The sequence below is a fragment of the Lysobacter tyrosinilyticus genome (assembly GCF_054779815.1).
Map to the genome: position 1 here is coordinate 340,431 of NZ_BAAGXN010000001.1, position 115,343 is coordinate 455,773.

Genomic DNA, 115,343 nt, shown 5'->3' on the forward strand with positions numbered 1-115,343 from the left:
AGGCCGGCGCCGAGGATGGCGCGCGGCTGGCGCAGCGTGACCTGCACGGATTGGATGAGCCAGGCGAGGCCGCGATGGGGCGGCACCCTGTTGATTTGCATGGTAATGACGAGTCCGGGGGGAGAGAAACGAGATCAGCGCGGCAAGCCGCGCGCGTGCCGCACGAACCGGCGCAGCACCTGGCGTGCATGCGGCGTGGCGCTAACGCCGCGCGCCACCTGCTTGTGGCAGCGGCCTTCGCGTATCAGTGCTTCTTCGCGTGCCTGTACGTAGCCGCGCATGTGCGTGGCAGAAAACTCCGGGTGGAACTGCACGCCCCAGGCGTGATCGCCCCAGCGGAACGCGTGGCAGGCGTCGTGGTCCGACTTGGCCAGCACGGTGGCGCCATCGGGGGCGCGCAGCACGCTCTGCAGATGCGTGGCCTGCGCGGGGAACTGCGGCGGCAGGCCGCCGAACAGCGGATCGTGTTCGGCCTGCGGATGCAGTTCCAGCTGCACCGTGCCCATCTCACGCCCGGCCGGGTGGTAATCGACTTCGCCGCCGAGCGCATGCGCGAGCAGCTGGTGGCCGTAGCAGATGCCGAACAGCGGCATGCCCGCGTGCGCGGCTTCGCGCAGCCATTGCGCGGAGCGCTCGCTCCAGGCGTGACGGTCGGTGACCATCGCGCCCGATCCGGTGACGATCGTGCCGGCAAAGCCCTCGCGGGAGGGCAACGCCTCGCCGGCTTCGACATTCACGACCACGGCCTCGTCGCGCTCGAGTCCGGCGGCGACGCGGATCCAGTGCGGGAAGCCGCGGTGGCGGCGCATCGAAGCAACCGGCTGGCCGGTTTCGAGGATCAGGAAGGAAGAGTTCACGGCAACACGATCACAGGCTGCGAGGTTCATTGAACAAGGTGTACTCCTCCCCTTTGCGCGCAGCGCAAGGGGAGGCTGGGCGGGGTGCCTTTAGCTTTTGCTTCAAGACACGAGCAACAGCCAAAGCACCCCTCCCCGACCCTCCCGTTCGCTTCGCGAAAGGGAGGGGGAAAACGGCATAAAAGCTAGCAAAAGCAAGCCGATGGCTATACTACCGCGCTTTGCCCTGCGGCCTTTTCGTACCCATGTCACAAGCCCCGCTTTTGTCCAAGGACGCCTTGCCGAAGGACGCTCTGCCGAAGGATGTTCCGACCTTCCAGCAGCTGATCCAGCGCCTCAACGCCTACTGGGCCGAGCGCGGCTGCGTGCTGATCCAGTCGCTGGACCTTGAGGTCGGCGCCGGCACCTTCCACCCGGCGACCTTCCTGCGCGCGCTGGGCCCGGAGCCGTGGAACGCCGCCTACGTGCAGCCCTGCCGCCGTCCCACCGACGGCCGCTACGGCGAGAACCCCAACCGCCTGCAGCGCTACTACCAGTACCAGGTGGTGATGAAGCCCAGCCCCGACAACATCGTCGAGCTGTACTTCGATTCGCTCAAGGCGCTGGGTGTGGATCCTCTGGTGCACGACCTGCGCCTGGTCGAGGACAACTGGGAATCCCCGACCCTCGGCGCCTGGGGTCTGGGCTGGGAGGTCTGGCTCAACGGCATGGAAGTCACCCAGTTCACCTACTTCCAGCAGGCCGGCGGCCTCGAATGCCGCCCGGTGCTCGGCGAGATCACCTACGGTCTCGAGCGCCTGTGCATGTACCTGCAGAACGTCGACAACGTTTACGACCTGATCTGGACCTACGGCCCGGACGGCACGCCGGTCACTTATGGCGACGTCTACCACCAGAACGAAGTCGAGCAGTCGGCGTACAACTTCGAACACGCGAACGTGGAAGAACTGTTCCACCGCTTCGACGCCTGCGAAGCCGAAGCGCTCAAGCTGATCGAACTCGGCCTGCCGCTGCCGGCCTACGACCAGGTCTGCAAGGCTTCGCATTCCTTCAACCTCCTCGACGCGCGTCGAGCGATCTCGGTGACCGAGCGCCAGCGCTACATCCTGCGCGTGCGCAAGATCGCCCAGGGCGTGGCCGAGGCGTATTACGCGCAACGCGAGAAGTTGGGTTTTCCTGTGTTGAAGAAGAAGGGCGAAGTCGCCTGATTTGAGCCCCTCTCCCACTGGGAGAGGGGTTGGGGTGAGGGTTCGGCGAAGTGTGGCTGGTGAACGACGACAGCATTGCAGCGCTGTAGTTTTCATTGGCGGCCAACGCCCCTCACTCCGTCGCACCCTCATCCGGCGCTTCGCGCCACCTTCTCCCGGAGGGAGAAGGGAACAAGCCAAGGCAACACCATGACCCCGATGCAACCGCTCCTGATCGAACTCGGCACCGAAGAGCTGCCGGTCAAGGCCCTTTCCAGCCTGGCCCAGGCGTTCTTCGATGGCGTGCTCGACGGCCTGAGCAAGCGCGGCATCGCCTTCGATCGCGATGCCGCCAAGCCGCTGTACACTCCGCGCCGTCTCGCGGTGGCGCTGCCCGGCGTGGCGCTGCTGCAGCCGGAGCAGACCTCCGAAGTGCTCGGCCCGTATCTCAACATCGCGCTCGACGCGAACGGCGAGCCGACCAAGGCGCTGCAGGGTTTCGCGCAGAAGGCCGGCGTCGAATGGACCGCGCTGGGCAAGACCACCGACAACAAGGGCGAGCGCTTCGTGCATCGCTCGGTGAAGCCGGGCGTCGCTACCGCGACGCTGCTGCCGGAAATCATCAACGAAGCTCTCGCCGCAATGCCGATCCCCAAGCCGATGCGCTGGGGCGATCACGACTACGGCTTCGCCCGTCCGATGCACTGGCTGGTGCTGCTGCTGGGCAAGGACATCGTCGATGGCGAAGTGCTCGGCATCCGCGCCGACCGCATGAGCCGCGGCCATCGCTTCATGTTCGACAAGCCGGTGTGGATCAACAGCGCCGGTGAATACGTCGAAGCGCTGCGCGGCGCCAAGGTGCTGGCCGATCCGGACGAGCGCCGCGCGCGTATCGTGCGCGAAGTGGAGGCCGCCGCCGACAGCAGCGGCGGCGTCGCCCACATCGATGCCGGCGTGCTGGAAGAAGTGAACGGCCTCACTGAATGGCCGAAGGCGATCGCCTGCAGCTTCGAGCGCGACTTCCTCGCGGTGCCGCAGGAAGCGTTGATCGCGACGATGCAGGACAACCAGAAGTTCTTCCCGGTGCTCGACGACGCCGGCAAGCTGAGCGAACGCTTCATCGGCATCGCCAACATCGAATCGAAGGACGAAGCCGAAGTCCGCAAGGGCTACGAGCGCGTGATCCGTCCGCGCTTCGCCGATGCGCAGTTCTTCTTCGTCGAAGACATGAAGCAGGGTCTGGCCTCGATGGCGCAGGGCCTTTCGAACGTGACCTACCAGGCCAAGCTCGGCACGCTCGCCGACAAGGTCGCGCGCGTGGCGACGTTGGCCGAAGTCATCGCGGGCCAGGTCGGCATCGATCCCAAGCTCGCGCGCCGCGCCGCCGAACTGTGCAAGGCCGACCTGCAGTCGCGTCTGGTCAATGAATTCCCGGAACTGCAGGGCATCGCCGGCCGCTACTACGCTGCGGTCGAGCACGAACCGCTGGAAGTCGCCAACGCGATCGACGAGGCCTACATGCCGCGCTTCGCCGGTGACGCCATTGCCCCGTCGAAGCTGGGCCAGGTGCTGGCGATTGCCGAGCGCCTCGACACGCTCGCCGGTGGCTTCACCGCGGGCCTGCGCCCGACCGGCAACAAGGATCCGTTCGCGTTGCGTCGCAACGCGCTGGGCCTGGCGCGCACGCTGCTCGAAGGCGGCTTCGACCTGTCGGTCGCCGAACTGCTGCAGCGCGCGCTGACGCTGCAGCCGGTGAAGCCGGGTCCGAACGACGCCGACCTGTTCGAGGTGTGCGAGGAGTTCGTCTACGACCGCCTGCGCGGCTACTACGAAGACGTGCCGAGCGTGCAGTTCGAATCGGTCAACAACATCGCGCATCAGTCGCTGCCGGACTTCGACCGCCGCCTCAAGGCGATCGGCGAATTCGCCAAGCTGCCCGAGGCCGAAGCACTGGCCGCCGCCAACAAGCGCATCCGCAACATCCTGAAGAAGGTCGACGGCGAACTGCCGACCGCGATCGATCCTGCGCGCTATACCGAGGCAGCCGAACGCGAGCTGGGCGACGCGGTGGACGCGGCCATTGCCGAGACCGATCCGCAGCTGGCGCAGCGCGATTACGTCGCCGTGCTCGGCCGTCTCGCGCGCCTGCGTCCGCAGGTCGATGCGTTCTTCGACAAGGTGATGGTCAACGTCGACGACATGGCCGTGCGCAACAACCGCCTGGCGTTGCTCAAGCGCTTGAGCGACCGGCTGGGTAGTGTCGCGGCGATCGAGCATCTGTCCATCTAGCCCCGACGCATGACGACCGCCGCTGCCTCCTGGTTCCAGGCACAACAAGCGTTGGCAGCGGGCAACATGGCGGTGGCGCGCCAGTGGCTGGAAGCCACGCTCGCCGCCGACCCGCACCACGCGCAGGCGCATGTGATGCTCGCGGGGGTGGCGTTGTCACAGCAGCGCTTGCGCGACGCGAGTGCGCAGCTGCTGGAAGCCGCGCGACGGCCGCCGGCCGACGCCGCTCAGCTGCAACGGCTGGTGCAGGCACTGCTGCGGGTGGGCGAGGTGGTGGCCGCGAAGCAATGCCTGGCCAGTCCGGTGATCGCGCGCTGCAGCGAAGGGCGTGTGCTGGCGCAGATCGCCCATTTGCACCAGCAGATCGGCGACCACGCCACGGCGCTCGCGCTGATGGATCGCGCGCGCGACGCGGGTTTCGACAATCCCGACTTCCGCTATTTCCGCAGCATCCAGCTGCAATTCAACGGCCGCCTGGATGAGGCGCGCGAAGAACTGGAAACATGCCTGCGCATGGGCCCGACCTTTGGGCGCGCGTCGCTGACCCTGGCCCGATTGCGCAAGCAGACGCCCGACTCGAATCACCTCGCGTTCATTCGTGCGCAGCTGACACGGGTTGCGTCGGGTAGCGAAGACCACGCCGCGTTCGAGTTCGCCCAATACAAGGAACTCGAAGACCTGGGCGACTTCGATGGCGCCTGGAATGCGCTGCAGCGCGCCAACGCGATCATGTTCCGCCGCCAGCGTTACGACGCGCAGGCGCGAAAGCGGGATACCGATATGCTGATTGCGCGGTTCCAGGGCGAGTTCGCCAAGCCGGCGGACGTCGCGCATCCGGGACCCACGCCGATCTTCATCGTGGGGTTGCCACGTTCCGGCACTACCCTGCTGGATCGCATCCTCGGCAATCATTCGCAGGTCACGTCCGCGGGTGAGCTGGGCGATTTCGCACAGCAGCTGCAGTGGGCTGCGGATCATCCGGCACGCCAGCTGCTCGACGAGTCGCTGCTGCAGCGGCTGCCCGATGTCGATTTTGCGGAAATCGGGCGCCGCTATCTGGCCCAGACGCAGTGGCGCGCCGCAGGGCGTGCCTACTACATCGACAAGCTGCCGCCCAATCACCAGCTGGCTGGCCTGATCGCAAAGGCGTTGCCGCACGCGCCGATCCTGCACATGGTCCGCGACCCTATGGACGTGTGCTTCTCGAACTACCGCGCGCTGTTCGGCGACTCGTATCCCTACAGCTATGACCTGGGCGCGCTGGCCAATCACTACCGCGAGTACCAGCGGCTGTCGGCGCACTGGCACCGCACCATCCCGGGACGCATCGTCGACGTGTCCTACGCCGAGCTGGTTCGCGATACGGAGAAGGTGGCTCGCTCCGTGTTGGCCGCGTGCGGCCTGGCCTGGGAGGCGGATCTCACAGACCTGTCGCGCAACGATGCGCCGGTGGCCACGCTGAGCAGCGCGCAGGTGCGTGAGTCGGTGCACGCGCGTTCGATCGGCGAGTGGCGGCGCTATGAAAGGCAGTTGGCGCCATTGGCCGAGATGCTGCAGGTCTAGAATCTCTTCCTGCCGCGGAAACAAGAAGGGCCGGCGATTGCCGGCCCTTCTTGCGTTTGGAGCTTGTTACTTTTTCTTCTGACCGAAGCGCCAGTCGAACTCCAGCCAGAACGAACGGCCGTAGCCGTTGTAGTTGAAGCTGTTGTAGTACGGATACGACGTCCAGCTGTCGTCCTTCGGCGCGCCCTTGTCGGCGATGTTGTTGACGATCAGGCTCACCGACATGTCGTCGGTGAAGCGGTACTTCACGCTGCCGTTGAACAACTCGTACGAGGAGACCTTGCTTTTCGTCCCGTTGGTCGGGTCGTTCTGGGCGTCGAAGTCGTAGGTGGCCGGATACCACACGCCGTACAACGTGGTCGAGAAGCGGCCGATCTCCCAATCGACGTTGGCCGACAGCACCTGCTCGAATTCGGACGAGAGGTACGGGCTGTCGAGCAGATCGAAGTTCGGATCGCCGGGGAACTGCTGGTAGGTGTGATCCAGCGTGCGGTTGTAGTTCACGCCGAAGCCGAACGTACCCAGGCCGGCCGTCTCCAGACGGTAGTCGGCACCCGCCGTGACGCCCTTGACCCGTTCCTTGGAGATGTTGATCGGGTTGATGGCGATGGTGGAGATGCCGCCGCTCAAGGTGCTGCGGGTGATGCGGGCCAGGGCATCCACGCAGGTGGGCGAGGTGATCGAGAGCACGCCGAGGCGGCAGGCCGACTCATCCTGCAACAGCTGATCGACGTTCAGGTCGCTCACCTCGTTCTCGATCTTCACGTCGTAGTAGTCGGCATGAAGATTGAAGTTGGAGTTGGGCGACCAGACCGCACCGTAGCCCCACGATTCGGCCGTGATCGACTTCAGGTCGCGATTGCCCTGGCGTTCGCCGAAGTACTGCGAACCGGTGAAGGAGCAGTCCTCGATCGGCACGCCCGGTTCCTGGGTGGCGCAGCGGTAGTAGTCGGTGGCGGACGAGAAGAAGCCGCTGGGCCCGGCGAAGATGTACGCCATGTCGGGCGCGCGGAACGCGGTGGCCCAGTTGGCGCGCAGCAGCAGCGAGTCGAACGGTCGGAACTCGAAGCCGACCTTGGTGGTCGCCTTGGAATCGCCGCTCGCGCCCACGTTGCCGTACCGGTCGTAACGCGACGAGAAGTCGGCCGTCAGCATCTTGGTGAGCGGAACGCGGAACTCCACGCCCAGCGCCTTGTTCCAGCGTTTGCCGGCGCCCGAGGTGCCGGTCAGGCCCCAGAACTCGTTATTGATCACGCGCGGATCGGTCGGGTTCTCCCAGCTCTGGTACCCACCTTGCAAGAGCAGCGCGACGCCGACCGGGCCGGCCGGCAGCTCGAACAGGTTGCCGTTGGTGAACGTCGCGTTGACCGTATGCGTCCAGGTCTTGGACTTCGACTGGATCAGCCCCTGGAAGCTCATGTACTCATCGGGAGTGATCGCGCGATAGAAGTTCGCGTCGGTCGGGGCGTAGATCGGATAGCCGTAGTAATCGCCCAGCTTCGGGCCGAGGAACATGTCCTCGAAGAAGCCATCGACCTTGTCCTTCAGCGCCCACAGCTGGCGATCCTTCAAGTGGTACTCGGAGCGAGCGTAGTAGACGTCGTAGTCCCAGTTGCTGTCGCCGATGCCGCCGCGTGCACCGAAGGCCGCGTTGTACGAGTGCGAGATCACATGCTCGTCGTTGGTGTGCCGGCCGGTTTCTTCGGGCGCGAAGATCTTCTGGAACAGCTCGAAGTTGCCGAATGCGGTCTGCGAACCCGGACCCGCCGTATTGGCGTTGACGAAGAAACCGTCGGTGCCGATCGAGGTTTCCCAGAAGCGGTTGCCGCCGTTGAACGAGGTGTGGTCGTAGTTGTAGAGCAGACTGGCGTACAGCTCGTCGTCGTCGGTGACGGCGTACGTGGCATTCAAGTAGCCGGTGGCCGACTCATCCTTGTTGAGGATGGTGGTGTAGCCCGGTTCCTCGCGGCTGCCGCAGTAGAAGCCGCGTCCGGGGCGGTTGTCACGAATCATCGTGCCGCCGAACAGGTTGCTCATGCCGTCGCAGGCGGCCTGGCCCGGATCGATATAGGTCGACGGGAAGGTCAGGTGCAATACCGCACGCGAACCGTAGCGCGCGTTGGGATTCGGGTTGTCGTTGGTCGAATTGAAGTCGTCGCGATCGGCCGCGTAGATCGGATCCTGACGGCCAAGCTGCACGCCATAGACCAGGTTCAACTTGTCCCAGCTGGTGCCGCCGATGAACTGCAAGCGCTGGTTTTCGCCGCCGCCCTGGCTGTAGCCGCCGGCACGGATGCTCAGCTCGTTGCCGTCGAACTTCTTCTTGAGAATGATGTTGACGACGCCGGCGATCGCCGCCGAGCCATAGATCGACGACTGGTTGCCCGGCAGGATGTCGATACGTTCGACCATGCCGGTCGGGATCGTCGAGAGATCGACGAAATTCGATTGGCCGTTGTAGAGCAGCGGATAGTCCGCCAGTGGACGGCCGTCCATCAGGATCAGCGTGAAGCCTGGAGACAGGCCGAGCAGACTGATGGTGGTGGCGCCCGTAGTGAAGCCGCCCGAGAACTGGTTGTCCTGGACGGCACCGGTCGCAAGCGGTTGCGCGCGCAGCACTTCGTACACGTTCCTGAAGCCCTGGCGATCGATGTCTTCCGACGTGATCTGGATGACCGGGTTCGCGTTCTCAACCTGCACCTGTGGAATCAGCGAACCCGTCACCACGACGGCATCGATGTCCGTTGCTGATTTCTTCTCTTGTGGCGTATCGGCGTCCTGTGCCCAAGCAACCGGACTTACCAAAGCCGCGCAGACGGCGGCCGCTAACAGCTTGCGATTCATGTGTTCTTTCCCCTTTAACGGACAGCCCGACCAGACGGTCAAAATGAAGTGCGAGAGGTACGAAAGCCGGCGGCCCACGCCGGAGGACGAGTGAGAGATCCCGGGTCGAGGCTACGATAAGTTAACGAGCGTCACAATCTGCCGGGGCCATCGGGCCAGCGATCGACAGGCGTTTTCTCGAAGATCCGGTTGAAGCCGGTATCCTGCCGGGATGCGCTTTCCCCCCCGTTTCCTCGCCGCAGGACTGGCGGTCTTTGCCTGCAGCACCCAAGCCGCCACCGTCTCGAGCGTGGAAATCCGCGGCGTCGACGAGCTGATGAGCCAGAACGTGCGCGTGTCCCTGTCGCTGGTGGACGCCATCGGCAAGGACATTTCCGGCCGCCGCCTGACCTATCTGCTGCGCGAGGCGGAGAGCGAAACGCGCGAGGCCTTGGAGCCATTTGGCTACTATTCGCCCAATATCGTCGTCGAACGTACCCGTAACGGGGAGACTTCGACTGTCGAGTCGGCTTCCGGGTCGCCCGACGCCGATGCCGCCGATGCCGATGCCGACGAGGACGCCACCGTTGCCGGCGGCACCGAGCCAGCGTCGCCGCGCAGGGCCGGTACCGCGCCCGTCACCGTGACCATCACGGTGGAGCTGGGCGAACCCGTCACCGTGCGCCGTTCGAACGTCGCGATCGAAGGGGCCGGCGGCAAGGACAAGTACCTGCGCGCGGACCTGGGCGAGTTCCGGCCACAGGAAGGCGACGTCTTCGACCACACCCTGTACGAGGCGAGCAAGGCGCGCATCACCCGGCGCCTGGCCGAGCGCGGCTATTTCGATGCCGATTTCGTCACCCGCCAGGTGGCCGTGACCCGGGCTGAAAGCGCGGCCGACATCGACCTGGTCTGGGACAGCGGCGCGCGCTACGACATCGGCGCGACCACCGTGGAGCAGACACCGAAGCACATCATTCGCGACAGCCTGATCCAGCGCCTGATCTATTGGGAAGAAGGCAGCTACTACCACCAGGGCAAGCTCGATCGTCTGCGCGAATCGCTGGCGCGACTGGATTATTTCGCCGGCATCGACATCCAGCCGCATCCGGAAAACGCCGCGGACGGGCAGGTGCCCGTCACCGTCACGCTCACGCCGGCCAAGCGCAGCATCTACACCGCGGGTCTCAGCTACGGCACCGATAGCGGCGCGGGTGTACGGCTGGGACTGGAGCGGCGCTATCTCAACGATCGCGGCCACAAGCTGCTCAGCCAGATCGACTGGGCGGAAAAGCGCAAGACCGCCACGGTGCAGTACCGTATTCCCGCCTTCACCTGGCTGGATGGCTGGTACACGATCGGCACGCAGTTCTACGACGAACAGAGCGACTACCTCGACACGCGCAAGATCGAGCTGGTCGGCAGCCGCAGCGGCGAGGTCAACGAGCGGCTCAACGCCGTCGCATCGATCCATGCATTGCGCGAGCGTTGGGCATTCGCCGCCGAGGACAGCGGCAACGTCGACCCCAGCACGCCGGCGCCGGTGGTCTACAACTACGCGACCTTCCTGTATCCCTCGCTGCGCGGCGAATACATCGATGCAGACAACCGCATCTTCCCGCGCAAGGGCATCGGCCTGACCCTGGAACTGCGCGGTGGCCTCAATGGGTTGGGCTCGGACGCCAGTTTCCTGCAGGCCTGGGGCGTGGGCCGCTGGTACCAGGGCATGGGGAAGTACAACCGCCTGATCCTGCGCGGCGAGGCCGGCTACACCTTCACCAACGGACTGGTCGACATGCCGCCGAGCCTGCGCTTCTATGCCGGTGGCGATCGCAGCATTCGCGGCTACGCCTATCGCGAGGTCGGACCGACACTGGTCGCGGGCGGCAAGACCTACGCAAAGGGTGCGAAGAACGTGCTGACCGGGACGGTCGAGTTCGAGCATTACTTCAACGACAGCTGGGGCGCGGCCGCGTTCGTGGATGGCGGCGACGCCTTCAACGAGGACCGGCCCGACTTCCATACCGGCGTCGGCCTCGGCCTGCGCTGGCGTTCGCCGGTGGGACCGGTGCGCCTGGACATTGCGCACGGCTTGTACTCGCCAGATTCGCAATACGAGATCTACCTCAACATCGGTGCAGACTTGTGACGGCGTCGCGCACGCTTTGTAGAGCGGAGCTTGCTCCGCTGCTTCCCTGTCATGGCAGCTGTAGATCCGAGCCCGCTCGGATCGCTTTTCGCGCAGGCCTCCACGCAAGCAAGAGCAGCGGAGCAAGCTCCGCTCTACAAAACAACGGGTACCGGACGGATCGGTAAGGCGTAATTCGAGATGACGAACAAGCGGCCCCCGACGCAGACGATGACCCCGGATGAGCACGACGCGCGCATCGCCGAACTACGCGCGAAGCGCCGTGCGCGGATGCGGTACCTAGCCGTGCGCGGCAGCCTGGTGGCCGGAGTGCTGACACTCGGCTGCGCGGCGTTGCTGTACTGGCTGCTCGCGACCATCGGCGGTCGCAACGTGCTGCTTGCGCAGATCCAGCAACGCCTGCCGGCCGAAGCACACCTGAGCTGGGAACGCGCCGAAGGTCCGGCCTCGGGTCCGCTGGTGCTGCACGGCGTGCACTTCACCTATCTGATGACCGACCGGCACGGCCAGCGCGATCCGGCGCATCCGCGCCTGCTCGAATTCACCGCGAAGCGGGTGATGCTCGATCCGGCGCTGCGGCCGCTGCTCGGGCGGTTGCTGCGACTGGACGCATTGCAGCTGGAAGGCGCCACGCTGGAGATTCCCGAGAGCGACGAGCCGTTCGAGCTGCCGCGCTGGCCTGAATCGCTGCCGCGCATCAATCCGCCGCTGGCGTTGCAGGCCGACGATGTGCGCGTCGATGGCCTGCGCATCACCCAGGCGCGCAAGCCGGTGATCGATATCCGCCACCTGCGCGCCGGTGTCGATGCACGCAGCGGCAAACTGCATGTGGAGAAGCTCGACGCGGACACCGATCGCGGTCGCTTCACCCTGCACGGCGATTACGTGCCGCGCGATGACTACCGCATGGACCTGGTCGCCACGGCGGTGCTGCCCGCGGAGATGGGCACGACGTCGCCGCGGCTGGGACTGGTGGCCCGCGGCGATCTCGCCCGCATGGACATCGGCCTCGCCGGTCGCGCGCCCGCACCGGTGCGCGCGACGCTGACGGTGCGCGGCAAGGAGCAGCCGCGCTGGAATCTGCACGCGCAATCGGAAGCGCTGGATCTCGCGCTGCTGACGGAAGGCCGACCCTCCGGCTCACCGCTCGCATTGCGCTTCGATGCCGATGGCGTCGGCGGCGAGATGAACCTGCGTGGCGATTTTGCCTACGGCGATCCGAAGCGGGGCACGCTCAACGCGACCGTGTTGCCGTCGCGGTTGCGCATCGAGAACCAGATCCTCGAAGCCAAGCCGCTGGCGCTGCGCATCTTCGACGGTACCGCCACGCTGCGTGGCCGCGCCGACTTCAACGATCCGGAAAACGCCACACTGCGTTTCGCGATCAACGCGCGCGACCTGCGATGGGGCGGCGCGAAGCAGACTCCGAAGACGCCGCAGCAGGCGGCGCGCGATACCCCGATGATCGGCGCCGACGCCGACCTGGGCATCGCCGGCACATTGCAGCAGTGGGCCGCGATCGGTCGCGCCACGCTCACGCGCGAAGGCGAGCGTGCGCAACTGCGTTTCGACGCGCGCGGCAACGATAGCCGCATGAACCTGAAGACGCTGCATGCGCAGATGCCGACCGGTGCGCTGGATGCGACCGGCGACGTCGCATGGCAGCCCGAGCTGGGTTGGAACCTCAACGCCACGCTGGATGGCTTCGACCCAGGCTACTTCGCGCCGGACTGGAAGGGCGCGCTACGCGGTCGCCTTAGCACGCGCGGAACCACGCGCAGTGATGGCGGCCTGGATATCGCCGTCGATGCGCCGCAACTCACGGGGCGTCTGCGCGGCCGCCCATTGCAGGGCCGCGGCCGCTTCCTGATGCGCGGCGCACCGGCGCAAGGCGGGCAAGATGCGTACGAAGGCGATGTTGCGCTCACTCTCGGCGGCAGTCGCATCGATGCCAAGGGCAAGGTGACGAACACGCTAGCGATCGACGCGAAGTTCGAACCCCTGCAACTCAACGACCTGCTACCCGACGGCGCCGGCACCTTGCGCGGCACCTTGAAACTCACCGGTGCGCGCACCGCGCCGGACATCGACGGCGATCTGGTCGGCACGGGCCTCAGCTATGCCGGCTATCGCGCCGACAGTGTCAGCGTGCACGGCCGCCTGCCGTGGCGCGGTGGCAATGGTGCGCTGGCGATCCATGCGCAGGGCCTCGATGTCGGCACGCCGATCGATGTGCTGACCCTGGACGCGCGCGGTGCGGTGGAGAACCTGCAACTTCAGGGCGAAGCGCGCGGCGAACTCGGCACGCTGGCGCTCAGCGGTCACGCGAGCAAGCGTGGCAACACCTGGCAGGGCACGTTGGCATCGCTGCAGCTCGCACCGGTGAAGGGCGCGCAGTGGCAGTTGCAGCAGGCAGCCGCGTTCCGTTGGGATGGTCGCAGCGGTGCGTTGTCGAATGCCTGTCTCGCTTCGAGTGGTGGCGGTTCGTTGTGCGCGAATGCCGACTGGCCGCGGCACGGCCTCGACGTGCGCGGTGAAACGTTGCCGCTGGCGTTGGTGCTGCCGTACCTGCCCGAGCGTAGCGACAAACGTCCGTGGATACTGCGCGGCGACATCGATCTGACCGCGCAACTGCGTCCGGTCGGAACGGGCTCGTCAAAAGCAGCCTGGCGCGGCAATGCGCATGTCACGTCGACCAGCGGCGGCATGAAGTTCAGCGAGCGCTCGCGCACCGAGATCGTGCGGTACGACCATCTCGATCTGAGCGCCAGCTTCGATCCGCAGCACGTCACGGCCGAGCTGCACAGCACACTCAACGACGACGGCCACGTCGACGCGCGCATTGCCACCGGCTGGGATCGCTACGCGCCACTCGCCGGCGAGATCGGTATCGACACCGATGAGCTGACGTGGATGGAGCTGTTCTCGCCCGACATCGTCGAGCCCAAGGGGCGGCTGGAAGGCCGCGTCAGCCTGTCCGGCACGCGTGCACAGCCGCTGCTGGGCGGCAACGCGCATCTCACCCGCTTCACCACCGAACTGCCGGCGCTCGCGATCGTGCTGCAGGACGGCGACGTGCGCCTGGATGCCTTGCCCGATGGCACCGCGCGCATCGCCGGTCGCCTGCGTTCGGGCGAAGGCACGCTCAACATCGACGGTTCGCTCGGCTGGCAGGGCGATGACACACCACTGGTGTTGTCGCTCAAAGGCGACAACGTGCTGCTCTCGGATACCCGCGACCTGCGCGCGGTCGCCAACCCCGACGTGCAGGTGCGCTATGCGGCGAAGCAACCGCTGCAGGTGACCGGTACCGTGACCGTGCCCTCGGCGCGCATCGACCTGGAACGCCTGGATGAAGGCGTATCGACGTCGCCGGATGTGGTCGTGCTCGATCCCGTTAATCCGGAAGACACCGGCGATTCGCCGCTCGACATGGACCTGACCATCGCGTTGGGTCAGGACGTGAAGCTGGCCGGCTTCGGTCTGGATGGCTCGCTCGGCGGACGCCTGCACGTGCGTGCGCGGCCAGGCCGCGAAATGATCGCCAGCGGCCGTCTCGACGTCGCTGGCCGCTATCGCGCCTACGGACAGAAACTGCAGATCACCCGCGGCGAACTGGTGTGGTCGAACAGCCCGGTTGCCGATCCGATCCTCAACATCCGCGCCGAGCGCGAAGTCGGCCCGGTTACGGCCGGCATCGATGTCACCGGTCGCGCCGCATCGCCGCAGGCGAAGGTGTGGAGCAATCCAGCCACTTCGCAATCCGAGGCGCTGTCCTATCTCGCGCTGGGCCGGCCGTTGTCGAGCGCGAGCGGCGACGAAAGCCGCCAGCTCAATGCAGCGAGTGCGGCCTTGTCCGCGGGCGGCAGCCTGCTCGCCTCGCAGCTGGGCGCGAAGATCGGCCTCGACGATGCCGGCGTGATGGAAAGTCGCGCGCTGGGCGGCAGCGTATTCGGCGTCGGCAAGTACCTGTCGCCGAAGTTGTATGTCGGTTACGGCGTGTCGCTGCTCGGCACCGGTCAGGTGCTCACGTTGAAGTACCTGTTGCGCAAGGGCTTCGACGTCGAAATCGAATCGAGCACACTCGAGAACCGCGCCTCGATCAACTGGCGCAAGGAAAAATAAGCTCGGAGTGCCGTGCCTGCGCGGCAGTTTTTTCTGGAGCCCTGATGCAAAAAGCCCCGGCCGAAGCCGGGGCTTTCACCATGCGTCGGCCGGCTCGCAACGAGCCGGCCTGCTGTCATTTCAATTGCGATGCAGGCTGATCGGACCCATCGTCGTACGCGTCAGCGGCAGACTGGGGAAGCCGTTGGATTCGTACATCTCCTCGATGAAGTAGTACGCGCCGTCGGCGGCCGCCAGTGGCTTCCAGTGCTGGAACCTGACCGGGCACTGACCATCCTCGCTGTCGCAATAGCCGTGCGAGACCACCAGCTGATCGCCATCGTAGTACGGGTCAACGAGGTACTTGCGGAGCATCACCGCGTCGCTGTCGGTGGACCAGGCGAACCGATTGTCGTTGTGATTCCACGGCGAGGCGTCGTAAACCTTTTCCGACCCATTGCCGTCGATGTTGAAATCCAAGGTCCACGCGGTCATGGAGAACAGGTCCAGCGGCGCATGCTGCATGGAGCCGAGCACCCAGTGACCTGCCAGATCGCCAGCCGCGATCGTCGGTGCGCTGGCCGGCAGTCGAACCGACGCCTGGTAATGCGCCATCCGCCGGACTTCACCATTGACCTCGATCTGGCTCTCGGCGATCACGCCCGACGCCGCTGCGTTCTCATGGCTGATGCGCGTGTAGGTGGTCTCGATCGCACCACGGCGCGTCGAGATCGCGCCGGCGTTGGTCAACGCCCACAGGAACGTTTCGCCAACGGGCTGTGCCTGTGGCTGGCCGGCGCCGTCCAGGCTCGCACCCATGGCGTCGATCCCACCGTTGCCGGCAGCGTTGAAGGTGTGTACCTGGTAGTCGCAGAAGCCGAAGCCGGACACGAGATCGGCGCGCGGGCAGTAGACGTTCAACGTCAGTCGGCCGATCACTTCGTCGCGGGTGTAAGGCAGGTTCGGCAGCTGTTCGTAGGCGGCCCACATCGTGTACTGGACGGTCGTGCGATTCAGCTGCGGACGGTCGGGATAGACCAGGCGCACGGTGTCCTGCTGGAAGATCTGATCACCGCGATCGCCATCGAACAGCTTGACCCACTTGCGTTCGAGCAGATAACGCAATTGCTTGAGGGTGCCGAAGCGGGATACGCGCACTGGACCTTCGCGCAACAGGAAGTCCGCTTGGGGGGTGAACGTAGCCTGGCCTTCCTCGTCGTGGCCCGCCTGCAACGCCACTGTCGGGCGTGCGTATCCGTCGACGAAGTGATGGCCGCTGGCATCGACGTCATGGATCGAAACACTGCGGATGCCATCGACCGTCACGCGTTCCACGGCTTGATCCACCAGCACCAGCTTTCCGTCGTAGGCGTCCGCTTGCACCGGTACCGTCTGGCGAGCGTCCAGCGCGGCTTCCGGATAATCCACGCCGGCATCGGAAGACCACTCGCGGGTGATGCGACCCGGCTCGCTGACGTAGGCCAGCACGTCGGTGTCTGCCGGCAACGCGTATTCGCCGGTATCCACGACCTTCATGAAATCGGCCATCCAGAGCATCGAAGTCTGGTCGGATCCGAGGACCGCGGTCTCGAAGGCGAGATCGCTCGTCGGCAGCCCGCCGTCGGCGGCGCTTGCGTGTACGAGCTGAGCTGTCGACAGGAAGCTGACCGTGACCGCGTTGCTTTCGTTGCGCTCGAGTACGGCATCGCCGCCGGCCAATCGCCGGATGCGACCGACGCTGCCCAGGTAGCTCTGCAGGTGCAGGCCGGGACGATCGCCCGCCGCGCCGCGTGCTTCGAGCACGGCGATCGCAGCATCGTCGAAGGCGAAGAAATCGAGGGCATACCGGCCGTCTTCGGTTGCCACGGTGCTTTGGGTCTGGGCACCGACCCGCAATTCCACCGTCACTGCGCCGGTCTGGCCAGCCGCGCGAACGATCTGGCCGCGAATCGAAACCAGCGAGCCGATATCGACCGTGACCTGGCCGTAACGCGGCGGGCCTCCATGACGTGGCTTGGCGCGGTACTGGAACACCACACTGCCCTGCGCATTGGCCGGCGCCGTGTACACCGGCGCGCCATCGATGACCTGCACGCTGCCCTGGTTCGGTTGCGATACCGACATCAAAACCAGCGCATCGTCGATAGCCGAGTCGTTGGCCAGCACGTCGATCGCGACACTGCCGCCGGCGGCCACCTGTGCATGATCGGGTCGCAGTTCAAAGCTGTGCGGGTTGCCCGCGGCGACAGCCTGCTGCGTCTGCGCGTCACCGCCGAAGCCAGAGCCTGCGGCCCAGGCGGCTGCCGCGCACGCAAAAAAAACGCCGATCGCTCGGCGCTTCATCTTGAGTTCCATCCATTTCCCCAGGTTGCGCTGGATGAATCGTTCTTCCAGCCGGCTGGGATTATGCCGCGACTGCTTATGACGAGCTGAGCTTCGGTGATTGGAATCACATACCGGACGTGCGCCGCGCTGGCAGAGTTCGGCGCTTTGCGCCGCCGGCCGGCGGTTGCCCTGGGGAGCTTGTCGATGAAACGGATGTGTCTGGTCCGCAGCCTGATGCTCGGGTTGCTGGTGTCGCTGGGTATGGCCGCATGCGGCGGCGGTGGCAAGGGTGGCAAGACTCCTGGGTCCAGCGCGGCCCTGGCGGCACCCGCCAATCTTACGGCGACCGCAGGCGATGCACGCGTCAGCCTCAGCTGGAACGCGGTGAGTGGCGCGCGCGACTACAGCGTCTATCAGGCCAGCACGCGCGGCGGACAAGGCGCGACGCCGGTGCAATCGGGCATCAGCGGCACCAGCGTGACGCTGGCCGGCCTGAGCAACGGCGCGACCTACTACTTCATCGTGAAAGCAGCGAATGCCACGACCACGAGCGCTGCATCGAATGAAGTCGCCGCGACGCCGATGGCCGCCTTGCCCGTGGGAACGCTGGGTATCACCCGTCTCGAACTCGCGCAGACGCACGTCCTGCCCGTCGATGGATTGCGCTGGAGCCTGACCAATGCAAGCGAGAGCCTGCATCTGGTCGGACAACGCGAAGCGCTCGCATTGCTGACGCTGTCACGCACCGATGCGGCGAATGCGCAGCTGGAAGGTTGGCTCAGCGGTGCGCAATTGGGTGCAGTGCCGCTCGCCGCGCCAAGCCAGTTGCCGCGCAGCGAAGCGGGCGGGCCGCTCTATGCGAGCGATCGCTACAGCGCGAACGTTCCGGCGAGCTGGCTGCGGCCGGGCCTGCAACTGCGCGTAACCGCCGGCAACTATCAGCCCAGTGCGTTCCAGTCGCCGGAAGTCGGTGCCGACAGTCCGATGAGCTTGCGCGTGCTGCCGTTTTATCTGTTCGGCGCCACCGATGCGACCAAGCCCTTCGACCAGGTCGCCGTGCCTGATGCCGCGACCATCGCCGAGATGCGCGCCAAATGGCCGGTCGCGCGACTCGACGTCGCCAATCATCCCGCGCACCGCGCCAACTGGCCGATCCTGGTGAATCCGCCGCGCAACGGTGGTCCCGCCTATGTATTGCACAACGCCAGTGAGATGAAGGACGGCTTCGACGTGCTCCGCACCACGCATGGTGTCGTGCGCGGTCTGCTCGAAGCGAATGGCGAGGCGGAAGGTCCAATCCAGTACTACGCGCCGATCGTGATGGTGAACAACGTCGGTGCTCTCGCCAATGTCGGTGGCGGCATTGGCGGCAGCCGCGTCGGCACCGGCGATACCGCCTATCGCGGCATCTTCATCCATGAGCAGGGTCATGCGTTCGGTCTCCCACATCAGGGCGAGGCGTACGCGCAGGCGCGCTATCCGTACGTGGGCGGCAGCCTCAGTGGCTCGGCGTGGGGCTTCGACACCAATCGCCGAGAGCTGTTGCCGCCAATCGTGCCGACGACCGCCGATACTTACCGCAACTGCGCGACGGACACCTTCGCCGGTTATCCCCGGCAGAAGGACGCGCAGGGTCGCTGCATCAAGCAGGACCCGATGCAGAGCGGCTCGGGCGACCAGGCGCCCGAGTATCGCTTCGCGACGTTCTCCGATTTCAGTACCGCGATGATGCAGCGGTTCTTCGAAGGCCGGACCACGCTCGATGGCGGCAGCCATAGCTACGCCGGCGGTGTGATCGTGCGCGATGCTACGTATCCGGGTGGCTACCGGCGTTGGGACACGCTCGATCACAAGTGGGTCGATGTCGCACCCGCCACGACGGACAAGGGCTTGTACGGCTTCGACATGGGCTTGCCGGCGCAGCGCGACGTAGCGGTGCACGCGATCGTAGTCACCTACAGCCGCGCCGGCACGGCGGGCGCGTCGCAGATCTATCCGCCGCTCAGTTATGTCGGCAACCTGCGTCGCTACATCGATCCCACCGATACGACGCAACGCGCGAGCATCGTACCGAACACCGGCACCTATCCGTGGTACTGCCATGACGGCGGCTGCGACTTCACCGTGCGTGTGACCTACAGCAATGGCAGCGTGCGCCACGTGCTGCTGCAGAACGGCTTTCGCCCGTGGTTCCAGCCGACCGCGGAACCGCCGGCGAGCGCGGGCGACGCCAACGATGGCAACAGCTTCCGCACCTGGGTTGTCCAGGTGCCGGCGACCGCTGCGATAGCGAAGGTCGAGTTGCTCGACACGCCGATGGCATGGAACGGACTGCCGGCCAATCCAACGGTGCTCGCCAGTCGCTGAGTGCGCGCGGCCAAGCCGCGCCTGCGTTCAGGGCGTCGTGACCACGCCGCAATACGCGGCCAGCGCGTCCGTCGACGCGGTCAGGTCGGCGTCGGAGTCGGCGCGCGCGAGCAGTGCATCGACTTCCGCGCGCGTGGGTACGCTGGTCTGCGCGCCCAGGCGCGTGCAGGCAAGCGCGCCGGCGGCGCTCGCTCGGCGCAGGGCCTGGCCAGTGTCCTCGCCCGACGCCAGCGCGGCCACCAGCGTGCCGCAAAAGGTGTCGCCTGCGCCGGTGGTATCCACGGCGTCGACGCGATAGCCCGGCTGCAGCCATGCGCGGTCGGCGATGTGCGCGTAGCAACCGCGCGCACCCAGGGTGACCACTACGCCGGGCACCGCCAGGCGCGATACGCGCGCGGCGATCGAACCGTCCGCGCCGGTGAGCGCGGTCAGTTCGCCTTCGTTGACGATGAGCAGGTCGAGCGCGGACAACAACTCCGGCGACAACGGCGAGCGCGGCGCCGGTGCCGCGTTGAGCACCACCTGCGCACCGGCGGCACGCGCGGCGCGCGCCCAGGCCTCGACGCTGACGAGCGGGCTTTCCAGCTGCAACAACAGCGCCTGGATGCCGCTTACCTCGCGCAGATGTTCACCGCGCAGTTCCGCATTGGCGCCGGGCACGACGGTGATCGCGTTCTCCGCGTCATCGCCCAGGCAAATGAATGCCGTCCCGGTGGCCACCGGCGTGCGCACGATGTCGAGTTCGACACCGGCGTCGCGCAACGAGGCTTCGATCGGCATTGCCTGCGGATCGTCGCCCAGCGCGAGCAACATGCGCGTGGGCGCCCCACCGGCGCGCGCGCATGCGACCGCCTGGTTCGCGCCCTTGCCGCCGGGGAACGTGGCGAAGCCGTGACCGAGCACGGTTTCGCCCGGTGCCGGCACGTGCGGCGTGCGCACGACAAAATCGAGATTGGCCGAGCCGGCGACCAGTACGCATCCGCGTTGCTTCATAAAGTGACTCCTGCGACTCAGCGGGTGATCACGGCGGCATGCAGCTGCGGCTTGCCGGCGACGACATCGGTCCAGACCACGTGTGGCGTGCCTTCGCTCAGCACCAGTTGTGGCATGCCCGTGCCGCGCCCGCGACCCTGCAGCGTCGCCACTTCGATACGTTGCGGCGCGCCGGTGAGATCGGTGGAGTAGCGCGCCAGCTGCAGCGATTGCCCGGCAGCGGTTTCGCGCAACCACAACACCCACGCCGCGTCGCGGCCGAGCGCGACATCAATCCGTCCCAGCAGGGATTCGCCACGGTCGACCACGACCGGCGCGGCAAACGTATCGCCCGCATCGGACGAACGCGCGAGTTTGAGCGTCGGCATGTTGCCAGCGGCGGTGTACCAGCCCACCAGCGCTGCGTTGTCCTGCGCGGCGACGGCGGGACCGTTCACGGGACACGCGGGCATGATCCAGCGATCGGCATGCACGGCACGCGCCGGCGTCCATGCGCCCTGCTGCTGGCGTGTGATCGCGATGTCGCGCAGCTCTTCCGGCGTGCGGTCGCGATACACGAGCAGCGCGCCGCGCGCGCTCATCGCTGCGTCGGTCTGGCAGCAATCGCAGGTCATCGCATCCAGGCGCGTTTCGTCGTGGCGTTGCAGCCGCGCGTCGAACGTGGCGGCGCGCAGGGTCATCGCGCCGTTGCCCATCGCGTCGTGATGGGCGTGATCGGCGGCATCGTCGGCAGCCGCTTCACGACCATCGAGCCAGGCGATCCCCAGCGTGTCGCGCCCTGCCGGCCACAACGAGACGAAGCCATGTTCGGCGGCCTTGCCGTCGTCGTCGTTCACCGATACTGGTTGCGACCAGCTGCGCCCGCCATCGGCGGAACGCACCAGCATCACGTCATAGGCGTGACTGGCTCGCGCGGATGTCTGCAGCCAGTGCGCCCACAGCGCACCGTCCGGCGTGATCGCGAGGTGCGGGGTGTCGGCCCAGTTGATGAACCAGTCTCTGCCCGTGGCGATGGTTTGCGCTGCAGTCCAATGGCTATCGCTGAACGTCGCGAACTTCAGTGCGTGGCCATCGCCTTGTGATTCGATCCACGACAACAACAAATGTCCATTGCCGTCGCCCACCAGGTCCGGTTGGGAGCCGCTCGCTATCGGTGGCAGCGTCAGCGCTGCGATACGCAGAGGCGGCAGCGCGATTGCCGCAGATGTTGCCGGGGCCGGAGTCTTGTTGCAGGCGATCAGCGCGAAGGGAAGCAACAGCAGGGCACGAGCGAGAATCTTCATCCGCGCAGGGTAAGGCACCCGCGAACCAGCTGCACGACCGAGCGGGACGCCTGCGTAGTGCCGAGCCTGCTCGGCACGCTCTTGCCCTCAAAGCCGCACCACGCAGGCGCGGCGCTACGCACTACGCCACGCGTTCGCGCCGCTGGCGCGTGAGGTGCACCAGCAGCAGCGAAATCGCTGCGGGCGTCATTCCCGGAATGCGCTGCGCCTGCCCCACTGTCTCCGGCAGCACACGCTGCAGCTTCTGCGTCACTTCCGCCGAAAGACCACGCACCGCGGCGTAATCGAAATCAGAGGGAATCGCGGTGTTCTCATGGCGCTGCTGGCGCTCGATCTCCTCGCGTTGGCGATCGAGATAGCCGGAGTACTTCACGCCGATCTCGACCTGCTCGGCTACCGCGGCATCGAGTTCGCCCGGGCCGAGCGAGGCGATTTCCATCAGCCTGGCGTAGTCGAGCTCGGGGCGCTTGAGCAGGTCGCGCGCGCTGGTCTCGCGGCTGATCTCGATGCCGAGGGTGGCGTTGATCTCGCGACCGAGCGCGTTGTTCGGGGCGGCCCAGATCCCGGCCAGGCGCGTGTTCTCGCGCGCGATCGCTTCGCGCTTGGCATCGAAGACGCGCCAGTGCATCTCGCTCACCAGACCGAGGTCGCGACCCACCGGGGTCAAACGCAGGTCGGCATTGTCCTCGCGCAGCTGCAGACGGTATTCGGCGCGCGAAGTGAACATGCGATACGGCTCGGACGTGCCGTGGGTGATCAGGTCGTCGACCAGCACGCCGATGTAGGCCTCGTCGCGACGCGGCGACCAGCCTTCGCGATCCTGCACGTGGCGCGCGGCATTGATGCCGGCGAGCAGGCCCTGCGCGGCGGCCTCCTCATAGCCGGTGGTGCCGTTGATCTGGCCGGCGAAGAACAACCCACCAACCGCCTTGGTTTCCAGGGTGGACTTCAGCCCGCGCGGATCGAAGAAGTCGTATTCGATCGCGTAGCCGGCACGGGTGATGTGCGCGTTCTCGAAACCACGGATGCTGCGCACCAGCTCGAGTTGCACGTCGAACGGCAGCGAGGTTGAGATGCCGTTGGGATAGATCTCGGCGACGGTGAGGCCTTCTGGCTCGACGAAGATCTGGTGCGAGGCCTTCTCAGCGAAGCGCACCACCTTGTCTTCGATCGACGGGCAGTAGCGTGGACCGATGCCTTCGATCTGGCCGGTGTACAGCGGCGAGCGGTCGAGCGCGCCGCGGATGATGTCGTGGGTGCGCTCGGACGTATGGGTGATCCAGCACGAGACCTGCGCCGGGTGGTCGGCGTGCGCGCCGAGGAAGGACATCACCGGACGCGGATCGTCGCCGGGTTGTTCCTCCATCACCGAGTAGTCGAGCGTGCGGCCGTCGATGCGCGGCGGCGTGCCGGTCTTGAGCCGGTCGACCACGAACGGGCCTTCGCGCAGCTTGTGCGCCAGCGCGACCGCGGGCGGATCGCCGGCGCGGCCGGCGGCATAGGTGGTTGGTCCGATGTGGACCTTGCCGGCGAGGAAGGTGCCGGCGGTGAGCACCACGGCGGGGGCGGCGAACTTGAGTCCGGTCTGGGTGACCACGCCGGTCACCTTGCCGTGTTCGAAGACGATGTCATCGACCGCGGACTGAAACAGAGTGAGGTTGGGCTGGCTCTCGACCGCGCGGCGGATGAAGGCGCGGTACAGCGAACGATCGGCCTGGCAGCGCGTGGCGCGCACCGCCGGACCCTTGCTCGCGTTGAGGCGACGCCACTGGATGCCGGCGGCGTCGGCGGCACGCGCCATGATCCCGCCGAGCGCGTCGATTTCCTTGACCAGGTGGCCCTTGCCGATGCCGCCGATGGCCGGGTTGCAGCTCATCGCGCCCACGGTTTCGACCGAATGCGTCAGCAGCAGGGTGCGCGCGCCGGCGCGTGCCGCGGCCAGCGCGGCCTCGGTGCCGGCGTGGCCACCGCCGACCACGATCACGTCGTATTGGTAGAAAGACTGCGACAAGGACATGCACCACCCGCTGGGGAACGGGATTTTACTAGAGCAATCAGTGGCTTGTTGGAGCCAGGACTAACGTCCGGTCGGACGGGGCGCAAAAGTTGGCACGCTTCGTGCGACATCTTCCCTGCACCACGCGGGGCAGGCGCTAGACGCCGGCCGGATTTGGAACAGGGGCTGGCCAAGCGCTCGCGGGGGACGCACAGGGGTCGAATGTCGGGGGACGTTCGACCCCTTTTTTATTTCTCGGGGCCGGGAGTGTGAACCCGGTCACGGGCCGGGTTGGTCTGACCGCGAATTCGGCGGGTCAAGGCGGACCCGCGGGGCGATGCTTCGACTGCTCGCCGGCGGGAAGGAGCCGGCGTCCAACGAAGGCGGAACAGGGGGGATCCGTGATTCTCCGTCGGACGCCGACATCGGCACTTGCCACCTACCGCTGAGCCCGCAACGTCTAAATACGACGCAACCGGTCAGTGGTTGCAGCTTGCCGTCACCCGCGGGACCGCGCAAGCGGTTTTGTACCCGGTTCTGTGACGCAGTCCTCCGCTGTGCTACGTGTCATAGCTCCTGGTCGGTCGAATGACGGCGGCGCTCGTCCTGGCGCAGGGTCCGGTCCTCTTTGCGCTCGCTGCGGGCCTCGCGACGCGGGGCCGGTGGGAACATCCGCGGCGACGGGATCTGCGCACGCTGGCCACCCGACGTGTCATCGGTGCGACGCGGCGTGTAGTCACGCGGCGGATTGTTGTCGTGCCGGCCCGGGCTCGGGCGCGGTTGCATGTCCGGCGGCAGCGGGCCCGGCGTTCCGGTTACGGGCGGCCGCGGCCTGTTACGGTCGTTGCGGTAGTCGGGGTCGTTGCGGTAATCGCGGTCGTTGCGATGATCACGGTCGTTGCGATGATCGCGGTTGTAGTAGTACGGGTACCCGCCGTGGTACGGGTAATTGTTGTAGTAGTAGCTGTTGTAGTGTGGGCTGTACGGGTAGTAATTCGGGTAGTAGCCGTAGGGATAGGAGCCGTACGGATAGCCGTAGTCGTGGTAGCGGTATTCGACGCCCGGCTGGCCGTAGTAGTAGCCGTCGCGATAGCCGTAGTCGGTGACACAGCCACCGAGCAGCCCTACGAGCAAGGCGGGAAGAAGGAGTTTGCGGATCATGACGGACGCCCCCAAGGTGTGTGCGCCAGCTTCGGGCCGCCGCTTTGAACTCGCGCTTAATTCGGCCGGCCCCGAAAAGGTGGTGCGGGTCCGTTCAGCGCAGCGGCATGGTCTATCCGAAGGGCGCCCACTGGCCCTAGCATCTGCATGATGAGTATTGCCCCCGACCTCGCCTCGTCCGCGCCGTCCGCGCTCGACCTGCCAGGCTTCGACGACATCCTGGCTGCCGCGGCGCGTATCGCCCCGCACATCCACCACACCCCGGTACTGCGGTCGCGGTCGCTGGACGCACTGGCGGGCTGCGAGCTGCACTTCAAGGCCGAACACCTGCAACGCGTGGGTGCGTTCAAGTTCCGTGGTGCCTGCAATGCGGTGTGGTCGCTGCCCGATGCGGTCGCGCCGCGCGGCGTGGTCACGCACTCCTCGGGCAACCACGGTGCCGCACTGGCGCTTGCCGCGCGTACCCGTGGGATTCCCTGCCATGTGGTGGTGCCGGACAACGCGGTGGCCGCCAAGGTCGCGGCGATCCGCGATTACGGCGCGACCCTGCATTACTGCGCGCCGACCATTGCCGCACGCGAAGCGGCATGTGCGCAGGTCCAGGCCGATACCGGCGCGGAACTGGTACATCCCTATACCGATCCGCGCGTCATCGCGGGGCAGGGCACGGCGGCACTGGAGTTGCTCGGTACGGACCGGCGCTTCGATGCCCTGGTTACGCCGTTGGGCGGTGGCGGTCTGCTGGGCGGCACGGCGATCACCGCGGCGGCGGTATCGCCCGCGACCCGCGTGTTCGGTGCCGAGCCCTCCGGCGCTGCCGACGCGTACCAGTCCCTGCAACGTGGCGAGCGCGTCACCGCCTTGGTGCCGGACACGGTCTGCGACGGATTGCGCGGCCTGCTCGGCGCGCCCAACTTCGCCCTACTGCGCGAACATCGGGTCGAAGTGTTGCTCGCCGACGATGCCGCCACGCTGCGCGCGCTGCAGCTGTTCTGGCAGCGCACCAAGCAGTTGATCGAGCCCTCGTCGGCAGTGGCGCTCGCCGCGATCCTGGGGCATCGCGAACGTTTTGCCGGCCAGCGTGTCGGCGTGATTCTTTCGGGTGGCAATATCGATCTGGAAGCGCTGGCGGCCCTACTCGCCACACGCTGACATTGGGTGCGGCAAGACCCGCCACACCCTGTCCGGATTGCAGCATGTAACGAAGTCGTCGTCGGTACCGCACTAGAGTTCGCGCCTTTCCTCCGCCGTGAGGTCGCATGCTCCGCTTCCGTCCGTCGAACCGGTTTACTGCGTATTGGATCGCCGCCATGGCGATCGTGCTGGCATTCGGATTCCTCGGCACGCGCGGGATCTGGGATCCCGATGAAGGCCGTTACACCAACGTCGCATTGAACATGCTCGACAGCGGCGACTGGTTGAATCCGCGCCGCAACGACGAAGTCGGCCACTGGACCAAGCCGCCGCTGACCTACTGGGCGATCGCCGGCAGCGTGGCGACCTTCGGCCAGAATTCCTGGGCCGCGCGCCTGCCCTCCGCGCTCGCATACCTGCTGTGCGTATGGCTGGCCTGGCGCATCGCGAAGCGACTGGTACCAGGAAGCGAGGTCACCGCGGCGATCGTGTACGCGACGATGCTGTTCACCGTCGGTGCGTCGCAGCTGATCACCACCGACTATGTGCTGGCGGCCTGTGTCGGCGTGGCGATGTGGGCATTCGTCGAAGCGCGCTTCGACGGCGAGCGCCCGAAAAGGTGGACGCTCCTGATGTGGGTCGCCTTCGCCTTGGCCTTCCTCACCAAGGGGCCGCCGGCGCTGGTGTATCTGCTGTCGGCACTGGCCTTCGACCAATTGATGCCGACGCGCCGGCGCAGCCGGGTGTTCCAGTGGTCGGGACTCGTGCTGTTCGTGCTGCTTGCGCTGCCCTGGTACGTCGCGGTGATCGCCAATCACCACGGCCTGTTCCGTTACTTCGTCGGCGACGAAGTCATTAATCGCGTCACGACCAACGAATTCGGTCGCAATGGCCAGTGGTACGGCTGGCTGCTCGTATACGCGCCGACCCTGCTGCTGGGCACGCTGCCGTGGACGCCGGCGTTGTGGCGCTGGGCACGCGTATTACCCGCGCACGTGCGTGGCTGGCGTGATCCACGTGTCCGCGAGCGCGAGGCGCACGCGCTGCTGCTGGCGCTGTGGCTGCTGCTGCCGCTGCTGGTGTTCTGCATCGCGCGCTCGCGCTTGCCGCTGTACATCCTGCCGTTGTTCCTGCCGCTGGCCCTGGTCATCGCGATCCAGCGTGCCGCGCAGCCGCGCGAGCCGCGTTGGCTCCGGCTCGGCGCATGGGTGGCGCTGCTGTTGGCGTTGAAGCTCGCGATCGCGCACTGGCCCACGCACAAGGATGCGTCCGAATGGGCACGCGCAATTCGCGAACGTGCAGGCGGGCCCGTACGCGAAGTGCTGTTCGTTGAAGACATGGCCCGTTATGGCCTGCATCTGCATCTCGATGCGCAGATCGAGAAGATCTCGCTCAACCCGCGCCCGCAGGCGCGCTTCAATCCGGTCTACGACGAGTCGCTGGCGCAGGAATTGCGGGAGCACGAGCCGGAGGCAATCTGGATCTGCAAGCAGTCCTTGTGGCCGCAGGTGCAGCAGCGCTTCGCGGCCCAGGGCTATCGCGCGCAACCGCTGGGAACGCCGTATCAGGGACGCGTCGTGTTCCGTGCGATCAAGTGAGGTTGCGGCCCCGCTTCGCGGAATGAAGCGTGCAATCCACTACGCGCCGCGATCGCTGCGCAGTTCCTGAGTGGCGTGCTTGTCGCCTGCGGCCGCGCGCGCCGCCACCAGGCTGAAGGCGACGATGCCGGCAATTACGATCACCGCGCCCCACAACGCCCGCCCGTGCGGCCAGGCTTCGCCGAGCCAGAGCACACCGATCAGCGTGGCGAACAGGATTTCCGCCGCCTGCATGGCTTCGGCCGCGGCCAGGCCGGTCGGATCGTTGCGCACCATGCCGGTGGCCTGGAAGAACAGCACCGTGGCGATCACGCCCGCACCGAGCGCTACGCCGGCCGCGAGCGCGATCTGTCCTGCGGGCGGCGCGCCTGCCGTCGCGAAGGCATACGCCGCGACCGCCCACCACCACGGCTGACTCGCGAGGGTCATGCCGAACACGCGCTGCGTCGCGTTGAGTTCGATGCCGCTGCGTTCCAGATGCAGCAGCAGGCCGCGATTGCCGAGCGGATAAGCAAAGGCGCTTAGCGCGACCGCGCACAACGCCGCCCAGGCGCCCCGGTCGAGATGGCCGCCACCGTAGCCGACCTGCATCAGCAGCACGCCGCAGATCACCACCATGCCCGCGCCGAGCGCCGGCAACGGAATGCGTGCGCGTGCATCGTGCTTGTCGCGATACAGGAAGGGCGCGCACAGCATTCCCGCGATGACGGTGAGCTGGAAGGTGCCTGCGACCAGCCACGATGGCCCGCTGGCCGCGGCATAGCTCAACAGCACATAGAACAGACCGAAGCCGATGCCGCTCCAGAGCAACCAGGGGCCCGGATGCGCGCGGATCGCGCGCCACACCGGCGCCACGCCACCCTGCCATGGCATCACCACCAGCATGATCGGCAGCGTGATCAGGTAACGCAGCGTCGCCGTCCACGCCCAATGCCCGCCGCCGCTGACCGCCGCGCGATTGAGCACGTAGGTGCAGGTGAAGAACAACGCCGACAGCAGCGCGATGGCGACGGCGAGGAGGACGCGGCGGGAATGCGAGGTCATGTCAGCAATCCGCCCCAGCGAACTCAAAGCGCCGATACGACCGATGCCGCGCGCGCGGCTGGCAACGGCGAACAACCGCTTGAGGTCGTGTTACAGGGCGTGACATGACGTTCAACCTAGCGTCGCCGCACCGGGATCGCGCTGATCGGCACGCGCACTTCGTCGACGCCGCCCACGCGGATCGGCGCGCCTGGCGGCGGGCCCCAGGCATGGGCGCTGATTACTTCCCAGGTCGCGGGCAACCGGCCGTCGCGGCGCAGTGGTTCATACGCCTGGGCGGCCCGGGCGAAGCGCTCGCGCCCGGTCAGACTGCGGCGACGGGTGTTCAACGCGTTGGTCGCGCCGAGCGTGCGCAGCTCGCGCATCAGTTCGCCGAGCGTTTCGTGCTGCAGGCGGAATTCATCGCGATCCAGCACTGGATCCTTGAAGCCGGCCGCAATCAACGCATCGCCGAACTGCGCGATCGTCGCGAACGGGCTCACGTGCGGTGCGCTGTCGGCATGGCCGAAGGCGTCGCGCAGTTCCCACAAGGTATCGGGGCCGAAGGTCGACAACACCATCAAGCCGCCCGGCTTCAGCACGCGGCGGAAGCCGGCAAACACCGCCGGCAGATCCTCGATCCATTGCAGGCACAGATTGGAGAACAGCACGTCGACGCTGCCGTCGGCCAGCGGCAGTGCGCGCGCATCCGCGCACACGGCTTGCGGGCGTTGCTTGAACGGGCGCCAGCCGCCGGCGTTGTGTTTTGCTTCGCGCAGCATCGGCAGGGCGAGATCGAGCGCCAGCACCTGCGCCTTTGGCCAGCGCTGCTGCATCGCCACCGCGGCATGGCCGGGGCCGCAGCCGATATCGAGCACCAGCTGCGGCGCGCGCGGCTTGCCGCCGTTCGCCTCACGTTGCGCGCGTTCGTCGAAGTAATCGAGCGACTCGAGCAGGCGCGCGGCAACTTCGCGTTGCAGCGCGGCGGCGTCGTCGTAGTGGTGCGCCGCGCGCGAGAAGGCGCGGCGGACCTGGCGGTGATCGAACAATTCGCTCATGCCATCACCGATAGCGCCGAACGCGCTTTGTAGAGCCGAGCTTGCTCGGCTGCTGTTGTTGCTGTTGTTGCTTTGAATCGCCCCGTGCCGAAGAGCAAAGGCAGCCGAGCAAGCTCGGCTCTACAAAGCGCACGAGGTGTCGCATCACAGCGCCTCCATGAATGTCACGATCTGTGCGGCCACTGCATCCGTCGCGCCGAGAAACGGCGCATGCCCGGCATTGGCGATCACCACGCTGCGCGCGTTCGGCGTCAGCGCCGCGGCGGCCGGCATCGCGCCCGCAGGCACGAGACGATCGCGGCGACCCGACAGCCACAGGCTGGGCACGCGCAGCATCGGCAGCTCGTCGCGCGTGTCGAGGCGATCGAGCAATTGCAGGCCTTCCAGCAGCGTGCGCGCGGCCGGTTCGCCGCGTTCGAAGGCCTGGGTACGCAGACTGCGCAATTCCTCCTGCGCATGCGCAGAGCCCAGCGCTTCCAGCGCAAGGAAACCTTCCAGCGTGCCGCGGAAGTCCTTCGCCAGCGCGTCGCCGAAATCGCGGAACAGTTGCGCGCCGACGCCGTGGGACCAGTCTTCGCCGACCACGAAGCGCGGCGACGAGGCAATCATGATCAACCCGCGCACCGCATGTGGATGATCGAGCGCCGCGCGCAATGCGAACTGACCGCCCAGCGACCAGCCCAGCCACGCCGCGTCGGGAACGCGTGCGACCAGTTCGGCGGCAAGCGCTTCCGGTACCAGCGGCGTTTGATCCTCACGCGCGAAGCCGTGTCCCGGCAGGTCGATCAGGTGCAGGGTGTAACGATCGGCGAGACGATCGGCCAATGGCCCGAACAGCCCGCCGTGCATCGCCCAGCCGTGAATGAGTGCGAGCGCGGGACCCTGTCCGCGCGATTCGATGTACATCGTGGTTTCCTTGCGGGCGCTGCGTCCACGCGCTCGCTTGATCGCGGCCGCTTCATGCGGCCGCGGCAATCAGGCTGGCTTAGCGAAGCATCTCGGCGACACGCGCCTCGGCCTCGGCCTTGTCGCGCGCGCGACTCAGTGCATCGATCAGGCCGTCGACATCGGCGTGCGTATGCAGTGCCGACAGGGTGACTCGCAGGCGCGCGCGACCTTCCGGTACCGTCGGCGGACGAATCGCCGCGACCCAGTAGCCGCGTTGTTCCAGCGTCGCCGACATCGACAGCGCACGGGTGTCGCTGCCGCACATCACGGGCTGGATCGGCGTGTCCGAAGGCAGCAGCACGAGCCCGCCCTTTTCGGCGCGTTCCTTGAAATGCGCGATCAGGTCGTAGAGCTTGCCGCGACGCCAGTCCTCGGCGCGCGCCAGCTTCAGCGCCGCAAGCGTCGCCGCGGCCTGCGCCGGCGGCAGCGCGGTGGTGTAGATGTACGGACGCGCGGTCTGCGCGAGGTGTTCGATCAGGTCGGCATCGCCGACCACCGCGGCGCCGTAACCGCCCAGCGCCTTGCCGAGCGTGACCAGCTGCAGCGGCACCGCGTCCACGGTGAGCTGCGCCTCGGCGACGCTGCCGCGCCCGTCCGGGCCGACCACGCCGATGCCGTGCGCATCGTCGACATACATCAGCGCCTTCTGCACGCGCGCCGCCAGCGCGAGTTCGCGCAGCGGAGCAACATCGCCGTCCATGCTGAACACGCCGTCGGTGGCCAGCATTGCCACGCCGTCGGCGGATTCCCGCATCAGGCGCAATGCTCCACTGGAATCGGCGTGCGGATAACGACGCAGCTTGCAGCCGGACAAACGCGCGGCGTCGATCAGGCTTGCGTGATTGAGCCGGTCCTGCACGCAGATGTCACCATCGCCGAGCAGCGCTTGCATGACGGCGAGATTGGCCATGAAGCCGCTGCCGAACAGCAGCGCGCGCGGTGCGCCCAGCCAGTCGGCGAGTTCCTTCTCCAGCGCTTCGTGCAGCGCGTGATGGCCACACACCAAGTGCGACGCGGTGCCACCGGCACCCTCGCGCGAAGCCGCGTCCTGCAGCGCGTTGATCACGGCGAAGTGCTGCGACAGGCCGAGGTAGTCGTTGCTGCAGAAATTCAGCAACTTCTTGCCATCGACCTCGACGCTCGCGCCATCGCGATGTGTGACGGCACGCAGCACGCGCACGCGCGAAGCGGCGATGCGTTCGGCCTTCGCTGCGGCAATGCGATCACGCCAGGACGCACGTGCCATCTCAGGTCACCGCGCAAGGAATGGTTTTTTCGCGAACCGTCGGGTTCGCTTCGAGAATGTCTGCGTGCACGGTCTCCCCCTGTTCAATGACCGGCATGGGCACCAGGCCCAGCCGGCCGAACAATGCCATATCGCGCTCGGTGTCGGGGTTGCCGGTCGTCAGCAATTTCTCACCGTAGAAGATCGAATTCGCACCGGCCAGGAAGCACAGCGCCTGCAGCTCATCGCTCATGCTTTCGCGGCCGGCGGAGAGGCGGACCATCGATTTCGGCATCAGGATGCGCGCAACTGCGATCGTCCTCACAAATTCGAACGGATCGAGCGTCGCGGTACCGGCGAGCGGCGTGCCTTCGACCTGCACCAGGCGGTTGATCGGGACCGAATCCGGATGCGCCGGCAGGTTGGCCAGGGTCTGCAACAGGCCCGCGCGCTGTTCGCGCTGTTCGCCCATTCCGACGATGCCGCCGCAGCAGGTCTTCATGCCGACGTCGCGCACGTGGCTGAGCGTGTCGAGGCGGTCCTGGTACTCGCGGGTATGGATGATCTCGCCGTAGAACTCCGGCGCGGTGTCGAGATTGTGGTTGTAGTAGTCCAGGCCGGCGTCTCGGAGCGCGCGTGCCTGTTCACCCGAGAGCATGCCCAACGTCGCGCAGGTTTCCAGGCCCAGCGCCTTCACCTCCGAGATCATGGCCGCGACCTTCGGGATGTCGCGGTCCTTGGGCGAACGCCATGCCGCGCCCATGCAGAAGCGGCTCGCACCGGCGGCCTTGGCCTGCTTGGCCTTATCGAGCACCGCTTCGGTCGACATCAGCTTCGTGGCGTCCACGCCGGTGTGGTACCGCGCGGCCTGCGGGCAGTAGCCGCAGTCTTCCGGGCAGCCACCGGTCTTGATCGACAGCAGGGTGCTGACCTGGACCTGGGCGGGGTCGAAGTGGGCGCGATGCACAGTCCCGGCGCGGTGCAGCAGCTCGGGGAAGGGCAGGTCGAACAGGGCGCGGACTTCCTCGCGGCTCCAATCGTGGCGCAGGGGCATTTCGCTGACAGCGGACATGGGGGTTTTCCGACAGACGTGGGCGGACTGGGCGGGCAGTCTGGAAATCATGACCCGCCCTGTCAACCAAGTGTGCCCTGATCGAGTTGACAGCTCCCTGGCCGACCCGTCGGGGCTAGCATTGCAGGGCCTGCAACAGCGCCTCGGGCATTGGCTTCGGGTCGATGCGGCCCGTCTGCTCTGGCCGAACCAGTGCCTGGTCTGCGGGGCGCCGGGGCTGGAAGGACTGGACCTGTGCGCGGCCTGCGCGGACGACCTGCCCTGGAACTGCTGCGCCTGCCCGTGCTGTGCCGTGCCGCTTCCGGTCCCGGCGGTCTGCGGCGATTGCCTGCGCCGGGAAGCCACCCTGGGTCGACGCGGTCGCGCCCCGGCGCTGGACGGTGTGTACGCCAGCTTCGTCTATGCCGCACCGCTCGATCGTCTGCTGCCGCGCTTCAAGTTCCACCGCGACTTCGCCGCGGGCGCCCTGCTCGCGCAACTGATGGCGGAGTTCGCTGCGGGGAGGCCGCGGCCGGAGGCGGTGATTCCGGTGCCGTTGCACCGCGCACGGCTGCGGCGCCGCGGCTACGACCAAGCACTGGAATTGGCCCGCCCCCTGGCGCGCGCGCTGGATCTGCCGTTGCGCGACGACCTGCTGCAACGCGTCCGACGCACCGCGCCGCAGTCCGAACTCAGCGCCGCGGCCCGCCGCCGCAACCTGCGCGGCGCCTTCGCGGTGCAGGCAAGCGCGTCGTTGCCGGATCATGCGGTGCTGATCGATGACGTGATGACCACCGGCGCCACGTTGTGGGCCGCGGCCGCCGCACTCAAGCGTGCCGGCGTGCGGCGCGTGGATGCGTGGGTATGCGCCCGCGTGCCTTAAGGCTGTCCGGATTCCTGCGGCTTGGGAATCGCGACTTTCGCCGCCCGCCCCGAGCCGATGATGGCTTCGGCGCGGATTTCCATCGGCGCGCCTTCCGAATACAGCGCGCTCGTGCCTACCGCCGTCCAGGCCGGATAGCGGTCGTGGAAGAATTCGGCGTGCACCTTTTCCACGGTCGCGAAGCGCGCGCGGAACTCGTCGTGGTCGCGGGCCAGGTGGAAACTCTGCAGTTCGACCACGTCCTCCATCGTGGCGCCCGCGACTTCCAGATGCCGCTTGAGCTCGGTGAATGCCCAGCGGATCCGGGCTTCTTCGGTATCGCCTTCCAGCGCCGGGATGCCGGACACGATCACCCGGTCGCCGATCTTCATGACCGGCGTGTAGTGGATGCTGTAGTACGAACCTTCCCAGCCTTGCGGAGCGAGGTGTTCGCGCGGGGGCGTCTGCGCGCAGGCGTTGCTGCCCACTGCGGCCAGCAGCATCAGGACGATCGAGGGAAACGGCTGCATGGCCACTCCGGCGCGGCGACAAGGGAGCGTATTGCCGCACAGTCGCAGGCCGGGCGCTTTCGCCTTTGTTGGCGCGATCGGATCGCGCCAACAAAGAAGCATGCGAGGCATGCAGGGAAGATGGCGCGCCCGGAGGGATTCGAACCCCCGACCAATGGCTTCGGAAGCCACTACTCTATCCGGCTGAGCTACGGGCGCAGTGCAGAACCGCGCGATGCTGGCCATCGCGGGACCGGCATTCTAGCAGCGATGGCCCGGTCGCGGTCGCGCGACGTCAACCGGTGTTGCGCAATGGGTCCCAGGGGCCGTCCTGCGCGGCCCAGCGCTGGAATTCGTCCAGCTCCATCGCCTTCGCGAACAAATGGCCCTGCACCACGTCGCAACGGCGCTGGAGCAGGGCTGCGAGGGTTTCCTCGTCCTCGACGCCTTCGGCCACGACCGACATGCCGAAGCGATGGGCCAGGTCGATGATCAGCGAGGTGATGTCCGCGCATGAGGCATCGATCAGCAACCCGGCGACGAAGGATTTGTCGATCTTCAGCTCGTCGGCGGGAATGTCCTTGAAGTAGGCCAGGCACGAGTAGCCGGTGCCGAAATCGTCGATCGAGATCCGCACGCCCAGATCGCGGATGCGCGAGAGGATGCGGAAGCTGTGGCGCGGATCCATCACCAGCGAGCGCTCGGTGATCTCCAGCACCAGCTGCACCTCTTCCGACCCCCATAGGTTCAGCGCGTTCTCGACCAGGTCGGGCAGGTCGTCCTGGCCGACGAGCTCGGCTGGCACGTTGACCGCGATGCTGAAGCGGCCGTGCGGATGCTTCCATTCGCCGGCGTGGCGCAGTGCGGAGTTCAGCGCCCAGATGGTCATGCCCTTGATCTGGCCGGTCTGCTCGGCGATGGGAATGAACTGGTCCGGCGACACCAGGCCGCGCGAGCGATGACGCCACCGCATCAGCGCTTCGGCGCCGATCGGTTGCAGGTCGGGCAGGCTCAGCTTGGGCTGGTAGACCAGGAACATCTCGCCGCGTTGCACGGCGCCGTCGAGCTCAAGTTCGAGATCCCAGAATTCGGAGAAGCCGCGCTCGTCCTCGGTATCGGGCGGAAACAGCCAGCGCTGCCCGGTATTGCGTGCCAGTTCCAGGCTCTTCTCCGCCTGGCGCAACAGGAAATCAGCCTGGCTGGCATGCAACGGGCACACCGCCACGCCGACAGTCGCGGTCATGCGCACGGTGCCCTGATCGCTCTGGAAGGGCAGGTCGAGCAGGCGAAAAAGCTTCTGTACTGCGAGCTCGGCATGGCCCACGTTCATGATCCCCGGCAGGATCAGCGCGAAGCGGTTGTCGCCGATGCGCGCGGCGTAATCCTGTGAACGGATCACCTCGCGCAGCTGCCCCGCCACGTATTGCAGCGCGCGATCGCCAAAGTCGTAGCCGTACGTGGTGTTGAGTCGCGCGAAGCTGTCGATGTCGACGATCACCAGCGCGAGATTGGTCTTGCGTTCATTGGCGAAGCCCACGTGCCGGCGCAGCAGCGCGAGGAAGCTGCGGCGATTGTGCAGACCGGTCAGTTCGTCGTCGGTCGAGGGCATGGGGGTGCCGGCTCGACGCTCAGTGCAGGAACAGCTCGACCGGATCGATACCGTAGGCGCCGGTCGGCAAGCCGGTCTTGACGCTGAGCGGGTGGCCCGCGGCGTCGCGCTCCACTTCGCCCAGGTCAAGCACGCTGAACTGCTGCAGCGGCTTCTTGTCGGTGTCGAGCAGCAGCATCACCCGTGGTCGCAGGCGCTTGAGACTGTGCACGTCGGTGACCACCGCGACCTGGCCATTGGATAGTTCCACCAGCGAACCAGTCGGATAGATGCCGCAGTTCTGGATGAACTGTTCGACCAGCTCGGGCTGGAACAGCTTGTCGCGCTGCTGGTAGAGCTCATTGACCGCCTGATGCGGCGACCGGCTCTCGGCATACGGACGCAGGCAGGTCATCGCGTCGTAACTGTCGACGATGCCCATGATGCGGCCGAAGATCGGAATGTCGCCGCCCTGCAGGCCCCACGGATAACCGCTGCCGTCGTGACGCTCGTGGTGGGTCGCGACGATCTCGCGGATCTTCGGGGACAGTCCGGGCGTGCCGTCGACGATTTCCAGCCCGTGCTGCACGTGCTGGCGTACGAGCTCGACTTCCTCCACCGTGAGCGGCTCGCGCTTGTTCAGCAGTTCCAGCGGCAGTCGCGTCTTGCCGACGTCGCACAGCAGCCCGCCGAGCGCGAGCAACTGCAGCTCCGCGCGTTCCAGGCCCAGATGCCGACCAAAGCTGGCCGCCCAGATCGCACAGCCCATCGCGTGTTGGTAGGCGTAGTTGTCGCGCCGCTTCATCTCCTTGAGCCAGACGAAGGCGGTGGGATTGCGAAGGATCGAGTCGATCATCGTGTCGACGCCGTCCTTGAGCTTGTCCAGGTCGAGCCGCTTGCCGCTGTGCAGGTCGGTCATGACCTCGTCGATCGCCGCCTCCAGCGACGCATGCGCCGCTTCGGCCTGGGCGAGCTCTTCCTGCATTTCGACCTGCGGCTTCCATTGGGTCTGGCGCAGCGCGTCGATTTCCGCGGCGGCGCGGCTCTGGCGCACGGCCGCGGGTTCGACGAACGCGAGGAAGCGCGGATTGGGCGTGCTGCCCAGCATCACGTCGACCCAGACGTGGTTGCAGATGCGCTGCAGGGTCGCAATTTCGTCGGGCGACGTGAGCTTCAGCCCCTGCATGAGAAAGGCCGTCTCCAGCCATGGTCGGTCGAGCCGGCTGACATACATCCCCAACGTCAGACCTTGGACCGTGATCCGCACTTCCCTGGATTCGATGTCCATCGCGTTCCCCTCGTGCGCAAGCTAGCCTACGCCCGCCGGCGCGGCGAAACAAAGTGCAGGGTGTGGCCGCTGGTCCGGAATTCGGCGGTGATAGGCGACAATGCCCGCGAGTTCCCCGCCACCTTCCCGACGAGTTGTGAAGATGAGTTACGAACGCGACTACATCCCGATTCCGCCGCCGGTTCCGCACTGGCGCGAGCGCCTGGGCCAGTACTGGAAGCTGGTGCGGGGCGACCGTCCGATCGGTTGGCTGCTGCTGTTGTGGCCGACCTGGTGGGGGCTGTGGCTGGCGGCGAAGGGCGTGCCGCCGTGGTGGACGTTGATCGTGTTCACGCTGGGTGTATGGCTGACCCGCGCTGCCGGCTGCGTGATCAACGACTACGCCGATCGCTGGCTGGATCCGCACGTCGAGCGCACCCGTCAGCGCCCGCTCGCCACGGGCGCAGTCGGCGGACGCGAGGCGCTCGCGGTATTCGCGGTGCTGATGCTGGTCGCGTTCGCGCTGGTACTGACGATGAATCGCCTGACGATCTACATGAGCATCGTCGGCGTGTGCCTCGCGGCGAGCTATCCGTATCTCAAGCGCTACACCTACCTGCCGCAGGTCTACCTGGGCATGGCGTTCGGCTGGGGCATCCCGATGGCCTTCGCCGCGATCCAGGGTACTGTGCCGCCGGTGGCGTGGCTGCTCTACATCGCCAACATCCTGTGGTCGACCGCGTACGACACCTGGTACGCGATGGTCGATCGCGACGACGACCTGCGCATGGGCAGTAAGTCGACCGCGATCCTGTTCGGCGAGATGGACCTGATCGCGCAAGGCGTGCTGTACGGACTGTTCGTGTACGCGCTGTTCCTGGTGGGGCGACGCGCCGAACTGGGCACGTACTTCTGGTATGCGCTCGGTGTCGCCGTCGTGCTGGTCGCGTACGAATTCGTGCAGGCGCGCCGCCGCGATCGCGAAGGTTGTTTCCGTGCATTCCTGCACAACCATTGGGTCGGCCTGGTCGTGTTCGCCGGCTTCGCGCTCGACCTGGGCTTGCGTGCCGCGCATTGAAGTAGACTCGGCCCGTCCGATGGGGATCGGGCCTAGTCCATTTCATCTGCTGTAGGGGAGCGCTGCATGAAGTCCTGGGGTAAGTGGTTTGTCATCTTCGGTGCCGGTTCGTTCGTATTGAACATGCTGGGCATGGAGTTCGTCGTTCTGAGCTGGATCGACAGCTGGGGTCCCACCGTTGGCATCGCCATCCGCGTGGGCTTGATCGTGGCTGGCGCCGCGATGTGGCTGATCGGGCACAAGAAGGAAGCGGCGCAGCCCGCGGGCTGAGCGCCATCCGGACACGACGACGGCCCGCAGCAATGCGGGCCGTTTGCTTATGGCGCAAAGGCGCTCGATGCAGCGCGAGGTGAAGTCATGACGGAAACAGGCAATCCCAGTTGGCTCGCACGTGCGGCCCTGCGCTGCGCCGCATTCGCCGAGCGCTGGTTCCCGGATGCCTGGGTGTTCGCAGTACTGGGCCTGGTCATCGTGGCGATCGCGGCGATGGCCTGCGGGGCCTCGCCGCAAGCCACCGCGCAAGGTTTCGGCAAGGGCTACTGGAGCCTGATTCCTTTCACCATGCAGATGGTGTTCGTGGTGATCGGCGGCTATGTCGTGGCCACCGCGCCGATCGTGGCGCGCGGAATCGAACGGCTCGCACGCTTGCCGCGCAGCGGACGAGGTGCGGTCGCGTTCGTGGCCACGCTGAGCATGCTGACCTCGCTGCTGAGCTGGGGCTTTTCGCTGGTGTTCGCGGGGCTGCTGGTGCGCGCGCTGGCGCGGCGTACCGAACTGCGCATGGACTATCGTGCGGCCGGCGCCGCGGCCTACCTCGGCCTGGGTGCGGTGTGGGCGATGGGATTGAGTTCGTCGGCCGCGCAGCTGCAGGCGAATGCGGCGAGCATGCCGCCCGGGCTGCTGGAGATCACCGGGGTGCTGCCGTTCGCGCAGACGATCTTCCTGTGGCAGTCGTTCGCATTGACCGCGCTGCTGATCGCGGTGTCGGTACTGGTCGCGTACTGGACGGCGCCGGCTGCGACGCAGGCGCGCGTCGCGGACATCACTGTCCTCGTGTCGGACGCGCCTTCGATCCGCCAGGGAACGGCGCGACCGGGCGACTGGCTCGAACACAGCCCATTGCTCACCGTGTTGTTGTCGCTGTTGGCGTTCGGCTGGCTGGCGTCGGAATTCGCGAGCAAACCGCTCACCAGTGCGATCGCCGATCTCAACACCTACAACCTGTTGTTCCTGTCGCTGGGCCTGCTGCTGCATTGGCGGCCGCGCAGCTTCCTCGATGCGGTAGCGAAGGCGGTGCCGGGCACGGCCGGCGTGCTGCTGCAGTTTCCGCTGTACGGCGGCATCGCCGCGCTGCTGACCGGCGTGGCCGGGGCGAACGGCGAAACGCTGGCGCACCGGTTGTCGGAACTGTTCGTGCAGGTCGCTTCGCGGGACAGCTTCGCCCTGGTGATGGGGGCGTATTCGGCGGTACTGGGTTTCTTCGTACCGTCCGGCGGCGGCAAGTGGATCATCGAGGCGCCGTACGTGATGCAGGCCGCGAACGAGCTGCAGGTGCATCTGGGCTGGGCGGTGCAGATCTACAACGCCGCGGAGGCGCTGCCGAACCTGGTCAATCCATTCTGGATGTTGCCGCTGCTCGGCGTACTCGGCCTGAGGGCGCGCGACATCGTCGGTTTCACCTTCGTGCAGCTGCTCGTGCACGTGCCGCTGGTGCTGGGCTTGTTGTGGCTGCTGGGGATGACGCTGGAGTATCAGGCGCCGGTGATGCCGTAGGCCGGCTTCTTTGTAGAGCGGAGCTTGCTCCGCTGCCTTTGGCTTTCGATCTCTTACGACGAAAGCAGCGGAGCAAGCTCCGCTCTACAAGGCTTACGCGGTGGCGTCGCGCTTCGGCGCGACCCATGCGGCCGCAAGGATGCCCAGCTCGTACAGCACGCACATCGGAATCGCGAGCAGCAGCTGCGAGACGACATCGGGCGGTGTGATGATCGCGGCGATGATGAACACGCCGACCACCGCATAGCCGCGCGATTCGCGCAGCTGTTGCGGCGTCACCCAACCCAGCAGCGCGAGGATCACCAGTGCCACCGGTAGTTCGAAACTCGCGCCGAAGGCGAGGAAGATCACCAGCACGAAATCCAGGTAGGCCTGGATGTCGGTCATCATCGACACGCCTTCCGGCGTGACGCGGGTGAGGAAGCCGAACACGGTCGGCAGCACCAGAAAATAGGCGAACGCGCAGCCGGCGTAGAACAGCGACACCGCCGACACCAGCAATGGCAGCGCCAGCTTCTTCTCGCGCTTGTACAGGCCGGGAGCAACGAAGGCCCAGGCCTGGTACAGCAGCCACGGCACCGACACGAACAGCGCAGCGAAGAACGCCAGCTTCACCGGCGCGAAGAACGGCGACGCCACGCCGGTGGCGATCAGGTGACCGCCGGCCGGCAGCTTGGCCAGCAACGGCTTGGCCAGCCAGGCGTACAGCTTGTTGGCGAACGGCAGGAACGCGACGAAGACGATGACCAGCCCGGTCACGGCGCGCAGCAGGCGCGCGCGCAGCTCGATCAGATGATCGATCAGGCGGCTCTGGGTTTGTGAACTCTCGACGTCAGCGTCGTGCATCGGGCCCGGACTCGGCGGGGTGGGCGTGTTCCGTCGTGGCGGCGTGCTCGTCGGTGTGTTCCGCGATGGGCAGTTGCGGCTGCGTCGGTATGGCGTCGGTCGTGGCCGGTGCTTCGGCTCCAGCGCCGCTGTCGTGACCGGGGTTGTCGGTCAGGAAGGCATTGCGCATGTCGGTGCGCGCCTGCTGGATCTGCTGCTGCAGCGCGACGCCGCCCTGGGCGAGCGAATCGCGCGCTTCCTTCAGGTCGGCCTGGGTCTGGCGCAGGCTGCGGCGCAGTTCATCGTCGGCGAGCTCGTTCTCGAGTTCCGCCTTCACCGAATACCACTGCGCGCGCGCACGCCGCACCCACAGGCCGGCGAAGCGCGCGGCCTTGGGCAGGCGCTCGGGGCCCAGCACGAGCAGGGCCACGATCGCGATCATAAAGAGCTCGCCGAATCCGACGTCGAACATGGATCAGCCCGCCTCCGGGCGGGTCCACACGTCAGCGGGGAGTGTGTTCGTCGTCGCGCTGCTGCGACGTCGTGGTGGTGTCGGTGCGCGACTCGTCCCGCAACTGCGCGGTCGGCTTCTTTTCGTCGTCGTCCTGCATGCCCTTCTTGAAGCCCTTCACGGCTTCGCCCAGGTCCTTGCCCACGCTGCCCAGGCGCTTGGTGCCGAACACCAGCACGACGATCACCAGCACGATCAGCCAGTGCCAAATGCTAAAACCGCCCATTGGTAATGCCCTGTGTAATGAATGATGAGGATACCGCAGCTGCGATGACGGCTGCGGTATCCGTTCACATGACCAACGTCACTGCAGTTCAGCGGCGGGGCGTGGTGGTGGGGGCCGGATCCGGCGGCAACGACTCGGTCCGGACGCCGCCATTGACGTCCTGGAACGGTGTGGGCTGGGCTCCGGTGCCTGTCGACGGCGCCGGGACGGTCTGCGCAGCAGCGGCCGTCGGGGCCGATATGGCGGCGCTGCCGGTCGCGGGGGCGGGATTCGACGCCCTGCCACCGCGGCGGTCGCGCGCCAGCGCGCCGGCTTCTTCCAGCGCGTCGCGGAACGCCACGGCCGAGTCGGCCGGACGCTGGCGGGTGCGATTCTCGAAAATCATCCGCGGCGTAGTGCCTTCGCCGTAGACCAGTTGGTTGGCGGCGTCGTCGATCGACAGGATCGCGCCATCGAGGGCGATACCGGCGAACAGGCCGCGCGCACGCGACCAGGACCAGATTTCCGCCTTGAGCTGGCCATCGGTCGCGGTGCCCGCATTGCGGCCCACCGGTCCGGCGGCCACGCCGGCATCGGCGCCGAGGGTGACCTTGCCGTTGACGATGGAGTCGAGACCGCGCTCGCCGCGGAACACCAGCACGATGTCGGCCGACTGCACGCCGGCCTGGAAACCGATGCTGCCACCGGTCAGCTTGACGAAGCTGGGATACGACCAGCTGCCGTCGGGGTTCTTCACCGACACCACGCCGTGCCCGCGCCGGCCGCCGAGCACCAGGCCGACCTTGAGCGAATCGGGCACCACGACGATCGCCTTGGCTTCATCGAACAGCTTGTCCGGAATCGCGGATTCGGGAATGCGCTGCACTTCGCTGAGCACGCGCACCGCGTCGGCCACGCGCTTGTCCTCTTCGGGTCCGGCGGTGGCGGGGCCGGCGAAGGCGAGTGCCAGGGCGAGCGCGAGGGAAACGGCGGACAACTTGGGCAGGACAGGGCGCGACATGGCGACTCCGGCGGCGGGGGATGCGGGCAGGGTAACGGCGGCGTAATGAACAGCGCCACGATAGCGCCGCGATAAAACATGGCCATGGCGCAAGAGTGCCGCCGCAGCGGCTCGGGATGGCAAACCACGATGCCTTTCTCCGCCACACCGTGACGCCCCTTCACCCGACTGTCATCCTATGCCGATGATCGCGCCCACCCCCACGGCAGGCGACAACGCCCACACTTCCGCTACCCGCACAGCATTGGTGCTGGTGAACCTAGGCACGCCCGAAGCAGCGACCGCTGCGGCCGTGCGCCGTTATCTGCGCGAATTCCTTTCCGATCGCCGCGTGGTCGACCTACCGCGCTGGCTGTGGTGGCCGCTGCTGAATCTGGTGATCCTGCCGCTGCGTTCGCTGCGGGTGGCGCACAAGTACGCGAGTGTCTGGATGCCCGGTGGCTCGCCCCTGGCGGTGTACACGCGCCAGCTCGCCGAGGCGGTGCAGCGCGAATGTCCGCAATGGACCGTGCGGCACGCCATGCGCTACGGCACGCCGGCTTTCGCGCGCCAGTTGCGTCAGTTGCGCAGTGACGGCATGCGTCGTGTGCTGGTGCTGCCGCTGTATCCGCAGTACTCGACGACCACGACCGCGTCCGTGCGCGATGTGGTTGCTGCGCAAGGTTGGCCGATCCGCGATGTGGGTTTCGTCGAAGCCGGCACGGCACCGTCGCAAGCCGTGGGTGCCGATGTGCCGATCGTCGACTTCGTCGGCGACTACCACCTCGATGCGGGCTGGATCGCCGCTGTCGCCGATTCGATCCGCGCGCATCGCGCCCGGCACGGCAATGCCGCGCATCTGCTGTTTTCGTTCCATGGACTGCCGCAGCGCCTGGCCGACAACGGCGATCCGTATCCGCAGCAATGCGAAGCCGGGGCGCGCGCGATCGCCGCTGCACTGGGGTTGCGCGAGGAATCGTGGACGCTGAGTTACCAATCGCGGTTCGGTCGCGAGAAATGGCTCGAACCCGCCACCGTCGATACGCTCGCGACCCTGGCCGAACGCGGCATCCGCAGCGTCGACGTGGTCGCGCCGGGCTTCGCCGTGGATTGCCTGGAAACGCTGGAAGAAGTCGCGCAGCAGCTGAAGGATGACTTCCGCGCGCGCGGCGGCGAACTGCGTTACGTGCCGTGCCTCAACGACAGCGTCGCGCATGCGCGCGTGCTGGCGACGATTGCGCGTGACGTCGTGGTGGGATTGCCGAAGGGTGAGCCGATGGGTGATGCGACATGAACAGGTACGCATCGGGCCTGCAAGAAATCGTCCTCGACACCGCCTTCGGCCGTCTCACCGGTTTGCGTGGCGGTGAACCGGGAGGGCGTCCGGTGCTGGCGCTGCATGGCTGGCTCGACAACGCCGCCAGCTTCGTGCCGCTGGCGCCCTATCTGCGCGGAATCGACCTGGTCGCGCTCGACCTGCCGGGCCACGGCGCCAGCGCGCACTTGCCGCCGGGCGCGGACTATTCGCTCGCCGGCACCGTGCACGCGGTCCTCGACGTCGCCGATGCTCTGGGCTGGCAGCGCTTCGCACTGCTCGCGCATTCGATGGGCGCGGCCATAAGCAGCATCCTCAGCGCTGCTGCGCCGGAACGGGTCGAGCGTTTCCTCGCGATCGAGGCGTTGGGCGCCCTGTCGGACACTGCTGATCACACCACGGCACGTCTTCGCGAATCCGTAACTGCCCGGCGTGCCTTGATCGGCAAGCGCCTGCGCGTGTTCCGCGAGATCGACACCGCGGTAAATGCACGCATGGCGGCCAACGGTTTGAGCGAACCTGTTGCGCGGCTGCTAGTGGAGCGCGGCGTGGTCGCCGTCGATGGCGGCTACAGCTGGAGCAGCGATCCGCGCCTGACCATCACCACCGCGGTGCGCATGATCGAGGACCAGGTACGCGACCTGCTGACGCATATCGAATGCCCGACACGGGTGATCTATGCCGATCCACCGCCGCCGTACTTCCCTGATGCACTGCGGCGCGAGCGTGCCGGATTGCTGCGCCACGGCCAGCTGTTCGTGCTGCCCGGCACCCATCATCTCCACATGGAAGATCCGGCTGCGGTGGCTGCGGTGATCGGGGACTTCTTCGTTCGCGGCTGAGGGTCCTTCGGGCGGACTGCGCGCAACGCATCCGTGCGACCTGCGGCCGCACGGGGTCACGCGCTGGATGCTTGATGTGTTACTGCTGCTCAGTCGCGAGCTGATAGCCGACGCGAACACCCTTGCCCTTGTCCTGACCCTGGCCCTCGGAGATGGTCAGGGTCGCATGACGCTTGGCCTTTTCATACATGACGACCTTGGCCTGGGTGCCCCCCATCAGCGTCGTGGATTTCCAGCCCTGCGCCTGCATCTGCGTGTCGGCGGCAGTCGCCACCGCGGTCATGTCGCCGGGCGTCAGTAGATGGACGATTACCGCGTTGGGCATCTCCATCGATGCCTCCACCGTGTAGCTGCTCGGCAGATAGACGTCCTTGGGAAAGCTGGCAGGCAGCGCGGTGCCACCGGCGGTGTTGATCTTCATCTCGCCCTGTTCGGTGCGGATGCTGACTTCGCCCTTGTCGGCGTTGACGTCGGCCTTGTGTCCGGTGCGCGCCTCGATGGCGGCCTCGGCCATGCGCTCGCCGGGCGATTTGCCGCAACTGGCGAGACACAGGGTTGCGAGAGACAACAGGACGATTCGACGCATGATCGGCTCCAGGATGATGCCGCGCGGACGGCGGCTACCGCAGGAACAACGTTACCAGGTCCATCATGCGGCCAGCAGCGCGCGCATCGCGGCCTTGAGCTGGCGGCCCTCGGTGTGGAAGTAGTCCTTCTCGTCGCGCCAGCTGGGAAAGCGCTGTTCCACCTCGCGCCAGAACGCGCGCGAATGGTCCGCGCGGATCAGATGGCAGAGTTCGTGCACCACCACGTATTCGAATGCGCTCGAACGCGCCAGTACCAGCGCCAGGTCCAGTGCGACCGTGCCATTCGGCGCCAGCGAACCCCATTGCGAGCTCATCACCTTCAGGGTGAAGCGCGATGGCGGCCGTGGCAGCGTCGGCAACAGCGGCGGCAGCCAGCGACCGATGTCGGCGCGTGCCTCGGCTTCGTAGAAGTCGCGCAGCGCGCGCCGTAGTGAGGCGATGCGCAGGCTGGCCGGTACGGTGATGTGCAGCGCGTCCTCGTCGCGAGCCAGGCGCAGGGCGCGACCTTCGCTCCACAGCACCGGCAGTTCGGTCCCGCGCAACGGAATGGAGGCGGTCGCATGCGGCTGCAGTCCCGGCGTCGTGCTGCCGTTGCGGGCCAGTTGGGCCATCAGCCAGTCGCCATGTTCGAGCACGAAGCGTTCGCCGGCGATCTCGCTGGCGCGCAGCGGCAGGGTCAGGCGCGCGCCGCGTTCGCTCACGCTGAGCTTGATCCGGCGCGCGCGCGGGTCGCGTACGCGCAGTACGTCGACGGTTTCGCCGTTATCGAGCGTCAGACTGAGGTTCTCGCGCGTCGCCGTCTGCGATTGCACGCGCGGCTTGCCTGCCAGCAGGCGCAGTGGACTCATGCGTGCACGCTCGTCATGGGCGGAAGCATATCGCGGCGACGACACGGCGTAGCCGCGCATTCAGCGGTAATCGTTGGCATCGAGTTCCTGCAGGAATTGGCGACGCGGCGCTTCCTGCAGTCCGCGCGGCGAGTGATCGCCGTGCCCCGTGTCGGAGCGATGTCGGGGGAATGGACGGGGCTCCGCCCGTCGGTCGCAATACAGAGGACGGGCCGGAGCCCGCCTCGCATTCTTAGGCTTCGGCCTTCGACAGCTTCAGCGCCTTCTCCAGTACCGCGAACAGGCGCTTCACTTCGCCGCTCATCAGCGCGAAGCGCGCGTCGAGTTCGGCGTGCAGGTCTTCGCGTTCGGTCGATTCGAGCTGGTCGACGGCACCGTCGAGCAGCTTGAACTTGCGCACGACCAGGTCCTCGCCGAGTACGAACGAGACGTGGTCATCCAGGGTCAGCGCGAGGCGGGTGACCTGCTTGCCGGACTCCAGGTGCTTGGTGATCTCGTCGCTCTGCAGCTCCATGCGCTGCACCTTGACCACCGCGCCCTGGTCGATCGGGTCGCGCAACTCGCATTCGTCGCCCAGCGACAGGCCTTCCGGCAGCGGCTCACCCGCGACCCAGCCGGTCAGCACGCTGCGCGGCGCGACTTCCGCATTCAGCGGCAACGCGGGGAAACTGCCGAGCGCGCGGCGGATCTCGCTGACCACGTTCTCGCCGTTCTTGCGGCTGGACGTATCGACCACGACGATGCCGTGCTCGATATCCAGCAGCGCATCGGTGCGACTGGGTTTCACGAACGCGCGCGGCAGCAGGTCGGTGATCAGCTCGTCCTTGATCCGCTTGCGCGTGCGGCCCCCGGGCTTGCGGCCTTCCTTCGCTTCGATTTCTTCGAGCTTCTTCGCCAGCATGTCATTGACCACGGCGCCCGGCAGCAGGCGGTCTTCGCCGCCCATCGTCAACCAGATCGCGTCGCGCTGACGCGCAGCAAGCACTTCGCTGTCACGGCCGAACGGCGAGATGAAGCCGCGACTGGACAGTTCCAGCGGACCGACCGGCTTGAGCTGGCACTCGTTCAGGCCGGTGTCGAGGTCGTCGAGCTTGTGGGTGGTGGGGAAACGGAACAGCGTGAGGTTGCGGAAGAACATTCAGTAACCATTCGTTGAAGCGGAGCGCGCGCTGTCGCATCCGAGTGCTGGCTTCCCTGCCGTGGTTCGTGTCCGGTCGTGCCGGACCCGTGTTGGATTGCAGTCGCTCCGGTCAAGGAGCGGCTGGCGATTATCCGCGACTCAGGCGCTGTCGTCGCCGGTTGCGTGCGACTCGCCGGCCAGCCAGGCATGTGCGTCCGGCAGCGACGCCTCGCCGTGCCGTCCCAGCGCGAGGAAATCGAACAGCTTGGCGTCGTTCAGCTGCGAGGGGCGGACGTCGCCCAGCGCGCGCGCGATGGTCTCGATGCGGCCAGGCGTCTCCTTCTCCCAGGCTTCCATCATCCGCTTGACCTGCTTGCGCTGCAGGTTCTCCTGCGAGCCGCACAGGTTGCACGGGATGATCGGGAACTGCTTCGCCTCGGCATACGCGCTGATGTCGTCCTCGCGCACGTAGGCGAGCGGACGGATCACCACGTGCTTGCCGTCGTCGCTGAGCAGCTTGGGCGGCATGCCGCCGAGCTTGGCGTGGAAGAACAGGTTGAGGAAGAAGGTGGCGACCAGGTCGTCGCGATGGTGGCCCAGCGCGATCTTGGTGAAGCCGTGCTCCTCCGCGTACGAATACAGCGCGCCGCGGCGCATGCGCGAGCACAGCGAGCACATGGTCTTGCCTTCCGGGACCACGCGCTTGACCACCGAGTAGGTGTCCTGCTCGAGGATCTTGTACGGCACGCCGATCGATTCGAGATAGGCCGGCAGGATGTGCGCGGGGAAATCCGGCTGCTTCTGGTCCAGGTTTACCGCGACCAGTTCAAACTTGACCGGCGCCTTCTGCTGCAGTTGCAGGAGGATGTCGAGCATGGTGTAGCTGTCCTTGCCGCCTGACAGGCACACCACCACCTTGTCGCCGTCCTCGATCATGCCGAAGTCGGCGATCGCGCGACCGACCTGATGACGCAGGCGCTTGGCGAGTTTGTTCACCTCGTGCGCCTGCTTCCTGGCGCGCGGAACGGGCTCGAGTAGGGGCAGGGTCACGCTCACGAAAGCAGGCTCACGAAAACAGGGCTCGGGACAGGCAGTGCGGTGGTCATTCTACCGTCGTGGTCCGGGCCTACCCTCGGCGTCACTGTCGCGGTCTGTGCGACGCGGTTTCGGCATCATGCTGTGACGGCGGTCGCATTGGCTCTGGCATACTCGTTAAGCCGAGCGCATCGAGGCAATGGATCGCCGGACTGGTCAGTACGCGGCCTGACGCGTACAGGGGAACAAGGACTTGGGGGTTCGATGAGCAATCGGCTCGGCCGCGCGTTGCGCGGTCTGTTTTTCGCGTGCCTGGGATTGGCGACGCTGCCCGCAATGGCGCAGCTCCGCCAGGAAGGCGCGATTCCGGATGGACGTGGTGGGGTGGGCGTGCTGGCAACCGGCATCCACCACACCTGTGGCCTGCGCCAGGACGGCAAGGCCTCGTGCTGGGGCGACAACTACGACGGTGAAGCCAAGCCGTTGCCCGGCACTTTTATCGAGCTAAGTGCCGGCTTCCAGCACACCTGCGGCCTGCGTGGCGACGGCAGCGTGGAATGCTGGGGCCAGGGCTACTCGCTGCCACCGGGTGCGCCGCCGCCGCCGCCGGGCATGCCACCCAAGCCGTCGCCGATTCCAACCGGCACCTACACCGCGCTGGCATCCGGCATGTCCACCACCTGCGGTCTGCGTGTGCGCGAGCAACCGTGGCAGAACCCCGAAGGCAACGTCGTGTGCTGGTCGGCCAACGGCTGGAACCAGCTGCCATCGCCGCCGCCGGGGGATTTCGTCGCGCTGAGTCTGGGCGACAACTTCGCCTGCGGCCTGCGTGCCAATGGTCGCGCTGAATGCTGGGGGGCGATGAATCCACAGCAGGTGCCCACCGAGAACGGCTTCATCGCCATCACGGCGGGCGCGATGCACGCCTGCGGTCTGCATCCCGACGGCAGCGTGCGTTGCTGGGGCGAGAACTGGGCCGGTCAGGCCACGCCGCCGGCCGAACTGTTTACCGCGATCGGCGCCGGAGTGAGCCATACCTGCGGTCTGCGCCCCGATGGTCATGTGCAGTGCTGGGGCGAGAACTGGGCTAACCAGAGCACGCCACCGTCGCAGGACCGCTTCATCGCGCTCAGCGTCGGCGCGTTCCATAACTGCGGCGTGCGCATCGATGGGACCGTGGCCTGCTGGGGCGACGTGCGTTGGAACGTCAACTACGAACCGGGCCCGCCGCCGCCGGGTCCGCCGTACATGCCGTGGGAAGGCGTCTTCAGCATGGGCCAGCTGGCCGCGGGCGACCATCATCACTGCCAGATCACTCCGGACGGCCGCCTCAGCTGCTTCGGTGGCTTCAACCCCGATCCGGCGCCCGGCAAGCACTTCAGCGCTGCGAGCAGTGGCTTCGATGCGACCTGCGCGCGTAATGAGCTCGGATCGCTGCAGTGCTTCGGCAACAACGACATGGTGCGCGAAAACCTGCCGGCCGAGCCGCTGCGCCAGTTCGATCTGGGTTACGAACACGCCTGTGGTGTGCTCGCCCTGGATGGTCGCGCCCAATGCTGGGGTCGTGAGACCAACGGCAAGACCATCGCGCCGCAGGGGCTATTCCGCGGCCTCAGCGCCGGACTGATGCACAGCTGCGGCGTCCGCTTCGATGGCCATGGCGAATGCTGGGGCTACAACGGCGACGGTCAAACCAACGTGCCGATGCTGCCGCCGCTGCCGCCGCTGCCGCCGATGTCGGAGCGTGGCTTCCTCAGCATCCAGGCCGGTGAGCGCAACAGCTGCAGCCTGGACAGCGACCTGCACATCCGTTGCTGGGGCATGGGGCCGTCCCTGCCGTTCGATCCGACCCAACCCGGCGAGCTGCCCGAATTCGCCACCTTCCGCGCACTGTCGGTCGGCACGAATCACAGCTGTGCGATTCGCACGAACGGCCGCCTGCTGTGCTGGGGCGCCAATTGGAGCGGGCAACTGCAGAATGTTCCGGAAGGCACTTTCGTGGCGGTATCGGCAGGCAACTTCCACACCTGCGCGATTCGCACCGACGGCCGCCGCGAATGCTGGGGCGAGCCGTGGATGACGCCGCGACTGGTGCTCGATCCGGACAACCTGCGCGGCATCCGTCCGGGCGAATACCTCAACGTGCAGTTCCAGCTGCGCAGCGAGTCGCCGTACCCGGTGCAGAACCCGACCTATTCCATCGTGGCCGGCAGCCTGCCCTGGGGCTTCTTCCTCGATCCGAACGGCATCCTGCACGGCACCTGGCACGAAACCGGCCGCTACCCGATCACCGTGGAAGGCCGCGATCAGAACGGCTTTGCCGTGCGTCGCGACTACGTGCTGTCGATCGACGACACGCCGCCGCTGATCGAACCGCAGATCACCGGCACCGCGGGCGACAACGGCTGGTACGTCAGTCCGGTCGAAGTGAGCTGGGCGGTGACCGATCCCGAGTCGGAGATCCGCTTCAAGTACGGCTGCGATCCCGTGCAGGTTCAATGGGAAACGCCGGATGCGGGCTTCTTCTGCCACGCCGAGAGCGCTGGCGGCCTGACGCACAAGGAAGTGCACGTCAAGGTGGACCAGCTTCCGCCGCACGTGTCGGTGCGTTCGTTCACCGCCAATGGCGCGCTGGCCACGATCGAGTTCGATGGCTTCGACCCGCTTTCCGGACTCGCCGGCTTCGAGTGTTCCATCGATGGCGGCGCCTTCGCGGCGTGCGCCTCGCCGCTGCAGCGCACGTTCGCGCCGGGCGTACACGAGATGCTGATCCGTGCGGTCGACGCCGCCGGCAATCGCAGTGCGCCGACCTACAAGAACTGGTTCACCGACGCCACCCCGCCCCAGGTCTTCGCGACCGCGACCGGTCAGCAGGGCCTGAACGGCTGGTACACCGGCAACGTGCAGATCCAGTGGCAGGTGCGCGACGACGAAACACCGGTCATGTCGATGGTCGGTTGCGAACCGGCGACGCTGAGCAGCGACGCGCTGGGTGCGACGTTCACCTGCACTGCGACCAGCCAGGGCGGCAGCACGACGCAGCAGATCACGGTGCGTCGTGACGCGACCGCTCCGGACACGCGACTCATCGCGAAGCCGGCAGCGGTCATCAATGCCACCAGTGCGACCTTCGAGTTCGATGGCAGCGATGGCACTTCGGGTGTAGTTGCTTACGAATGCCGCTTCGACAGCAGCTATCAGTGGCAGCCGTGCACCTCGCCCAAGCGTTACGACAACCTCGCCCATGGTCGTCACTCGTTCTATGTGCGCGCCATCGACGCCGCGGGCAACCGCGACGAACTGGAAGCGGGCTATCCCTTCACGGTCGACACCACGCCACCGCAGATCATCGCCGGGCAGTCGGCCAACTGGGGCAGCAACGGCTGGGCGATCGGCGACGTGCAGGTCAGCTTCGCGATCTACGAACCGGAGTCGACCTACACGCAGACGCCGGAGTGCGATGCGCGCACTGTGAATGCCGACACCACCGGCACGCAGATCACCTGCAGCGCGACCAGCATCGCCGGAACGTCGACCAACACGATCACCGTGCGTCGCGACACCGTGGCGCCGGACACGCACTTCACCGCCACGCCGGACAATGGCAGCAGCGGTAGCGCGAGCTTCGTGTTCGCCGGCGACGATGCCACTTCGGGCATCGCCAGCTACGAATGCAGCCTGGACGGTGCGGCGTATGTCGCCTGTGCCTCGTCGTTCACCGCCGACGTGGCCTCCGGCACGCACACCTTCTCGGTGCGTGCCGTGGACCAGGCCGGTCTTCGCGATGCGAGCCCGGCTAGCCATGTCTGGACCGTCGATGCCACCGGGCCCACGGTCACGCCGAGCGTGACCGGTACGCTCGGCAACAACGGCTGGTACGTGGGTGATGTGCAGATCAGCTGGCAGGTGGCCGATCCGGATTCGAGCGTCAGCAGCACCGGTTGCAATACGGTGCAGCTGACCAGCGACACCTCCGGCGCCACCTTCACCTGCACCGCGACCAGCGTCGGCGGCACCACGGTCCGCAGCGTGACCGTGAAGCGCGATACCACCGCCCCCGTCATCACCGCAGCCGCGACCACCGCGCCGAATGCAGCCGGTTGGTACAAGAGCGATGTCGCCGTCGGTTACAGCTGCAGCGATGCCGCTTCCGGTGTCGTCGCTTGTCCGGCCGCACAGGTGCTCGGTGGCGAAGGCAACGCGATCGCTTCCGCGCCGCGCAGCGTGACCGACGCGGCCGGCAACAGCGCGACCAGCAATGTGGTCACGGTGAAGATCGATCGCACCGCGCCGACCCTGGCGCCGGTAGTCACGCCGGGCACGCTGCTGCTCAACGCCAATACCAGCGCCCTGCCGAATGCGAACGACGCGCTGTCGGGGTTGTCGACCAAGGATTGCGCGATGCTGGCGACCGCCAGCGTCGGCAACAAGACCGTCAGCTGTACTGCGACCGATCTGGCCGGCAACACGGCCACGGCCGCGGCAGCCTATCGCGTGGTCTACGGCTTCCAGGGCTTCAATACGCCCGTGCAGAACCCGTCGGTGCTCAACGTGCTGAAGGCCGGCCGCTCGGTATCGCTGCGTTGGCGCGTGGTGGATGCACAGGGCGCTCCAGTGTCCAACCTGACCATGGCCAATGTCGGTTCAACCGTGATCGGCTGTCCCGTCGCCACGGAGAATCGCATCTACACCTACGGCGGCAGCAACGCTCAGCTGCAGAACCTCGGCAATGGCTATTACCAGCTCGACTGGATGGCCGCCGCGTCACTGCGCAACCAATGCCGCCGCCTGGACCTTTACATTGGCGACGGTGAGCCCCGTCCGGCGCTGTTCAAGTTCAACTGAGGCACCCGGTGCGGCAGTTTCGACTGCCGCACCGTACCGCGCGGAATGTCATGCGCCGGCCGCGGCGGCAGCGTAAGCTGACGCCATGATCGAACTCGACGATCCCGCCGCCATCTCGCGCAAGCTGACCGAGCTCAAGCTCGAGCACCGCGATCTCGATCTCGCTATCGAACGGCTGACCGCCGATGCATCCGCCGACGAATTGAGCGTGAAGCGCCTGAAGAAGCGCAAGCTCTGGCTGAAGGACTGCATCGCGAAGCTGGAATCGGCGTTGATTCCCGACGAACCCGCCTAAGCCGTAGTGCCGAGCCTGCTCGGCACGCCGTTGATTCGTGGCAAGAGCGTGCCGAGCAGACTCGGCTCTACGCGCGGTCCAAGGTGGTCTCGATTGCGCATGCGCAATCACCGCGCAGACGCGCAAAAAGAAAGGCGGGCCGAAGCCCGCCTTTTTCCTGCGTGCGGATCACGCCGCCGGCGCGTCCGGCTTGCTCGTCTCCGGACTGATCTTCTCGATCGTGTGCCGCAACTCGCGGCCGAGAATGACCTTCGCGTCCTTCGCCCACGTCGCCAGGCGCTGATCGAAGGCGAGCTTGCTGTTCTCGTCGGGCCACACCAGCTTCAGTTCGCGCAGCTTCTGGATGAAGCCGCGGAACAGCGACTTGTCGAAGAACTCCGGCGCGGCCGGCGCATACAGCAGCGACAGGCGTTGCGCGGCGAGATGACACAGGCTTTCCAGCTCACCCGCGCCGAGCGTGCCGGCGCCGTTCTTGGCGAGCACCGAAATCGCGATGTAGTAGCGCTCGAACGCCTGCTGCAGCGAGTGTCCGATGGCGCGCAGGCGGAACACTTCGTCGGTCTGTCCTGCGTTGCGCGCGAGGATGCCACCGTCGTCATCGCCGACGCGCTCAAGCAGGCCTTCGCGTACGAACAAATCGACCGTGCTCGTCAGGCGCTCGCCGAATTCCGCTTCCGTCCATGGCAGGAACAATTCGGACTGCAGGAACGGATATACGCTGCGTCCGAGCTCCAGCACGCGATTCAGGCTCATCCGGCGGTTGTGCTGGAAGCAGCACGCGATCCATGCCGGCGCGGTGTACAGGTGCAGCACGTTGTTGCGGAAGTAGCTGAGCAGCACCGCCTTCTCATCGTCGACGCCGAGCACGTCGCCGAGCGGGTGCTTGGTGCGCTCCAGTACATTGATTTCCTCGCCGTGCGCGATGATCTGCTCGGGCGTGTGTGGCGTGACGGTCACGCGATCGGAGTACGGAAGATCGGCGAGCAGCTTCTGCGACAGTGCGATCTGCGCGCGCAGGTCGGCTTCGCCCATCGCATGCTTGGGCGTGGACAGCAGCGCCAGCGCGAGCAGGTTGATTGGGTTCACGTCCGCAGCGCGATTGATGTTGATGTTGATGCGCTGGGCGAGCGTGTCGACGGTGTCGGCCAGCCACTTGGGCTTTTCGTCTTCCGGCACCGGCTTGCCGTCCCATTCCGGCGCGTGCTCGCCGAGCACGTCGTTGAGCTTGATCGGCTCACCGAAGTTCACCACCACTTGGCCGTAGTTGCTGCGCAGCACCTTGGGGATGCCGCTGAGCAGCTGCCAGATCGATTCCTTCTCCTTGGGCTTGCCGGTGAGCTCGTCGAGGTAGCTGTTGCCTTCCATCAGCTTCTCGTAGCCGATGTAAACCGGCTGGAACAACACTGGACGCGTGGGTTGGCGCAGGAAGCCGCGCACGGTCATCGACACCATGCCGCCCTTGGGCTGCAGCAGGCGACCCGTGCGCGAGCGCCCGCCTTCGACGAAGTATTCGATCGAATAGCCGCCAGCGACGAGCTGGGCGACGTATTCACTCAGCACCGCCGAATACAGCGCGCTGCCGCGGATGCTGCGGCGAATGAAGAACGCGCCGCCCTTGCGCAGCAGCGTGCCCACTACCGGCAGGTTGAGGTTCACGCCGGCGACGATGTGCGGCGGCACGATCCCCTTGGTGTAGAGCAGGTAGCTCAGCAGCAGGTAGTCCATGTGGCTGCGATGGCAGGGCACATAGACCACTTCGAAACCGGGCGCGTCCTGCTTGAGCTTGTCGAGGTGGTGCACGAGCACGCCGCGATAGATGCGGTTCCACACCGACGTCAGCAGAAAACTAGCCGAACGCACTACCGGATGCGAATAGTCGGCGGCGATCTCGTAGGCGAAACCGTGCGCCTTCTTCCAGGCTTCGGTCAGCGAGGTCTTGTCGCGCGCGGCCTGGTCGGCGATGGCTTCCTTGACCGAATCGGCGGCGAGCACGCTGTCGATCAGCAGGCGTCGCGTCGACAGATCGGGACCGATGATCGCGGCGCGCAGTCGATGGAAATGCGTGCGCAGCACGCGTGAGAGCTTGCGAACGGTGCGCTCGGGCGGCAGGTCTTCCTCGATGATCTCGCGCAGCGAGACCGGCGGGGCGAACTGCACGAGGGTGTCGCGGCCGTTGAGCGCGATCGCGAGCAGGCGGCGGAAGCGGCCGACCAGGGTCCAGTTTTCAGAAAACAGCACCGAGAACCAGCCGCTGCTCTTGTCCGGCGCGCGACCGACGAAGATCGACACGGGTACCAGCTGCACGTCGAGCTCGGGATGCTTGCGATGCGCTTCGAGCAGGCGCGCGAGCGAACCCGAATGGGTCTTCGCCGAAGGCGGCGTGCTGGTCTTGGTGCCGGTGATCGTGTCGGTGATCGTGTCGGCCAGCGGCGCCAGCGTGCTGACGTTGCGACGCGACAGCGCGAGGTAGGCGCGCTTGCGGCCGAGCGGGTCGCCCGGCAGTTGCTGCAGCGGGGTGGGCAAGCCGGCCTGGCGGCAGGCACGCTCGAGGATCAGCGCGTTGGAGACGCCGTAGTCCTCGAGCACGTAGCAGACCGGACGCCCGCCCAGGGCGGCGACGTGATCGGCCGGGGAGGCGGGTTCGATGTTGAGTTCGACCCACGGTTCCAGCAGCCAGCCGAGCAGGCGTGCCCACAGCGGGCGTCGGCCGGGCGCCGGGGGGCGCGGGTCGGCGGCGAAGCCGGGCGGGGCGGTAGGGACGGGCGCTTCGGTTGGGTTCGAGGCGGATTCGCGGTCAGCCCGGGGCGCTTCGGTCGGTGCGTCCGGCTGGCCCGCCTCGTTCGGTGCCGCCGCGGTTTCGGCGCGGGGGGGTGTCTGGGATTCGTCCGGCCGACCCTGCTTGGGAGTGGGATCGTCCGGGAAAAGGGAAGTCTGATTCGGCATTCCGGGGATTATGCCGGTGCCCGCCCGCGATAGCGCCCGGCAACCGTAGAGCCGATGCCGCGCGCGCGGCTGGGAACGGCAAACAATCGCCTCGACGTCGTCCTGGTGCTGGCCCGCGGCCGCCCCCGGATCCGCCTATCGGACCTGACCCCCGGCGTGGCTTCGATCCGCCACGACCCCCGCCCCTGCTTCCGTCTCCGCCCGCCGCAGCAAATCGCTGAGGTACCACCGTCCCTCGCGGCGCTCCATCTGCACGAACGCGTCGATCGGATGCCCGGCCAGCGTGTACTGCACCCGTACCCGCGCTTGGTCGCCGACTTGTTCGGTCAGTGTGATCTTCATGCCGGACAAGGCCGCATCGAAGTCGAGGCCGTATTGGGATAACCCCCGTTCCACGCGGACGAAGAAGGGACCGAGTCGTTCCAGACTGCGCTCCATGCCCGCCCGACGCAGGCCGTCCGGCCCACCCAGGCCGGTGGCGCGGGCAGCCAGGGTGATCTGCGGAATCAGCCGACGGGCGCGGGCCGGATCGCCCAGCGGCGCGCGCTGGCCCCAACGGGCCAGTGCAGCGATCAGCTGGCGGTAGTGGTCGCGCTCGGTATCGCTGTAGGCGGCTTCCTTGGACACGTATTGCGTGGTGAACAAGCCAAGCGTGGTCGCCGCGGTGCGGATCTCGGTGTCGGCTCCGGCGAACTGGCGGCGATAGGCGGCCAGCAGCTTCTGCTCCGAGCCCGGCTCGGCCAGGGCGGTCATGAAACCCTGGAACTTCTGGTCCAACGGCAGTTCGGTGAGCGGCCACAGCGTCCGCCCTTGCGTCCAGGCCGTCTCGAGCCGTGAATGCAGCTCTGGCGGGACGGCATGACGGGCGTACGCGGCGAGGTCGTCGCGCTGCAGATCGTCCACGAGTTGCTGCACCGCCAGCGCGGGCAGCGTCGGCGTGTCCTGCGTCGGGCCGTTGCGGTTGCAGCCGGCGGCAAAAACGGCCAGCCCAGCAAGGCGCCGGCGATAGCGCGTCGGATCGGAGTGGACATGAATGGCGGTTCCCCAGTGCCCCGGGAGTGTGGTCGGGGGAGCGGGGGCGGGCAAGCCGAGCCGGTCGCGATTCGGCAAAAAGAAAGGGAGGCCGAGGCCTCCCGCAATCCGGCCGAGGCCGGTGGACTTGGTTGTGGCGCGATTCCGATCGAGACCGGATGGCGACAGGGTAAGTCGGGTCCCGGCTTTAAGCAACACTTTCTTTAGTCATTGTAACTATCTGATTTTTATAGATGCCTAGTTCTATGGGTGACACCCGATGCGTGGTCGCTCTGTCTGCCATGGGCGGGCGTATAAGAGAGCCCGCAGCGTGCCTGCGCTGCAGGCGGAACCGTCCGCACGTTTCGAGCGCGCCCCTCGAACCGCGTCGCCGGCCGCGCCGCTCCCCACCGGGCGCCAGCACGGCAACAGGAGATCGACCATGGCACTCAGGATTGGCGACACTGCCCCGAACTTCACCGCCGAAAGCACTGAAGGCCGCATCGCCTTCCATGAGTGGCTGGGCGAGTCGTGGGGCGTGTTGTTCTCGCATCCCAAGGATTTCACCCCGGTCTGCACCACCGAACTGGGCTGCATGGCCAAGCTCAAGCCCGAGTTCGAAAAGCGCAACGTCAAGGTCATTGGCCTGAGCGTGGACTCGGTCGACGACCACAAACGCTGGGCCAACGACATCCGGGAAACCCAGGGCTTCGCACCGAACTATCCGGTGATCGGCGATTCCGACCTGCAGGTGTCGATGCTGTACGACATGCTGCCCGCCGACACGCAGGGCGGCGCGGCCGGCCGCACCCCGGCCGACAACCAGACCGTGCGCACCGTCTTCGTCATCGGGCCGGACAAGAAGATCAAGCTGGAACTGGTCTATCCGATGACCACCGGGCGCAACTTCGACGAAGTGCTGCGCGTGATCGATTCGATGCAACTGACCTCGAAGTTCAAGGTGGCCACACCGGTCAATTGGAAGCCGGGCGAGGACGTGATCATCGCGGCATCGGTATCGGATGAAGACGCGAAGCAGCTGTTCCCGGAAGGATGGACGGCGAGCAAGCCGTACATCCGCATGGTGCATCAGCCGCACGCATGACATAACGAGCTTGCCGGCGCGCGCCTGGTGTCGCGCGACGACGGGTCAGACGAGCCGCAGCGCTGGCTGCGGCTCGCCTGCTGGGGTCAGGACAGACAACTCAGGACAGACAACGGCGCATCGTGCCGCGGCGCTCAGTGGCGCGCGTCGTCCAGCGCCGCTTCCTTCGCCGCGCGGCGTGCGCCCTCGGGCTGGTGCCAGTCGTTGTCGAACAGCGCCGGCTCCCAGCTGCCGTAGAGCGGATTGGGCAGCGGCCACCAGCGTTCGCCGATCCACGCCTGGTAGGGCGCGATCGCCGCGCGGCGGCCGTCGCCGGTGTTGGCAAGGATCTGCACAAAGTCGCCCACCTGGTCGCCGAACTGCATCAGCACGCGGTACTTGCGCGCGACCAGCTGGCGCCGGCAGCTCTTCTCCGAGCCGTTCTGTTCGCAGTCTTCGACGAAAGTGCCCAGGCCGAGGAACTGGCCGTCGTCCTTGATCGGAAAGCCGGCCTGGCGCAGGTTGGCGAGCGTGGCGTCGGCGAGGCTGGCGTCGCGATTGCTGATGTAGAAGACGGTGACGCCCTTTGCTGCCGCGGCATTGAGAAATTCCGCGGCGCCGGGCAGCGGCTTGGCGCGACGTTCGTTCACCCACTCGCCCCAGGCGGCTTCGTTGAAGCCGCGGTGTTCGCGGATCTGCCGCACCGTGCTGGGCGAGTTGTCGAGCACGGTTTCGTCGATGTCGACGATGATCGCGGGCGGCAACTTCGACGGATCGTTGTTGCGCTCGTCCTTCGTCAGCGCGTCCCAGCGCTTGTCGCGCAGGGCCGCATCGAGGCGCTGGCCGGCGGCGCGATAGATCGCGGTGTAGACCAGGTCGCGTTCGAGCGACGTCTGGAACCACGCCGTGGCATTGAGGCTGTCATCGGCGGGCGGGCCCTGCGGTGCCTCGAGCACCGGTGGCGCGGGTGGCTGCGGCGCGGCCACCTGCTGCATGGCGCAGCCGCCCAGCGTGGCGGCGAACAGGACAAGGGTCAGCGGAGCAGGAACGCGCATGGGCAGGCCGGATCGAAAGAACCGGCCGAGTTTAGCGAAGCCGCGCGGCAGTGTGACGTTGTCGGATCGCGAACCGCTCAGCCTTCCAGCAATGCCTTGATCGCGGCGAAACCGGCGATCGCGCGTTCCTGCTTGCGCGCGGCATCGGCGACCGGGTCCGCGCCGTCGCGCTGCAATTCCGCAGCGGGCAATTCGTCGAGGAAACGGCTTGGCTTGAGTCGCAGCTTGTCGCCCCAGCGCGATGCTTCGCGCGAGTGCGACAGCCACAGCTGCTCCTTCGCGCGGGTGATGCCGACGTAGAGCAGGCGTCGTTCTTCGTCGAGGCTGCCTTCTTCGAGCGCCATGTCGTGCGGCAGCGTGCCGTCCTCACAGCCGATGATGAAGACGTAGCGGAATTCCAGGCCCTTGGCGCCGTGCATCGACATCAGACGCACCTGGTTGCCGGCTTCGCCCTTGTCGGCGTGCGAGAGCAGCGCGAGCTGCGCCGCAAGTTCGCCCGGGCCCGAACCCTTGCCGCCATCGAACCAGCCGGCGAGTTCCTCGAGATTTTCCTTGCGCCGCTGGAAGCTGGCTTCGTCTTTGCACTGCGCGCGGATCGACGCAAGCATTCCGGACTTCTCACCGAGCAGGCGTACCAGTTCGGCCGGACTCAGGCGCTGCGCTTCGCCGCGCAGCGAGCGCACGATCTGCATGAAGCCATCGAGCGCGTTCGCCGCGCGCGGTGCCAGTTGCTTCAACGCGCCGACCGATTCGGCCGCACGCGACATCGGCATGTGCTGACCGTGCGCGAGTTCGGCCAGCTTCGCCAGCGTGGTCGCGCCGACTTCGCGCTTGGGTGCCTGCACCGCGCGCAGGAATGCCGCGTCGTCGTCGGGGTTGGCGATCAGGCGTAGCCAGGCGAGCGTGTCCTTCACTTCCTGGCGTTCCAGGAACGCGGTGCCGCCGCTGAGGTGATACGGGATGCGCAGCAGCTGCATCGCCTTTTCCAACGGGCGACTTTGGTGGTTGCCGCGGAACAGGATGCAGAAGTCGCTCCACAGCGCGGAATTCTTCTGCGCGATGAACTGGATCTCGCCCGCGACCTTCTCCGCCTCGTGCGAATTGTCGCGGCATTCCCACACGCGGATGCGTTCGCCGTCGGGCTGGTCGCTCCACAGCGTCTTGGGATGCTCGTGGAAGTTGTGCGCGATCAGCGCATTCGCCGCGCGCAGCACGCGGTTGGAACAGCGGTAGTTCTGCTCCAGCTTGACGATTTCCAGGGTCGGATAATCCTTGCCCAGCTGCAGCAGGTTGTCCGGGTTGGCACCGCGCCAGGCGTAGATCGACTGGTCGTCGTCGCCCACGCAGGTGAACAGCCCCTTCGTGCCCGCCAACGCCTTGAGCAGGCGGTACTGCGCGTCGTTGGTGTCCTGGCATTCGTCGACGAGCAGATAGCCGATGCGTTCGCGCCAGCCCAGGCGCAGATCCTCGTCGGCTTCGAGCAGCTGCACCGGCAGACGGATCAGGTCGTCGAAGTCCACCGCGTTGAAGGTGGTCAGCCGCTGCTGGTACTTCTGGTAGAGCAGCGCCGCGTCCATTTCGCGCGGACTTTGCGCGACTGCGAGTGCTTCTTCCGGGGACAGACCCGCGTTCTTGGCGCGCGAAATCAGGTTGCGCGCGTTGTCGAGCACGTCCGGCTTGCTGCCGGGCGGCAACAGATCCTTGAGCTGCGCACCGGTGTCGTCGCTGTCGAACACCGAGAAGCCGCGGCGCAGCCCGGCCTTGGCGTGTTCGATCTGCAGGAACTTCAATCCCAGCGCGTGGAAGGTGCAGATGGTCAGCCCATCCGCGGCGTCGCCCTTGATGCGCTTGGCGATACGCTCGCGCATTTCCTTCGCCGCCTTGTTGGTGAAGGTGATCGCGGCGATACGGCGCGCAGGCATGCGCCCGGAGGTGATCAGGTGCGCGATCTTTTCGACGATGACGCGGGTCTTGCCGCTGCCGGCGCCGGCGAGCACGAGCAGGGGGCCGTCGGTGTGCAGGACGGCGGCGCGCTGGGGAGGATTGAGGCCGAGCATGGTGGTACCGCAGGAACTGGCGCGTAGTGTACCTGGAGCCGGCGGGGGGCTCGGATAAACTGATCACATGGCCAAGCTCTATTTCTACTACTCGGCGATGAACGCCGGGAAGACCACGACCCTGCTGCAATCCGCGCATAACTACCGCGAACGCGGCATGCGCGTGTTGATCCTGACCCCGCGCCTCGACGACCGTGCCGGCAGCGGCACCGTGGCGTCGCGCATCGGACTGCAGGCGCAAGGCGTCGCCTTCGGGCGCGACGACGACCTCGAGCGGATCGTGCGCGACGACGTGGCCGCGCGGGGCAGAATCGATTGCGTACTTGTCGACGAGGCGCAGTTCCTGGCCAAGTCGCAGGTCTGGCAGCTGAGCGAAGTGGTCGATGCCCTGCGCGTGCCCGTGCTCTGCTACGGCCTGCGCACCGACTTCCGCGGTGAACTGTTCGAAGGCAGCCAATATCTGCTGGCCTGGGCCGACGAGATCAACGAGATCAAGACCATCTGCCACAGCGGCAAGAAGGCGACGATGACGCTGCGTGTCGACGATTCCGGGCGCGCGGTGCAGCAAGGCCCGCAGGTCGAGATCGGCGGCAACGAACGCTACGTGTCGGTGTCGCGCGCCGAGTTCAAGAAGGTGATGCGCGGCGAAGGCACGGTCGACGGATTGCCGGAGCCGCAGCAGCCGCCGTTGCTGTAGGACGGACCTTGGCCCGCAGCTGACGCACAAACGTCGCGATCAACCCCATCCCCGCGCGTTCCCGCGCGCGATGGCGGACAAGCCCTACTGACACGCCGTGCGAATGGCCTGTACTTCGCGCAACACCGCGCCGCCTTCGGGCATGTGCGCCTGCATGTCCTGCAGCAGGGAATCGAGATCGCTGCGCGTGAGCTCCGGGGTCGCGGCGCAATTCCGTTCCGCCAGATAAGCGCGCGCCAGCCAGCGGTCCTTGCGCAATTCGCTGTCGTTGCCCGTGATGGCACTAATCTCGCTCAGGCGCTGCAATGCACCGGAATCTCCGCTGGCCGCCGCCAGCCGCGCCTGCGCGAGTTCCGCGCGCAGCGTGTGCGAATGCGTGGGTCCGTAGCCCGCACGCGTCAGTCGCACCGCATTCTGCAGCGCGTTGCGCGCCCCGACCGCCTCGCCCTGCGCGGCCAACACGATGCCGATCAGACGATCGGTATCGCCGACCAGCGCATGCTCGGCGCCGAATTGAGCGACGCGCAAATGCCGCGACTCGCGCAGCAAAGGCAGCGCATCGGCGTCGAAGCCGGCTTCGTGCAACACCATCGCCTGATTGAACAAGCCGGCGGCGAGCAGGGTCTGGTTCGAGCCCTGGCGCCAGATCGCGATGGCGTGGGCGAGGGCACGCAGCGCCTCGTTCAGGTCGCCACGCTCCCAGGCGGTGATGCCCAAGCTGTTGTAGTTGCGCGCCACATCGGGGTGTTCGCGACCGAGGCGCGCGACGAGCCAGGCCTGGGTTTCGGTGAACTCGCGCTGCGCCTGCGCGAACTTGCCCTGGTCGACATGCAGCGCGGCGAGCTGGCGTCGCGCATCGACGCTGGCCCGGCTGTCGTTGCCGTGCAGTTGCAGGGCCATCGCCAGCGCATCCTGGCAATCGGCTTCGGCGCGCGCGGCATCCCCTTGCATGCGGCGTGCTGCGCAACGATTGCGCAGGATGTCGATCGCGAGCGGATGGCGCGCGCCCACGTGCCGGTGCAGATAGGTCATCGCTTCGTCGTAGCTGCGCAGCGCTGCGGCCGTGTCGCCGGAATCGCTGTGCAGACCGGCCAGGTCGATGAGGTTTTCGACGATGCCCACTTCGTCCGAAGGCGTTTCGCGCCGCACCGCGAGCGAACGTTCGAACATCTGCCGCGCGCCCTGGCGTTCGCCGGCGGCACGTCGGCAGCGGCCGAGCTGCGAATAGAACTGGCTGCTCTGCGGCGGCAGCTGTGCCTGTTCGCCGCGCGCGAGATCCAGGGCCGGTTGCATGAGCGCGATGCATTGCGCGGCTTGGCCCTGATAGGCGAGCAGCTGTCCGCGCAGGGTCAACGATTCCAGCTGCAGGCTTTCGGGAATGTCGCGGGTGTTGTCGACGATCGCGGCCTGGCGCTCCAGCAGCCGCGCGGCTTCGGGATAGTCGCCCAGACCCAGGCGAAGCCGCGCGAGCAGCCCCAGTAGTTCGGCGCGAGCACGCGGCTGGCGACTGGGCTCGGCGCGATCGCGCGCCTCGGCGGTGGTGAGCAGGCTGCGCAGATCCATCGCCTGTCCGGAGGCGTTGCCGGCCTGTTCGAACAGGCCAACCATGAAGTCCTGCATCGCCTGTGCACGCGCGGCTTCCGCCAGCGCCTGACGCGCCTGCCACGCGACCATGCCGATGGACAGTCCCAGCACCACCACCACGGTCGCCGCGCTCGCGAGTGTCCAGCGATGACGCGCGAAATACTTGCGCATCCGGTAGCCCACGCCCTGCGGGCGCGCCAATACCGGACGGCCTTCCTCGTAGCGACGCAGATCGAGCGCGAGCGCTTCCACCGATGGATAGCGCTGCTCGGGCTTCTTCGACAAGGTCTTCAATACGATGTTGTCGAGGTCGCCGGCGATCACGCGCGCGCGCCGGCGCAACCCGACGATCTGTCCCTGCTCGCGCGAGGTGTCGCCTTCGATCCGCCGCAGCAGCGTCTGCGAGGGCTTGAGCGGGTCGGTGAGCAGGATCGCTTCTTCCCACGCCGCATCGCTGTCGCGCTTGAGCCGATAGGGCTTTCGATCGGTGAGCAATTCGTAAAGCACCACGCCGAGCGAATACACGTCGGTCATGGTGGTGACCGGTTCGCCGCGGATCTGCTCGGGTGCGGCGTAGTGCAGGGTGAAGGCGCGCACGCCGGTGCGCGTCTGTTCGACCATCGACACTTCGGTGTCGAGCAGCTTCGCGATGCCGAAGTCGAGCAGGCGCACGTCGCCTGCCGGCGTCACCAGGATGTTCGACGGCTTGAGGTCGCGATGCACGATTAGGTTGGCGTGCGCATGGCTGACCGCATCGCAGACCTGGTGGAACATGTGCAGGCGTTGCGCGATCGGGGTGTCGAGTTCTCGGCAGTAGTCGGTGATCGGCTCGCCGTCGACGTATTCGAGTGCGAGATAGGGCACGCCTTCGGCGGTGACGCCGGCGTCGAGCAGACGCGCGATGTGCGGATGGGTGAGGCGCGCGAGGATCTGCCGCTCGCGAGTGAAGCGCAGGCGCAGATTGGTATCGGTGAGCCCTGGCCGTAGCAGTTTTAGTGCGACCCGGCGCTGATACAGGCCGTCGGCGCGCGAGGCCAGCCAGACCTGGCCCATGCCGCCTTCGCCGAGCAGCCGATCCAGGCGATACGGGCCGACGATCGAGCCGGACTGCACGCCCGGCCGCGGTGGTACCAGCGGTTCATTGAGGAAGTCGTCGTGCTCGTCTTCCAGCGCGATGAGTTCCTCGAGTTCGGCGGTCAGCGCGGCATCTTCGTCGCGCATTTCGCGCAGGCGTTCGGCGCGCGCCTCCGGCGGCAACTCGAATAGCGAATCGAGCAGAGGGGAGAGGCGTTGCCAGCGCTCGGGTTCCATCGCTCGTTCCCGTCTCCCCTGTCGTCATCCCGGCCGCGTGATCCGCTGTTCGCCCGGGGTGTGAGTTCACGCGCAGACTCCGCTGCGCACGGAGCGATCGTGTACCTAGGAATCCTTCAACGACGCCAGCAGGAACAAACGCGCCTTCTGCCAGTCGCGACGGATGCTGCGTTCGGACCGTTCCAGCAACGCGGCGATTTCCAGCTCCGACAAACCGGCGAAGTAGCGCAGCTCGACCACTTGCGCGAGCCTTTGGTCGACCGCGGCGAGCTTGGTCAGTGCGACGTCGAGACCGAGCGTTTCCTCGTCCAGACGCAGCCCGCCTTCGACGTCTTCGGGCAGGTCGGTGACGCGGTGCAGGTCGCCGCCGCGCTTTTGAGCCAGCCGTTGTCGCGCGTAGTCGACCACCACGCTGCGCATCGCCGATGCGGCATAGGCGAAGAAATGGGCACGATCGTCGAATTTCGCTTCGCGCCGGCCGACCAGTTTCAGGTAGGCCTCGTGGACCAGTGCGGTGGCGTCCAGGGTCTGGCCGTGCTGGCCGGCGAGCTGGCGCCGTGCCATCGAGTGCAGCTCGGTGTAGAGGCGTGCGAGCACGTTGTCCAACGCGCCGCGGTCCCCCTCACGGGCTGCATCCAGCAGCAATGTGATGTCCGCACTGTCCGTCATGACCTCGTCCGATGCCGCTGGTCGGCCGAATATAAACCCATTCCGTCATAGCGGCGTGGGGCTGTCCGGGGGCGGCTTGGTCCTGCGTTTGTATCGGCCCGACAAGCGGATGCACCGCGTCTACTTCTGGCAGTGCCCACACCACACCGTGGCGCGCTGCCCGATCACCCCCTGCTTCAAGGCGCGTCCGCAGCGCGGGCAGGGCTCGCCACCACGGCCGTAGGCGGACAGTTCCAATTCGAAATAGCCCGGTTCGCCGTCCGGACTGATGAAGTCGCGCAGCGTGGTGCCGCCGCGTTCGATCGCGTAGGTGAGGATGCGCTTCACCGCCTGGGCCAGCAGCGCGTAGCGCTCGCGCGAGACCTTGCCCGCGGCCCGCAGCGGCGAGATCCCGGCTTCGAACAGCGCTTCAGCGGCGTAGATGTTGCCCACGCCGACGACCACGCGCTGGTCCATCAGGAAGGTCTTCACCGGGGCCTTGCGGCGGCGGCTCAGCTCGAACAGGTAGTCGCCGTCGAACTCCTCCGACAGCGGTTCGGGCCCGAGGTCCTGGAGCAGCTCGTGGATTTCCCCCGGCGGTTGCCACAACAGGCTGCCGAAGCGCCTTGGGTCGGTGAAACGCAGCACGCGCCGCGAATCCAGGGCGAGGTCGACGTGGTCGTGGGCCTTCACCGGCGTGGTCGGCGGCAGCACGCGCAGGCTGCCGGACATGCCCAGATGCAGCAATGCGCTACCGGCCGCGGTATCGAGCAACAGGTACTTGGCCCGCCGACGGACGGCGGCGATGCGCTGGCCCGGGAGCAGGTCGCGGATTTCGTCCGGGATCGGCCAGCGCAGGTCCGGGCGGCGCAGGGTCACGCCGGTGACAGTGCGGCCTTCCAGGTGTGGGGCGAGGCCGCGGCGGGTGGTTTCGACTTCAGGCAATTCGGGCATCGACCTAGCTTAGGAACTACGCCCCGTTCTTTGTAGAGCGGAGCTTGCTCCGCTGCTTCCGACTGGCTGATCCGGCCGGACGATCCGGGGGCATGGAAAGCAAAGGCAGCGGAGCAAGCTCCGCTCTACAGGGCCAGGTCCGGCTTGCGCGATCGGGCCATTCGTCCACCCTGTTCAGCCTTTCCCCTTGTTTCGGGCCTTCACACCCCCCATCACACTCCGCGTTCCATACAGGGGCGAATATATCGGCGGGGTGGCAAACTCCCGCGCGGGAAACGTCCTTTCATCCACCCTCTTCGTCACGGCGAAGGCGGGCGCGCCCGCTCCGGAGTTGTCATGTCCGCATTGCTCGATTTCCTCGCCGGGGGCCTGTTGCAGGCCGGCTGGGTTTCCATCGCGATCTATTTCCTGATCGCCACTCAGCTCACCATCTTCTCGGTCACGCTGTACCTGCATCGTTCGCAGGCGCATCGCGCGGTCGACTTCCATCCGGTGCTGGCGCATGTCTTCCGTTTCTGGACGTGGTTGTCGACCTCGATGATCACCAAGGAATGGGCCGCGATCCATCGCAAGCATCATGCGAAGTGTGAGACCGAAGAGGATCCGCACAGCCCGCAGATCAAGGGCATCAAGACCGTGTTCTGGCGCGGCGTCGAGCTGTACAAGGAAGCGCGCAACGATCGCGAGTCGATCGAGAAGTACGGCAAGGGCTGCCCGGACGACTGGATCGAGCGTCACCTCTACACGCCGCACGCCACGATGGGCCCGACCCTGTATCTGTTCATCAGCTTCGCGCTGTTCGGTTTCGTCGGCGTCGCGCTGTGGGCGATCCAGATGGCGTGGATTCCGTTCTGGGCCGCGGGCGTGGTCAATGGCCTGGGCCACTGGTGGGGCTATCGCAATTTCGAAAGCGCCGACACCTCGACCAATCTGTCGCCGTGGGGCGTGTGGATCGGCGGCGAGGAGCTGCACAACAACCATCACGCCTTCCCGTCGTCGGCGAAGTTCGCGCTGCGCAAGTTCGAAGTCGACATCGGCTGGGTGGCGATCCGTGTGTTCGAGAAGATCGGCATGGCCAAGGTGCTGCGCGTCGCGCCGGCGCTCGACGTGCGCCCCAACATCGCGATGCCCGACGGCGAAACGATGAAGGCGCTGCTCGCGATCCGCTTCCAGGCGATGACCGACTACTACCGCAACGTCACCCTGCCGGCGCTGCGCGAAACCAAGTTCAAACTGCCGCGCAAGCTGCGCCAAGGTCTGGCCGATGGCGGCCGCTGGCTCGACGACGACAAGCGCGCGCGTTTGCAGGCATGGCTGGCCGAGCGTCCGCGCATGGCCCAGCTGGCTGAATTCCGCGCCAAGCTCGCCCAGGTGCTGGACGAGCGTTCGCACGATGCGCAGGCCACGCTGGCCAAGCTGCAGGCCTGGTGCGCTGAAGCCGAGGCGTCGGGCAATGCCGCGCTGCAAGCCTTCTCGATGCGCATGAAGGGTTACGCGCTCGCACCGGCGCGCTTCGGCGCGTGATGCGCGCACGTCGCGCACGAGTGATGCAGGAAGGGGCGGCGACGCCCCTTCCTTGTTTTACGGTTCAGCCCATGCACCGCAGAGTGCGCGGCATGTCTGCCTTTTTGAAACTGTCCGCGAGCCTCGGCCTGCTGTGGCCCGCACTGGCGAGCGCGCAGGTCACCGCGAGCAATGAATATCTCGCGCGCATGGATGCCGATGCCGACGGTCGCGTGGCCCTGGCCGAATACCAGGCGTGGATGGGCTATGCCTTCGAGCAGATGGACCTCAATCGCGACGGCCTGCTGACCGCGGACGAGCTCCCTGGTGGCAAGGGCAAGACGATTTCTATGGTCGAGCACCGCGAGTCACTGGCCGCGATGTTCCGCCGCCAGGATGCGGATGGCGACGGCTTCCTCAATGCGCAGGAACTGGCCGCGCCGCCGCGCTAGAGTTCCCCGGCGGGGGCATTCGTTTCCGTGTCCGCGCAAGTTCGCTTCTGCCGCTGTCTGTGATTGACAGACGAAAGGCCCTTCCGTAGGGTGCCGCGCAATTTGCCTGACTCGGCAAAGTATCACCGCTTCTTCTATTAGTCATTGGACGCAGGCGCTCGCCGTCGCATGAGGATTGTGTATGCCTAGGAAGTTTGTCCGCCTGAGGTCGCGTGCAGCCTCAGGGGCGCTCGTGATTTCCGCGCTTGCTTTGATGTATGCGGGGCCAGTATCGGCCGCCGCCTATGTTTGCGTGCCCCGGCACATCCAAGTCGATGGCGGCGGCGAGGTCGCGGTCGAGTCCTGCTGGTGGGAGTACACGCTCGACGACTTCAAGCTTGGTGGCGGTGGAAGCCCCGGCGGCGGGGCGCCAGGTGAAGTTGGCGGTTCGGGCGGGAGTGGCTCCACCGACAAATCGGTAGGCGACAAGACCAAGGAGAAGGCCAAGCCGACCAACTGCAACGAGACGACCCAGCACCCCGTCCAGGTCGCCAGCGGCAACAAGATCAAGGCAGAAGTCGACTTCGTCCTGCCTCCGAACGAAATGCCATTGGGTGTAGCCCGCTTCTACGACAAATCCCTGGGAAAGTCGGGCATTTTCGGCCCGAAGTGGTCCTCGAGCCTCGACTACACAGTGACGTATACCTACGGAACGACGTTGACCTGTTCCGGCATGCTGAACAGCGCGAACATATGCAACAGCGGTAGCGCAACGCTAACCGAGATCAAGGCGTTCCGTCCTGGCGGGTCCAAGTTGACGTTTACCAAGGGCACGGATGGCGTTTGGCGCGATCAGTTGGGCGACGTGTTCGCGCCGTCCGGCAGCAATTGGGTACTGACGCTGCTCGATGGTGGCCGTGAAACGTATGACGCGACTGGCAAGCCTCTCACCTTGCTCGGCCCGCGCGGCATCGGTTTGACCTACACCTACGTCAATGGGCGCCTGTCGACTGTCACTCACTCGTCGGGGCGCGCACTTCAAATCGCCTGGGCCACGAATCCCGTCTATGTAAGCGCCGTCACCGCGCCAAACGGAAAAACGTATAGCTATTCGTACACCGGCGGCTATCTGTCGGGCGTTACCTACCCCGATTCATTGGGCACCCGCACGTACCACTATGAAGACGCCAGCCAGGCTGGCGGCCTTACCGGCATCTCCGTCAATGGCGTACGGCACACCCGCTACGCGTATTACGCCGACGGCAAGGCCAAGGAATCCGGACTGGACGGTGGCATCGAGAAGAGCAGCTTTGCTTACGGTACCAACTACACCAACGTCACCAACGCGCTGGGGCAAACGTCGGTCTACCACGTCGCCGACGTCAACGGCGCGAGGCGAGTAACGGGCGTCGACCGCCCGGCCACGGGTACCTGCCCGGCAGGCGCCACCAGCACGGCATTCGATGCGCAAGGCAATACCGATTACGAAGTCGATGCGAGCGGAGTAAAGACCGACTACACCTACGATGCCGACCAGCGGATCACCCAGAAGGTCGTCGGAACCGGTCCCAATGGCGAGACGGATCAGCAGCAGATCACGATCTTCGAGTGGGATCCGGTCATCAAGACGCGACTGCTAGCCGTAAAGCTGTACGGCAGCAGCACCACTCAGCCGATCTCGGAAACGATCTATGACTACTACCCGGCCGGCGATCCGGCAGAGCGCCTGCTGCGGTCCGTAAAGACCATCAACCGCAGTGCCAACGGTGTTGCCAACCAGGAGCGCCTCATTAGCTACGGCTATACCATCGGCGCCAATCGACTCATCCAGAAGATGATCGTCGACGGACCACAGGCGGGCACGGCCGATCAAACGACGTACCAATACGACAGCGCCGGAAACCTGACTTCGATCGCCGATCCGTTTGCCAACACCACGACCTACAGCAACTACAACGCACTGGGCCAGGCTGGTCGCGTGGCCAATGCAAACGGCTCGGCCACTGACTATGCCTATGACGCGAGGGGACGGATACTCACGGAAACGCTTGGTACGCGCGTCATTACGTACGCCTACAATGGCCTGGATCAGGTGACCAGCGTCACCAACAATTTCGGTGGAAAGATCAGCTACGCCTACAACGGCGCAGGCCTGCTGCTGTCCGCCTCCCTGCCGCGACGGACGCTCCAGGACAGTTTCGGCGTAAAGGAATACGAGGACACTTACATCTCGCTCAACTACAACCTGATGGGGCAGTCCCTCTACCGCTACGTGACGGGGATGTACACCTATCAGGAGCGAGACCCCGAATTCGGCGGCTGGGTAACCGATAGCTATCCCACCACCAACCAGGTTTCGTCGTCCCAGTACGATGCGGGTGGATTCAAGTCGTCAGAACAAGGTGGCAATAGCCAGAAGACCACCTATACCTACAACAGCAACGGCGACGTCGAAACCGCTTCCGATGCTCTCGGCCGCAAGTACACCTACTACTACGACCGACGTCGCCGGGTCAGCCGTGTCGTGGATTCTGATCAGAAGAGCAGCTACTACTACTACGACGCGCATGGCAACCTGAGCCAGGCAGTCGATCCGCGCGGGCTTGCCACGGTCTACACGCGAGATGGCTTTGGCCAAATTACCAAGCTTGTCAGCCCGGATGCCGGCACCACGACGTACAAGTACGACGCTGCGGGCAACCGCACTGAGATGACGCGCGCCGACGGCAGCGTGACTGCCTACACCTACGACGCCGGAAATCGCCTGACGAACGCGACCTCCGGTGGGCAGTCGCTCGCCTACGCCTATGACTGGTGCTGGAATGGCAAGGGCAAGTTGTGCGGTTTCTCTGACCCGAGCGGGTCGTGGACGAACGTTGACTACACCCAGGACGGCCTGCTCAACGCGCGCCGCGACTACATTGTCGGAAGTGGTGTGGGTTCGGACTACTTCACCTATTACACGTACGACGCCATGCGTCGCCTGTCGACCATCAAGTATCCCGACGGCACGCAGGCTCGCTACACCTACAACGAGTACGACGGCAACGTCTCGCGTCTGGAAGTGAACATTGGCGGGGTCTGGAAATCGGTAGCTACCGACCTGCAGTACCAGGCTTTCGGTCGCTACAGGTATTTCACGTTTGGCAACGGTCTGGGGCGCAGTCGCTTCGAGGATGCGAGCGCACGTGCGACCAAGATCGAGACCACTGGGCTGCAGCAGCTGGATTACAGCTACAACACGGCCAATGAAGTCACCACGATCACCAATGGCATCGACGCCGGCCTGACCCAGCAGTACACCTACGACCTGCTTTCGCGCCTGCAGTCGAATACGATGGGCGGTGGCACAACGACGTTGGGGTACGACGCGACTGGCAACCGGACTTCGATTGTTTCGGGCGCGACCAATACTTACACCATCGATGCTTCCAGCAACCACCTTTCCAGTGTGAGCGGGATTGGTGGCGGCTCGTACGCCTACGATGTCCTGGGCAATCGCATCCAAGGGCCGCAGGGCAACAACGTCGCCCATTACGCCTATGACCCGTTCAATCGTTTGCGGCAGTCGGATAGCTATAACGGGGTCTCATGGCCGACCACCACCTACACCAGCAACGTCTGGAACGAACGCCAGTACAAGTCTGGGCCGATGGGCAACTACCGCTACGTCTACACGCCGGATCACCAGCTGTTGACCGAACACCAGGACAACGGTGACGTCTGGACCAACTACCTCTGGCTGAATGGAGAAGTGGTCGGTTTCGTACGGGCCGGGCAGTTGTATTTCGTGCACGCCGACCATCTCGGCCGCCCGGAGGTCGTGACCAACGCCACCAAGGCGGTGGTATGGCGGGCCGCAAATCAGGCTTTCGGACGCATCGTCACGCAAGACAGCGTGGGCGGATTCAATCTCGGATTCCCGGGCCAGTACTACGACGGCGAAACCGGCCTTTGGTACAACCTCAATCGTTACTACGATTCGGCGCGGGGCAGCTATATCCAGTCCGATCCGATCGGGTTGATGGCTGGCATCAACACGTATGCATATGTAGATGGAAACCCAGTCAGCAAGGTTGATCCATTTGGATTGGATGACGTCGCTTTAAACCTCTATGGAGGCGGCGTAATCGACAAGATGCCCGATCGTAGGGGACGTCTGCCTGATTACGTAAAAGTGTCAGTCAATGTATACGTAACGTCTTTTACGTTCACGCGAGCAAGGAATGGACACGTGTATATGTCCGTCGGGGCCAACAGACCCTATCCGCACCCGGTTTCTGCTGGAGTAAGCGCGTCCGTGGGCTGGTTAGAGCAGCCGTGCACGCCATCCTCCGAAAAATTGGACCGGTTCCATACTGGCGCCGGAGCGGCGACCTCCGGTGCATATGCCGATGTTGGTGGCGCTGTTACATATGTCCCGGGCGAGGGGTTCTCGGGCGAAGTTGGTGTTGGCACGGGATTTAGCCTAGAGGGCACTCGTGGGACAGGTGGGCTCGGTGGCGACTATGGAACGATCATCAGCACTGACGGCTGGGGTTGGAGCTGGTAGTGCCGCGCCTACTGTTCGCGACTGGGATTGGGGTGCTGTTCGTTCTGGGCGGCACCCTGTTTCTGCGGCAGCTGATGTCCGCCAATGAAAGCGGACGACCGAGTCGTCATCAGCTTGAAGCTGAGATGGCGGAATTTCGGGGTCGATTTGGACTGAGCAACGATCACTACTTTGATCGAGGCTCTTTGGTCGGCATAGCATCGGACGGCTCGGTAGCTATAGAGCCTGAGGCTTTTGCTAGCTTTGCCGGAACCTCGGGATGGACATACGTCGGTAAGTTCGACGGTCCGTATTTCGTGGAACACCGCTTCTGCAAAGGAAGGCTTTCGTTGAATTTGGAGCAGGGCAGCGGGGGCCAAGGCTATTCCATTGCGTCTCTACGCTGGACCTCGAGTCGTCGTTCTCCCGCTTATTGTGGTCCTTGATAGCCTCTGATTTCCGGCGCCAGAGGCCGGGTCATGAGATAGGCCCTAAAATGCGCCCATGACCATCCTCGTAACCGGCGCAGCCGGCTTCATCGGCGCCTACGTGTGCCGTGCCCTGCGTGACCGCGGCGATACCGTGGTCGGGCTCGATAACTACAACGACTACTACGATCCGCAGATCAAGCGCGATCGCGTCGCGGCGCTGTGTCCCGACATCGACATCCGCGCGCTGGACCTGACCGATCGCGATGGCTTGGCCGCGCTGTTCGACGAGGTGAAGCCGGATCGCGTCGTGCACCTCGCCGCGCAGGCCGGCGTGCGCTATTCGCTGACCAATCCGCACGCCTACGTCGACAGCAATCTGACCGGCTTCGTGAACATGCTTGAGCTGTGTCGCCATCGTGGCGTGCAGCATCTGACGTACGCGAGTTCGTCGTCGGTGTACGGCGATTCGGCAACGCCGCCGTTCTCCGAAGACCAGCGCGTCGACCAGCCGCGTTCGCTGTACGCCGCAACCAAGGCCGCGAACGAACTGATGGCGTACACCTACGCGCAGCTGTACGACCTGCGATCGACCGGCCTGCGCTTCTTCACTGTGTACGGCCCCTGGGGTCGGCCAGACATGGCGCCGCTGCTGTTCTCGCGCGCGGTGCTGGCCGGCCGCCCGATCGAGGTGTTCAACCATGGCCGGATGCGCCGCGACTTCACCTTCGTCGCCGACATCGTCGCCGGCGTGCTCGGCGCGCTCGATCACCCGCCGGGTGATGAGCCGCCGCACCGGGTCTTCAACCTGGGCAACCACACCCCGGTGGAACTGGAGCGCTTCATCGGCGTGATCGAACAGGCGGCCGGACGCCCCGCGCAGAAGGTCTACAAGGACATGCAGCCGGGCGACATGGTCGAAACCATGGCCGACACCGCGCGGGCCCACGCGGCCTTCGGATTCGAGCCCGCGACCTCCATCGAGACGGGCTTGCCGCAGGTCGTGGCCTGGTGCCGCGACTATTTCGGCGATCGGGCCTGACGTACGCGCTGACGCCGTCATCCCGGGCGGGTACGATGCACGCCGCCATTCTCAATTCCGCCGCGCCACCCGCGCGGCCCGCAGTGCCCTGATGACCGCCACGCAGCCCCAGATCTCCGTCGTCGTGCCCGTGTTCAACGAGCAGGACAACGTCGCCCCGCTCATCCACGAGATCGTGGCTGCGCTGCGCGGCGTGGTGCCGTTTGAGATCGTCTACATCGACGACCATTCGCGCGACAACACCCTGGCGACCCTGCGGGGGCTGAAGGCGCAGGTGCCCGAGCTGCGCGTGCTGCACCACGTCAGCCAGAGCGGGCAGAGCACCGCCATACGCACCGGCGTGAAGGCCGCGCGCGGCGAATGGATCGCCACGCTGGACGGCGATGGCCAGAACGATCCGGCCGACATTCCCAATCTGATCGCGGAGCGCGCCAAGGGCGCCGCGAACGTGAAGCTGTTCGCCGGCTGGCGGGTCAATCGCCAGGACACCGGCAGCAAGCGCTGGGCGTCGAAGTGGGCCAATGCGATCCGCGCACGCATGCTGCGTGATGCCACGCCCGACACCGGTTGCGGTATCAAGCTGTTCGAGCGCGCCGCGTTCCTCGATCTGCCTTATTTCGACCATATGCACCGCTACCTGCCGGCGTTGATGCAACGCGCAGGCTGGAAGACGGTAAGCGTGCCGGTCCACCACCGCGCGCGTACCGCCGGCGTGTCCAAGTACAACAACCTCAACCGCGCCCTGGTCGGCATCCGCGATCTGCGCGGTGTGGCGTGGCTGATCACGCGCAGCAAGCGCACTGCGGTCGAGGAAGTCTGAGATGCTGCTGATGGCTGCAGAGGCCGCCGTCGGCGGTGGCGCGGATGTCATGAATTCGCCGATCGCATGGCTGGCCTGGACCGGTCTGCACATGTCGCCGTGGAAGCTGATCGGCCTGACCGGCGCGCTGATGTTCGGCGGGCGCTGGCTGGTGCAGTTCCTGGCTTCCCGCAAGCACGGCAAGCCGGTGATCCCGCGGCTGTTCTGGTACATGAGCCTGGTCGGCAGCGTGATGACGCTGGCCTATTTCGTGTTCTCGGCCAAGCAGGACTCGGTCGGGGTGATCCAGAACCTGTTCCCGGCCTTCACCGCGGCCTACAGCCTGTACCTGGACATCCAGCACCGCGGCTGGCACCGGGACAAGGCCAGCCACTGAGCGCGGAAGGCGTCGACACAGCGGTTGTCACCCGCAGCGGGTGATGCCTGTCACTAGCGCGGGCAGATGGGCGTCAGGAGGATGCGGCTTCCTCCACGCGAACGGACGAAGCCATGAGTTACCTACCGCGCAAGGGCGCCTACGGAATCGACGCGCCTATGGTGCCGCTGCTGATGGCGATCGGCACCGCGCTTTCCTTCGTGCTTCTGCTCGCCACGCCGCTGCGCGGACTGTGGCTGACGGGCGCGGTGTTGCTGCTGTCGGTGGTGTGTTACCTGCATTCCACCTGGCGCGGCAAGTTCCTGGTCTGGAACTCGTTGCTCGACGGTGCCGAACTGCGCGGCGACGAGCGCGTCCTCGACCTGGGCTGCGGCCGCGGCGCCGTGTTGCTGCTGGCTGCGCAACGCGTGCCACGAGGTTCTGCCGTCGGCATCGACATCTGGAGCACGGCGGACCAGTCCGGCAATGCGATCGCAATGACCGAACGCAACGCGATCGCCGAGGGTGTCGCCGACCGCGTGGAACTGCAGACCGCCGACATGCGCGAACTGCCGTTCGCGGCAGACGGCTTCGACCTGATCGTCTCCAACGTCGCCATCCACAACGTCAACGATGCCGCCGGCCGCGAGCAAGCCATCGATGAGGCCTGGCGCGTCCTGCGCCCGGGTGGACGGCTGCTGATCGCCGACATCTCCCATGTCGGCACCTATCGCCAGCGTCTGCAGGCCTTGGGTGCAGCCGACCTGCACCAGCGCGGGCTGGGCTGGCGGATGTGGTGGGGCGGTCCGTGGATGCGGACCGGGCTGGTGTCGGCACGCAAACCCGGCGGCTGAGCGTTCCCGGGCGCCAGCGGTCATTCCGAAAAAGCAGCAGAACGGCAGGCCAAGGCCGCCTGCCGGAATGCGAAGATCGGCACCTCGCCTCGCTTTCGGTAGTCCCCGACGTGAAACCACTGCTCGCCGCCCTGCTGTGCGGCCCCTTCGCCCTCGTCGCCACTGCCACGTTGGCTGTGCCGAAGCCCACCGCTCCCATCACCGCACAGGGTGCCGACGCGCGCTTCGAGGCGATCTACCAGAAGGAATGGAAGTGGCGCCAGGCCGAATTCGGCATGGCCGACGAGGACAACGACAACTCCGGCAGTCGTCATGACCTGCCGTCGGTGGATCCGGCAAGCGAGGCCGCGCGCCTGCGGGTGTGGGACGACGTGCTGCGTCAGCTTGGCGCGATCGATCCGACGCAACTGAGCGCCGAAAACCGCATCAACCTGGCGATCTACCGCGACCAGATCGACAACCTCGCCGCCGATGTGCGTCTGCGCGGTTACGAGATGCCGCTCAATTCGGATTCCTCGTTCTGGTCGAACCTGGGCTTCATGACCCGACGCCAGCTGCACAACGTCGAGGATTACCAGGCCTACATCGATCGCCTGAGCGACGTGCCGCGCTACTTCGACCAGAACATCGCCAACATGCGTACCGGCCTCGCGCGCGGCTTCAGCGTGCCGCGCGCGGTGCTGGACGGGCGCGACGCGTCGATCGCGATGGTGGCGCAGGTGCGCGAGCCGGAGCTGTCCGGCTTCTACGAGCCGTTCAAGAAGATGCCGGCGACGATTTCCGCGGCCGAGCAGGCGCGACTGCGTGCCGCCGGCGCCAAGGCAATCCGCGAACGGCTGATTCCGGCGTACGCCAAGCTGCTGGTGTTCTTCCGCGACGAATACATGCCCAAGGCGCGGCGCACGCTCGGTGCGGAGCAGTTGCCCGACGGCGCCGCCTACTACCGCCAGCAGATCCGCGAATACACCACGCTCGATCTCGATCCCGAGAAGATCCACCAGATCGGTCTGCAGGAAGTCGCGCGCATCCAGGGCGAGATGGATTCGATCATCGATCAGGTTGGCTTCAAGGCGCCGGCTGGGGAAAACCGCTTTGCCGCGTTCCTGAAGTTCCTGCGCACCGACAAGCAGTTCTACGCGACCACGCCGCAGGAGCTGCTCGCGCGTGCGGCGTGGATCTCCAAGCGTGTCGACGGCGAGATCGGCAAGTTCATCGGCACGTTGCCGCGCGAGCGCTTCACGATCGTGCCAGTGCCGGCCGACATCGCGCCGTTCTGGACCAGTGGTCGCGGCGGCGCCGGTACCTATTGGGTCAATACCTACGACCTGCCGTCGCGCCCGCTCTACAACCTGCCGGCGCTGACCCTGCACGAGTCGTCGCCCGGTCATGCGCTGCAGGGCTCATTAGCCAAGGAGCAGGGCCAGCTGCCGGAGTTCCGCCGCAACAGCTACATCTCCGCCTACGGCGAGGGCTGGGGCCTGTACAGCGAGAAGCTCGGCAAGGAGATGGGCATCTACGAGACGCCGTACGAGGACTTCGGCCGCCTCAGCTACGAGATGTGGCGTGCGTGCCGGTTGGTCATCGACACCGGCGTGCACCACAAGGGCTGGACCCGCGAGCAGGCGCAGGCCTACCTGCGCGACCACACCGCCCTGAGCGAGCACGAGGTCGTAACCGAAGTCGATCGCTACATCTCCTGGCCGGGTCAGGCGCTGAGCTACAAGCTGGGCGAGATCACGATCGTGCGCTTGCGTGCCGAGGCCGAGAAGGCGTTGGGGCCGAAGTTCGATATCAAGGCCTTCCACGACACCCTGCTCAGCCAGGGCTCGGTGCCGCTGCCGGTGCTGGAGCAGCAGGTAAGGGCGTTTATTGCGAAGGCGGCGGCGGGCGCTGGCAAGCGGGCTGACACAGCCGCGCCCTGAACCCTGGGCCCTCGCCCTGGAAAAAATCTTGCCCTTCTCCCTGCCGCAGGCGGGGAGAAGGCGGGGAGAAGGTGCCCGAAGGGCGGATGAGGGGCGCTTTTTGCCGTTGCCCGGACGCCCCCTCACCCTGTGTCGCTGATGCGACGCGGTCCCTCGCTCCGCCCCCAGCTCTCGCGCATAGCGCGAGAGCGCTCAGTCGTGCACGCGCCAGTGGCGCGTAAGCGGCACGACTTCTCCCCGAAGCGGGGCGAGGGGGCAGGCAGGAAGCGGGCCTGTGGATAACCCTTGCCCAGACCACCCGACCCATGCATAATTCGCGGCTCGCTGCGTCCGGCTGCTCTCTTCGGGAGCTCAGCCGGGCGGGACCCGGAACCACGATTCCCTCCCGCCGCCGGCAGCGGAAATGTCCACCCGTATCGTGAGCCGCCGCAGATCATTGCGCGCGGAGGGGCCGCCGCCTCCCTGGCCAAGGGAAGCATCAATTACCTCTCGAGGTGCGTATGTCCCGAGTATGCCAAGTCACTGGCAAGCGAACGACGACTGGCAACAACGTCTCGCACGCCATGAACAAGACCCGCCGCCGTTTCCTCCCGAACCTGCATGAACGCCGGTTCTGGGTTGCCAGCGAAAACCGCTGGGTGAAGCTGCGCCTTTCCAACGCTGGCCTGCGCACCATCGACAAGAACGGCATCGATGCCGTTCTGGCCGACATGCGCAAGCGCGGCGAGAAGATCTGAAGGAGGATCTGAACCATGGCTTCCAAGCGCGACAAGATCCGTCTGATCTCCTCGGCCAACACCGGCCACTTCTACACCACGGACAAGAACAAGAAGAACACGCCGAACAAGATGGAGGTCAAGAAGTACGACCCCGTCGTTCGCAAGCATGTGATCTACAAGGAAGGCAAGATCAAGTGACGTTCTGACCCGTGCGCATAGCGCACGGCTTGTCAGAGCGTCATCCCCGCGAAAGCGGGGATCCAGCGACTTTGCTGAAGAAGCCCGCCGCAAGGCGGGCTTCTGCTTTTTGCGGTCTGCGAAATCCGAGGCAACGGCAAAAACGAAGTCGCTGGGTCCCCGCGTGCGCGGGGATGACGAACAGGAGCAAAAAGAGAGCAAGCGCAACGAATCAAACCAACGTCCTCCGAGGAGACGACATGAACATCCAAGCACCCCGCCGCGTCGGCCACAGCTACGTGCAGCATCTCGTCGCCGAGCCCGCACGCGTGTTCCCGCTGTTGTGCCCGGTGCGCGAAGTGGACTGGATCGAAGGCTGGAATCCATTGCGGGTCGCGAGCGATTCGGGCGTCGCTGAGATCGACTGTATTTTCGTGACCGCCGCCGAACCGCAGGATGCGATCTGGTACGTCACCCGCCACGACCCCGAGGCTGGCTTCGTCGAGATGCTGAAGATCACTCCGGGCATCACCGCCTGTCGCCTCAGCATCGCGTTGCAAGCGACCGACAGCGGCTGCGACGCGACCGTGACCTATCTCCACACCAGCCTCGGCACGCCCGCGGGTGATGCGTTCGTCGCAGGCTTCACCGCCGAGTACTACGTGCAGTTCATGCGCGACTGGGAAGCGCGCCTCAACCACTATCTCGTGCACGGCACTGCATTGCCGGGCGCGCGCAATTGATTGCCGGAGCCTTGTAGAGCGGAGCTTGCTCCGCTGCCTTTGCCTTGCCGCAACGAGGAGCAGCCGAGCAAGCTCGGCTCTACAAAGCGACGGTTGCCAATGAAAAGACCCCGGCATCGCCGGGGTCTTTCATTCACAGCACGGGCACAACCGCGATCAGAACGCGACGCTCCAGCTGTCGATCTTGCCGGTGTCGCCGTTGGCGTTGTCGTTGACGCGCAGCTTCCACGTTCCGTTCATCGCTTCGCTCGACAGGTTCAACGTTACTGTCTTGTTGATGTTGTCGGCGCTGCCACCGGTGTGGTTGTGGATGTTGTAGAGGGTGCCATCCGGCGCGACCAGGTCGACCTTCAAGTCGCCAATGTACGTGTGCACGATAGCGACCGTCACCGACGCATCCGCCGGTGCGTTGCCGCTACGACCGGACACGGTAACCGGCGAATCCACCGTGGCGTTGTCGTTGATCGCGTAGTCGGTGGTGTTGCTGTAGCTCGTGCGCGGTCCGGTGATGGTGTAGCTGCCGGTGAGGCTCATCCCGGAGAACGCCGAGTAGCCCTTCACGAGCACGTGCCAGGTGCCCGGCGTCGCCGACGGCAGCGTGCAGGTCTCAGCGGTGCTGCTGCCCTCGGACTTGCAGTCGTACGACGTAGTGGTCGGCGCGCTGCCGTACTTTACGTACAGGTCCGCATCGCCGGTGCCACCGCTCGTAACGAACTTCAGGCCGGTCGAATCGGTCGGTACTTGCATCGTCCAACGCTGCTCGCTGCCCGCCGCGCCGCTGATGCCGGTGACCGGGACGCCGGGTTGCAGCATCGAACCGCTGCTGCCGACGGTCACCGTCTGTGACTTGCTGTTGCTGGCGCCGCCGTTGTCGGTGACGGTCAGCGTGACGGTGTAGCTGCCGGCCGCGGCATAGGTGTGGCTGGGGTTGGTTGCGGTGGAGGACGTGCTGTCACCGAAGTTCCAGCTGCGCGAGGCAATCGTGCCGTCGCTGTCGCTCGAACTGTCGGTGAAGTTGACCGTCAGGCCGCTGACGCTGCTGCTGAAGTTCGCGACCGGCGCCGCGTTGCCGGTGCTGCCTGCGGTCTTGGCGAGCTCACCGAGGAAGGCCAGGCCGAACTTGGCGAAGTACGCCGACGGTGCGGCCGTGTCGCCCATGTTGGCGAGCGTGTCGCCGGTGCCGTGGATGTTCGGGTTGTAGCCGCCGCTGGCGGTGCCGCCTTCGAACATGATCGCCGCGGGATAACCGGCGCTGGTCCAAGAGGCATGGTCGGAGCAGCCATAGCCGCAGGTGTAGGTGCCGCGCTGGATGCCGAGCGGAGCGAGATAGGTGTCGAACAGGTCGGCGAAGAACTGCTTCATGTCTTCGCTCGAATAGTCCGTCACGATCCGCATCTCGGTGCCGGCGGTCTGGTAGTTGGTCATGTCCAGCTGCAGCACGCCGACTACGTTGGTGCCGGCGGCCTGGAACGACTGCGCGATCGCATTGGAGCCGCGCAGACCGACTTCCTCCGCCGCATAGCCCATGAACTTCACCGTGCGCTTGGGATGCCAGCCGTTGGCGAGCGCAACGCGCAAGACTTCGGTCAGCGTGGCGATGCCCGAGGCGTCGTCGTCCGCGCCGGGCGCGACCTGGGAGTTGCTGCCGCCCGCACTGCCGTTGATCGAATCCAGATGCGCACCGAGCACCACGACTTCGTTCGGCAGTTCCGCGCCCTGGATGGTGAGGATCACCGAGGGCTGCGTGGAGCAGTTGCTACAGGCGGTGAACAGTTCGCTGCTGACGTCGCTGCGGCCGCTGGCCAGGCCGTCCCAGGTCGACTTGATCCACTCAGCCGAGGTCTTGCCGGTGGTCGAGGTGTAGTAGCGGTTGGTGTAGCCCGCCAGCGTGGTGATCGTCGACTTGATCCGCGCGGCATCGACGTTGCCCAGCCACGGATTCACGGTGGTGCCATTGTCGATCGGTGCAGCCAGCAAGGTATTGGCGAGAGAAGCGCGCTTCATCGCCTGCGCACTGCGATCGTTGCGGACGAAGGTTTCGGCTTCGGCCTGACTATCGAACGCGAAGAAACCGCCGCAACGGTTTTCCTTCTCATGGACGTGGCGAGCGAGATCGCCCACCTGATGCGCGCGCAGCTTGGCGATGACCAGCTCATGGCCCTGGCTGTCGCGACGGGCAACGCCTTCGGTGGCCATGTTTTGCAGGCCGGCGAGGTACGTGGCACGCGAAGCGACGACGTACACCGGCGCCTGCGGGTCTTCCGCAGTCGGAGCGCGATTGCGCGTCTGCGCATGTGCGGCCGGCGCGAGAAAGGCGGCGCCGAGCAGCGTGGCCGACAGCAACGGAGCGGCAAGTGATGCCCTCCGGATGGAACGGAACTTCATCGGACTCTCCTTGAGAATTCTCACCGGCGCGTCCTGCAGGGTGCCGACGCGGCCCAGCCGATGAATGTGTGAAATGAATGAGTGGTGGATACGAAACCGGCGAGCATTGCAGCTCGCCGGTTTCGGTTTTCAGCGCGCTCGTCAGCCAAGCTCCGGACCGGCCCTGGTCCGGAAGGTTTGGCCTAGAAACGTCGCATTAGAACGTGACGCTCCAGCTGTCGATCTTGCCGGTGTCGGCGTTGGCGTTGTCGTTCACGCGCAGCTTCCACGTGCCGTTCAGCGCTTCGCTCGACAGGTCGAAGTTCACCGTCTTGTTGATGTTGTCGGTGCTCGAACCGGTGTGGTTGTGGATGTTGTACAGCGTGCCATCCGGAGCCACGAGGTCGACCTTCAGGTCACCGATGTAGGTGTGCACGATAGCGACCGTGACCGACGCGTTGGTCGGACCGTTGCCGGTACGGCCGGAGACCGTGATCGGCGAATCCACCGTGGCGTTGTCGTTGATCGCGTAATCGGTCGTGTTGCTGTAGGTCGTCGTGCCGCCGCCACCGCCGGTGCTGTAGCTGCCGGTCAGGCTCATGCCCGAGTAGGTGCTGTAGGCATGGATGGTGACGTAGTACGTGCCCACCTGCGCCGTGGCGATGTTGCAGGTCTCGGCGGTGGTGCTGCCTTCCGACTTGCAGTCGTACGACGTGGTGGTCGGCTGCGAACCGAACTTCACGTACAGGTCGGCGTCGCCGGTGCCGCCGGAGGTGACGAACTTCAGGCCGGTCGCGCCAGCCGGCACGTCCAGCTTGTAGTACTTGTCCGTACCCGACGAAGCGCCGATGCCGGTCACCGGCTGGTTGTTGGCCAGCACGGTCACCGTGCCGCCGCCGCCGCCGCCCGCGCAGCTGACGCCCACGGTGTTGAACGCCGCGGTCACGTCGGCCTTGTTGAGGCCCACGTCGGTCGCCGCGGTTTCAACGCCGCACGCGCCCTGGTTGAAGGTCGAGCCAGCGGTCCAGTACAGCGCGTTGGCGCGGGCCATGACCTTGAACGCCTTCGGCACGTCCCAGCCCGCCGTCTTGGCCAGGTTGCAGAACGCCTTGTTGTACACGCCCGAGGAGTGGTGCACGTCGAGGCCGCTGTTGTAGTTGGCAGCGTTGTCGATCGAGCTTCCGTCCTGGGTCGGGTTGCACATGTAGCGCAGCGCCTGGCCGGCGGCACCCTTGAAGATTTCCTGGCCGACCAGGAAGTCAGCCGAACCCTTCCAGTAGTGTTCCGTAGCTTCGCCGCCCATGTCGGAGAAGGCTTCGTTCATGCCGCCCGACATGCCCGAGTAGGTCAGGTTGGAGTGCTGCTCGGTGAAGCCGTGCGAGACTTCGTGGCCGGCCACGTCGGCGCTGACCAGCGGGTAGAACGTGCTGGCGCCGTCGCCGAAGCTCATCGTCGAGCCGTCCCAGAAGGCGTTCTCGTAGCTCGAGCCGTAGTGCACGCGCATCACCAGCTGGAACGACAGCGCGTTGTAGCCGGTGTAGGCCGGGTACATGTTGGTGATCACGCCACCGAAGTAGTGAGCGTCGTTGATCGGCGAGTAGCCGCCGTTGATGGTCTTGTAGGTGTTGCGCGGGCAGGTGTACGAATACGCCGTCGTGCCGCTGCTGCCACCGTTGAGGTTCACCGACTTAACGTTGGCGTTGTTCATGGTGCAGGTGCTGCCCGACTGGGTCACGTCGAGGAAGCCGTACTGGCCGCCCGAACCCCACTCGTACTGACCGGTCTTGGTGTTGCCGCCAGGGCCGGTGCCGACCAGGGCGTGGGTCAGGCCTTCCCACTGCTTGAGCACCTTGCCGTTGTTGGCGTCGACGATCACGAACGGACGCGTCGGGGCGCCGCCGACCGAGCTGTCGGCGAAATAGGACACGACATAGACCAGATGCGCGCGGTCGTTGGCGTCGACCCACACGCTCAGATCGCTCTTCTCGTTTTCGGTGCGCTTGGCGACCAGGCTGCTGCCCAGGCCGGCCTTCTTGCCGATCGCCAGGGCCTGGCCCTTGTCGAGCTTGGCGGCGACCGACGGCAGCTCACGCGACAGACCGTCGACGCGGCTACCGAACATCGTGCGCAGGTTGCCCTGGCGGTCTTCAGCGACGATCACCTGCTCGCCGAACACCGGAATGCCGCGGTAGGTCTGCTGATAGCGACGCACCGAGCCGTTGCTGGTGTCAGTGTTCAGCAGCTTGAGGCTGGAGTTGGCATCCAGACCGAGCATTTCGGCGTGACGATCGGCCACGGCGGCAGCGACGCCCGAACGGACGGTGGCGGCCTTGTACTGAGCTTGGATCTTGGCAGCGTCCTGCTTGTGCATGTCGACGCGCGAAGCAGCGAACGCCGGGGTGCACGCGAGCGCGAAAGCGAGCGGCGACAGTGCGAGAAGGTTCATCGAATTGCGTTCCACAACTCTCTCCTGGTTATCGATGGGGTGTCGATCGCCAGCGACGCTTCTTCTGAAGCGCGCGCCCCCGGCTGCGGATGCAGCAAGGTTGGCGATCGGGATGGCTAACTACCGGTTGAATCGGACTGCCAGCTCGGCCGAACAGGGGAGGGCCGCGATCAAAAGAACTGCAAGGGACTGCAAAGCGTGAACGCTGCCGGCCGCGTGCACGAACGATCCGCCCGCGCCTGGGCGCGGACAGAAGGAATTCGTCAGGACGCGGACCGTGCGCAGTCAGGCTGCGCGCAGGCGTGGCGTGAACAGGTCGAAGCGGGAAGGCGAGGGGCGGGCGCGGGACGGGCGGGCTGCATGCGTAACTCCGGGGGGAGTAGGAAACGACACGTGTCGTCGCCCGGACGGAACGCAGGCCCTGCCAGCGGCATCACGCCGATGGCTGCGGACATCCCTGTGCTCTTCCGACCGTTCTGCACTCAACGTGAGTGCGGAAGGTGACGACGAGTGGACGATCGGCCCAGATCTCCACTCCTGCCGCGGCCCAGCGGCGCGCGCATCCTGCCCACAGGCTTCGCCGCGTGCACGCCGCAGCGCAGCAAAACCCTGGCATCGGCGCCTTGGCCACCGTTGAAGCGACTTCTGGTGCGACATGCTGACGCGTATCGCTGCATTGCAACCCGCGGCCGCGCATGGCCTGGCCTTGTAGAGCGGAGCTTGCTCCGCTGCCTTCCGGTCAAGCACCACGAACAGCGGCGGAGCAAGCTCCGCTCTACAAAGCGTCGCCGCGCGCGTCATGTCGCACCGACTGGTCAAGAGCGCCAGCACACCGACCGGCATGCTGGCGCGATTGGCGCGCAATGTGTTGCGCGTGGCTTGGCCTACCTGCCCCGCTTCACCCGCACCGACTTCGACGTGGTGCCGCTGGCGCCGCCGTTGTCGGTCACCGTCAGCGTGACCGTGTAGGTGCCCGCTGCGGCATACGTGTGTGACGGACTCGTCGCGGTCGAGCTGGTGCCATCGCCAAAGTTCCAGTTGCGCGAAGCGATCGTGCCATCGCTGTCGCTGGAGGCATCGGTGAAGTTCGCGGTCAGCCGGTTGGTGCTGAAGCTGAAGTTCGCCACTGGCGCGACGTTGCCACCGCCACCGCCGTCGTTATCGCCCGGCGGCACCACGCCACCGAAGAAGGACGACACCTGCGGCCAGATCAGCGAGAACTTCGCGCCACTGTTGAGACAGCCGCCGAAGTGATGCAGTGCGATCGCGCGGTTGGAAGCACGCGCGATCACCGGGGAGCCGGAACTGCCGCCTTCGGTATCGCAGTAATAGCCCGCGTCGGTATTCGCGGCGTTGCCGGTCGCGTTGGGGTCGTTGATGCGGCAACGGCCGCCGCCGTCCTGGTCGCTGACCACGCTGAGTTCCTTCTGCCGCCCGCCCGGGTGCCCCGCGACGAAGATCTCTTCATTCAAGGTCGGTTGGCGCACATCGAGGCCGAGATAGCCGAAGCTGCTGATCGTGGCGAAGTTCTGCACCGTGAACAGCGTGTAGTCGAGCGTCCCTTCCGTCGTCAGCATCTGGTCGCCGGTGACCTTGGTGACCGTGGCCGAGCCGCCACTGCAGCTCGACTGCTGGTAGTTGAACCAGACCTCGGTCGAGGCCACGCCGCTCTGCGACGAGATGCAGTGGTTGTTGGTGAACATGCGGTTGTCCGGCCCCACGCGCCACGCCGTGCACAGGCTGGCGCCGCCGATCAGGATGCGCGCGACCGGCCTGGTGCGGTCGAATGCCGTGGGATCAGAGGACGCGTAGCAAACCGCCGGTTGCTTGTCGTCGGTGCCGCAGATCGATTCCGGACCGACGCCCGCTTCCAGCAGGCCTTCGCGCTGCAGCTCCGGCAGCATCGTCTCGGGGAAGCCCTCGTGATAGCGGCTCACCCGCACGCCGTGTTCGGGACGCCATGGCTCGCGCGCGCTGCCGACCAGGCGCAGCAATGCGACCGGACCATGGATCGACATCGCCGAGAAACTGGTGCGGCCGTTCTGACCGAGCGTCGCGTCCACCGTGTGCGGACCGAGATTGCCCTGGCTGTAGCGATACACCTCGCGTCCATCGGGACTGGCAACTTCCAGCGTCACGCCGGCCGGCAATGCGAAGTGATCGAAGTGGATCTTGATGAAGGCGGCATCCGGTGTTCGGATCGCCACGGTGTGGGCATTGCTGGCGACGGCCGCGACATCGCGTCCGTCCAGGCGCAGGTCGGTGGCGTGCAGATCGGCGATCTTGATCGGCGCCGGTCCGGCGGCGTGCACGGCGGGGGAAAACGCGAACGCGACGCCGACCAATGCGACAGTGGCGCAATACAAGGGCAGTGACTTCATGTCTCTCTCCGAGTTGAGGAACAGGACTTAGCACGGCACACGGCGGCTCCGGGCGAAGTTCGACGGGCCGCGCCGTCACGACGGCAACGGCCCACGCCGCACGTGCATGTGCGGCGGTCTGGCTTTACGGAACTCCCACTGCGAATGCGCGCGGCATGGCCCCATCGCGCGCTGGGCGAGGGTCGGGTAGGACGGGTTAACGGGCTGTCAAAGTTCGCCCTGTTCTCGCTGGCGGACGAAGGGTCAGGCGACGCACGCGAAGCGCTGCGCCGGATCTTTGGAGCTTGCCCTTCTCCCAGCGTGCGGGGAGAAGGTCGAAGCGGGCGACAGCCCGCTGAGGGAAGGGCGGATGAGGGGCGCTTTTGCCGTCGCCTCTTCGCCACATCCCTCACCCTGCGTTGCTCCGCAACGCTGTCCCTCTCCCCGCTTGCGGGGCGAGGGGCTCTCTTCTGCCCGCAACTCTTTGTCCTTCTCCCCGCGTGCGGGGAGAAGGTGCCCGCAGGGCGGATGAGGGGTAGGCGGAGCGGGGATGCTGAAGTTCGCGCTATGAATCGCTATGTCGATTGGCCAAACCTCTTTGTTGGAAGAGGAGGCCCAAAAACGACAACGGCGAAGCCCATGGGCTTCGCCGCTGCAATCCGGCGCTCGCGCCGCAGATCAAGGACTCAGGCGTGCGCCTGCGCCTGAGTCCTAACTAGAACAGGCCGATTGTCCTCGTGCGCACACACGCGATCGCGGCCTTCCGCCTTGGCGCGATACATCGCACGGTCGGCATGCATGAACAGATTCTCGAACACGTGCCCCGACAAACGCGTCGTCGCACAACCAAAGCTCGCAGTGATCGCGTGTTCGTGACCGATCGACGAAGTGTCGATCGCCGCCAACGCAGCGCGGCACTGCTGCGCGATGCGTTCGGCCGTATGCAGATCGCCACCGCAGGAGAGGATCGCGAACTCCTCGCCACCAAGCCGCCCGAACAGGTCGCCTTCACGACAGGCCGCACGACACGCCGTCGCCACCTGCTTGAGCACCCAGTCGCCACTGGCATGGCCGTAGCGATCATTGATGTGCTTGAAGTTGTCCAGATCGAGCAGCACCAGCGCCGCCTCCTTGTTGCTGGCCTTGCAGCGGCCCAGGTGCACCTCGGCCTCCGCACGGAAGAAGCCGCGATTGCTGATGCCGGTCAGGCTGTCCATCTGCGCTTGCTTGCGGAACATCATCTGCACGCGCTTGATCTTGTAGGCCCAGTAGGCGCCGACACCGAGGACGAGCAGGAGCATCGCCACCAGCAGCTGATTGTTCTGTGCGGACGTCTTCGAGACTTCCTGTTGCAGGCGCAGGACTTCGTTCTGGCGGCTCAGCAGCTCGATGGCCTGGTTCTTCTGCTGCAATTCGTGGCGGCTGAGTTGGAACGCGAACTCGCGGGCCTTCACTTCATCGAGGCGGGCTTTGTCGGCTTCGGCGTACTGGCGGTACTCGTCGAGCGCTGTCTTCAAGTTGCCGCGCTTCAACGCGGCTTCATAGAGCACCCTGTGCGCAGTCACCAGGGGCAATGAATAGGCGTCTTTTCCTCCGTTATTCAAGGCGCGGCGCGCGTGCCCTTCAGCGCCGTCGAGATCGCCGCTCATTAGGCGATACTCCGCCAGCAGACCATGAATCTCGCCCACCAGTCGCGGGTAGCCGGTAGCTTCAATTTCAGGCAGATGACTTTCCAGCAGATCTATGGCTTGGGCTGTCTTCCCGGAACTTACCCAGTGCCTTGCCAAGTAGCCGCGCAGTAGGTTGGAGGCGATTACTTCCCGCTGGTCTGCGCATTCGCTGATGGCGGAGTTGATTTCCCTATCGCTCAGCGGAACACCAAGGCCAAACGCAGATTCCGCGCGCAGTTGTTTGGCGAAACAAATGTTTCTTTCCGACGTTTCCTGGGCCAGTACGCGTTCCGCATACAGTTGGCCCAGAGAGAATTGGCCGTACTGGTTGTAAAGAACCGCGGCGACCAAAAAAGCCTGATGTCGCTGATCGCGGTCCGGGATTTGATCGGTTAGTTCAAGCGCGCGTTCGAGGTAGCGTAGGCCGAGAGAGAAGTCTCGCGTTATCGCAGCTCCATTGGCAACGAGAAGAGCGGCTCTAAACTTGATAGGCGCTTCAGTGGCCTCGTCGTGAACGGAGACTGCTTCCTTGACTGCAGCCTCGTACTGCCCGATGGCGATCTTGTGATAGGCATGAAGCAGACGAAGGTGACGTTGTTGTTCTGGACTTGCATTCGTCTGTAACGAGTCCAGCTTCGAAAGCATCGGCCCTAATGCTTTAGGGCTGGTGCTGCGAAGTGCGTCGGCATCCCGCAATAGGCCGTCGATGTCGCGTGGCGATGAAGCCGCGAAAGTCGGCGCTGAGAGCGCCAATGCGGCCACCAGTAGACATTTGGAAATAGCTTCCTGCTTCATGTTTGTCTCCGTGCAGACATTGGCGCAAGGCGCCAATGTCTGCTGGATGAGGGGTTAGGCTGCGCGAGACGAAGGTTCGCTATCCGGCGCTTGTTCGTCGCCGTCCTGATCGTTTTCCTGTGGCTCATCGTTCTCAGCGGGAACGATCAAGCACATTACATTCGAGCGCCCGCCGATTGCACGGCTCAAGCCGATTGCATCGCGCTGCAGCAAAGCAGTCTCCGCGGCCGCATCCAGTTCCGCGCTAATTACGTCGGAAGCGAATTCTTCCGGGGACATTGGCTTGGGGTTTCTCGCGAGTGCTTCCAGGAACTGCACGACGTTGGACATCTTTGACTCCTTACTGCTGGTGGGCGGCTAGTTGAAAGGCAGAAGCGGCCGTACGCCGCTTCCACCGGAATTGCTATTAGTCGGGAATCATGATGAAGCAGCGCATGGCAGCGCGGCCGCTGAGCAACTTGCTCAGCCCGGCTGCATCTCGCGCCAGCAGCGCGTCACGCGCCGCGTTATCCAAGCCCAGCGCTTCGACGGCGTCGGCGTATTTAGCGGACAGGTTGTTCGGCGAAGCGCCGAGTGTTTCAAGGAACTGCACCACGTGGGACATCTTCGGCTCCTTACTCCGCTCTAGCATGGATGTGTCAATCTGGGACAAAGACGACGCAACGCATAGCCGCACGGCCGTTAAGTAGCTTGTTCAGCCCATCCGCATCGCGGGCGAGCAGCGCCTTGCGTGCGGCGTCGTCCAAGTCCAATGCATTAACGGCATTGGCGTAATTGGTGGCGGACGGGTTGTTCGGCGAAGCACCAAGGGTTTCAAGGAACTGCACAATCGACATCACTAGCCTCCTGCTGGTTGGTGTGTATTGCGATCTAAACAGATTCGAAAGCTGCGGCTTCAGCTCGCTCCAGCGCCTCGATCCTCGCCAGCATCGCCTCATCGCGTTGCAGTGGTGCGCACGGCGGCACCACCAAAGTGGAGTGCATATGTAGCGGCGTATTCGGCAGGTCGCCCAGCGCCACGGTTTCCATGCGCGGCTGGGTGATCGGCAGCGTGGCGGCTTCGTACACCGTGACCGGGTGGTCAAGCGGGTAGTCCTCGCGCAGGCGTCCGACCAGCAGGCGACGGTATTCGGTGCCGGTGGCGAAGCGACGATAGGTGCGGTCGCCGGCAATGCCGACCTGCCACAGGATTAGATAAGCCGACGGATCGAGCCGGCGGCGGTAGAACATGAACTGACTGGCTTCGTAGTGGGCGCAACCAAGGCGCCCCGGGTCGATGCCAAGGTCGGCGTACAGACAGTCTTCCGCAGAAACACCAGGCTCCATATGCGCGTCGAAGCCTTCGCTCCGGGCTTGCGCAATGGCATCGTGCGGTGCCTTGGCGAACACGCCAGGGTGGCCGTAGAAGGCGCCGCAAACAGTACGGCCGGCGCGGACCTCGACGAGCATGGATTCGACCATGTCGCGGTAAGTCTGATGGCGCGGCTTGCCTTCAGCGTAATGCGGCTGGAGGCTGCGCACGTCCGGATGCATCTGCTGCAGCCACAGTTCGACAATCGGATCAGACACGGCAGCGAACACCACATCGGACTGTTCGATGTGGCTCCGCGCACGCGGACCGATATGGGCCCCCAACATCATCCCCAGGCCGACACAGACCAGTCGGCCCTTTTCCCCAGCAGGCGTCTCCACGCGCTGCCTCTCCCCTGGAAACAGGGTATCGACGATACCCGTCCCGCCTGATTTTGCAAACTCCGTCTCAGTCGGCGGTGCGTCGAGCGTGCCAGACCGCGTGGGGGAGCTCCCAACGGCATTGGGTGGGGGCCGAGGCTCGCTCGGGGGTGCGCACGAAGCCAAACCGGTCGAGCAGCTTGTCGATGATCAGGGCGTGGTCGTCATCCGGCCGCTCTGCATGGACCAGGGCTAGCCCCATGCCCAGAAAGGCGTGATCGATCAGCGGTACGAAGGCTTCGCTGGAGATCCCTTGGTTCCACCACTCGTTACGAAGCATTACGCCCAATTCGGCGCTGTCGTCGGCCCGCAGCAGGGCTGCCATGCCGATGGTTTCTTCCGAGGCTCTTTCGTCGATGGCCCAGAAGCGATGACCGGGCGTCTCCTTCGCGTTGTGGTTGCGCGCGCGCTGGAAGCTCTGTGCTGCAGCCTCGGTCGAAAGCGGCGCAAGAATGCGCCGCATCACGTCCGGGTCCGTGTACAGATGACAAAACATCGCTTCGTCACGCGCTTCCATCGGACGCAAGCGCAGCCGCGGCGTATCCAGCACCGCCATCAGCTACACCACTCCGCATCGGCGCCACGCGCCTTCGCCACGCGCACGCAGCCGTTGTCGCCGGCGCTGCGGTCGAACACGCAATACCGCTCGGCCAGCAACGGCAGGCCGAGAATCGACTGGTTCGGCCAGTTCTTGAGCTGATCGGCGATGAGGAAATACGCCTGTCCCGCGCGCATGGCGTTGCGAGGCCAGTAGTGCTCGTCGGTGCAGGTGAGTTTTGTCTCGCTGCCGTCGGTGGCGCGCAGGTAGAAGTGCAGTTCCGGCCATTCCAGCGCATCGACGTCCGCATTCGGAATGCCCTGCTGCGTTTGCGCGAAGGTCTGCTGGAAGCGCTGTGCCAGCGCGCTCAGGCGTTCGTCGTATTGCGCGAAGGCTGCGATGACTGCGTCATATAACGTGCCTTCGAGGATGACGAAGCTGCAGCCGGTATCGAGGATCGCGTTGCTGGCGGCGCGGTGTTCGTACTTGGGATCGAGTGCGGGCGCGGCGATGCGCGGGCCGTCGCCGACCTGTACCGCGATCAGGTGCGCGTTGTAGTACAGGTCGTGGACGATCTGGATGTCGCTGAACTCGCCCTCGTGGAGGGCGAACTGGTCGTCGGCCTCGTACTGCGCGGAACCGCCCAGCACCATCACGCCCTGGTTAAGCGGGTCGGCGGCAAGCAGGGCGGCGTCGGCACTGTCGTCCTCCACGTGCACCAGCGGGCGGCGCAGCATCAGGGCGAAGCGGTTGTCGATGCGGCCGGCATTGGCTAGCGCGGTGATCAACGGCGTGGGCGAGACGCGCGGTTGCTCTTTCAACAGGGCGTCGAAGTCCTTGAGGTTCTCGTCTTCCTTGTCGAACGGCCAGGGCCAGGTTACCGGCGGATCGACGCCACGCTCGCTGAGGTAATCGCGCACGTCGTGCGCGGCATTCAGGCCGGTGTAGGCCAGGCCGAAGATGCCATCGGCGTTCTGCAGGTCCTGCGCCTTGGCAGTGACCAGCGAGAACTGCGCGCCTTCCAGGCGCACGTTGTCGCGCAGGCCATTGAAGTGCACCTCGGCTTCCAGCACCGGCCCGGCCCACGTTCCCGCGCCATAGCGCACTTCCTGCGCCCAGGAGGTTGGGGCGTGGCTTGCGTCCTGATTGGGATCGTAGACGTGCGGCAGGACCACAAGGGTGCTGCTGCCGGAGTCGAGGACGAAGTTGGCTGGCTTCTGGTCGCGACCGATGCCGAGGCGGACGGTGTAGGCACCCTTGGCATAGGCGAGGGTGATGGGGAGGTGGAGTGCGCGGGTCATGTGGGGATTGGAGCATTTTCCCTTGTCTTCCGGGAGCAGGAGGCAGTGCTTCTCCAGCTTCCCGCGGAAGGGCTCTTGTAGTTCTCCTTCTCCCTCCGGGAGAAGGTGGCGCGGAGCGCCGGATGAGGGTGCGACGGAGCGGCGACTGTGTCCGCTTGTGCGGATGCTGCTGCGCTGAGGCCAGCACTGGGGCTAGTGCGGTGGGTTACGCGCAATCGGTGATTCTGCAGCTTCGTTGCCCCTCACCCCAACCCCTCTCCCAGAGGGAGAGGGGCTTTGACGCACGATTGGCTTACGGCACCCGTCGCTGTTGCACCAGCGACTCCACCACCGACGGATCCGCCAGCGTGCTTGTATCCCCCAACTGCTCCGGCGCGTTCTCCGCGATCTTGCGCAGGATGCGACGCATGATCTTGCCGCTGCGCGTCTTCGGCAGGCCCGGCGCCCATTGCAGGTGATCCGGCGCGGCGATCGGGCCGATCTCCTTGCGAACGTGCGCGACCAGCTCCTTGCGCAGGTCTTCGCTCTCCGCCTCGCCGACGATCAACGTGACATAGGCATAGATGCCCTGGCCCTTGATGTCATGCGGGAAGCCGACCACGGCGGCTTCGGCAACCTTCGGATGCGACACCAGCGCGCTTTCGACTTCCGCGGTGCCGATGCGATGGCCACTGACATTGATCACGTCGTCGACGCGGCCGGTGATCCAGTAGTAACCATCGGCATCGCGGCGGCAGCCGTCGCCGGTGAAGTACATGCCCGGATAGGTCTTGAAATAGGTTTCGATGAAGCGCGGGTGATCGCCGTACACAGTGCGCATCTGGCCCGGCCACGAATCCAGCAGTACCAGGTTGCCCTCGGCTTCGCCTTCGAGCAGCGCGCCGTTGGCATCGACCAGCGCGGGTTGTACGCCGAAGAACGGCTTGCTCGCCGAACCCGGCTTGAGATCGGTCGCGCCCGGCAGCGGCGTGATCAAAATGCCGCCGGTTTCGGTCTGCCACCACGTGTCGACCACCGGGCAGCGCGCATCGCCGACGACTTCGTAATACCAGCGCCACGCTTCCGGATTGATCGGTTCGCCCACGGTGCCGAGCAGGCGCAGCGACTTGCGCGAGGTCTTCCGCACCGGCGCCTCACCTTCGCGCATCAACGCACGGATCGCGGTGGGTGCGGTGTAGAAGATCGTGACCTGGTGCTTGTCGATCACTTCCCAGAAGCGCGACACCGTCGGGTAGTTCGGTACGCCTTCGAACACCAGCGCGGTCGCGCCATTGGCGAGCGGGCCGTAGACGATGTAGCTGTGGCCGGTGACCCAGCCGACGTCGGCGGTGCACCAGTAGATGTCGTCTTCGCGCAGGTCGAAGACCGCCTCGTGCGTGTAGCTGGCATAGGCCAGATAACCGCCGGTGGTGTGCAGCACGCCCTTGGGTTTGCCGGTGGAGCCAGAGGTGTAGAGGATGAACAGCGGGTCCTCCGCGTTCATGCGCTCGGGTTCGCAACTCTCGGGCTGACCTTCGACCACCGCGTCGAACCAGCGGTCGCGCGGCATCTGCATGTCGACCGCGGCATTGGTATGGCGCACGACCAGCACGGTTTCGACCGAATTGGTCCCCGGCAGCTTCAGCGCGGCATCGACGTTCGCCTTGAGCGGAATCTTCTTGCCGCCGCGCAGGCCTTCGTCGGCGGTGATGATCAGCTTGGATCGGCAGTCGTGCACGCGATCGGCGATCGACTGCGGGGCGAAGCCGCCGAACACCACCGAATGGATCGCACCGATGCGGGCGCATGCCAGCATCGCGACTGCGGCTTCCGGAATCATCGGCAGGTAGATGGTGATGCGATCGCCTTTGCGCACGCCGAGCGCGCGCAGCGCGTTGGCGAGGCGGCACACGCGCGCATGCAGTTCGCGATAGCTGACGTGCAGCGCCGGCTTGTTCGGGTCGTCCTGTTCGAAGATCAGCGCGGTCTTGTCGCCGCGTGTGGCCAGATGCCGGTCCAGGCAGTTCACGCTGGCATTGAGCTCGCCGTCGGCGTACCAACGAATGTGGAAGTCGTCGAGCTGGTAGCTGACGTCCCTGATCTGCGTCGGCGCCTTCATCCATTCGAGGCGTTGCGCGACCTGGCCCCAAAACGCGTCGGGTTCACGCACCGATTGCGCGTACAGGCGCTCGTAGTCGTCGCGCCGGATGCGGGCCTGGGCGGCGAAGCCATCGGGAACGGGATGAAGATCGGACGACGACATGCACGGACTCCGGCGACGTGGGAACGTAAGTGTGCCGCAACACGGTGCCGCGTGCGGTCGCCCGGAGGCTGCGCCGTAACGCCGCCGGGTAGGGCAAACTCGCGGGCGGCCGTGCCATTCCGCGCATCGGCCCGCCTATCAGGAGACGCCCGGAATGTCTGTCGCTGCCTCGGTTGTCGATCGTTCCGCCCCGCTGAGCCGGGGACACAGGAAGGTCATCTTCGCCTCCAGCCTGGGCACCGTGTTCGAGTGGTACGACTTCTATCTGTACGGCTCGCTCGCCGCGATCATCGCCAAGCAGTTCTTCAGCGGGCTCAACGAGACCAGCGCCTTCATCTTCGCCCTGCTCGCCTTCGCCGCCGGCTTCGCGGTGCGGCCGTTCGGTGCGCTGGTGTTCGGACGCCTGGGCGATCTGGTCGGACGCAAGTACACCTTCCTGATCACCATCGTGATCATGGGCGCGTCGACCTTCCTGGTGGGCGTGTTGCCCAATTACGCGAGCATCGGCGTAGCGGCGCCGATCGCGCTGATCGCATTGCGGCTGCTGCAGGGGCTGGCGCTCGGCGGCGAATACGGTGGTGCGGCCACCTATGTCGCCGAACACGCACCGCACGGCAAGCGCGGCCTGTACACCAGCTTCATCCAGACCACCGCGACGCTCGGGCTGTTCCTGTCGCTGCTGGTGATCCTGGGCGTACGCAACTACGTCGGCACCGAGGCCTTCGAGGCAAAGTACTGGCGCGTGCCGTTCCTGCTCTCGATCGTGTTGCTGGGCGTGTCGGTGTGGATCCGCCTGCAGCTGAGCGAGTCGCCGCTGTTCCAGCAGATGAAGGACGAAGGCAAGACCTCGAAAGCACCGATCAGCGAAAGTTTCTTTTCGAAGAACGGCAGGATCGTGCTGCTGGCGCTGCTCGGTGCCACGGCCGGGCAGGCGGTGGTGTGGTACTGCGGCCAGTTCTACGCGCTGTACTTCCTGACCCAGTCGCTGAAGGTCGACACGACCACGGCCAATCTCCTGATTGCCGGCGCGCTGGTGTTGGGCACGCCGTTCTTCATCCTGTTTGGCTGGTTGTCGGATCGGATCGGTCGCAAGAAGATCGTGATGGCCGGCTGTCTGATCGCCGCGCTGACTTACTTCCCGGTGTTCAAGGCGATTACCCATTACGGCAATCCCGCGATCGAGGAAGCGCACGCGACGCACCCTGCGGTGGTGCGTGCCGATCCGGAGACCTGTTCGTTCCAGTTCGATCCGGTCGGCAAGAAGGTGTTCAGCAGCTCCTGCGACATCGCGACCGCGGCACTGGCCAAGGCCGGTGTGCCGTACGCGATCGAAGCGGCGCCAACCGGCACCATCGCAAGCGTGGCGATCGGCGGCAACGTCGTGCCGGGTTACGAAGGCGCAGGATTGGCCAAGGACGAAGGCAAGGCCCGCGCCGACGCCTTCAATGGTGCGCTGAAGTCGGGACTGGCCACCGCAGGCTATCCGGACAAGGCCGACCCCGCGCGCATCAACAAGCCGATGTTGCTACTGCTGCTCACCCTGCTCGTGATCTACGTGACCATGGTGTACGGACCGATTGCGGCGTGGCTGGTGGAATTGTTCCCCACGCGCATCCGCTACACCTCGATGTCGCTGCCGTACCACATCGGCAATGGCTGGTTCGGCGGCTTTCTGCCGACGATTGCGTTTGCGCTGGTCGCGGCGAGCGGCAACATGTACCAGGGGCTGTGGTATCCGATCATCGTCGCAGCGATGACGTTCGTGATCGGCTCGCTGTTTCTGCGCGAGACCAAGGATGTGGATATCCGCAAGTGAGGGTGCATAGGGCGGGTTTTAACCCGCCATCGACGTATCGAACGGCGGGTTAAAACCCGCCCTACGGTCGCGCATCGATGAAGCGCAGGCCCACGCCGGGCTCGGTCGCGATCCAGCGCGGTGCAGCCGCGTCGTCGCCGAGCTTCTGGCGCAGTTTCGCGGCGAGGATCCGCAGGTAATGGGTGTCGTGCTGGTGCGTGGGGCCCCAGAGTTCGCGCAGCAATTGCGGCTGGGTGACGACACGGCCGGCATGACGCACCAGCAACGCGAGCAATGCATATTCCTTGCGCGACAGGGTTATGGTCTCGCCGGCAAGGCTGACTTCGCGGCGGGCCAGATCCACGCGCAGATGGCCGTCGTCATACAGCGGCGGTGCATCAGCCGGTTGGGCGTGGAAGCGCAGCAGGGCACGCACGCGCGCCATCAGTTCCTGCACGCCGAACGGTTTGGTGACGTAGTCGTTGGCGCCGGCGTCCAACGCCGCGACCTTCTCGGCTTCGCCCGCGCGCACCGTGAGTACGATCACCGGCACCTGCGACCACTGCCGCAATGACTGCAGCACGTCGTGGCCATCCATGTCGGGCAAGCCGAGGTCGAGGATGACCAGATCCGCGCCGTGTGTGGCGAGCGCCTCGAGGCCTTGCTGCCCCGTCTCGGCTTCCATCACCGCATAACCCTGTGCGCGCAGACTGATCTCGAGGAAGCGACGGATCTGCGGCTCGTCGTCGATCACCAGCAGCTGTGCCGATGAGGCGGGAGCGCGATCCTGATCGTGAGGCTGCATCATGGTTGCGCCGGCGCGGGTTCGAGCAGCGGCAGGATGATGCGCAGGATCGTGCCACCGCCGGGATTGGGCAGCGCGTCGACTTCGCCGCCGTGTGCACCGATCATGCCGCGGCAGATCGCCAGGCCCAGCCCGGTACCCTCGCGACCACGGTCGCCTCGGCTGACGCTGTAGAACATGTCGAAGATGCGGCGGCGTTCGTCTTCCGGAATGCCCGGGCCACGATCGCGAACCTCGATACTCAAGCGCGTGGGCTCGAGGCGGCGCGCATCGATCACGATGACTTCGGTCGGCGAAAAGCGCGCGGCGTTTTCCAGCACATTGAACAGCGCCTGTTCGATCAGCGCCGGATGCACCCAGATCAGGCCGGCGTCGGCGGCGACATGGACCTCGAAGCGCGTACCCGGCTGATAGCGCTGCAGCCGCGTGATCGCCGAGCCGATCAGTTCGTCGACGCCGATCCAATCGCGATTGATCGCGAGTTCGCCATGCCCCAGCCGGGTCATGTCGAGCAGGTTCTGGATGTAGCGGTCCAGGCGTTCGCCTTCTTCGTGGATAGTGGCGAGCAGCGCATGCCGATCGGCGGAATCCATAGCATCGCCATAGCTGTCGAGGCTGTCGGCCGCGCCAATGATCGAGGCCAGCGGCGTGCGCAGATCGTGCGAGACCGACGACAGCAACGCGGAACGCAGGCGCTCGGTTTCGCTGGTCATGCGTTCGGCCTGCAGCTGTGCCGCGAGACGCACGCGCTGCAGCGCCTGGGCGATGCCGTCGGCCATCGAGCGGGCCAGTTGTTGCTGGGCGTCGTCGAGACGCGGCGTGTGCGTCGCGCGCTTGAATCCGAGCATGCCGAGAGTGCCGTGCGGGGCACGCAGTGGCAGGAACCACCAGCCGTGCTCCTCCACCGTCTCGCGCGCGTTATCGTTGGCGCCGGCCGCGATGGCCGCGGGTTCATCGAGACGCAGCCACACATCGGCTTCCAGTCCGTGACGGAAGCTCGCGTGCGCCGCTTCGATCACGGCGGCTTCGTCCGCAGCGACCGCCAGGCGTTGTGCCAACTCCTGGCGCGCCTGCGCGTTCCGGTTGGCAACGCGCAACGCCTGCACCTGCATCGCCAACGTGGCCGCCATGCGTCCGGCGAGCAGGGCCGCGGCCAGGAACAACGCCACAGTGACCACGCCCTGCCAGGCGCTGATGTACAGCGTGTAGCGCGGGGCGATGAAGAAGAAGTTGTAGGCCAGAAAGCACAACACGGCGGTGAGCACCGCCGGGCCGGTGTGCGTGCGCGACGCGACGACGAGCACGGCGAGCATGAATACCAGCGACAGATCGCTCAGGCCGAGCCAGCGTTCGGTGAGCGCGGCGACGGCGACCGCCAGTGCGGCGCCGGCGATGGCGAGCGCATAGCCACCAGACGGGGGCGGGGTGCTGGATGCGGTCGCTGGAGAGACAGACGTCGGCATGACGCGCATTGTGCCTGCGATTGTCCTGGCGGCACTCGGGATGTGCGCTCGGCGCCGCGGAATTTACGCGGAATTTACGTCGGCGCGGCGCGTGGTGCCTTTCGCCTTTACGCCCCCCAATCGAACACTGCGCCCAGCAAACGCCACGCACCGGTGGCGTCGAGACGTCTCGTGAATACCGTCACCACCCACTCTTCCTTCCATGACGACAGCCATGGCCAGACCGGCTTGCGCACGATGATGCTCGGTGCGATCGGCGTGGTCTTCGGCGACATCGGCACCAGCCCGCTATACACGATCAAGGAGGCCTTCACCCCACACTACGGCCTCACGCCCGATGCGTCGACCGTGCTCGGCATCCTCTCGCTGGTGTTCTGGTCGCTGATGATCGTGATCACGGTGAAGTACGTCGCAGTGATCATGCGCGCCGACAACGAAGGCGAAGGCGGAATCATGGCGTTGACCGCGCTGGCGCAGCGCACGCTGCCGGCGGCGTCGAAGGCCGGGTACGTGATCGGCATCCTTGGCGTGTTTGGCGCAGCGCTGTTCTTCGGCGACGGCGTGCTGACCCCGGCGATCTCGGTGCTGTCGGCAGTGGAGGGTCTGCAGGTGGCGGCACCGGGACTGCAGAGCTGGGTGCTGCCGATCACCATCGCGGTGTTGGTGGTGCTGTTCGCTACACAGCGCTTCGGTACCGATCTGGTCGGCAAGGCGTTCGGGCCGGTGATCGTGGTGTGGTTCGTGGCGCTGGCGGCGATCGGCATTCACAACATCAGTGCCCATCCACACGTGTTGCAGGCGCTCAATCCCTGGTGGGGGCTGCGCTTCTTCCTTGACCATGGCTGGCACGGCATCTTCATCCTTGGTGCCGTGGTGCTAGCAGTCACTGGCGGCGAAGCGCTTTACGCGGACATGGGTCACTTTGGCCGTCGTCCGATCCAATACGCCTGGAACTTCATCGTGCTGCCGGCCTTGACGCTGAACTACCTTGGCCAGGGTGCGTTGCTGCTGACGAACCCGCACGCCGTGGAAAATCCGTTCTACCTCGGTGTGCCGGCGTGGGCGCTGTATCCGATGGTGGCGCTGTCGACCGTGGCGACCGTAATCGCCTCGCAGGCGGTGATCAGTGGTGCGTACTCGGCAACGCGTCAGGCCATCCAGCTCGGCTACCTGCCGCGCATGGCGATCCGCCACACCTCGCACACCACGATGGGACAGATCTACGTGCCGTCGATCAATTGGCTGCTGATGCTGGCGGTGATCGCCACCGTGCTCGGCTTCGGCAGTTCCACGGCATTGGCGACGGCGTACGGCGTGTCGGTGACCGGCACCATGCTGATCACCAGCATCATCCTGATCGTGGCGATGCGATCGCGCGCAACGCTGCCGCCGTGGCTGTTCTGGCCACTGGCCGCGTTGTTCGTGCTGGTCGACGTGGCGTTCCTGGCCGCGAACCTGGCCAAGTTCATGGACGGTGCCTGGTTCCCGATCGCGCTGGGCCTGGTCGTGTTCACGCTGCTGCGCACCTGGGGCCGCGGCCGCCAGTTGTTGCGCGCGGAGATCCTCAAGGACGGCATTCCGCTGGACAGCTTCCTGCCGGGCCTGATGCTGGCGCCACCGGCGCGCGTTCCGGGCACGGCGGTGTTCCTCACCGCGCAGAAGGGCATCGTGCCCAAGGCGCTGCTGCACAACCTCAAGCACAACAAGGTGCTGCACGAACGCAACGTGCTGCTGACCGTGGAGACCACCGGCAGGCCGTTCGTCGCGGCCGCTGAACGACTCAGTGTGGACACCATCGGCGACGAGTTTTACCGCGTGGTGGTGCGCTATGGCTTCATGGAAACGCCGGACGTTCCGCTGGCACTGATGCGCGCCAGCGACCTGGGCGCGGGCCTGTGCTTCGACCCGATGGAGACCACCTACTTCGCCAGCCGCGAGAGCATCGTGGCCAAGCCGCGCCGCGGCATGGCGACCTGGCGCGACCATCTGTTCGGCTTCATGCACCGCAATGCCGCGCCGGCGACGGACTTCTTCCGCATCCCGACCACCCGGCTGGTCGAGTTGGGGGCGCCGGTGGAAATCTGAATGCCCTCCGGTGGCTTCCAGCACATGCCGCTGGGCGATTTGCGTGCACCATGCGAACTCTCCACCGAACCTCCGGACGGCCATGCACCTCAACCGCAACCTCCTGTTCCTCGCGCTGGCCTGCAGCCTGGCCGCGTGCAAGCCCTCGACCACCGAAACCGCCACCGCACCGGCCCCGGCCGCCACCGCCGCCGCGCCGGTGTCGGGCATCGACCTGACCGGCGTCGACAAGAGCGTGAAGCCGGGCGACGACTTCGACGCCTATGCCAATGGCGCCTGGCGCAAGACTTTCCAGATCCCTGAAGACCGCTCCAACTACGGGGCCTTCACCGTGCTGGTGGAGACGGCGGAAAAGCGCAACGCCGAACTGATCAATGAACTGGCCGGCAGCAAGCCGGACGCCGGCACCGACGCGCGCCGCATCGCCGATTTCCACGCGGCGTACATGGACGAAGCCAGCATCGAGCAGCACGGCCTGCAATCGTTGCAGCCGCAGCTGGACGCGATCAGTGCGATCGCCTCGCGTGCGGACCTGTCGCGCGTGCTCGGCACCACCGTGCGCGCCGATACCGATCCGCTCAATGCCACCAACTTCTACACCGACAACCTGTTCGGCGTGTTCGTCGCGCAGGGCCTGCAGGATCCGGAGCACTACGTCGCCTCGCTGATGCAGGGCGGGCTGGGCATGCCGGATCGCGAGTACTACCTCTCCAACGACAAGGAAATGATCGAGGCGCGCAAGGCGTACGAGACGTACGTCGCCGCAGTGCTGAAGCAGGCCGGCGTCGCCGATGGCGAGGCCAAGGCAAAAACCATCCTCGCGCTGGAAACCAAGATCGCGCGTGCGCACGCGCCGGTCGTGGACTCGCAGGATGTGCACAAGGCCAACAATCCGTGGGACGTGGCCGCGTATCCCAAGCAGGCGCCCGGCATGGACTGGACCGCCTTCTTCAACGCTGCGGGCCTCGCCTCGCAGGCGAAGGTCGTGGCCTGGCAGCCGCGCGCGATTACCGGTCTGTCCGCGCTGGTGGGCAGCGAGCCGCTGCCGGTGTGGAAGGACTACCTCACCTTCCATGCCATCGATCATGTCGCCTGGAACAACGCCGTCCGCGGCCCGGGTGAACTGCCCAAGGCCTATGCCGACCTCGCGTTCGGCTTCCACGGCACCACGCTGTCGGGTACGCCCAAGGCGCGCGACCGCAGCAAACGCGCGCTCGACGCGACCAGCGCGGCGCTCGGCGATGCGGTGGGCAAGGTGTACGCGCAGAAGTACTTCCCGGCCTCGTCCAAGGCGATGGTCGAGGAGATGGTGCGCAACATCCTTGCCGCCTTCGACGAGCGCGTGGAATCGCTCGCCTGGATGACGCCGGAAACCAAGGCCAAGGCCCGCGACAAGGCCAAGGCGATGCGCGTGAGCGTCGGCTACCCGGATACCTGGCGCGACTACTCGGCGCTGGAAGTGCGCGCCGATGATGCACTGGGCAACCGCCTGCGCGCGGAACTGCAGGAATACCGCCACCAGATCGCCAAGCTCGGCCAGCCGGTCGACCGCGGCGAGTGGTGGATGACGCCGCAGACGATCAATGCGGTGCAGCTGCCGCTGCAGAACGCGATGAACTTCCCCGCGGCGATCCTGGAGAAGCCGTTCTTCGATCCCAAGGCCGACCCGGCGTCGAACTACGGTTCGATCGGCGCGATCATCGGACACGAGATCAGTCATGGCTTCGACGACACCGGCGCCGAATTCGACGCGCAGGGGCGTCTGGCGAACTGGTGGACGCCGGAAGACGCCAAGCACTTCAAGGAAGCGACCAAGAAGCTCGCCGACCAGTACAGCGCCTACGAGCCGTTGCCCGACCTGCACGTCAATGGCGAGCTGACCTCGGGCGAGAACATCGCCGACGTGTCGGGCATCACCATCGCGTACCTGGCGTATCGCAAGTCGCTTGGTGGCAAGGAAGCGCCGGTGATCGATGGACTGACCGGCGACCAGCGTTTCTTCCTCGCCTACGGGCAGACCTGGCGCAGCAAGATCCGCGACGCCGCGTTGCGCCAGCGCATCCTCACCGATGGCCACGCGCCGGCCGCGCAACGCGCGCAGACCGTGCGCAATGTCGACGCCTGGTATGAGGCGTATGGCGCGAAGCCGGGCGAGAAGCTGTATCTGGCGCCCGCGGATCGGGTGAAGATCTGGTAGCTCATGGAAGAACGGCCGCAGACGCGGCCGTTCTTCTTCGTTGAAGTCGTTTGCGGCAGATTCGGCCCGCTGAAACCGGCGTGGGCGTTGCAAGCCGTTGGCTGGCAACGCCCGCCCTTGTCGTCGCAGGTCAGAGCTGGAAGTCCTGTGGCGAGGTCTTCACGTTCTGCTTGAAATAGCTGACGGCCAAGAACACCCGCGAGCCGTCGTGCATCGCGTAGTCGAAGCCCGCGGGCCGGCCATCGGCGCCGAAGAACGCGAACGCGCGCGCAACGCCGGTTCCCCACACCATCGGCGTTACGCGCGTGCCCATGACCGGACCTTTCGGGTCGAGCGCGACATCCTTGGCCACGCCGAAGCGGCTCAGCTCGCCGACGCTGGCGAGCAGCGCGGAAGCCAGCGGATCGACGACCTCGTCGACCTTGGCCTTGCCATAGGCGCCGGTGGCGAGATCCAGCCACTGCACCGTGCCACCCGCGGCGACGGCCCGGTATTCGTTCTTGGCACCCGGATTGATCGTCAGGCGGAAGCGGTCGGGACGCTCGAACAGCACTGTCGCCGTATAGACCGTGGGCGCGGCGTAGCCGCCCTTGGTGTCCACGGGGCCGTACAGCGAGACGCGGACTTCGAGATAGCCGCTATAGGTCGTCTTGTCGTAGGCGCGAAGCTGGTCGGAGCCCGACTGGGCATGCGTGGGTGATGCCGCGGCGAACGCCAGCAGCATCACGAACGATGAGAAAAATTTCATGGCCTTACCTCGCAAGAGGCGCCGCTTGAGCGACGCAGGTGTTCGCATCGCGTGCCGTCAACGGCAACCCATGCGCGCCAGGGTGCGCAGTGGCGACGGCGGCGTGTTTGGTCCGGTTGCACTGCAGCGCGCACCGAGGTCGGGCACCAGCCGCGCCACCTGCACTGTGGTGGACGCATCGAGCCCTGACGGAATGTCAGGTGCCGTGGCAGTGGCATCGAAACATTCTCCGGGCATCAGCGTTTGCGAATAGGTGCCTCCGCCGCCCGACAACGTGATCAAGATTGCCACGCCGTTGGTGTTGCACAGGGATTGCAGGCGCAGGTTCGATGAGAATTGCGGCGGCCCGGGCAGCATCGCGGGCGCGTTCACCGGCGATGCGCCCGCGCACATACCGTCATGCACCAGCTCACGGCTGAAGGGATCGGTCCGCGTCACCGTGACGGTGTTGTCGATGATGGGCGTGCGCTGGATGAAGACGCGGTGGCCGTCTTCGAAACGAGCGGTAGGAATCAGCACGCTGTCGCGGTCGATGTCGAACGTCACTGCGACGCTGTCGGCGGCGGGAACGAAATCCAGCCCGCCGGCATAGGCGTGGAACGATGTGCTGGGGAACGACTCGGGAGCGCTGGAAATCGCCACGTTGGGGAAATGCACGCTGCAGTCGACGTCACTCGGGCAGGGCTCGCCCACTGTTAGGTCGTAGGAGGCGCGCAGGGTGTCGCCGGGACAGAACTGTGCGGGTTCCACCTTGCCCAGCGCGGTGATGGCGCGGCGGTCTAGCTTGCAACCATTGGCGAAAAGCAGGGTGGCGATCGTGACGATGAAAAGCGGAGAGTACTTCCATGGACGCATGCGCATTTGAAGCTCTTGATGAAACCGCGGCCGAGCGGCCGTTGCGCGGTACATTCCCTAATCACGCAGAGTCCGGCGGTAAGCGGACACCGGCTATCAGAGGACCAATCGACGAGGTCCATCCGATGAAGCTTTCATCCTCACGAAAGTGAATCTGGAACCGTTAGCGCCAACGCGAGCCACTGGAACGCGGACGGTGCGCTCTTCGACGCGTGGTAGGGCGTGTGGAGTGCAAACGGACGGCGACGTGAGTCAGCGATTCGACATCAGCGGGTTGTCTCAGAGAGTCCGTATTAACTGGAAACGACGTCCAGATAGCGCGCGAACGACGCATCCACCGCATTGCGTCCGCCGCCGATGATGTTGCGGTCCCAGGTGTAGCCGAACACGTCGTCGAAGTCGTAAGCCGACAACAGTTCCTGCATGTGGCGCACAGCTGCAGGCTTCATCGGCATGAAGTTGGGATAGCTGTACATGAAGGTGACATGGCGGCGGTCGGACACCACCTGCAGCGCATCGCCCGGCAGCAGCGTCGTGCCGCGCGGGCCGCTCTTCCAATGCAATGCGGTGCTGCCGTCGAAGTGGCCGCCGACGCGCAGCAAGGTCACATCGTGGGAGAGCTTGAGTACATCGCCGCTCCAGAAGCGGATGTGCTTCGACGGGCGCTGCACCCAGGCGCGGTCGGCTTCGTGTAGCAGGATCGGCACGCCGCCCAGTGCTTCGCTCCACTCCACCATTGAGGTGTAGAAGTGCGGATGCGAGATCACGATCAGGTCGACGCCGCCGCGTGCGCGCAGCGCAGCGACCGCTTCATCGGTGACCAGGCTCACGCATTCCCACAACACATTGCCCAGGTCGGTCGTCAACAGCAGCGCGCGCTGCGGAATGGCGAAGTCGACGGGCAGGCCAACGCCGAGCAGGCCAGCGTCGTCCTCGATGCGCAGGCGGTACTTCCCGGCAAGCTCAGCATGGGTGGTCCAGGTCTGGCCGTTCCAGCCGACGTACTGGCGCTCGTCCTCGCACACCACGCAGTGGTCGGGCGGGGTGGCGGAGTCCGCGTACTGGGTGCCGCAGGTCTCGCAGATGTAGCAGGTCATCCTGGTGTCCTCGAAGCCGGGTCTTGGTGAGCCGATGGCGCTACCGTAGGCTGGTGCTGGCTCCGGAAGCAGGCCAGTAGCAATGAGTTCGAAGGAACCAGTTTTCGAGTTCCCCATCCGTTTCGACACCGCCGATGGCAGTGGCCGCACGCATCGCCTGCACGAGCAACTGCGCGCGGCGATCCTGGACGGCCGACTGGCCGCGGGCGCGGCGCTGCCGTCGACGCGCCAGGTCGCGGTCGGGCTCGGGATCGCACGCAATACCGCGATTGCGGCGTACGACCTGCTGATCGCCGAAGGCTACGTGCTGCCGCGACCCGGCGCGAAGGCCGTGGTCGCCGACATCGCCACGCGGCTGCAGCAGCGCGCCGCGCCACGCGCGCCCGTGGCCGGCGATCCGCGGATCAATCCGTACTGGCACGAACCCGGTGCGCACGACCTGCCCAGGCGCACGCTGCCGCCGCGCAGCTTCCGGCTCGGCCTACCTGATCACCTGGGCTTTCCACACGACGTCTGGCGCCGCCTGATGGCGCAATCGCTGCGCACCTGGTCGAAGACCGCGTTCGCTTATCCGCCGTCGCAGGGCATCCCGATGCTGCGCGAAGCCATCGCCAAGCACGTGGCGTTCGCGCGGGCGGTTGCGTGCACCGCGGAGGACATCGTGGTCACGTCCGGCGCGCAACAGGCCTTCGACCTGTTGGCGCGACTGCTGGTGACGCCGGACAAGACCACGGTGGCGGTGGAGGATCCGGGCTATCCGCCGTTGCGCGCGGCCTTTGCCGCGGCCGGGGCGACTTTGTTGCCGGTGCCAGTCGACGACGAGGGCTTGTGCGTCGATGCGTTGCCGCCTGGTGTGCGTGTCATCAGCGTCACGCCTTCGCATCAGTCACCGACCGGCGTGGCGCTGTCGCTGCGCCGACGCACGGCACTGCTCGAGTACGCGCGGGCACATGATGCGGTGATCGTCGAGGACGATTACGACGGTGAGTTCCGCTATGGCGGCCGCCCGCTCGATGCGTTGCAGACGCTGGATCGGGAAGCGCGGGTCTTCTATGTCGGCACTTTCACCAAAAGCCTGTTCCCCTCGTTGCGTAAAGGCTTCGTGGTCGTGCCCGGCTGGGCGCGCGAAGCCTTCCTTGCGGTGAAGCACGTCGCCGATTCGCATTGCGACACGATCACGCAGTCGGTGCTGGCGGCCTTCATCCGCGACGGGCACCTGGCGCGGCATGTGCGGCGGATGCGGGGCGTGTATGCGTCGCGACGCGATGCCTTGCTCGATGGAATTTCGCGCGAGTTGTCGCCGTGGCTGGTGCCGATTCCGTCGGAAGCGGGGCTGCATCTGGCGGCGCGGATCCGCGATCCTGCGCAGGCCGAGTGGGTCATTGCGAAGGCGCGGCAGCATCTGCCCGGCGCGCTGGCGGCGAGCGATTATTCGATGACGTTGCCCGCGGTTCCGGCTGTGATCGTCGGCTTCGGCGTGATCGATGAGGAAGAGATCGCGCCGGCGTTGCGGCGGTTGCGTGAGGCGCTGGAAGCGGCCTAAAAAAGGCGAGATCGCACCGCTTGCTCGGTTATCCCTCGCCCCGCTTGCGGGGAGAGGGACAGCGTTGCGTCAGCAACGCAGGGTGAGGGGATGTGTGCGCAACGGCAACAGCGAAAGCGCCCCTCATCCGCCCTTCGGGCACCTTCTCCCCGCGTAGCGGGGAGAAGGAAAAATCATGCGTTCGGAGGGCAGGGGCGAACTACTCCGCCTTCACCCGCAACCGCTCCAACACCCCATCCAGCGAATCCAGATCGCTGTAATGGATCACCAGGCGGCCCTTGCCGCCGCGGCCGTGCAGAATGCTCACCTGCGTGCTCAGCGACTCGGACAGTTCGCGTTCCAGCGTGGCGATGTCGGCCTGCGGTTTGGCCTTGATCGGCTTCGCCTTCGCCGTGCTGGCAACCTTGCCGGCGGCCAGCAGCTGCGCGCGGTGCTCGACTTCGCGCACCGACCAGCCGTTGTCGGCGGCCTGGCGTGCGAGCGCGATCGCAGCCTGTGGCGCCAGCGTCAGCAGCGCGCGGGCATGGCCCATTTCCAGCGCCTTGGTTTCCACCAGTACGCGGATCTCGGCCGGCAGTTCCAGCAGGCGCAGCAGGTTCGAGACCGCGGCGCGCGAACGGCCGACCGCGTCGGCGGCCTGCGCGTGGGTCAAATCGAATTCGTCGATCAGGCGCTGCAGCGCGATCGCTTCTTCCAGCGGGTTGAGGTCTTCGCGCTGGATGTTCTCGATCAGCGCCATCGCGACCACGGTGCGGTCGTCGACTTCGCGTACCACCACCGGCACTTCGGCCAGGCCCGCGAGCTGCGAGGCACGCCAGCGGCGTTCGCCGGCGATGATTTCGTAGGCCTTGCCACCGATGTCGCGCACGACGATCGGCTGGATCACGCCCTGCGCGCGGATCGAATCGGCGAGCTCGGAGAGCTTGCCCTGATCCATCGTGCGGCGCGGCTGGTACTTGCCCGGCGTCAGCGCGTCGACCGGCAGGTTGCGCAGCATGTCGCCCGGCTGGGCTTCGGCGAGTGTCGGCGCGTCGGCGGCGGCCTTCGGGCCGAGCAGCGCTTCCAGGCCGCGACCCAGGCCGCGCTTCTTTGCTGCGCTCATGCCGCGGTCTCCTTCGCCACCGCGGCGCCGTTCTTGCCGGCCTGCTCGCGCTCGCGTGCGCGGCGCAGTACTTCACCGGCCAGGCCCATGTAGGCGATGCCGCCGCGGCTGGCGCGGTCGTAGCCAACGATGCTCTGGCCATGGCTGGGCGCCTCGGCCAGGCGCACGTTGCGCGGCACGATGGTGCGGAAGACGCGGTCGCCGAAGTGGTTGGTCAATTCCGCCGACACTGCGTTGGCGAGGTTGTTGCGCACGTCGAACATGGTGCGCAGCACGCCTTCGACTTCAAGCTGCGGGTTGAGGTTGGCCTTGAGCGCATTGATGGTGTCGAGCAGTGCGCTGATGCCTTCCAGCGCGTAGTACTCGCACTGCATCGGCACGATGATCGAATCCGCAGCGGTCAGCGCATTGAGCGTGAGCAGCGACAGCGCCGGCGGGCAGTCGATCAGGATGTAGTCGTAGTGCACGCGCAGCGGTGCCAGTGCCCGCTTCAGGCGCTGCTCGCGCCCGTCTTCGTTCATCAGGCTGATTTCTGCCGCGGTCAGCTCGATGTTGGCCGGCAGCAGGTCGAACTCTTCGGCGGTGCGCTTGAGGATCTTGCTCGCGTCGGCTTCGCCCAGCAGCACGTCGCAGATCGAATCCTCGATCTCGCGCTTGTCGATGCCGCTGCCCATGGTCGCGTTGCCCTGCGGGTCGAGGTCGACCAGCAGCACGCGCTTGGGTGTCTTGGCCAGGGCAGCGGCCAGGTTCACGGCGGTGGTGGTCTTGCCGACTCCGCCTTTCTGGTTGGCGACAGCGATGATGCGGGCCATGCGGCTCGTTGCCTCGGGTATTGCGGTGGATGGCCAGACGACAGGCCGGACCGGGGATTATGCCCGCGCTCGGCGGGGCGTGCCGGGTCCGGGTGCGATGAATCGGAAGTAGGGCGGATCTTGACCCGCCGCCGGCACTCCGGTGCGTTCAAACGGCGGGTCGAGACCCGCCCTACGCCGTGTGGCGGACCTCGATCAGGTGGCGTTCGCCGGTCACGCCGGGGACCTGGAGCGGGTGCGAGGCGGTCGCCGTCCAGCCGGCCGGCAGGCCGGCAATCTCGTCGGCGGGGTAGACCCCCTTCATTGCCAGCAGCACGCCATCGGGTTTGAGCAGGTGGCCGCCGAGCTCGACGATCAGCGGCAGGGTCGCCAGCGCGCGCGCGGTGATCGCGTCGTAGGCACCCGGTTCGTCCACCGCCTCGATCCGCGCCTCAGCCACGCGCACGTCCTTGAGCCCCAGCTGGCGTACCGCCTCGCGCAGGAAGCGCGCCTTCTTGCCGTTGCTCTCGACCAGGGTGACCTTGAGCCCGGGTTTCACGATCGCCAGCGGGATCCCGGGCAGGCCGGGGCCGGTGCCGAGGTCGGCCAGACTGCCGCCGCGCGCCGCCAGCGCATCGACGAAGGGATGCATGGCCAGCGAGTCGAGCAGGTGCTTGCCGACCATCTCGTGCGGATCGCGCACGGCGGTCAGGTTGTAGGTCTGGTTCCAGCGCGCCAGCAGCGCCAGGTAGGCGAGCAGCGGTTCGGCGAAGGCGGGGTCCAGGCCGAGCTCGCGCAGGCCGGATTCGAGCGCGGGGCGCAGGGTCGGGGGCAACGTCATCGTGGAATTATGACGGCTGCGGCTCGCCTGCACGCCATGCGAGGGTGGCGACGTAGCCCGAGGCCGGGGCGAATTCGTGCACCGACCATGCCTCGGCCGGGCCCAACGCGGCGTCGCATTCGACCAGTGCCAGCTCGGCGCCCGCCGCCGCGAAACGCAGTTTTTCCAGGCCGAACGAGAGCCCGTGGCCGTGCGCCTTCAGCACGGCTTCCTTCGCGCACCACAGGCGCAGGAACGCGAGATCGCGTGCCGCGCCGGCGTCGAACGCGGCCAGCCAGTCATGCTCGGGTGCGGTGAAGAAGCGCCGCGCTAGCTCGAGCGCGCGCGGCCGCGCATGCAGGCGCTCGCAGTCCGCGCCCACCTCGATGCCATTGCCCAGCACGATCAGCAGGCCGTCGCCGCTGTGGCTCCAGCTGCAGTCGAAGCCGGCATGCCGGGGCCCGAGGCGGGGCCGGCCGCGGGGTTCGCGGCGCAGATCCAGGGCCTCGGGCGCCACCCCCAGCGCGGCAGACAGCCAGCTTCGCGCGACCGGATCGGTCGGCGTGCCGTGCGCGTGGGGGTGCCAGCTCCAGCGCAGGGGGCCGTTTGCGATCGCGTCGGTGAAAGCCATACGGCCGGATGTTGACGAAGGTGCCGGTAACATAGCGCACGGGGAAAGCGGCTCCCGACGGGAGCCTCTTACAGGGAACGCATGTCAGCAGTCATTCGCACCATTGCCGAGTTGCCACATCACCGCGCCTTGGCCGCAGGTTCGTCGCAGCGCGTATTCGCGTTCGGCCCCGGCGGCACGATCACGCTCGGCCAGTTTGCCGCCGAGGTGCGCGCGGTCGCCGCATCGCTGCCGCACGCCGGCTTCGCACTGAACCTGTGCGAAGACCGCTACCGTTTCATCGTCGCGTTATGCGCGGCGGCGTTGCGGGGACAGACCACGCTGCTGCCGCCGTCGCGCGCGCCGGCCGTGGTGGCCGAAATGCTTGCGCAGCACCGCGATAGCTACGCGCTGACCGATGCGCTCGCCCACGGCGAGGCCGCAGTCGCCGCCGCGCATCCGCAATGGTGCCTGCCGGCGGTACTGCCGCAGTCCGACGGGGATGCGCTCACACTGCCCGACGATCTGCTGGTCGCGATCGGCTACACCTCGGGCAGCACCGGGAAGCCGAAGCCGAATCCGAAGACCTGGGCATCGTTTCGCGCCAGCACGGCGCAGAACCTGGCCGCCTTGGCCGACCTGCTCGATCACGCCGCGGAGACCCCGCTGGTCGCGACCGTGCCGCCGCAGCACATGTACGGCATGGAGATGTCGGTGCTGCTGCCTTTGCTCGGTCCGGTCGCCGTGCATGGCGAACGTCCGTTCTTCCCTGCCGATATCGCCCGTGCCCTGCACGATGCGCCCACGCCACCGCTGCTGATCACCACGCCCGTGCACCTGCGCGCGCTGTTCGAATCCGATGCGCAGTTGCCGCGCCTTCGCGGCATCGTCTCGGCCACCGCGCCGTTGTCGCGCGAGCTCGCACTCGCGGCGGAAGCGCGCTTCGGTTGCGAAGTGCGCGAAGTGTTCGGTTCGACCGAGACCTGCGTGATCGCGCGCCGTCGCACCGCGCACGAGGATGCGTGGACACCGTTGCCCGGCGTGCAGCTGATGCCGCAGCCCGATGGCACCGCGGTGGAAGCGCCGCATCTGGCGCAGCCGGTCGTGCTCGCCGACCTGGTGGAAGTGCACGCCGATGGTCGTTTCGAATTGCGCGGGCGCAATGCCGACCTGATCGAGATCGCGGGCAAACGCGCGTCGCTGGGCGATCTCACCCGTCGCCTGCTCGCTGTTCCCGGCGTGCGCGATGGCACGGTGTTCCAGCTCGATCCGTGTCCGCGCACCGGCGTCGCGCGTCTGGCCGCGCTGGCTGTTGCGCCGGAGCTGAACGAAGCCGCGGTATTGACGGCGTTGCGTGCGCATGTCGACGCAGTATTCCTGCCGCGTCCGTTGCGCCTGGTCACAAGTCTGCCTCGCAACGAGACCGGAAAGTTGCCGCGCGCCGCGCTCGCGGCATTGGTGCAGTAGCCCCTCCGAGCGCGAGATCGCAGCGTAATTCACGGGATTTTCATCGCTTCGGCGCGCGCTTTTTCGCAGACGTCGCCATCACGCCTGCGCGCCCACACTGCCCTTGCCCCGTCGAAGCAGAGACAGCTCCGACGATCACTATCTAGGCCGGCAGGAGTACACGCACATGATGGGTTTCATTGTTTGGCTGATCGTAGGCGGCATCATCGGCTGGCTGGCAAGCCTGGTCATGCGGACTGATGCTCAACAAGGCATCTTCCTCAACATCATCGTCGGCATTGTCGGCGCGTTTCTGGGCGGCTGGATCGGCCAGATGCTCGGCATCGGCGGTGCGGATATCAACAATGGAGCGTTCAACGTAGGCAGTCTGTTGTTGTCGCTCGTCGGCGCAGTCGTTCTGCTGGCGATCATCAACCTGTTCCGACGCGGTCGCGTGCGCTGAACGCCCCCGTTCTGTAACGCACGTCGCGCGGTGTGCAAAGGCCCGGAAATCCGGGCCTTTGCTTTGCACGTCACGCGATTTCAACCCACACCGGGGTGTGGTCGCTGGGGCGCTCTCGCGTTCGCGGTGCCGTATCGATACCGGCGCCGACGCAGCGGTTGCGAAGTGCCTCGCTGATCAGGACCAGGTCGATGCGCAGGCCCCAGCCGCGCTCGAAGGCGCTGAGCCGGTAATCCCACCAGCTGTGGTGGCCGGGCTGGTCATTGAACAGGCGGAAGCTGTCGTGCAGGCCGAGGTCGAGCAGGCCGCGCAGCGCGTCACGCTCCGGCGTGGAGCACAGGATCTTCTCGCGCCAGCGTTTGGGGTCGTGCACGTCGCGGTCGTCGGGAGCGATGTTGAAGTCGCCGAGCACGACCAGGTTGGGGTGCTGGCGCAGTTCCTCGCGCAGCCATTCGCGTACGGCTTCGAACCAGCGCAACTTATAGGCGAACTTCTCGCTGCCGACCGCCTCGCCGTTGACCACGTACAGGTCGACGATCCGGACGTCACCGACCGTGGCCGCGAGCACGCGCTTCTGCGGATCATCGAAGTTGGGAATCGCGGTCACGCATTCCGCCGCGAACGGCAGGCGGCTGAGCAGGGCGACGCCGTTGTAGGTCTTCTGCCCGCAGAACACGCTGCGATAGCCGAGTTCGGCTAGTGCCGCGTCGGGAAATTTGCTGTCCTCGAGCTTGGTTTCCTGCAGGGCGACGACGTCCGGGCGGAATTCCTGCAGCCACTGCTGCAGATGGGGCAGGCGGACGTTGAGCGAATTGACGTTCCAGCTGGCGATTTTCATGCGCCAGAGTGTAGCGAGCATGCCGCTGCTTTGTAGAGCGGAGCTTGCTCCGCTGCTTCGGTCATGTGTCGTAGCGCCGAGCCTGCTCGGCGGACTTCTGGTTGTGGGAGAGGCGCACCGCGCAGGCGCGGCGCTACAAAAAGCAGCGGAGCAATCTCCGCTCTACAAAGCCGGGGGCGGCGTGGCGGCGGGCTAGAATGTATTGATGAACATCCGCCCCTATCTCGATAAGACGCCGGTCCTCGGCGAACGCTGCTACATCGACCCGGCCGCCAGCGTCATCGGCGACGTGGTGCTCGGCGAGGACGTTTCGATCTGGCCCGGCACCATCGTGCGCGGCGACGTCAACTTCATCCGCATCGGCGCGCGGACCAACATCCAGGACGGCACCGTCGTCCACGTCAGCCATGACGGCCCGCACGCCAAGCTCGGCGGCTTCGCCACCGTGATCGGCGAGGACGTGACCATCGGCCACAAGGCCGTCATCCACGCCTGTCACATCGAGGACGCGGTGCTGATCGGCATGGGCGCGATCGTGCTCGACGGCGCAGTGGTGAAGAAGCACGGCTTCGTCGGCGCCGGCGCCCTGGTCGCACCGGGCAAGGTGGTCGGCGAGGGCGAGCTGTGGCTGGGCAATCCGGCGAAGAAGGTGCGGATGCTCACCGAGGCAGAAATCCAGGCGCTGTACTACTCGTCGCAGCATTACGTGCGGCTCAAGAACGCCTACCTG

General features: G+C 66.0%; 87 protein-coding genes, 1 tRNA gene and 3 pseudogenes (2 of these 91 cut by a window edge). 38 read left to right on the top strand and 53 right to left on the bottom strand.

Annotated elements, in window-relative coordinates; translation table 11 throughout:
* Together ACYVGK_RS01475 and ACYVGK_RS01480 are read right to left on the bottom strand one after the other, a co-directional pair.
* Positions 1-101, bottom strand: partial view of a hypothetical protein gene (locus tag ACYVGK_RS01475; RefSeq protein WP_460731456.1) — the beginning only. It extends 805 nt beyond the left edge of the window; only the first 101 of its 906 coding nucleotides appear in the window; it begins with the start codon at positions 99-101; its stop codon lies off the left edge, out of view.
* 33 nt (positions 102-134) lie between these two features.
* Positions 135-857, bottom strand: a complete 723-nt coding sequence (locus tag ACYVGK_RS01480; protein ID WP_460731457.1) for a glutamine amidotransferase — start codon at positions 855-857, stop codon at positions 135-137.
* Positions 858-1,102: 245 nt separating this feature from the next.
* On the opposite strand from ACYVGK_RS01480, the gene glyQ reads away from it, so the two are divergent.
* The 3 genes from glyQ (at position 1,103) to ACYVGK_RS01495 (ending at position 5,896) form a co-directional block, all read left to right on the top strand.
* Positions 1,103-2,065 (top strand): glycine--tRNA ligase subunit alpha, encoded by a 963-nt coding sequence (gene glyQ, locus ACYVGK_RS01485; protein WP_460731458.1) that lies wholly within the window; start codon positions 1,103-1,105, stop codon positions 2,063-2,065.
* 189 nt (positions 2,066-2,254) lie between these two features.
* Positions 2,255-4,333: a glycine--tRNA ligase subunit beta gene (gene glyS / locus ACYVGK_RS01490; protein ID WP_460731459.1), complete on the top strand. Its 2,079-nt coding sequence runs from the start codon at positions 2,255-2,257 to the stop codon at positions 4,331-4,333.
* 9 nt (positions 4,334-4,342) lie between these two features.
* Positions 4,343-5,896 (top strand): tetratricopeptide repeat-containing sulfotransferase family protein, encoded by a 1,554-nt coding sequence (locus ACYVGK_RS01495; protein WP_460731460.1) that lies wholly within the window; start codon positions 4,343-4,345, stop codon positions 5,894-5,896.
* Between the two features lie 66 nt (positions 5,897-5,962).
* On the opposite strand, the gene ACYVGK_RS01500 is transcribed toward ACYVGK_RS01495, so the two are convergent.
* Positions 5,963-8,740 (bottom strand): TonB-dependent receptor plug domain-containing protein, encoded by a 2,778-nt coding sequence (locus ACYVGK_RS01500; RefSeq protein WP_460731461.1) that lies wholly within the window; start codon positions 8,738-8,740, stop codon positions 5,963-5,965.
* Between the two features lie 211 nt (positions 8,741-8,951).
* On the opposite strand from ACYVGK_RS01500, the pseudogene ACYVGK_RS01505 reads away from it, so the two are divergent.
* From ACYVGK_RS01505 to ACYVGK_RS01515, 3 genes and pseudogenes are all read left to right on the top strand, one after another.
* A pseudogene (locus tag ACYVGK_RS01505) lies at positions 8,952-9,233 on the top strand (POTRA domain-containing protein); the annotation flags it as partial.
* Between the two features lie 123 nt (positions 9,234-9,356).
* Positions 9,357-10,868, top strand: a pseudogene (locus tag ACYVGK_RS01510) (autotransporter assembly complex protein TamA); the annotation flags it as partial.
* 180 nt (positions 10,869-11,048) lie between these two features.
* Positions 11,049-14,993 carry a translocation/assembly module TamB domain-containing protein gene (locus ACYVGK_RS01515; RefSeq protein WP_460731463.1) on the top strand — a complete coding sequence of 1,315 codons (3,945 nt, stop codon included), beginning with the start codon at positions 11,049-11,051 and terminating at the stop codon, positions 14,991-14,993.
* Between the two features lie 120 nt (positions 14,994-15,113).
* On the opposite strand, the gene ACYVGK_RS01520 is transcribed toward ACYVGK_RS01515, so the two are convergent.
* Positions 15,114-17,327: an Ig-like domain-containing protein gene (locus tag ACYVGK_RS01520; RefSeq protein ID WP_460731464.1), complete on the bottom strand. Its 2,214-nt coding sequence runs from the start codon at positions 17,325-17,327 to the stop codon at positions 15,114-15,116.
* 174 nt (positions 17,328-17,501) lie between these two features.
* Between ACYVGK_RS01520 and ACYVGK_RS01525 the strand changes: the two genes are divergently transcribed.
* Positions 17,502-19,664 (top strand): M66 family metalloprotease, encoded by a 2,163-nt coding sequence (locus ACYVGK_RS01525; protein ID WP_460731465.1) that lies wholly within the window; start codon positions 17,502-17,504, stop codon positions 19,662-19,664.
* Between the two features lie 27 nt (positions 19,665-19,691).
* On the opposite strand, the gene ACYVGK_RS01530 is transcribed toward ACYVGK_RS01525, so the two are convergent.
* The 4 genes from ACYVGK_RS01530 to ACYVGK_RS01545 all read right to left on the bottom strand — a co-directional run bounded on the left by ACYVGK_RS01530 (position 19,692) and on the right by ACYVGK_RS01545 (position 25,097).
* Positions 19,692-20,657, bottom strand: a complete 966-nt coding sequence (locus tag ACYVGK_RS01530; RefSeq protein ID WP_460731466.1) for a ribokinase — start codon at positions 20,655-20,657, stop codon at positions 19,692-19,694.
* A gap of 17 nt (positions 20,658-20,674) precedes the next feature.
* The gene (locus tag ACYVGK_RS01535) at positions 20,675-21,940 is read right to left on the bottom strand and encodes a hypothetical protein (protein ID WP_460731467.1); all 1,266 of its coding nucleotides are present in this window, start codon (positions 21,938-21,940) and stop codon (positions 20,675-20,677) included.
* Positions 21,941-22,061: 121 nt separating this feature from the next.
* Positions 22,062-23,951, bottom strand: coding sequence for a tRNA uridine-5-carboxymethylaminomethyl(34) synthesis enzyme MnmG (mnmG, locus tag ACYVGK_RS01540; protein ID WP_460731469.1), 1,890 nt, complete (start codon positions 23,949-23,951; stop codon positions 22,062-22,064).
* A 552-nt stretch (positions 23,952-24,503) separates the two neighbouring features.
* Positions 24,504-25,097, bottom strand: a complete 594-nt coding sequence (locus ACYVGK_RS01545; protein ID WP_460731470.1) for a hypothetical protein — start codon at positions 25,095-25,097, stop codon at positions 24,504-24,506.
* A 150-nt stretch (positions 25,098-25,247) separates the two neighbouring features.
* Between ACYVGK_RS01545 and ACYVGK_RS01550 the strand changes: the two genes are divergently transcribed.
* Positions 25,248-26,249 (top strand): pyridoxal-phosphate dependent enzyme, encoded by a 1,002-nt coding sequence (locus tag ACYVGK_RS01550; RefSeq protein WP_460731471.1) that lies wholly within the window; start codon positions 25,248-25,250, stop codon positions 26,247-26,249.
* Between the two features lie 107 nt (positions 26,250-26,356).
* Positions 26,357-27,829 carry an ArnT family glycosyltransferase gene (locus ACYVGK_RS01555; protein ID WP_460731472.1) on the top strand — a complete coding sequence of 491 codons (1,473 nt, stop codon included), beginning with the start codon at positions 26,357-26,359 and terminating at the stop codon, positions 27,827-27,829.
* A 39-nt stretch (positions 27,830-27,868) separates the two neighbouring features.
* On the opposite strand, the gene ACYVGK_RS01560 is transcribed toward ACYVGK_RS01555, so the two are convergent.
* From ACYVGK_RS01560 to bioB, 5 genes are all read right to left on the bottom strand, one after another.
* Entirely contained in the window at positions 27,869-28,873 is a 1,005-nt protein-coding gene (locus tag ACYVGK_RS01560) for a multidrug resistance efflux transporter family protein (protein WP_460731473.1), read from the bottom strand.
* A 116-nt stretch (positions 28,874-28,989) separates the two neighbouring features.
* Entirely contained in the window at positions 28,990-29,910 is a 921-nt protein-coding gene (gene bioC, locus ACYVGK_RS01565) for a malonyl-ACP O-methyltransferase BioC (protein ID WP_460731474.1), read from the bottom strand.
* Between the two features lie 144 nt (positions 29,911-30,054).
* Positions 30,055-30,816 (bottom strand): pimeloyl-ACP methyl ester esterase BioH, encoded by a 762-nt coding sequence (gene bioH, locus ACYVGK_RS01570; protein ID WP_460731475.1) that lies wholly within the window; start codon positions 30,814-30,816, stop codon positions 30,055-30,057.
* A 79-nt stretch (positions 30,817-30,895) separates the two neighbouring features.
* On the bottom strand, positions 30,896-32,104 hold the full coding sequence (gene bioF / locus ACYVGK_RS01575) for an 8-amino-7-oxononanoate synthase (RefSeq protein ID WP_460731476.1): 1,209 nt from the start codon (positions 32,102-32,104) through the stop codon (positions 30,896-30,898).
* Between the two features lies 1 nt (position 32,105).
* Positions 32,106-33,155 carry a biotin synthase BioB gene (bioB, locus tag ACYVGK_RS01580; protein WP_460731477.1) on the bottom strand — a complete coding sequence of 350 codons (1,050 nt, stop codon included), beginning with the start codon at positions 33,153-33,155 and terminating at the stop codon, positions 32,106-32,108.
* Between the two features lie 121 nt (positions 33,156-33,276).
* On the opposite strand from bioB, the gene ACYVGK_RS01585 reads away from it, so the two are divergent.
* Entirely contained in the window at positions 33,277-34,017 is a 741-nt protein-coding gene (locus ACYVGK_RS01585; RefSeq protein WP_460731478.1) for a ComF family protein, read from the top strand.
* On the opposite strand, the gene ACYVGK_RS01590 is transcribed toward ACYVGK_RS01585, so the two are convergent.
* The 4 genes from ACYVGK_RS01590 to ACYVGK_RS01605 all read right to left on the bottom strand — a co-directional run bounded on the left by ACYVGK_RS01590 (position 34,014) and on the right by ACYVGK_RS01605 (position 37,381).
* Positions 34,014-34,526: a Rid family hydrolase gene (locus ACYVGK_RS01590; RefSeq protein WP_460731479.1), complete on the bottom strand. Its 513-nt coding sequence runs from the start codon at positions 34,524-34,526 to the stop codon at positions 34,014-34,016. The two genes, ACYVGK_RS01585 and ACYVGK_RS01590, sit on opposite strands and share 4 nt — an antisense overlap.
* Positions 34,527-34,647: 121 nt before the next feature.
* Positions 34,648-34,724, bottom strand: a tRNA-Arg gene (locus ACYVGK_RS01595).
* A 76-nt stretch (positions 34,725-34,800) separates the two neighbouring features.
* Positions 34,801-36,114, bottom strand: a complete 1,314-nt coding sequence (locus tag ACYVGK_RS01600) for a putative bifunctional diguanylate cyclase/phosphodiesterase (RefSeq protein ID WP_460731480.1) — start codon at positions 36,112-36,114, stop codon at positions 34,801-34,803.
* 19 nt (positions 36,115-36,133) lie between these two features.
* Positions 36,134-37,381 (bottom strand): HD-GYP domain-containing protein, encoded by a 1,248-nt coding sequence (locus tag ACYVGK_RS01605; RefSeq protein WP_460731481.1) that lies wholly within the window; start codon positions 37,379-37,381, stop codon positions 36,134-36,136.
* Positions 37,382-37,523: 142 nt separating this feature from the next.
* Here ACYVGK_RS01605 and ubiA point away from each other — a divergent pair, with 142 nt between their 5' ends.
* From ubiA to ACYVGK_RS01620, 3 genes are all read left to right on the top strand, one after another.
* Positions 37,524-38,438, top strand: coding sequence for a 4-hydroxybenzoate octaprenyltransferase (ubiA, locus tag ACYVGK_RS01610; RefSeq protein ID WP_460731482.1), 915 nt, complete (start codon positions 37,524-37,526; stop codon positions 38,436-38,438).
* A 66-nt stretch (positions 38,439-38,504) separates the two neighbouring features.
* Entirely contained in the window at positions 38,505-38,708 is a 204-nt protein-coding gene (locus ACYVGK_RS01615) for a hypothetical protein (protein ID WP_460731483.1), read from the top strand.
* A gap of 87 nt (positions 38,709-38,795) precedes the next feature.
* Positions 38,796-40,211 (top strand): short-chain fatty acid transporter, encoded by a 1,416-nt coding sequence (locus tag ACYVGK_RS01620; RefSeq protein WP_460731484.1) that lies wholly within the window; start codon positions 38,796-38,798, stop codon positions 40,209-40,211.
* Positions 40,212-40,304: 93 nt separating this feature from the next.
* On the opposite strand, the gene tatC is transcribed toward ACYVGK_RS01620, so the two are convergent.
* From tatC to ACYVGK_RS01640, 4 genes are all read right to left on the bottom strand, one after another.
* Positions 40,305-41,057, bottom strand: coding sequence for a twin-arginine translocase subunit TatC (gene tatC / locus ACYVGK_RS01625; protein ID WP_460731485.1), 753 nt, complete (start codon positions 41,055-41,057; stop codon positions 40,305-40,307).
* Positions 41,044-41,508 carry a Sec-independent protein translocase protein TatB gene (gene tatB, locus ACYVGK_RS01630; protein WP_460731486.1) on the bottom strand — a complete coding sequence of 155 codons (465 nt, stop codon included), beginning with the start codon at positions 41,506-41,508 and terminating at the stop codon, positions 41,044-41,046. The genes tatC and tatB overlap by 14 nt, the downstream gene beginning before the upstream one ends.
* A 31-nt stretch (positions 41,509-41,539) precedes the next feature.
* The gene (tatA, locus tag ACYVGK_RS01635; protein ID WP_460731487.1) at positions 41,540-41,773 is read right to left on the bottom strand and encodes a Sec-independent protein translocase subunit TatA; all 234 of its coding nucleotides are present in this window, start codon (positions 41,771-41,773) and stop codon (positions 41,540-41,542) included.
* Positions 41,774-41,861: 88 nt separating this feature from the next.
* Positions 41,862-42,758 carry a lipid-binding SYLF domain-containing protein gene (locus ACYVGK_RS01640; protein ID WP_460732415.1) on the bottom strand — a complete coding sequence of 299 codons (897 nt, stop codon included), beginning with the start codon at positions 42,756-42,758 and terminating at the stop codon, positions 41,862-41,864.
* A 199-nt stretch (positions 42,759-42,957) separates the two neighbouring features.
* On the opposite strand from ACYVGK_RS01640, the gene hemH reads away from it, so the two are divergent.
* A complete protein-coding gene (hemH, locus tag ACYVGK_RS01645) occupies positions 42,958-44,046 on the top strand; it encodes a ferrochelatase (RefSeq protein ID WP_460731488.1) in 1,089 nt (362 codons plus the stop codon).
* A 17-nt stretch (positions 44,047-44,063) separates the two neighbouring features.
* Positions 44,064-44,909, top strand: a complete 846-nt coding sequence (locus ACYVGK_RS01650; protein ID WP_460732416.1) for an alpha/beta fold hydrolase — start codon at positions 44,064-44,066, stop codon at positions 44,907-44,909.
* 79 nt (positions 44,910-44,988) lie between these two features.
* Here the strand turns inward: ACYVGK_RS01650 and ACYVGK_RS01655 are convergent, their stop codons facing one another.
* The 4 genes from ACYVGK_RS01655 to ttcA all read right to left on the bottom strand — a co-directional run bounded on the left by ACYVGK_RS01655 (position 44,989) and on the right by ttcA (position 48,520).
* On the bottom strand, positions 44,989-45,495 hold the full coding sequence (locus ACYVGK_RS01655; protein ID WP_460731489.1) for a hypothetical protein: 507 nt from the start codon (positions 45,493-45,495) through the stop codon (positions 44,989-44,991).
* Positions 45,496-45,558: 63 nt separating this feature from the next.
* Positions 45,559-46,344, bottom strand: coding sequence for a M48 family metallopeptidase (locus ACYVGK_RS01660; RefSeq protein ID WP_460731490.1), 786 nt, complete (start codon positions 46,342-46,344; stop codon positions 45,559-45,561).
* Between the two features lie 232 nt (positions 46,345-46,576).
* Complete coding sequence (locus ACYVGK_RS01665) at positions 46,577-47,482, bottom strand: recombination-associated protein RdgC (RefSeq protein WP_460731491.1); 906 nt, start codon at positions 47,480-47,482, stop codon at positions 46,577-46,579.
* Positions 47,483-47,623: 141 nt separating this feature from the next.
* The gene (gene ttcA / locus ACYVGK_RS01670) at positions 47,624-48,520 is read right to left on the bottom strand and encodes a tRNA 2-thiocytidine(32) synthetase TtcA (RefSeq protein WP_460731492.1); all 897 of its coding nucleotides are present in this window, start codon (positions 48,518-48,520) and stop codon (positions 47,624-47,626) included.
* Between the two features lie 243 nt (positions 48,521-48,763).
* Between ttcA and ACYVGK_RS01675 the strand changes: the two genes are divergently transcribed.
* Both ACYVGK_RS01675 and ACYVGK_RS01680 read left to right on the top strand, forming a co-directional pair.
* A complete protein-coding gene (locus tag ACYVGK_RS01675) occupies positions 48,764-53,344 on the top strand; it encodes a PxKF domain-containing protein (protein ID WP_460731493.1) in 4,581 nt (1,526 codons plus the stop codon).
* A gap of 85 nt (positions 53,345-53,429) precedes the next feature.
* Positions 53,430-53,639, top strand: a complete 210-nt coding sequence (locus tag ACYVGK_RS01680) for a YdcH family protein (RefSeq protein WP_460731494.1) — start codon at positions 53,430-53,432, stop codon at positions 53,637-53,639.
* A 168-nt stretch (positions 53,640-53,807) separates the two neighbouring features.
* On the opposite strand, the gene plsB is transcribed toward ACYVGK_RS01680, so the two are convergent.
* Both plsB and ACYVGK_RS01690 read right to left on the bottom strand, forming a co-directional pair.
* Positions 53,808-56,582 carry a glycerol-3-phosphate 1-O-acyltransferase PlsB gene (gene plsB, locus ACYVGK_RS01685; RefSeq protein ID WP_460731495.1) on the bottom strand — a complete coding sequence of 925 codons (2,775 nt, stop codon included), beginning with the start codon at positions 56,580-56,582 and terminating at the stop codon, positions 53,808-53,810.
* A gap of 135 nt (positions 56,583-56,717) precedes the next feature.
* Positions 56,718-57,812, bottom strand: a complete 1,095-nt coding sequence (locus ACYVGK_RS01690) for a hypothetical protein (protein ID WP_460731496.1) — start codon at positions 57,810-57,812, stop codon at positions 56,718-56,720.
* Between the two features lie 223 nt (positions 57,813-58,035).
* On the opposite strand from ACYVGK_RS01690, the gene ACYVGK_RS01695 reads away from it, so the two are divergent.
* The gene (locus tag ACYVGK_RS01695) at positions 58,036-58,698 is read left to right on the top strand and encodes a peroxiredoxin (protein WP_460731497.1); all 663 of its coding nucleotides are present in this window, start codon (positions 58,036-58,038) and stop codon (positions 58,696-58,698) included.
* Positions 58,699-58,832: 134 nt separating this feature from the next.
* Here ACYVGK_RS01695 and ACYVGK_RS01700 read toward each other — a convergent pair whose 3' ends face one another.
* Positions 58,833-59,732, bottom strand: coding sequence for a 5'-nucleotidase, lipoprotein e(P4) family (locus ACYVGK_RS01700; protein ID WP_460731498.1), 900 nt, complete (start codon positions 59,730-59,732; stop codon positions 58,833-58,835).
* Positions 59,733-59,809: 77 nt separating this feature from the next.
* Complete coding sequence (locus ACYVGK_RS01705; RefSeq protein ID WP_460731499.1) at positions 59,810-61,789, bottom strand: UvrD-helicase domain-containing protein; 1,980 nt, start codon at positions 61,787-61,789, stop codon at positions 59,810-59,812.
* A 67-nt stretch (positions 61,790-61,856) separates the two neighbouring features.
* On the opposite strand from ACYVGK_RS01705, the gene ACYVGK_RS01710 reads away from it, so the two are divergent.
* The gene (locus ACYVGK_RS01710) at positions 61,857-62,486 is read left to right on the top strand and encodes a thymidine kinase (RefSeq protein WP_460731500.1); all 630 of its coding nucleotides are present in this window, start codon (positions 61,857-61,859) and stop codon (positions 62,484-62,486) included.
* 84 nt (positions 62,487-62,570) lie between these two features.
* Here ACYVGK_RS01710 and ACYVGK_RS01715 read toward each other — a convergent pair whose 3' ends face one another.
* The 3 genes from ACYVGK_RS01715 to mutM all read right to left on the bottom strand — a co-directional run bounded on the left by ACYVGK_RS01715 (position 62,571) and on the right by mutM (position 66,983).
* The gene (locus ACYVGK_RS01715) at positions 62,571-65,381 is read right to left on the bottom strand and encodes a protein kinase domain-containing protein (protein WP_460731501.1); all 2,811 of its coding nucleotides are present in this window, start codon (positions 65,379-65,381) and stop codon (positions 62,571-62,573) included.
* 105 nt (positions 65,382-65,486) lie between these two features.
* The gene (locus ACYVGK_RS01720; RefSeq protein WP_460731502.1) at positions 65,487-66,050 is read right to left on the bottom strand and encodes an ECF-type sigma factor; all 564 of its coding nucleotides are present in this window, start codon (positions 66,048-66,050) and stop codon (positions 65,487-65,489) included.
* 120 nt (positions 66,051-66,170) lie between these two features.
* Positions 66,171-66,983, bottom strand: coding sequence for a bifunctional DNA-formamidopyrimidine glycosylase/DNA-(apurinic or apyrimidinic site) lyase (gene mutM, locus ACYVGK_RS01725; protein WP_460731503.1), 813 nt, complete (start codon positions 66,981-66,983; stop codon positions 66,171-66,173).
* A 336-nt stretch (positions 66,984-67,319) separates the two neighbouring features.
* On the opposite strand from mutM, the gene ACYVGK_RS01730 reads away from it, so the two are divergent.
* From ACYVGK_RS01730 to ACYVGK_RS01785, 12 genes are all read left to right on the top strand, one after another.
* Entirely contained in the window at positions 67,320-68,507 is a 1,188-nt protein-coding gene (locus ACYVGK_RS01730) for a DesA family fatty acid desaturase (protein ID WP_460731504.1), read from the top strand.
* Positions 68,508-68,590: 83 nt separating this feature from the next.
* Entirely contained in the window at positions 68,591-68,938 is a 348-nt protein-coding gene (locus ACYVGK_RS01735) for an EF-hand domain-containing protein (RefSeq protein ID WP_460732417.1), read from the top strand.
* A 292-nt stretch (positions 68,939-69,230) separates the two neighbouring features.
* Positions 69,231-73,469, top strand: a complete 4,239-nt coding sequence (locus ACYVGK_RS01740; RefSeq protein ID WP_460731505.1) for an RHS repeat-associated core domain-containing protein — start codon at positions 69,231-69,233, stop codon at positions 73,467-73,469.
* Complete coding sequence (locus ACYVGK_RS01745) at positions 73,469-73,894, top strand: hypothetical protein (protein WP_460731506.1); 426 nt, start codon at positions 73,469-73,471, stop codon at positions 73,892-73,894. The genes ACYVGK_RS01740 and ACYVGK_RS01745 overlap by 1 nt, the downstream gene beginning before the upstream one ends.
* Positions 73,895-73,952: 58 nt before the next feature.
* On the top strand, positions 73,953-74,918 hold the full coding sequence (locus tag ACYVGK_RS01750; RefSeq protein ID WP_460731507.1) for an NAD-dependent epimerase/dehydratase family protein: 966 nt from the start codon (positions 73,953-73,955) through the stop codon (positions 74,916-74,918).
* 91 nt (positions 74,919-75,009) lie between these two features.
* Complete coding sequence (locus ACYVGK_RS01755) at positions 75,010-75,738, top strand: glycosyltransferase family 2 protein (protein WP_460731508.1); 729 nt, start codon at positions 75,010-75,012, stop codon at positions 75,736-75,738.
* Positions 75,739-75,748: 10 nt separating this feature from the next.
* Entirely contained in the window at positions 75,749-76,114 is a 366-nt protein-coding gene (locus ACYVGK_RS01760; RefSeq protein WP_460732418.1) for a lipid-A-disaccharide synthase N-terminal domain-containing protein, read from the top strand.
* Positions 76,115-76,227: 113 nt separating this feature from the next.
* Entirely contained in the window at positions 76,228-76,947 is a 720-nt protein-coding gene (locus tag ACYVGK_RS01765; RefSeq protein WP_460731509.1) for a class I SAM-dependent methyltransferase, read from the top strand.
* Between the two features lie 110 nt (positions 76,948-77,057).
* Positions 77,058-78,869 (top strand): DUF885 domain-containing protein, encoded by a 1,812-nt coding sequence (locus ACYVGK_RS01770; RefSeq protein WP_460731510.1) that lies wholly within the window; start codon positions 77,058-77,060, stop codon positions 78,867-78,869.
* 500 nt (positions 78,870-79,369) lie between these two features.
* Positions 79,370-79,606, top strand: a complete 237-nt coding sequence (gene rpmB / locus ACYVGK_RS01775) for a 50S ribosomal protein L28 (protein ID WP_460731511.1) — start codon at positions 79,370-79,372, stop codon at positions 79,604-79,606.
* Positions 79,607-79,621: 15 nt separating this feature from the next.
* On the top strand, positions 79,622-79,786 hold the full coding sequence (gene rpmG, locus ACYVGK_RS01780; protein ID WP_036168663.1) for a 50S ribosomal protein L33: 165 nt from the start codon (positions 79,622-79,624) through the stop codon (positions 79,784-79,786).
* A 239-nt stretch (positions 79,787-80,025) separates the two neighbouring features.
* Positions 80,026-80,508 carry a hypothetical protein gene (locus ACYVGK_RS01785; protein ID WP_460731512.1) on the top strand — a complete coding sequence of 161 codons (483 nt, stop codon included), beginning with the start codon at positions 80,026-80,028 and terminating at the stop codon, positions 80,506-80,508.
* 156 nt (positions 80,509-80,664) lie between these two features.
* Here the strand turns inward: ACYVGK_RS01785 and ACYVGK_RS01790 are convergent, their stop codons facing one another.
* From ACYVGK_RS01790 to acs, 11 genes are all read right to left on the bottom strand, one after another.
* A complete protein-coding gene (locus ACYVGK_RS01790; protein ID WP_460731513.1) occupies positions 80,665-82,893 on the bottom strand; it encodes a M20/M25/M40 family metallo-hydrolase in 2,229 nt (742 codons plus the stop codon).
* 196 nt (positions 82,894-83,089) lie between these two features.
* Positions 83,090-85,318: a M4 family metallopeptidase gene (locus tag ACYVGK_RS01795; protein WP_460731514.1), complete on the bottom strand. Its 2,229-nt coding sequence runs from the start codon at positions 85,316-85,318 to the stop codon at positions 83,090-83,092.
* Positions 85,319-86,202: 884 nt separating this feature from the next.
* On the bottom strand, positions 86,203-87,699 hold the full coding sequence (locus ACYVGK_RS01800; protein ID WP_460731515.1) for a PKD domain-containing protein: 1,497 nt from the start codon (positions 87,697-87,699) through the stop codon (positions 86,203-86,205).
* Between the two features lie 665 nt (positions 87,700-88,364).
* Positions 88,365-90,143, bottom strand: coding sequence for a sensor domain-containing diguanylate cyclase (locus ACYVGK_RS01805; protein WP_460731516.1), 1,779 nt, complete (start codon positions 90,141-90,143; stop codon positions 88,365-88,367).
* A gap of 54 nt (positions 90,144-90,197) precedes the next feature.
* A complete protein-coding gene (locus ACYVGK_RS01810; RefSeq protein WP_460731517.1) occupies positions 90,198-90,473 on the bottom strand; it encodes a hypothetical protein in 276 nt (91 codons plus the stop codon).
* A gap of 76 nt (positions 90,474-90,549) precedes the next feature.
* On the bottom strand, positions 90,550-90,747 hold the full coding sequence (locus ACYVGK_RS01815) for a hypothetical protein (protein ID WP_460731518.1): 198 nt from the start codon (positions 90,745-90,747) through the stop codon (positions 90,550-90,552).
* 34 nt (positions 90,748-90,781) lie between these two features.
* The gene (locus ACYVGK_RS01820) at positions 90,782-90,979 is read right to left on the bottom strand and encodes a hypothetical protein (protein WP_460731519.1); all 198 of its coding nucleotides are present in this window, start codon (positions 90,977-90,979) and stop codon (positions 90,782-90,784) included.
* Positions 90,980-91,013: 34 nt separating this feature from the next.
* Positions 91,014-91,835, bottom strand: coding sequence for an SAM-dependent methyltransferase (locus ACYVGK_RS01825; RefSeq protein ID WP_460731520.1), 822 nt, complete (start codon positions 91,833-91,835; stop codon positions 91,014-91,016).
* Between the two features lie 67 nt (positions 91,836-91,902).
* Positions 91,903-92,430 (bottom strand): GNAT family N-acetyltransferase, encoded by a 528-nt coding sequence (locus ACYVGK_RS01830; RefSeq protein WP_460731521.1) that lies wholly within the window; start codon positions 92,428-92,430, stop codon positions 91,903-91,905.
* The gene (locus ACYVGK_RS01835) at positions 92,430-93,713 is read right to left on the bottom strand and encodes a pepsin-like aspartic protease (RefSeq protein WP_460731522.1); all 1,284 of its coding nucleotides are present in this window, start codon (positions 93,711-93,713) and stop codon (positions 92,430-92,432) included. The genes ACYVGK_RS01830 and ACYVGK_RS01835 overlap by 1 nt, the downstream gene beginning before the upstream one ends.
* Positions 93,714-94,005: 292 nt before the next feature.
* The gene (acs, locus tag ACYVGK_RS01840; protein WP_460731523.1) at positions 94,006-95,955 is read right to left on the bottom strand and encodes an acetate--CoA ligase; all 1,950 of its coding nucleotides are present in this window, start codon (positions 95,953-95,955) and stop codon (positions 94,006-94,008) included.
* 154 nt (positions 95,956-96,109) lie between these two features.
* On the opposite strand from acs, the gene ACYVGK_RS01845 reads away from it, so the two are divergent.
* On the top strand, positions 96,110-97,771 hold the full coding sequence (locus ACYVGK_RS01845) for an MFS transporter (RefSeq protein WP_460731524.1): 1,662 nt from the start codon (positions 96,110-96,112) through the stop codon (positions 97,769-97,771).
* 61 nt (positions 97,772-97,832) lie between these two features.
* Here ACYVGK_RS01845 and ACYVGK_RS01850 read toward each other — a convergent pair whose 3' ends face one another.
* Positions 97,833-98,555 (bottom strand): response regulator, encoded by a 723-nt coding sequence (locus ACYVGK_RS01850; RefSeq protein WP_460731525.1) that lies wholly within the window; start codon positions 98,553-98,555, stop codon positions 97,833-97,835.
* Positions 98,555-99,958, bottom strand: a pseudogene (locus ACYVGK_RS01855) (sensor histidine kinase); the annotation flags it as partial. The pseudogene ACYVGK_RS01855 and the gene ACYVGK_RS01850, both read right to left, overlap by 1 nt.
* Before the next feature lie 297 nt (positions 99,959-100,255).
* On the opposite strand from ACYVGK_RS01855, the gene ACYVGK_RS01860 reads away from it, so the two are divergent.
* On the top strand, positions 100,256-102,103 hold the full coding sequence (locus ACYVGK_RS01860) for a potassium transporter Kup (protein ID WP_460732419.1): 1,848 nt from the start codon (positions 100,256-100,258) through the stop codon (positions 102,101-102,103).
* Between the two features lie 82 nt (positions 102,104-102,185).
* Positions 102,186-104,300: a M13 family metallopeptidase gene (locus ACYVGK_RS01865; protein ID WP_460731526.1), complete on the top strand. Its 2,115-nt coding sequence runs from the start codon at positions 102,186-102,188 to the stop codon at positions 104,298-104,300.
* Between the two features lie 130 nt (positions 104,301-104,430).
* Here the strand turns inward: ACYVGK_RS01865 and ACYVGK_RS01870 are convergent, their stop codons facing one another.
* From ACYVGK_RS01870 to ACYVGK_RS01880, 3 genes are all read right to left on the bottom strand, one after another.
* Positions 104,431-105,048 carry a LolA family protein gene (locus ACYVGK_RS01870; RefSeq protein ID WP_460731527.1) on the bottom strand — a complete coding sequence of 206 codons (618 nt, stop codon included), beginning with the start codon at positions 105,046-105,048 and terminating at the stop codon, positions 104,431-104,433.
* Positions 105,049-105,105: 57 nt separating this feature from the next.
* Positions 105,106-105,957, bottom strand: a complete 852-nt coding sequence (locus tag ACYVGK_RS01875; RefSeq protein ID WP_460731528.1) for a hypothetical protein — start codon at positions 105,955-105,957, stop codon at positions 105,106-105,108.
* 239 nt (positions 105,958-106,196) lie between these two features.
* The gene (locus tag ACYVGK_RS01880) at positions 106,197-107,000 is read right to left on the bottom strand and encodes an MBL fold metallo-hydrolase (protein ID WP_460731529.1); all 804 of its coding nucleotides are present in this window, start codon (positions 106,998-107,000) and stop codon (positions 106,197-106,199) included.
* 82 nt (positions 107,001-107,082) lie between these two features.
* On the opposite strand from ACYVGK_RS01880, the gene pdxR reads away from it, so the two are divergent.
* Positions 107,083-108,543 carry a MocR-like pyridoxine biosynthesis transcription factor PdxR gene (gene pdxR, locus ACYVGK_RS01885; protein WP_460731530.1) on the top strand — a complete coding sequence of 487 codons (1,461 nt, stop codon included), beginning with the start codon at positions 107,083-107,085 and terminating at the stop codon, positions 108,541-108,543.
* Positions 108,544-108,742: 199 nt separating this feature from the next.
* Here the strand turns inward: pdxR and ACYVGK_RS01890 are convergent, their stop codons facing one another.
* From ACYVGK_RS01890 to ACYVGK_RS01905, 4 genes are all read right to left on the bottom strand, one after another.
* Positions 108,743-109,645 carry a ParB/RepB/Spo0J family partition protein gene (locus tag ACYVGK_RS01890; protein ID WP_460731531.1) on the bottom strand — a complete coding sequence of 301 codons (903 nt, stop codon included), beginning with the start codon at positions 109,643-109,645 and terminating at the stop codon, positions 108,743-108,745.
* Positions 109,642-110,457: a ParA family protein gene (locus tag ACYVGK_RS01895; RefSeq protein ID WP_460731532.1), complete on the bottom strand. Its 816-nt coding sequence runs from the start codon at positions 110,455-110,457 to the stop codon at positions 109,642-109,644. Before ACYVGK_RS01895 ends, ACYVGK_RS01890 begins: the two co-directional genes overlap by 4 nt.
* Before the next feature lie 172 nt (positions 110,458-110,629).
* Complete coding sequence (rsmG, locus tag ACYVGK_RS01900) at positions 110,630-111,277, bottom strand: 16S rRNA (guanine(527)-N(7))-methyltransferase RsmG (RefSeq protein ID WP_460731533.1); 648 nt, start codon at positions 111,275-111,277, stop codon at positions 110,630-110,632.
* A 7-nt stretch (positions 111,278-111,284) separates the two neighbouring features.
* On the bottom strand, positions 111,285-111,887 hold the full coding sequence (locus ACYVGK_RS01905) for a 4'-phosphopantetheinyl transferase family protein (RefSeq protein WP_460731534.1): 603 nt from the start codon (positions 111,885-111,887) through the stop codon (positions 111,285-111,287).
* A gap of 81 nt (positions 111,888-111,968) precedes the next feature.
* On the opposite strand from ACYVGK_RS01905, the gene ACYVGK_RS01910 reads away from it, so the two are divergent.
* Positions 111,969-113,333, top strand: a complete 1,365-nt coding sequence (locus ACYVGK_RS01910; RefSeq protein ID WP_460731535.1) for an AMP-binding protein — start codon at positions 111,969-111,971, stop codon at positions 113,331-113,333.
* 169 nt (positions 113,334-113,502) lie between these two features.
* Positions 113,503-113,775 carry a GlsB/YeaQ/YmgE family stress response membrane protein gene (locus tag ACYVGK_RS01915; RefSeq protein ID WP_460732420.1) on the top strand — a complete coding sequence of 91 codons (273 nt, stop codon included), beginning with the start codon at positions 113,503-113,505 and terminating at the stop codon, positions 113,773-113,775.
* 70 nt (positions 113,776-113,845) lie between these two features.
* On the opposite strand, the gene xth is transcribed toward ACYVGK_RS01915, so the two are convergent.
* On the bottom strand, positions 113,846-114,613 hold the full coding sequence (xth, locus tag ACYVGK_RS01920; protein WP_460731536.1) for an exodeoxyribonuclease III: 768 nt from the start codon (positions 114,611-114,613) through the stop codon (positions 113,846-113,848).
* 205 nt (positions 114,614-114,818) lie between these two features.
* On the opposite strand from xth, the gene ACYVGK_RS01925 reads away from it, so the two are divergent.
* Positions 114,819-115,343, top strand: partial view of a gamma carbonic anhydrase family protein gene (locus ACYVGK_RS01925; RefSeq protein ID WP_460731537.1) — the 5' portion only. It continues 15 nt past the right edge of the window; the window shows 525 of its 540 coding nt (coding positions 1-525); the start codon lies at positions 114,819-114,821; its stop codon lies beyond the right edge, outside the window.

Excerpts from the sequence above, each read along its gene's own strand:
- ACYVGK_RS01850 (WP_460731525.1), bottom strand. The coding sequence starts at position 98,555 with ATGCAGCCTCACGATCAGGATCGCGCTCCCGCCTCATCGGCACAGCTG.
- ACYVGK_RS01525 (WP_460731465.1), top strand. The coding sequence starts at position 17,502 with ATGAAACGGATGTGTCTGGTCCGCAGCCTGATGCTCGGGTTGCTGGTG.
- ACYVGK_RS01555 (WP_460731472.1), top strand. The coding sequence starts at position 26,357 with ATGCTCCGCTTCCGTCCGTCGAACCGGTTTACTGCGTATTGGATCGCC.
- ACYVGK_RS01830 (WP_460731521.1), bottom strand. The coding sequence starts at position 92,430 with ATGGCGGTGCTGGATACGCCGCGGCTGCGCTTGCGTCCGATGGAAGCG.
- ACYVGK_RS01655 (WP_460731489.1), bottom strand. The coding sequence starts at position 45,495 with ATGCGTCGAATCGTCCTGTTGTCTCTCGCAACCCTGTGTCTCGCCAGT.
- rpmG (WP_036168663.1), top strand. The coding sequence starts at position 79,622 with ATGGCTTCCAAGCGCGACAAGATCCGTCTGATCTCCTCGGCCAACACC.
- ACYVGK_RS01845 (WP_460731524.1), top strand. The coding sequence starts at position 96,110 with ATGTCTGTCGCTGCCTCGGTTGTCGATCGTTCCGCCCCGCTGAGCCGG.
- bioH (WP_460731475.1), bottom strand. The coding sequence starts at position 30,816 with ATGTACATCGAATCGCGCGGACAGGGTCCCGCGCTCGCACTCATTCAC.
- glyS (WP_460731459.1), top strand. The coding sequence starts at position 2,255 with ATGACCCCGATGCAACCGCTCCTGATCGAACTCGGCACCGAAGAGCTG.
- ACYVGK_RS01495 (WP_460731460.1), top strand. The coding sequence starts at position 4,343 with ATGACGACCGCCGCTGCCTCCTGGTTCCAGGCACAACAAGCGTTGGCA.
- tatA (WP_460731487.1), bottom strand. The coding sequence starts at position 41,773 with ATGGGCGGTTTTAGCATTTGGCACTGGCTGATCGTGCTGGTGATCGTC.
- hemH (WP_460731488.1), top strand. The coding sequence starts at position 42,958 with ATGATCGCGCCCACCCCCACGGCAGGCGACAACGCCCACACTTCCGCT.
- ACYVGK_RS01790 (WP_460731513.1), bottom strand. The coding sequence starts at position 82,893 with ATGAAGTTCCGTTCCATCCGGAGGGCATCACTTGCCGCTCCGTTGCTG.
- ACYVGK_RS01680 (WP_460731494.1), top strand. The coding sequence starts at position 53,430 with ATGATCGAACTCGACGATCCCGCCGCCATCTCGCGCAAGCTGACCGAG.
- ACYVGK_RS01590 (WP_460731479.1), bottom strand. The coding sequence starts at position 34,526 with ATGCAGCCGTTTCCCTCGATCGTCCTGATGCTGCTGGCCGCAGTGGGC.
- ACYVGK_RS01805 (WP_460731516.1), bottom strand. The coding sequence starts at position 90,143 with ATGAAGCAGGAAGCTATTTCCAAATGTCTACTGGTGGCCGCATTGGCG.
- ACYVGK_RS01545 (WP_460731470.1), bottom strand. The coding sequence starts at position 25,097 with ATGATCCGCAAACTCCTTCTTCCCGCCTTGCTCGTAGGGCTGCTCGGT.
- xth (WP_460731536.1), bottom strand. The coding sequence starts at position 114,613 with ATGAAAATCGCCAGCTGGAACGTCAATTCGCTCAACGTCCGCCTGCCC.
- bioF (WP_460731476.1), bottom strand. The coding sequence starts at position 32,104 with ATGGCACGTGCGTCCTGGCGTGATCGCATTGCCGCAGCGAAGGCCGAA.
- ACYVGK_RS01700 (WP_460731498.1), bottom strand. The coding sequence starts at position 59,732 with ATGCGCGTTCCTGCTCCGCTGACCCTTGTCCTGTTCGCCGCCACGCTG.
- ACYVGK_RS01860 (WP_460732419.1), top strand. The coding sequence starts at position 100,256 with ATGATGCTCGGTGCGATCGGCGTGGTCTTCGGCGACATCGGCACCAGC.
- ACYVGK_RS01880 (WP_460731529.1), bottom strand. The coding sequence starts at position 107,000 with ATGACCTGCTACATCTGCGAGACCTGCGGCACCCAGTACGCGGACTCC.
- ACYVGK_RS01750 (WP_460731507.1), top strand. The coding sequence starts at position 73,953 with ATGACCATCCTCGTAACCGGCGCAGCCGGCTTCATCGGCGCCTACGTG.
- ACYVGK_RS01870 (WP_460731527.1), bottom strand. The coding sequence starts at position 105,048 with ATGAAATTTTTCTCATCGTTCGTGATGCTGCTGGCGTTCGCCGCGGCA.
- ACYVGK_RS01835 (WP_460731522.1), bottom strand. The coding sequence starts at position 93,713 with ATGACCCGCGCACTCCACCTCCCCATCACCCTCGCCTATGCCAAGGGT.
- ACYVGK_RS01755 (WP_460731508.1), top strand. The coding sequence starts at position 75,010 with ATGACCGCCACGCAGCCCCAGATCTCCGTCGTCGTGCCCGTGTTCAAC.
- glyQ (WP_460731458.1), top strand. The coding sequence starts at position 1,103 with ATGTCACAAGCCCCGCTTTTGTCCAAGGACGCCTTGCCGAAGGACGCT.
- ACYVGK_RS01520 (WP_460731464.1), bottom strand. The coding sequence starts at position 17,327 with ATGGAACTCAAGATGAAGCGCCGAGCGATCGGCGTTTTTTTTGCGTGC.
- ACYVGK_RS01795 (WP_460731514.1), bottom strand. The coding sequence starts at position 85,318 with ATGAACCTTCTCGCACTGTCGCCGCTCGCTTTCGCGCTCGCGTGCACC.
- tatC (WP_460731485.1), bottom strand. The coding sequence starts at position 41,057 with ATGCACGACGCTGACGTCGAGAGTTCACAAACCCAGAGCCGCCTGATC.
- rpmB (WP_460731511.1), top strand. The coding sequence starts at position 79,370 with ATGTCCCGAGTATGCCAAGTCACTGGCAAGCGAACGACGACTGGCAAC.
- ACYVGK_RS01695 (WP_460731497.1), top strand. The coding sequence starts at position 58,036 with ATGGCACTCAGGATTGGCGACACTGCCCCGAACTTCACCGCCGAAAGC.
- ACYVGK_RS01800 (WP_460731515.1), bottom strand. The coding sequence starts at position 87,699 with ATGAAGTCACTGCCCTTGTATTGCGCCACTGTCGCATTGGTCGGCGTC.
- plsB (WP_460731495.1), bottom strand. The coding sequence starts at position 56,582 with ATGCCGAATCAGACTTCCCTTTTCCCGGACGATCCCACTCCCAAGCAG.
- ACYVGK_RS01710 (WP_460731500.1), top strand. The coding sequence starts at position 61,857 with ATGGCCAAGCTCTATTTCTACTACTCGGCGATGAACGCCGGGAAGACC.
- ACYVGK_RS01515 (WP_460731463.1), top strand. The coding sequence starts at position 11,049 with ATGACGAACAAGCGGCCCCCGACGCAGACGATGACCCCGGATGAGCAC.
- ACYVGK_RS01535 (WP_460731467.1), bottom strand. The coding sequence starts at position 21,940 with ATGAAGATTCTCGCTCGTGCCCTGCTGTTGCTTCCCTTCGCGCTGATC.
- ACYVGK_RS01605 (WP_460731481.1), bottom strand. The coding sequence starts at position 37,381 with ATGGACATCGAATCCAGGGAAGTGCGGATCACGGTCCAAGGTCTGACG.
- ACYVGK_RS01615 (WP_460731483.1), top strand. The coding sequence starts at position 38,505 with ATGAAGTCCTGGGGTAAGTGGTTTGTCATCTTCGGTGCCGGTTCGTTC.
- ACYVGK_RS01720 (WP_460731502.1), bottom strand. The coding sequence starts at position 66,050 with ATGACGGACAGTGCGGACATCACATTGCTGCTGGATGCAGCCCGTGAG.
- ACYVGK_RS01600 (WP_460731480.1), bottom strand. The coding sequence starts at position 36,114 with ATGCCCTCGACCGACGACGAACTGACCGGTCTGCACAATCGCCGCAGC.
- ACYVGK_RS01660 (WP_460731490.1), bottom strand. The coding sequence starts at position 46,344 with ATGAGTCCACTGCGCCTGCTGGCAGGCAAGCCGCGCGTGCAATCGCAG.
- ACYVGK_RS01865 (WP_460731526.1), top strand. The coding sequence starts at position 102,186 with ATGCACCTCAACCGCAACCTCCTGTTCCTCGCGCTGGCCTGCAGCCTG.
- ACYVGK_RS01810 (WP_460731517.1), bottom strand. The coding sequence starts at position 90,473 with ATGTCCAACGTCGTGCAGTTCCTGGAAGCACTCGCGAGAAACCCCAAG.
- ACYVGK_RS01820 (WP_460731519.1), bottom strand. The coding sequence starts at position 90,979 with ATGTCGATTGTGCAGTTCCTTGAAACCCTTGGTGCTTCGCCGAACAAC.
- ACYVGK_RS01620 (WP_460731484.1), top strand. The coding sequence starts at position 38,796 with ATGACGGAAACAGGCAATCCCAGTTGGCTCGCACGTGCGGCCCTGCGC.
- ACYVGK_RS01665 (WP_460731491.1), bottom strand. The coding sequence starts at position 47,482 with ATGTTCTTCCGCAACCTCACGCTGTTCCGTTTCCCCACCACCCACAAG.
- mutM (WP_460731503.1), bottom strand. The coding sequence starts at position 66,983 with ATGCCCGAATTGCCTGAAGTCGAAACCACCCGCCGCGGCCTCGCCCCA.
- ubiA (WP_460731482.1), top strand. The coding sequence starts at position 37,524 with ATGAGTTACGAACGCGACTACATCCCGATTCCGCCGCCGGTTCCGCAC.
- ACYVGK_RS01915 (WP_460732420.1), top strand. The coding sequence starts at position 113,503 with ATGGGTTTCATTGTTTGGCTGATCGTAGGCGGCATCATCGGCTGGCTG.
- bioC (WP_460731474.1), bottom strand. The coding sequence starts at position 29,910 with ATGAGCGAATTGTTCGATCACCGCCAGGTCCGCCGCGCCTTCTCGCGC.
- ACYVGK_RS01815 (WP_460731518.1), bottom strand. The coding sequence starts at position 90,747 with ATGTCCCACGTGGTGCAGTTCCTTGAAACACTCGGCGCTTCGCCGAAC.
- ACYVGK_RS01730 (WP_460731504.1), top strand. The coding sequence starts at position 67,320 with ATGTCCGCATTGCTCGATTTCCTCGCCGGGGGCCTGTTGCAGGCCGGC.
- ACYVGK_RS01890 (WP_460731531.1), bottom strand. The coding sequence starts at position 109,645 with ATGAGCGCAGCAAAGAAGCGCGGCCTGGGTCGCGGCCTGGAAGCGCTG.
- ACYVGK_RS01895 (WP_460731532.1), bottom strand. The coding sequence starts at position 110,457 with ATGGCCCGCATCATCGCTGTCGCCAACCAGAAAGGCGGAGTCGGCAAG.
- ACYVGK_RS01715 (WP_460731501.1), bottom strand. The coding sequence starts at position 65,381 with ATGGAACCCGAGCGCTGGCAACGCCTCTCCCCTCTGCTCGATTCGCTA.
- bioB (WP_460731477.1), bottom strand. The coding sequence starts at position 33,155 with ATGTCCGCTGTCAGCGAAATGCCCCTGCGCCACGATTGGAGCCGCGAG.
- pdxR (WP_460731530.1), top strand. The coding sequence starts at position 107,083 with ATGAGTTCGAAGGAACCAGTTTTCGAGTTCCCCATCCGTTTCGACACC.
- tatB (WP_460731486.1), bottom strand. The coding sequence starts at position 41,508 with ATGTTCGACGTCGGATTCGGCGAGCTCTTTATGATCGCGATCGTGGCC.
- acs (WP_460731523.1), bottom strand. The coding sequence starts at position 95,955 with ATGTCGTCGTCCGATCTTCATCCCGTTCCCGATGGCTTCGCCGCCCAG.
- rsmG (WP_460731533.1), bottom strand. The coding sequence starts at position 111,277 with ATGACGTTGCCCCCGACCCTGCGCCCCGCGCTCGAATCCGGCCTGCGC.
- ACYVGK_RS01500 (WP_460731461.1), bottom strand. The coding sequence starts at position 8,740 with ATGAATCGCAAGCTGTTAGCGGCCGCCGTCTGCGCGGCTTTGGTAAGT.
- ACYVGK_RS01910 (WP_460731535.1), top strand. The coding sequence starts at position 111,969 with ATGTCAGCAGTCATTCGCACCATTGCCGAGTTGCCACATCACCGCGCC.
- ACYVGK_RS01765 (WP_460731509.1), top strand. The coding sequence starts at position 76,228 with ATGAGTTACCTACCGCGCAAGGGCGCCTACGGAATCGACGCGCCTATG.
- ACYVGK_RS01760 (WP_460732418.1), top strand. The coding sequence starts at position 75,749 with ATGGCTGCAGAGGCCGCCGTCGGCGGTGGCGCGGATGTCATGAATTCG.
- ACYVGK_RS01905 (WP_460731534.1), bottom strand. The coding sequence starts at position 111,887 with ATGGCTTTCACCGACGCGATCGCAAACGGCCCCCTGCGCTGGAGCTGG.
- ACYVGK_RS01530 (WP_460731466.1), bottom strand. The coding sequence starts at position 20,657 with ATGAAGCAACGCGGATGCGTACTGGTCGCCGGCTCGGCCAATCTCGAT.
- ACYVGK_RS01705 (WP_460731499.1), bottom strand. The coding sequence starts at position 61,789 with ATGCTCGGCCTCAATCCTCCCCAGCGCGCCGCCGTCCTGCACACCGAC.
- ACYVGK_RS01560 (WP_460731473.1), bottom strand. The coding sequence starts at position 28,873 with ATGACCTCGCATTCCCGCCGCGTCCTCCTCGCCGTCGCCATCGCGCTG.
- ACYVGK_RS01785 (WP_460731512.1), top strand. The coding sequence starts at position 80,026 with ATGAACATCCAAGCACCCCGCCGCGTCGGCCACAGCTACGTGCAGCAT.
- ACYVGK_RS01875 (WP_460731528.1), bottom strand. The coding sequence starts at position 105,957 with ATGTACCGCGCAACGGCCGCTCGGCCGCGGTTTCATCAAGAGCTTCAA.
- ACYVGK_RS01675 (WP_460731493.1), top strand. The coding sequence starts at position 48,764 with ATGAGCAATCGGCTCGGCCGCGCGTTGCGCGGTCTGTTTTTCGCGTGC.
- ACYVGK_RS01550 (WP_460731471.1), top strand. The coding sequence starts at position 25,248 with ATGAGTATTGCCCCCGACCTCGCCTCGTCCGCGCCGTCCGCGCTCGAC.